Here is a 114,122-nt window from a genome sequence, read left to right on the forward strand (position 1 = left end):
AAGCGAGCGAGCAGGACCGTCTTCCGGCGGTGCGGTCGCGGTCGGGTGGGACTCAAAGGGGCAGCCGGGAGGCGGGCGCAGGCGACGTAAGTAGCGTGGCGCGACGCGCCACGGAAAGCCGGCGGCGGAGCCGCCGGCGACACCGCAAGGAGTGAGCGGAGCGAACGACTGAGGAGCGCAGCGAGCGTGTGCTGTCCTCGCGACTGGGGCTTTGGAGGTGGTCACCGACACCCCGCAATCGATCAGTTATAATTCGACGCTCGCTGCGACCTCTCGGAACTCCGGGTCCCACACGTCGAGCGCGTGGACCCGCCACCGGACCGGGTCGAACTCGCTGTCGACGAGGCCGGCGACCGCGCCCGGCTCGGGATTCCCGCCGCGAGCCAGCGTGATGTGGGGTACGTACTCGTCGCCCTCGATGCCCTCGACCGCGCCGAACGCGTCACAGAGCCGGCGGTGAACCCCAACCAGCCCCTCGCTCTCGACAGTCAGGTATACCACCGGCCGCGACCCCGACCGCGGCGCGTCGAAGACGTCGACGCCGGTGACGGCGACCTCGAAGGGATCGACCCCAGCGAGCGGCCGGCGGAGGCGCTCACGGAGGCGGTCGAGGGCGGCCTCTTTGCCCGGTACCTCTGGCCCCTCCGCTCGCCCGCCCTCCTCGTCCCGCACGTCGTCGACGCCGAACCGCTTACAGACGAGGGTGCGCCGGTCGCGCACGCGGTCGAACCCCGTTAGTTTCGGGTGGAGATCGCTCGCGAGCCGCTCGACCGCGGACGGCAGCGGGACGTTGAGGCTGAACACGTCGCCGTTCGTCTCAGATCCGATCCGTGAGGTGTAAGGCGATCACGACGACGAGCGCGAGCCCGATCAGCGGCGCGAGGGCGTCGAACAGCCAGGAGGCGACCTCGAGGACGGCCCCGACGATCTCCAGGAGAAGCCACACGACGACGAGCAGCAGCACGACCTTCAGGAGGTCGTCGGTGTCGATCTCGGCGCGGTTCATGCTCCAGAGAGCGCGCGGCAGCGGTAAAAATCCGGTGACTGGCGGCGACCGAGTCCGAGCGGTCGGCCCACTCCGTGGCGACCTACGCGATCTTCTCGTACTGCTCGGAGAGCTTCTCGGCGGCCTCGTCGAGCAGCTCCGACTCGTACTCGTCGAGGTCCCACTCGACGACCTCCTCGACGCCGTCCGAGCCCAGCTTCGCGGGCACGCCGAGCGCGGTGTCGTCGTAGCCGTACTCGCCGTCGAGCACGACCGAACAGGGGAGCACCTCGCCGGTGTCGTTGAGGATCGCCTCGACCGTGTGGGCGACGCCCGTGGCGGGCCCCCACTGCGTGGCGCCCTTCCGGCTGATCACGTCCATCGCGGACTCTTGGAGGTCCGCGAGGATCTCCTCTTTCTCGTCGGCGTCGAACGACGGGTCGCGGCCGTTCACGCGCACCTTCGAGAAGACGGGCGCCTGCGCGTCGCCGTGCTCGCCGAGGATCGTCGCCTCGACGTTCTTCACGGGCGCGTCGAAGCGTTCGGAGAGGACGTAGCGGAAGCGCGCGGAGTCGAGCCGCCCGCCGAAGCCGACCACCTTGTGCCGGTCGCGGTCGCCCGCCTCGTAGAGGTGGCGGTTGAGCAGGTCGACCGGGTTGGAAGTGGTGACCGTGACGAAATCGTCGTTGTGCTCGGCGAGCGACGAGCCGATGTCCTCCATGATGGGGGCGTTGTCGCCGGCCAGATCGATGCGGGTCTGGCCCTCCTTGCGCGGGATGCCCGCCGTGATGACGACGACGTCCGAGCCGGCGGTGTCCGCGTACTCGCCCTGCCGGACGGTCGTGTTCGAGTCGTAGGCGACGCCGTGGTTCGCGTCGGCCGCCTGCCCGATCGTCGTCTCGCGCTGGTCCGGGATGTCGACGAAGACGAGCTCGTCGACCACGTCGCGTAACGCGAGGTTGTAGCCGGCCGCGGCCCCGACGGTCCCCGCCGCACCGATAACGCTGACCTTTGTCATACCGTCTGTACCCGCGACCGGACGGCGAGTAAACGTTTCGGAACCGCAGTAACGTTCGTGACGGTCGCGTCGCGAAACCCCTAACTCCCGCGGCGTCGAAGCGTCGCCTCGTGCCGACGTTCCGCTACCCGTGTCCCGGCTGCCGGACGACCAACAGCCTTCACGACGCCGACTGCGAGTTCGAGGGCGTGAGCTGGCCGACCGTCGAGAAGGCGTACACGGACCTCCTCTCGGTGCTGTCCGCCGAGCCCGACGGCCTCTCGGAGTCGGCGCTTCGGGACGCGATTCCGGCGGAGTGGGGCGGGCTCCACAAGGCGGCGCTGGGCGCGCTCCAACGCGATCAGCGCGTCGTCGAGGACGGCGACCGACTCCGGCTGCTCACCGCCGCGGAGTTCAAGGAGCGCGTCTCCGAGCCGACCCGCGAGCCGATGCGCACCGTCTACGAGCACGGCTCCGTCCCCGGCTGCCACGACAACGCCGTCTTCGCGATGGTCGCGTGGTACGAGATGGTCGGCCTCTCGTGGCCCGAGACGCGCGAGAACGTGATCGAGTGGCTCCATCAGTCGGGCGCGTGGGACCGCGGCGGCTTCGAGGAGTCGACGCCCGAGGAGCTCGTCGACGCCAAGCGTCACGTGTACGACGAGGGGTACGGCTGGAAGGAGAAGGGACAGGCCGCCAAGCGGGTCATCGAACGCCATATCTGAGGGCTCCTCGCGGCCGCCCGCTTAAGTTCCAGCGCGACCTCTCGCCACCGTGACACACCCGGAAGCCGGCGCGGCGTCGACTGGAGACGGCCCCGACGAGGTCGCCGACGCCGCGGACGCCGATCCCGCGGGTGCCGACACCCCCGGAACCGAGGGGGACCGCGACCGGACCCCGGCCGTCGCCAACCCGCGCCGGGCGCTCGCGGTGGTGATCGGCGTCGTGTTCATCGACCTCGTCGGCTTCGGGATCGTGATCCCCATCCTCCCCTTCTACGTCAGGTCCTTCGGCGTCAGCGACGCCTTCATCGGGCTGCTGGCGGCGTCGTACTCGCTCGCGCAGTTCCTCGCGGCGCCGACGCTCGGCCGGCTCTCCGACCGGATCGGGCGCCGCCCCGTCCTGCTGGCGTCGCTCGCGGCCGCCGGCGTCGCGTGGACGACGTTCGGCTACGCCGGGGCCGCGGGGACGCGGTTCGGGCCCGTGGCGGCGCTGGCGACGCTGTTCGCCTCCCGGACGCTCGCGGGCGCGATGGGCGGGAACATCGCCGCCGCGCAGGCGTACGTCGCCGACATCACGCCCCGCGACCGGCGGGCGGGCGCGCTCGGCCTCGTCGGCGCCTCGTTCGCGCTCGGGTTCGTCTTCGGGCCGGCGATCGGCGGCCTCCTCGCCGCCGACGCCGTCGTCGCCCGCGCCGACGCGCTCCTCCCGGCGTTCGTCCCCGCCACCGCCTACTCCCTCCCGAGCTTCGCGGCGGCGGGGATGAGCTTCCTCGCGGTCCTCGTCGGGTTCGCCCTCCTCGAAGAGCCGACGCGGACGCGCCCGGCGGCGGAGACCGAGGGGATTCGCGGCGGCCGCACCACCGCGATCGGCCAGTTCCGCGACGCGCTCGCCTCCGCGTCGCTCCGGCCGCTGACGGTCGCGTACTTCGTCGTCGCCGTCGCGTTCGCGGGCGTCCAGGTGATGTTCATCCCGTACGTCGCGGACGCGTTCGGCTACGACGCGACGGCCGCGGCCTTTTTACTCACGTACGTCGGCGTGCTCGGCGCGATCAACCAGGGCGTCCTCGTCGGGCGGCTCTCCCGGGTCGTCTCCTCCCGGACGCTCGTCGCCGCCGGGTCGGTCGTCCTCGGGGTCGCGCTCGCGGCGATCCCTGCCACCGGGCTCGTCGACCGCGTCGCCGGCGACGCCGCCCTCGGCGGTCCGGGGTGGTTCACGCTCCCGCTGGTCGCGCTGCTCGCCGCGCTCGCCGCGCTCTCGCTCGGCAACGCCCTCGTCAACGTCTCGCTGGCGACGCTCGTCTCCGCGTCGGCCGACGACGCCGACCAGGGGGCCGCCTTCGGCGTGACGCAGGGCGCGTCGAGCCTCGGCCGGACCGTCGGCCCGCCGCTGATGGCGGTGCTGTACACCGTCGCCGTCGCGTCGCCGTTCCTGATCGGCGCGCTGCTCCTCGTCCCCGTGGCGGTCGCGTTCGGACGCCGGACCGGGTGACGTCCCGCCGAGTCGGCGGCGAGCGGCCGCCCCGTCCCCGCACGACAGTTTTACGCCCTCCGTCGCCGTCGTATCTCGCACATGGCACTCGACCTCGTCCCGGCGTGGCCCGCCGTCGGCTCGCTCGCGGGCGGGGCGGGGGCGCTCGCGCTCGCGTGGGCGATCCGGGAACACCGCGGCCGGCCCGGCGTCGACTGGTTCCTCGGGGTGTTCGCCGCGCAGGCGACGTGGTGTCTCTCGTACGGGGTCGGACTGCTCGTCTCGGACCCGACGTTCCGGGCCGCGCTGGAGGCGACGATGTGGCTCGGCGTGATCTGGACCGGGATCGCCTTCCTCGGCTTCGCCCTGGAGTACACGGGTCGGAGCGACGTGGTCCGGAGCCGCCTGTTCGGGTCGATCGTCGGGTTCGGCCTCCTCTCGTCCGCGCTCGTCGCCACGAACCCGCTCCACGGCGCCTTCTGGACCGACTTCGGCGTCGACCCCGCATTCGGCGTCGAGACCGTCTCCTACGCGTTCGGCCCGTGGGCGTACCTCACCGTCGCCGCGGAGACGGTCCTCGTCGCCAGCGCCGTCTTCCTCCTCGTCGACACGCTGCTCAGCTACGGCCCCCTCTACCGCCGGGAGAGCGCTGCGGTCGCGCTGAGTTCGCTGCCGCCCGGGTTCGCCTTGGTCGCGTGGGCGCTCCAGATCGGGCCGGTCCCGCAGCTACAGCTCGCGCCGCTCATGTTCGTCCCGCACGTCCTGCTCGACGCGTACGCGTTCGACCGCGCGGAGATGTTCGACCGGAACCCGACCACCAGCCGCGCCGCCGAGCGCACCGCGATCGACGACCTCCGGGACCCCATCGTCGCGCTCGCGCTCGACCGGCGGGTCGTCCGGCTCAACCCCGCCGCCGAGGCGGTGTTGGGCGTCGACGCCGAGACCGCCCGCGACCGCCCGCTCGCCGACTTTCTCGACCTGCCCGTCGGACTCGGGGAGGAAGATACGGCGGAGCCTGACGGCGGCCAGTCCGCCGACGCCGACTCCCACGACACAGCCGACCCTGACCAGAGCATCTCCCGGGAGACGGTCCGGATCGACGCCGCCGACGGCGCCGGCCGCCGCACGTACGCGGTGTCCGTTTCCCGGCTGACCGACCCGAACGGGACCCATGTCGGCTACACGGTCGTCCTCTCGGACGTCACCGAGCGCGAGCGCCGCCGCCAGCAGCTGGAGGTGCTCAACCGCATCCTCCGCCACAACCTCCGCAACGACGCCGGCGTCGTCCACGGCTACGGCGAGATCCTCCGCGACCGCCTGGAGGACCCGGAGCTCGTCCGAATGGCCGACGCCATCGAGCGCCGCGCGGGCGCGCTGGCCGCGCTCGGCGAGAAGGCCGGCACCGTCGAGCGCCTCCTCGCCGAGACCGACCCCGAGGCGACGGACGTCCGCGAGCTCCTCGATTCGGTCGCCGCGGACGCCCGCGAGCGCGACCCGGACGCCGTCGTCGAGACGGCCGTCGACGGCGCCGACGACGCCAACTGGACCACGCGCGTCAGGCCCGACGCGCTCCGCGCGGTCGTCGAGAACACCGTGGAGAACGCGATCGACCACCACGACGGTGAGGGGACCGAGCGCGAGGAGGGCGGGGCGTGGGTGCGGGTCTCGCTCCGCAGAGAAGCTAATCGGGACGGAGAGGAATCCGGACGCGGCGACGGCGGCGACCGCTTCCGCCTCTCGGTCGAGGACGACGGCCCCGGAATCCCGGACCACGAGGTCGAGGCGGTCGAGTCGGGCCGCGAGACGGCCCTCGAACACGGGTCGGGGCTGGGGCTGTGGGTCGTCGCGTGGGGCGCCGCCGCGGTCGGCGCGGACGTCGAGTACGCCGACCGGGAGCCGCGAGGGACGCGGGTGACGGTGTCGATTCCGGTCGTGGACGATTTATAAGGCGTGTGCCTCGCCGTACGCCTGTGCCTTCAGGCGCTTGTAGCGCTCTCGCGAGTCGAGCACCCACTTGTACTCGAACCCGGGCGGTGGGGTGCTCATCCAGTCGAGGAACGAGCGAGTCTCTTCGACCCCGAAGCGGATCGTTTCGCGGCCGTACGACGGTGAGAGGCCGACCTCCTCGAATAGATTTAAAAGGAACTCCTGACGGTCGTCTCGGTGTCGTATCCGTATTGCTGCTCTCGGTTCGCCGTACTCCTGAACATCGAGATACCCGTCACAGACGTACCACATCTTTGCGATCCGTGGGGTTAGCGATAGGCTCTCTGGGAACCGCTTCTCACCCGACTGGTACCATCGGCGAAGTGACCGCATGAACGGGTGGGATCGCGATATGACGGTATACATATCGTGATAGTTCTCAGCCCTCGCATTTGGACTGAACCCCGATTCACGGTTATTGCGTGCCAGCTCCGCTGCCGTCTTTTTAAGCGAGACACCGGTACTCAATATACCCATCTCGTGGTCGAACCACTCCAAGAATTGCTTGTTAACCATAGGGAGACGGAACAGGCCGTGAGCCCCGTCGTTCGTCTTTGGGACGGACCCGTCACCCATGAAACAGCCGATGAGAATCTCGCGAAGGTACGTGGGTATTTCGGGGTAGTAACAGCTTCCGCGTGCCCAGTGACTACCGACCCGCTTGAACGATTTTCCGCATCCTGGACACGTTTCCCTGGGCAATTTACTCGCTCTGAATCCTCGGTGCAAGCATATACGTTGCCTGTCCGAGCCCCTCCGCGAACCCGTAGTGGAGCTTGACGGGGAACTCCTCGCCGAGCTCGACGGTGACCTCTGCGTCGGAGGGGATCGCCTTGTTCATGTCCTTCAGGTAGTCGAGGCTGAACAGCGAGTCGGCGGGGCCGGCGGTGAGCGCGATGAGGTCCTCGCGGTCGAGCTTGAGGTTCACGTCGTCGGTGTCGCCCTCGGCCTCGATGAAGAACGCCTCGTCGGTCTCGTCGACGCGGAGGCGGATGTGGTCGGAGACCATGTCGGCGGCCTTGATCCCGCGGTCGAGCTGGGCGCCCTCGACGACGATCTCGGAGGCGAGGTCGAGGTCCGGGATGTCCGGCTCCTGGCGGATCGAGTCGGGGTCGATGAGCGCGAGGGTGTAGGACAGGCCGTCGATCTCGATGTGGAGCTTGCGGGTCTCCTCGTCGAGTTCGAGGTGGATCAGGTCGCCGGAGTTGGCCATGCCGGCGATGTCCTCTAAGCGGGCGAGGTTGACGCCGATGACGCCGCCGTCGGCGTCGTAGGACTCGAACGCGGCGGCTTCGAGGGTGAGGTCGACCATGCCGACGTTGGCGGGGTCGACGGCCCGGATGGAGAGCTCCTCCTCGTTGAGGCGGATCTTACACTCGTCGACCAACACGCTCACCGAATCGAGCGCGTCCTGAAACGTCGACGCGCCCACGATGGCCTTGAACATATACGTTCAGCTTGGGCGGTATCACCTAAAAAGGCACCCGATCGGAGCGGCGACCGGCCGCTCACAGCGACCGGAGGAGCCGGGCGACGACGACCGCGAGCGTGACGACGGTCCGCCACAGTCGGAGCCGTTCGAGCCGGTATTCGCGCGCGTCGGATTCGTCCGTCTCGTCTCCCTCGCCGTCCGGTCCGCGGTCGCGTTCGCAGGTCGCGTCGCCGTCGAGCCGGTCGGGCGGCGGGTCGGTGGCTCGGTCCGGTTCCTCCCGCGGGTCCCGGTCGGGCGTCGCCGGCTCGCGGGACCGGTGGGACGCGTCGCGGTCGGGTTCCTTTCGATCGGTCGCGTCGTGACCGCCCGCGTCACCGCTCGCGGTCTCGTCGGCTGAGTTCGATTCCGCGTCGATGCCCTCGGTCGCTGGCAGTGGCTCGTCGATCATGTGGGCTCTCGGCCGGGGTAGGCCGTACGCGACGATACGAGGTTAATTTATAAATAAACGAGCCGAACGCAAGGCGAAACTGAAACTCGTCCGGGCGGACGCTCCCGACCGGTCACCGCCCGCCGTTCGGGTCCAGCCTCAGATGAGCGGTTCGACGAGGTCGCGCCCCTCGGCGAGCAGGTCGTCGACGGCGCCCTCGGAGTCGGCCTCGGCGTACACGCGCAGCTTCGGCTCGGTGCCAGAGGGGCGGACGAGCAGCCACGAGCCGTTCTCCAAGAGGAGCTTGAATCCGTCGAGGGTGACGACCTTCGCGACGGGGGAGCCGCAGACGGACTCCGGGATGTGGTCTTCGAGCTCGTCGAGGACGCCTTCCTTCCGGTCGTCCGGGCAGTCGAGGGACACCTTCCCGGCCGCGATGCGCCCGTGTTCGTCGAGCAGGCGGTCGACGCGCGCGTCGAACGGCTCGGCGGCGTGGGTCGCGGCCGCGAGCAGCGCCATCAGCACGCCGTCCTTCTCGCGGACGTGCCCGCGGAGGGTGAACCCGCCCGACTCCTCGCCGCCGAACAGCGCGTCGTGTTCTCCCATCGCCTCGGCGACCCACTTGAATCCGACCGGCGTCTCGTACACGTCTTCCCCGCGTGCCTCCGCGATGCGGTCGACGAGGAACGTCGTCGAGACGGTGCGGACCGCGGGCCCCGAGTCGGTCTCTAGGAGCCGGTCGTAACAGGCGGAATAGAAGAGGTTGGCGTCGAGGACGCCGCGCTCGGGGGTGACGACGGCGATCCGGTCGGCGTCGCCGTCGTTGGCGACCCCGAGGTCGACGTCGCTGTCGGGGTCGGTGACGCGCTCCGCCAGCGCTTCGAGGTGCTCCGCGGACGGCTCCGGGGAGCCGCCGCCGAAGGTCACGTCGCGCTCGCAGCGCAGGCGGACGACCTCCGCGCCGGCCGACTCGAGGAGCGCGTCGGTGACGCCGCGCCCGCTCCCGTGCATCGCGTCGTACGCGACCGTGAGCCCGGAGAGGTCGACCGCGTCGCCGGTACCGGGGGCGGCGACGCGCCCCACGAGGTCGCGGGCCGCGTCGGCGTGGTCGCGCACGAGGTCGACCCGTTCGACCGTGCCGCGCTCGGCCTCGGGCAGGAGGTCCGGCTCCGCGAGGCGGTCCTCGATGTCCTCGGTCACGTCCGGGAGCGCGGGGGCGCCGTCGTGCGGGATGAACTTCACGCCGTTGTACTCGGGCGGGTTGTGGGAGGCCGTGATCATACACGCACCGGCGAGTCCGCGATCGACGATGGCGTACGCGATCACCGGCGTCGGCGCGTCGCGCTCGGGGAGCAGTACGTCGAAGCCGTTGCCGGCGAGCACCTCGGCGAGGCTCTCGGCGAACCCCTCCGAGGTCTCGCGGGCGTCGTACCCCACGGCGACCGGCTCGTCGTGCCCCGCCGCGTCGAGGTGGTCCGCGACCGCCTGCCCGACGATTCGCACCCGCTCGTCGGTGAACGTGTCGAGCGTCGCACGCCAGCCGTCCGTGCCGAAGGCAATCTGATCCATGTCGACCACGTCACCGGCCGGGACAATAATGCCCCGTGCCGGTCGCGAGGTTTGCGCGGGCAAGCCGACAGCGGACATTTATAAACGAACCGCGGTGGCGCGTGCCGGTGAGCGGCCGGCAGGCCGCGAACCGCACGCGCGAGGGAGTCGGCCGACCGCAGGGAGGCCGACGAGGCTGGGGAGGTGAGAGGTGCGGTTGCGGTGCTGTGGGGCGGGACTCAAAGGGGCAGCCGGGAGGCGGGCGCAGGCGACGCAAGCACCGCAGCGAAGGAGCGGTAGCGACTGAGCGAGGAGCACAGCGAGCGTGCGCCCGCCTCCCGGCTGGGGCTTTGGAGGTGTTCGCGGTCGATCCACAGTGGACCACGTACAGCCTCCCGGCTGGGGCTTTGGAGGTGTTCGCCGCGGGTCCGTGGTCGGTTACTTATAAACGATCAGCTGGGATTTAAAAGACCGAAACGCTCCCCAGGGCCGTTGACGAGCCGTCGGCAACCGTCATTTCGTCTCCGGACCGTTCCGATCGCCTCCGTTTTTATTATTCGCTCCCGAACCCGGCGTATGACCCGAATCGTCGCGATCTCCGGCAGTCGGAGCGCGGACAGCACCACGCGGGCCGCGCTCCGCGTCGCGCTCGACGCCGCGGCCGACGCCGGCGCGGAGACCGATCTGATCGATCTGGCCGCCGTCGACCTCCCGCTGTACCACCCCGACCAGGGCGCGCAGGGGGACAGCGAGGAACTGAAGCGCCGCGTTCGCGAGGCCGACGGCGTCCTCGCCGGCACGCCCGTCTACCGCGGCTCCTACTCGTCGACGTTCAAGAACTTCCACGACTTCTGCGGCTCCGACGAGTACGAGAACACCGCCGTGGGCCTGCTCGCGACCGCGGGCGGCGGCTCCTACGGCGGAACCTTAGAACACCTCCGGTCGACGTTCCGGAACGTCCACGCGTGGACCGTGCCTCACGAGGTCGGGATCCAGGGCGCCTCCTCGAAGATCGAGACGGGCGCGGCCAGTCCCGACGGCGAGCCGCGGATCACCGACGAGGACCTCCGCCGGCGCACCGAGCGACTCGGGGGAGTCGTCCTCGAACACGCCGAGCGGATGCGGGGACGACCGGCGACGGACGCGTGACGACCGGCGACGGACGCGTGACTGCCGCCCGCGACGCGCCGCAGGCGGCAGGGGTTTCCGCCGCGGGCCCGACGTTCCGCCGATGAGTCGAATCCGTCCGGACGAGTTGGACGAGCGCCTCGGGACCGACGACGAGCCGTTCCTGCTGGACATCCGGCCCGAGTCGGACTACGTGAGCGGCGCGATCGACGGGAGCCGGAACGTGCCGGTGTACGACGACCTCCGGAGCGGCGACGACGCCGCGCTCCGCCGCCGTCTCGACGAGGTCCCCGACGACCGCGAGGTCGTCACCGTCTGCAAGATGGGGATCGTCGCCAAGCGCGCGACGCGGGTGCTCGACGAGGCGGGGTACGAGGCGTCGACGCTCGCCGGCGGAATGAGCGGCTGGAACGGGTACGAGCGCGGGTCGCTCGGCTACAAGCTCCGGTCGCTGTGGTGGCGGCTGCGAGGGTGACCGCGTGCGGTCGCGTCATCCGGAAACCGAAACCCGCCGGGCTTTTGCCCGGCTCCCGTCTACGGCCCCCCATGACCGAACCGGGTGACGACGACCGTGTCCGCTAACCGGAAGGGGGACCGCCGCGAGCGCGAGCTGGTGAACGCCCTCGACGAGGCGGGGTTCGCCGTGATGCGCGCGCCGGCCAGCGGCTCCGCGACGGAGCGGGAGCTGCCCGACGTGCTCGCGGGCGACGGCGAGACGTTCTACGCCATCGAGGCGAAGTCGAGCGCGGGCGACCCCATCTACCTCACCGGCGAGGAGGTGGAGGCCCTCCTCTTCTTCGCGCGGAACTTCGGCGCGAAGGCCCGGATCGCGGTGCGGTTCGACCGCGAGGACTGGTTCTTCTTCCACCCGGGCGACCTCTACACCACCGACGCGGGCTCCTACCGCGTTAAAAAGGAGAAGGCCCTCGCGGACGGCACCGACTTCCCGGAGTTCGTCGGCGAGACGGAGAAGGTGACGCTCGCGGAGGTCGGCGAGGGCGACGGAACCGGTGACGACGCGGACGGGATCGACCCGGAAACCGAGGAACGACGGACGATCTTAGAGGCCGTCCGCGACGGCCACATGCCGGTCGAGGACGCGCTCGACGTGCTGTAGCGGGGTCCACACGCGCTCTCGCTCCGCCCGCGCGACGGGCTCGGCATCGCTCTCGCTCCGCCCGCGCGACCCGCTCGTCGCCGCCGACCCCCTCGCTTATCCCTCGCGGCGGCGAACGACCCGACGAATGAGCGAGGACTTCGGCCTGCTCGAACCCGCGGACCAGCCGGGCGACGAGTGGGAGCAGCTCGACGTCTCCGACACCGAGGCCGACCGGATCGCCCGGCGGCAGGACCGGGAGTTCGACGAGTTCCGCAAGCGGATCAAGGACACCGAGCAGTTCAAGCTGCAGGAGTCGGTGTTCGACGACGCCACGCTCGCGGCCGTCTACAAGCTGGTCCAGGACGGCTACGTCGACGCCTTCGGCGGGCCGGTGTCGACGGGCAAGGAGGCGAGCGTCTTCGAGGCGCTCGGCGGGCAGGCGGGCGAGCGGCCGGAGCCGGGGTCGGAGGCGGCCCGCGGCGGCCCCGAGGGCGTCACGCCCGAGCGCGAGGTCGCGGTGAAGGTGTACCGGATCAACTCCTCGAACTTCCGGCAGATGCGCGATTACCTGGAGGGCGACCCGCGGTTCGAGGGGATCGCGAGCGACAAGAAGGCGGTCGTGCTGGCGTGGACCCGCAAGGAGTTCGCGAACCTCGAACGCGCGCGGAAGGCCGGCGTCCGGGTGCCCGAACCGATCGCGGTCCAGCGCAACGTCCTCGTGATGGAGCTGGTCGGGCACGCCGAGGACCGCGCCCGGCGGCTGAGCGAGGTCGACGTGGAGAACCCCGAGACCGCCTACGAGGTCGTCCGCGAGTACATGCGCCGGCTCTACCGCGCCGGGCTGATCCACGGCGACCTCTCGGAGTACAACATGATCATCCACGAAGGAGAACTGGTGATCATCGACCTCGGGCAGGCCGTGACGGTCCACCACCCGAACGCGGGCGAGTTCCTGAAGCGCGACTGCGAGAACGTGTCGGCCTTTTTCACCCGGCAGGGGATCGACGTCGACCCCGACGACCTCCGCGCGTACGTGACGGAGCCGGAGCCGGACCCGACGGGGGAGCCGGAGGGGAAGTCGGGCGAGCCGGAGCGCGAATCTGACGGGCCGTCTGACGAGTAGATCGGAGCCGCGTCGCCCGAAAGCGGCCGGAGGACACCGTCACGCGGCCACACACCGTCCGCGGCGGAACACGCTTAAAAGGCTCCGCCGGGTACTCCGTGATATGCAACACGTGACGGTTCCGCAGGACCGTATCGGCGTCGTCATCGGCGCCGGCGGCGAGACGATGCGGGAGATCGAAGAGCGGGCGAACGTGCGGCTCGACATCGACTCGGAGTCGGGGAGCGTCGCCATCGAGGAGCGCGACGACCCCGTGGCGGCGATGGTGGCCCCGGACATCATCAAGGCGATCGGGCGGGGCTTCAAGCCGGAGACGGCGCTGTCGATCCTCGACCACGACCTCCGGACGCTCGATTTAATCGACCTGTCGGAGCACACCCGCAACGACAACGACCTCCAGCGCAAGAAGGGCCGGATCATCGGCGAGAACGGCCGCACGCGCGAACTCATCGAGGAGCTGTCGGGCGCCAACGTCGTCGTCTACGGCTCGACCGTGGGCGCCGTGGGCCAGCCCGAGGAGCTCGAAGTGGTCCGGCGGGCGGTCGGAATGTTGCTCGACGGGGCGCCCCACGGCGCGGTGTACTCCTACTTGGAGCGCATGTCCAACGAGCTCGACGACGACGTGAGCTTCAACGCGCCGCAATAAGTGGAGTTCTGTGCTGGCGTCGCCGCTGTCGTTCGTTTATAAATCGCTGTTACTAGCGGTGTCGTGACTACTGTTACATCTCCAGCCGTTTGCTTATAAACAACTGACCACAGATCGACGGCAAACATCTCCAAAGCCCCAGCCGCTCGGCTATACGCTGACACTCCCTGATTGACGGTGAACACCTCCAAAGCCCCAGCCGTGAGGCAGGCGCACGCTCGCTGCGTTCCTCGGTCGCTCACTTCGTTCGCTCCCTGCGGTACTTGCGTCGCCTGCGCCTGCCTCACGGCTGCCCCTTTGAGTCCCGCCCCGCACGGCACCGCACCTCACGCCTCCCCAGCCTCGTCGCTGGCACCCTCCGCTTCGCTCCGGGAGCCAGCGACTCCCTCGCGCGGTGCGGTTCGCGCCGCGTTGCGGCGCTCACCGGCACGCGCCGCCGCGGTCCGTTTATAAGCGATTTGCGTCCAGCAGTTGATCTAGAGTTCTATATAAAGGCCCGTGTGAACGCACCGCATACCGGCCGATACTCCCGCACCGTGTTGCGGTTTCGCACGACCCGAGCAAAGGGTTTATATAGAATCACAATCAATCAATGGCTGTAATGTCACAGCGTCAGCGGATGGGCAATCAGCCCATGATCGTACTTTCTGAAGAGTCGCAGCGTACCTCCGGAAAGGACGCGCAGAACATGAACATCACGGCCGGGAAGGCGGTCGCGGAGTCCGTCCGCACCACGCTCGGCCCGAAAGGGATGGACAAGATGCTCGTCGACTCCGGCGGGTCCGTCGTCGTCACGAACGACGGCGTCACCATCCTGAAGGAGATGGACATCGACCACCCGGCGGCCAACATGATCGTCGAGGTCTCCGAGACGCAGGAGGAGGAGGTCGGCGACGGCACCACCTCCGCGGTCGTGGTCGCCGGTGAGCTCCTCGATCAGGCCGAGGAGCTCCTCGACCAGGACATCCACGCGACGACCCTCGCGCAGGGGTACCGACAGGCCGCCGAGAAGGCCAAGGAGATCCTCGACGAGGAGGCCATCGACGTCTCCGCGGACGACCGCGACACGCTCGTCGAAATCGCCGAGACGGCGATGACGGGCAAGGGCGCGGAGAACTCCAAGGACCTCCTCGCCGAGCTCGTCGTCGACGCCGTCCTCGCGGTCCAGGACGACGACGGCATCGACACGGAGAACGTCTCCGTCGAGAAGGTCGTCGGCAGCTCGATCGACCAGTCCGAGCTCGTCGAGGGCGTCATCGTCGACAAGGAGCGCGTCGACGAGAACATGCCCTTCGCGGTCGAGGACGCCGACGTCGCGCTGTTCGACGGCGCCATCGAAGTGAAGGAGACGGAGATCGACGCCGAGGTCAACGTCACGGACCCCGACCAGCTCCAGCAGTTCCTCGACCAGGAGGAGGAGCAGCTCCGCGAGATGGTCGACCACCTCACCGACATCGGCGCCGACGTCGTCTTCGTCGGTGACGGCATCGACGACATGGCGCAGCACTACCTCGCGCAGGAGGGCATCCTCGCCGTCCGCCGCGCGAAGTCCGGCGACCTCAAACGCCTCGCCCGCGCGACCGGCGGCCGCGTCGTCTCCAACCTCGACGACATCGAGACGGACGACCTCGGCTTCGCCGGCTCCGTCGCCCAGAAGGACATCGGCGGCGACGAGCGCATCTTCGTCGAGGACGTCGAGGAGGCGAAGTCCGTCACCCTCATCCTCCGCGGCGGCACCGAGCACGTCGTCGACGAGGTCGAGCGCGCCATCGACGACTCGCTCGGCGTCGTCCGCACGACGCTGCTCGACGGCCAGGTCCTGCCCGGCGGCGGCGCCCCCGAGGCCGAGCTGGCCCTGCAGCTCCGCGACTTCGCCGACTCCGTCGGCGGCCGCGAGCAGCTCGCCGTCGAGGCGTTCGCCGACGCGCTGGAAGTCGTCCCGCGCACCCTCGCCGAGAACGCGGGTCTCGACCCCATCGACTCGCTGGTCGACCTCCGCTCCCGCCACGACGGCGGCGAGTTCGGCGCCGGTCTCGACGCCTACACGGGCGACGTGATCGACATGGAGGCCGAGGGCGTCGTGGAGCCGCTCCGCGTCAAGACCCAGGCCATCGAGTCCGCCACCGAGGCGGCCGTCATGATCCTCCGCATCGACGACGTCATCGCGGCCGGCGACCTCAAGGGCGGCGGCACGGACGACGGCGGCGACGACGGCGGCCCCGGCGGCGCGCCCGGCGGCATGGGCGGCGGCATGGGCGGCATGGGCGGTATGGGCGGCGCGATGTAAGCGTCCGATAGGACAACTACACCACCCACGCCGACCACAGCCCCTTCGCCGAACCGTCCGCAGACCGACCGTCGCGAGCCCCTTCGGGCCTCGACGACACGCAACTTTTATCGACGGCGTGACCGCTGAGCCTCGGGCTCGTCGACCGGCCGCGTTTATCGGTACCGAGCCGCATATTCATCGGCGACGACACGAGGGTAACACCGGCGTAACCACCGGACAACGGCGTCCGCGAGCGGTTAAGTGACTCCCGACCCTCCGATCCGTCGACGAGGTTCTCACGTTCACTATGCCACAGCAGAAAGCCGACTACGCAGACGAGACGGAGATCGACGCGGAACTGGACGAACTCCCTGACGACGAGACCGTGGAGGAGACCGTCGCGAGCCTGGAGGAGCGCGGCTTCGACGCCGTCGTCGTCGACGACGCCGACGAGGCGCTGGAGGCCGTGAAGTCCCAGATCCCCGCGGGGGTCTCGGTGATGAACGGGCACTCGACGACGCTCGAAGAGATCGGGTTCGACGAGTTCCTGAGCGGGGGCGACCACGAGTGGGAGAGCCTCCCCGACCAGATCTGGGGCATCGACGACGACGCGGAGCGACAGGCCGCGCGCCGCGAGTCGCAGACGGCGGACTACTTCCTCGGCGGGATCAACGCGGTCGCGCAGACGGGCGAGCTCGTCGCCGCCGACCTCTCCGGCAGCCGCATCGGCGCGTACCCGTTCGCCGCGGGCAACGTCGTCATCGTCACCGGGATCAACAAGATCGTCCCGACGCTCGACGACGCCCTCGACCGGCTGGAGTCGGTCGCGTACCCGCTGGAGAACGAGCGCGCGCAGGAGGCGTACGGCGTCGAGTCCGCGATCGCGAAGCAGCTGATCTACCGGCGCGAGACCGAGGAGAGGGCCGGACGACGGTCGTCCTCGTGCGCGAGCAGCTCGGCTACTGAGCGGTTCGCATCACGCGCAGACGCGTCACACATGACGTGTCACACGTCGACGCTTCACACACTTTCTTCCCCCTTCCGACGATCGCGAGCGACGCCGCTCGCGGTTCCGGGACCGCGATACCGAAATCCGTTTTCCGGTCCTCCGAGAACCGCCGCGTAGGTCCCACCATGACGCCCGACCCAGCGGATCTCTCGACGGACGCGTGTACCCTCCCCGACGGACGCACCCTCTCGTACGCGACCGGCGGCGACCCGGACGGGGTCCCGGTCGTCGTCCAGCACGGCACGCCCGGATCGCGGCTGTTCGGAGCGCTGCTGTCGGACCCCGCGAGCGAGGCTGGCGTTCGGCTCCTCGTTCCCGACCGCCCGGGATACGGCCGTTCCTCGCCGCCCCCGGGTGACTGGTCGTGGGAGGACTGGCCGGCCGACCTCGGCGCGCTCCTCGACGCGGAGTCCGTCGACCGGGCCGGCGCCCTCGGCTTCTCCGGCGGCGGCCCGTTCGCGCTCGCCGCCGCGAGCGACGACCGGGTGGCTCGGGTCGGGCTGGTGAGCAGCGTCGTTCCCCCGGCCGAGAACGCCCTCGCGACGCTCGCGTCGGTCCCGTTCGCGCTGCGCGCGCTGTTCCGAATCTCGAACGTGGTCGCGTCGGTCTCCGGCCCGAGCGCGGTCGTCTCGCAGTACACGGACCGGTCCGTCTCCGACCCGGTCGCCGAGGCGGTGGCGGCCGACTTCCACGAGGCCCTCGCCCCCGGCGCCCGGGCGGTCGAACGCGAGAACCGAGCGTTCGCGAGCGGGTCGCTCGACACCGATTCGGTCAGTGTCCCGGTTCGCGTCTGGCACGGGACGAGCGACGAGAACACGCCGCTTTCGCCCGCCCGGACGCTCGTTGACGCGGTCGACGGAACGCTGGAGACCGCCGAGGCCGACCACCTCGGAACGCTGCTCGACCGTCGGGCGGCGGCGCTGGAGTGGGTCGGTCGGGAGGAGTGACCGTCGTTTAACTGCTCATCATATAGCGACGCCGCTCGCCGGTGACAGCGGGCCGGGAGGGATCCACGCGAGCGAAGCGAGCGTGGGTCAGTCGCACCCGTCGGGTGCGACGAGATTCGAACCACGCCCAGACGTGCTCGTTCGCTTCGCTCACTGCGCGCGACTGGCCTCTTCGAATCCCTCCCTTTTCGACGGCCTCGCGGCTCGCGGAGTGCTCGCCGCGAGGAGTACGGGCCGGGAGGGATTCGAACCAAAGCCAGAGGTTCCTGCTCGCTCCGCTGCGCGGGCTGCCTCTGGCGGGGTTCGAACCCTCCCTCAGCACAGCACCGCCGCTCGCGATATTGCTCGCGGCGGTACAGCGGGCCGGGAGGGATTCGAACCCCCGACCGTCCGGTTAAAAGCCGGACGCTCTCCCTAACTGAGCTACCGGCCCAGACGACTCCGGATAGGGTCAGCCGAGGGATAAACGTTTAGAACCGCGGCAGGGGTCGGGGTCGGCACCCGAAACGGTTTCCCGGCCCCCGCCGTCGCCGCGACCATGGAGTTCGACATGCGCGCGTTCGCCGCCGACTGCTGCCGGCACCGCTCGACCGCCGGCGAGGAGGCGGCCGCGGCGGCGTTCGTCGCGGAGCGCCTCGCCGACCTCGGCTTCGAGACGTACGCCTGGGACGCCGACCCCGCCGTCCTCGCCGACCACCCCTCCTTCCCGGACGACCTCGACGCGGCGGCCGTCGAGGGGCGGCGCAGCGTCGCCGGCGTCCTCGAACTGGGCGACGCGGGCGACGCGGCCGACGCAGGCGACAGTGACGACGCGGGCGGCGCAGTCGGCGAAAACGGCGACGATCCGGTCCCCACCCTCGTCCTGAACGGCCACCTCGACGTCGTCCCGGCCGAGCCGTCCGAGTGGTCGAGCGACCCCTTCGAGCCGGTCTGGCGCGACGCCGGGGGCGGAGGTTCGGACGGGAGAACGGGAGCCGACGGCGACGAGGTCGGCGAGACGCTCACCGCCCGCGGCGCGGCCGACATGAAGTGCGGGCTCGCGGCCTGCGTCGGCGCCGCGGTAGACGTCCGCGAGGGGGTCGCTGACGGGTCGATCGACCTCCCGCCGTCCGGCCTCCGGCTCGTCGTCGAGGCCGTCGCGGGCGAGGAGGACGGCGGCTACGGCGCGGCGACCGCCGCGCTCGCGAGTCCCTACCCCTTCGAGCGCGACGCGGCGATCGTCGCAGAGCCCACCGAGCTGCGCCCGGTCGTCGCCTGCGAGGGATCGCTCATGGCCCGGCTGGAGATCGGCGGGCGGAGCGCGCACGCTGCCACCCGGTGGCGCGGCGAGGACGTGCTCCCGCGGTTCGAGGCGATCCGGGAGGCGTTCATGGAGCTGGAGGCGGAGCGCGGCGAGGCGGTCGACCATCCCCTGTACGGGGAGTTCCCGGTCCCCTGGCCCGTCGTCTGCGGCCGGGTCGAGGCCGGCTCGTGGGCGTCGACGGTCCCGGCGACGCTCGACGCGGAGTTCCGGATCGGCGTCGCGCCCGGCGAGACCGTCGCCGAGGTGGAAGCGGCGTTCCGCGAGCGGCTGGAGCGGGTCGCGGCCGAGGACCCCTGGCTGCGCGAGCACCCGCCCCGGTTCGAGCGGTTCTCGGTCCAGTTCGAGCCCGCGGAGATCGCCGTCGACGAGCCGGTCGTCGAGGCGGTCCGTGCCGGTCTCGCCGCGACCGGGCTCCCGGACGTCGAGCCGCGGGGCGCGACGTACGGCGCGGACTCGCGACACTTCGTCGCGGCCGGGATCCCGGCGGTGCTGTTCGGTCCGGGTACCATCGACGAGGCGCACTACCCCGACGAGACGATCGCGTGGAGGCAGGTCGTCCGGGCGAGAGAGGCGATCGCGGCCGCCGCGGCGCGGTTCGCGCGCGACTACGCGGCGTAGCCGGTCGGCGGCGCTCAGTCCTCTCCGTCGTCCGCGAGGTACTCGTCGACCGCGTCGGCGACGATCTCGCCCGGCTCGACGTTCTCCATCGAGGCCCGGCGGCGCAGTTCCACGTAGGTGTCGGCCGGGAGCCGGAGCTGAAGCCGACCGAGCTCGACGCCCGCCTCGCGGACGGCGGCCTCGATGTCCTCCCCGTCGTTGACGGCGGAGGCGATCGCTCGCACCTCCCGCACGGTGAGCTCGCCGTCGATCGCCGCCCACGCGAGCAGGTAGCGGTCCCGCCCGCCGAGCCGCGCGACGTGTTTGGCGGCGCTCGGCGCGATCCGCCCGTTGGCGACCTGCCTGCGGATCGCCTGCGGGAGGTCGTGGACCCGCGCCCACTTGCGGATGAACGCGACGGACACGTCCTCTCCCGCCCGCTCGGCCGCTTCCTTGTACGACCCGACACCGCGGACGAGCGCGGCGCAGGCGGCGGCGCCGCGCAGCATCAGGACGTTGTCGCCGTCGCCGACGTCGCCGGCCGCGAACCGGGCCACCGTCTCCGCGGCCTCGGCGACGCTGTCGGGGTCGTTCGGGTCGAACCCCACCGCGTCCGCGGCCCGGTCGCCCGTCACCGCCGGGTCCGCCCGGACCACCGGCTCGCCGACTGGGGACTCTCGGTCGGCGCGTGACTCCTCGGTCATACACTCCTCTTCGGGGCCGCGGATATAAACGCCGGGCACCGGGGCGGAATTCGCCCGAGCGACGGACGCTCCTCGCCGGCCGTCCGTGCCTCGCCGACCATCGGCGCCTCGCCGGCCGTCGGCGCCTCGCCGGCCGTCGGCGCTCTCTCCTACCTCGCGGTCCGGGGCGCCGCGTCGCCGTCGTCTCCCTCGTCCGTCCCTCGCGCGTAGCGGAGGTACGAGTACGCGACGGTGACCGCGGCGGTCGCGAGCGCCGGCCCGACGAGGAAGTACACCGCGTACTCGCCGGCGAAGAGGCCGGCGACCGCGATCAGCGCCGAGAGCTTGAACAGGCGGGCGCCGAGCGCGTGGGTCTTCTCCCACACCGCGTCGTCGCTGAGCGTCCACGGCGTCCGGATCCCGACGAACCAGTTCGGCTCGACGTGGGGTAACAGCGTCCCGAGGTAGTAGAACAGCGCGGCGCCGCCCGCGACCGCGAGCGTCGTCACGTCGACCGCGTAGCCGAGGTTGACGGCGAGCACGGCGAGGTGGACGGCGACGAGGAACGCCGTGAACACGACGACGAACCGGTCGTAGTGGACCCGGAACGCGGCGATGTTTTCCCCCAAGGGGTCGATCCGCGGGAGCAGCGCGAACAGGCCGATCAGCCCGGCCGCGAGCCCGGGGACGAGCCACATCCCGAGCGCGCGGGAGAGCGTGCCGGTCGGCTCGCCGGCGCCGTTCCAGCGCGTCACCATCCGCTCGGGGAGGTCCGGTGCGACCGTGAGGCTCGCGGCGGCGCCGACGGCGACGAGGAGGGCCGCGACGCCGAACCGGAGCCGCGTTGAGAGTCGGAGTTCGGAGGGCATGCGGGCGGGAACACGGTCCGCAGCGAGGAAAAGGTTCACCCGTGGGAGTCTCCCCCGCGGGACGCGGTGCGACGCAACCCTTACGCGTCGTGACCGCCAATCACGGCGCATGACCGACGAACGCGACGACGACGGCCACGAGTTCTCCTCGGGGCAGGGCGTCGACGCCGACTACGACGCGTTCACGCTGGACCCGCCCGAGCTGGGCGAGGACCCGAGCCGCGTCGACCCCGTCGACTCCCGCGTGTTGACCGAGGAGCTGGACCGCCGGAACATCGGCAGCGAGGATGTCGACGTCGAGCAGCTGATCGACGTCGGCCTCTCGTACATGGGGATCAACCGCTTCGAGGAGGCGACGGAGACGTTCGAGCGCGCCGCCAACTTCGCCGAGGAGGACTCGCTGGAGGCCCAAGAGGCGTGGGTGAACAAGGGGGCCGCCCACGCGCAACTGGAGGAGTTCGACCAGGCGATCGGCGCGTACCAGGAGGCGCTGCGCATCGACGAGGAGTCCGAGCACGCCGCGACCGCCGAGACCAACCTCGCGTACGCGCTCTGGGAGTCCGGTCAGGGCGAGCAGGCGCTCGAACACGCCGAGCGCGCCGTCGAGACCGACCCGCGCTTCGCCGAGGCGTGGTACAACCGGGGGTTCCTCCTGGTCGAGCGCGGGCTCGCCGAGGACGCGGTCAAGTGCTTCGACAACGCGATCCGCCTCGGCTACCGCGACGCGGGCGTCTTAGAGGAGAAGGCGCGGGCGCTCGAAGAGGCGGGCGACCACGAGCAGGCCGAGGAGGTCGCCGACCGCGCCGAGGAGCTCCGCCGCGAGGCGGAAGAGCAGATGGTCGAAGAACAGACCGGTCAGGCGCCCGGCCCGGGCGGGCAGCCGCCGCAGGGCGGTCGCGGCGGGCAGGGCGGCGGTCGCGGTGGGCAGGGCGGCGGCCCCGGCGGCCAGCCCGGCGGTCGCGGCGGGCAGGGCGGCCGCACCGGGCAGGACGGCGAGGCGGAGGGCCCGGAGCGGGAGCTTCAGGGCGAGGGGCCCGAGGGCTTCTGAATGCTGCTGCGCGAGCGCGAGACCGCCGAGGGCCGGCTCGTCTCCGTCTGCGACCCCGACTGCCTCGGCGAGACGTACGACAACGGGCGCGCGACGCTCACCGTGAGCGAGGAGTTCTACGGCGGCGACGACGCCGTCGAGGCGACCGCCGAGGAGGTGGTCGCGGGGCTCCAGCGCGCGCAGGTCGCGAACATCGTCGGCACCGAGGCGGTCGGCGTCGCCGTCGAGGCGGGACTCGTCGACGAGGAGACCGTTTTGGAGTTCGAGGGGACGCGGCACGCGCAGCTGCTCTGGCTGTGAGCCCGTCGCGGCGGCGCCTCCGATTTCGCCGGATTCCGAACCGGCTAAGGGCGCGCGCGACGAGGCGAATCCGATGAGACGACTCACGCGGAGCGAACTGGCGTCGCGGGTGGGGCCGCGGCCGCCCTCGGACGCCTTCTGGCGGCGCGCGATCGACCGGGGAGCGGCCGCGCTCGCCGTCGGCGCGGACGCGGTCGGGGGCGGAGGGGAGGGGGAAACAGACGAGCCGGCCGGACCGCTCGACACGGGCGACATCGTCGACGTCGGCGACCACGCGTTCGTCGTCGTCGGCGCCGACCGGACGGAGAGCGGCGGCCGGATCTATCGGATCGAACTCGTCGCCGACCGCGACGAGGGCTGAAGCGGCTCGAATTCGGTCGGTGGAGGGCCGGATTACAGGCCCGCGACGTCCTCGATGGCGTCGGTGAGCTCCGTCACGCTCTCGACGGTGTGTTCGCCCATGTGGCCGATCCGGAACGTCTCCTCGCCGAGGTCGCCGTAGCCGTTCGAGAAGGCCATGTCGTACGTCTCGTTCACTTCCTCGATGGTCGCGGCAACGTCGATCCCCCGCGTGTTCTCGATACAGGCGACGGTCTGCGACTCGTACCCCGCCTCGGGGAACATCGCGAAGTGCTCGTCGGCCCAGTCGTGGACGTACGTCATCATCTCGCGGTGGCGCTCGTCGCGGGCGCGGTGGCCCTCCTCCAGCATGTGTTTCATCTGCTTGCGGTACGCTAACATGATCGGAATGGCGGGCGTCGAGTGGGTCTGTCCCTTCCGGTCGTAGTAGTCGATGGTGCGGCGGAAGCCGCCGTACCACGAGGAGTCGCCCTTCTCGACCTCGCGGTCGTAGGCGTCGTCGCTGACGACGCAGACGGCGAGCCCGGGCGGCATCGCGAACGCCTTCTGGGTGGACGCGAAGACCGCGTCGATCCCGTGGGCGTCGATGTCGACGTAGTCGCCGCCGAGCGAGGAGACGGCGTCGACGGCGAAGTAGGTGTCCGGGTACTCCTTCAACACGTCGCCGATCTCCTCGATCGGGTTGCGGACGCCGGTCGAGGACTCGTTCATCACGCCCGCGACCATGTCGTACTCGGCGTCGGCGGCCTCGACCGCCTCGCGGACGTCCTCGGGCTTGACCGCCTCGCCCCACTCGTACTCCAGGCGGTCGACGTCCTTGCCGAGGCGCTCGGCGACGTTGGCGTAGCGCTCGCTGAACGCGCCGCAGGTCGGGACGAGGACGCGCTCGTCGACGAGGTTGAGCGTCGTCGCCTCCCAGAACTCGGTGCCGGAGCCGGTTAAGATTACGACCTCGTTGTCGGTGCCGAGGAACTCCTTCGTGTCCTCGACGATGGTGGTGTACAGGTCGGTCATCCGGTCCATCCGGTGACCGAACGTCGACTCCGTCATCGCCTCGATGACGTCGTCGCGGACCTCGGTCGGCCCGGGGATGTACAGCGTCTTGTCGTCGTAGTCGTCGCGGTATTCGCGTTTCTTCGTCACGGGATCCACCTGTTGGATCGTACCGGGACGCGTGAGGGTATGGACCTTGTGTTCCGTTCAAAAGGCGCGATCGCGTTCCGTTCGGAGGGCGCGGCGCGCGACCGCTTTCGCCCGTCGGAAACGGCGCCCTCGGCCGGATCAACCGGGTTTATACGAACGGAGGCGCGAAAGGACGTATGATACACGTCCGAAGAGTTACAACCGTCCGAGGTGGGCCGCCGTGAGCGGCGACGAGGAGCTGGCGAAGGACCTCGGCCCGCTCGCGGCCCTCACCATCGGGATCGGGACGATGATCGGCGCGGGCATCTTCGTCCTCCCCGGCACCGCGGTCGCCCGCGCCGGCCCGCTCGCGGCGTTCACGTTCGTCCTCGGCGGCGTGATCGCCCTGTTCACGGCGCTGTCGGCCTCCGAGCTCGGGACGGCGATGCCGAAGTCCGGCGGGGCGTACTTCTACGTCAACCGCGCGCTCGGCCCCATGTTCGGCTCCGTCGCGGGCTGGGCGAACTGGCTCGGACTCGCGTTCGCGTCCGCCTTCTACATGTACGGCTTCGGCGAGTACGTGAACGCGCTCGTCGGGCTCGGCCCGGTCGGGCTCGGTCCGGTGACGCTGGAGGCCGCACAGGTGATCGGCCTCGCGGGCGCGCTCCTCTTTATCGCGGTCAACTACTTCGGCGCCAAGGAGACGGGGGGGCTCCAGATCGTCATCGTGATGTCGCTTCTGGGCATCCTCGCCGTCTTCACCGTCGTCGGCCTGCTGAACGCCGAGATGTCGTCGCTGCGCCCGCTCGCGCCGCCGGGCACGACGAGTCAGGTGCTGCCGGTGACGGGGATCATCTTCGTCTCGTATCTCGGGTTCGTCCAGATCACCTCCGTCGCCGAGGAGATCAAAGACCCCGGGCGGAACCTCCCGCTCGCGGTGCTCGGCTCGGTGATCATCGTCACGGTCGTGTACGCGCTGTTCCTCCTCGTCCTCCTCGCCGCCGTGCCGAACGACCTCGTCGCGAACAACGAGACCGCGGTCGTCGACGCCGCCAGGCTCCTGTTCGGGCAGTACGAGGTGTTCGGCTACTCGCTGGGCGCCGTCGGCGCCGGCATGCTCCTGATCGGCGGACTGCTCGCGACCGCCTCCTCCGCGAACGCGTCGATCCTCTCCTCGTCGCGGATCAACTTCGCGATGGGCCGCGAGAAGATCGTCACCCCGTCGCTCAACCAGATCCACGAGCGGTTCGGCACGCCGTACAAGTCGATCGCGCTCACCGGCGCGCTCATCGTCGTGTTCCTCCTCGCCGGGAGCGTCGAGTCGCTGTCGACGATGGGCTCGGTGTTACACCTGGTGGTGTACGGCCTCCTCAACCTCGCGCTCATCGTGATGCGCGAGTCGGAGGTCGAGGGGTACGACCCGGACTTCGAGGTGCCGTTCTACCCGGCCGTCCCGATCATCGGCACCGTGTCGTCGTTCGCGCTGATCTACTACATCGACCCGACGATCATCCTGCTGTCCGCCGGGCTCGTCGTCTTCGCGCTGCTCTGGTACCTGCTGTACGCCCGCGGGAAGGTTGAGGCGCGCGGCGTGCTCGGGACGTGGATCCTCGACCGCTCCGAGGACCTGCCCGAGCCGGCCGTCTCGGCGGCGACCGCCGTCCAGCCGAGCGGCGACGACTACCGGGTGATGGTGCCGCTCGCGAACCCCAAGACCGAGGAGCACCTGATCACGCTCGCCTCGGCCATCGCCAAGCAGCGGGACGGGACCGTCGTCGCGGTCAACATCGCGAACGTCCCCGACCAGACCTCGCTTGAAGCGGCGCGCGACCGCGGCGCCCACGAGGCGGCCCACGGCCTCCTCGATCAGGCCCGCGAGGACGCCGAGACGTTCGGCGTCGACGTGGAGACGCACGTCGTCTTGTCGCACCGCGTGTTCGAGGAGGTGTTCGACGCCGCGCGCACCTACGGCGCCGACATGACCGTGATGGGCTGGGGCGAGGACTCCCACGGGGCGCCCGGGCGCGCCGAGTCCGCCGTCGACGAGCTGGCGTACTCGCTCCCCTCCGATTTCCTCGTGTTCCGCGACCGCGGCTTCGACGCCTCGCGGATTCTCGTGCCGACCGCGGGCGGTCCGGCATCGGACCTCTCCGGCGCCGTCGCGAAGATGCTCCAGGCGGAGTTCGACGGCGAGGTGACCCTGCTCCACGTCGCCGAGGACGGCGAGGAGGCGGGCCGCGCGTTCCTCTCCGAGTGGGCCGCGGACCACGACCTCTCGGACGCCACGCTGCGGATCGAGACCGGAGACGTCGAGGCCAGCATCGAGCGCGCCGCCCGCGACGCGACGATGCTCATCATCGGCGCGACGCAGAAGGGCCTGCTCTCGCGGCTGGTCCGCGGCTCGCTCGTGTTGGACGTGCTGGGCGAGGTGGAGTGCTCCGTGCTGCTCGCCGAGCCGAAGAGCGACCGCGGCCTCCTCGACCGCTTGTTCGGCAGCGGCGCGCGGTCGAACGACGTCACCGATACGACCGAGACGCCCGCCGACACCGGCGTCGAGCCGGAGCCGTCGACGCCCGAAATCGACGAGAGTTCGGAGTCGAGCGCTGGCGAAGCGCCGAAGTCCGACTGACGCGGCGGCGCTCTTTTTAAACGGTCGGGAGCGCAGCGGCGCGGAAGCCGGCCGAACCGTTCCGCGCTAGTCCCAGTGCCAGAAGTGGTTCCCGTCGTCCTCGACCGGATCGGTTCGCTCCCGGAGGTCGGCCACGTCCTCGGCGGTCGGCTCGTGGTCGTCGGGCAGCTTCTCCATGCAGTCGAAACAGAGGAAGAACTCCGAGCCGTCGGTGAGTTCGAGCGTGAGTCCCTGCGTCGACTCGAACGCGAAGTTCCACAGGTCGCCGATCCCGCCGGCGATCCGGACGGACCGCTCGCAGACGTCGCACGCCTCGGAGGCCATATGTGCGTCCTACTGGGTCCGCGGGGTAAGGCGTGTCGCCTCGATACGTTTACTGGTACGTCCGTCGTCCCTCGGTGAACGCCGCCAAAGTCCCAATCGTTCGCTTATAAATGACTGTCTATAGATCGACGGACGATACCTCCAAAGCCCCAGCCGGCGAGGCGGGCGCACGCTCGCTGTGCGCCTCACTCGGTCGCTATCGCTCCCTCGTTCGGTGCTTACGTCGCCTGCGCCCGCCTCGCCGGCTGCCACTTTGAGTCCCGCCCGACAGCTCCGATACCGCACCTCACGCCTCCCCAGCCTCGCCGCTCGCTCGGGGCTCCCTTCGGTCGCCCGCGTCGCTCGCGGCGTCCCTCGCGCGTGCTCCTCGCGGCCGCCGATGGCGGCCGCTCGCAGGCACGCGCCACCGCGGATCTATTTATAAGCGTTCGTCGGTCACCGTGATTCTACTTCGATCACGTGCGCGTCTTCGGGGTCGAACCCGACCGCGACCGCGCCGTCGATCGGGTCGACGACGCGGACGACGAGGTCGCGGTCCTCCCAGTCCAGCGTGACGCGCGTCGTCTCGCCGAGGAACTCCGCGCTGGCGACGGTCGCGCGCAGCGCGTTCCCGCGCGCGGAGGGCGCGGCGTCCCCTGAATTCCCGTCCGCGCCCGCGACGCGGAGGTTCTCCGGCCGGACGCAGAACGCGATCCGGTCGCCGGCGGTCGGCGAGTCGACGTCGCGCCCGTCGCCGACCCCCACGCGCAGGGTCGCGTCCCCGCCGTCGACGTCGACCGCGAGCTCCCCGTCGGCGGTGGCGTCGACCACCTCCCCGGTGAACACGTTGTTGTCGCCGACGAACTCGGCGACGAACCGGGTCGCGGGCTCGCGGTAGACGGTTCGTGGGGGCGCCACCTGCTCGGGCGTCCCGTCGTTCATCACCGCGACGCGGTCGGAGACGGCCAGCGCCTCCTCCTGGTCGTGGGTGACGTATATCGTGGTGATCCCGAGTTCCGACTGGATCTCCTTCACCTGCGCGCGAAGCCGCTCGCGGAGCCGCGCGTCGAGCGCGCTCATCGGCTCGTCCAAGAGGAGCACGTCGGGCCCGGGCGCGAGCGCCCGCGCCATCGCGATCCGCTGCTGTTGCCCGCCCGAGAGGCTCTCGGGGTCGCGGTCGGCCGCGTCGGGGAGGTCGACCAGTTCGAGCAGCTCCGCGACGCGCTCGTCGCGCGTCGTCCCCTCGGGCGGCTCGGCGAAGTTGAGCCCGTACGCGACGTTCTCGCCGACGGTCATATGGGGGAACAGCGCGTAGCTCTGGAAGACGACGCCCACGTCGCGGTCCTCGGGCGGGACGCCGGCCATCGACTCGCCGCCGAACCGGACCGCCCCGCTCGTCGGCTCCTCGAACCCCGCGATCAGCCGGAGCGTGGTCGTCTTCCCGCAGCCCGAGGGCCCGACGAGCGTGAAGAACTCCCCCTCGCGCACCCGGAGCGTCACGTCGTCGACGGCGGCCGTCTCGCCGTAGCGCTTCGTCACGCCGTCGAGTTCGACGGCGACTGAGTGGCCGTTTTCCGAACCCGCCGGCGGCTCAGAGCCCACGGTGCTCACCTCCCAGCCGCTCGATGACGACGAAGCTGAGGCCGGTGACGACCAGCAGGACGACGCCCATGGCGGTCGCCGGTCCGAGCCGCCGCCCGATGAAGCGTTCGATCGCGACGGGCATCGTGTACGCGTCGGCGCCGGTCGCCAGCACGACGGTCGAGGTGAACTCGCCGATCGACACCGCGAACGCGAACGCCGCGCCCGCGACGACGGCGGGCCAGACGAGGGGGAGCTCCACGTCGCGGACCACCCGCGCCCGCGAGGCGCCGAGCGCCCGCGCGGACTCGACGAGCGAGCGGTCCAGCCCGGCGAGCCCGGGCGACACGGTGCGCACGACGAACGGGTAGCCCGAGACCGCGTGCGCGACGACGATCGCGACCGCGCCGCTCGCGGCGATCCGCCACCCCGCGATCTCGACGCCGAAGACAAGCCCCCGAAGCAGGCCGAGGCCGACGATGATCCCGGACACCGCCAGCGGCGCCATCGCGGCCGCGTCGACCAGCGTCCGCCCGCGGTACCGCCGCGTGGTCAGCACCGCGACGACGACGCCCATCGGCAGCGCGAGCAGGGTCGCCCCCGTCGCGAAGACCAGCGAGTTCCGGATGGCGGGCCACGGCCGCACCTGGAACGCCGCCCCCGTCTGCTGGCGCTCGACGAGGAACCGGTAGTGGTCGAGCGTGAGCGCGCCGTCACCGCCCGTGACGCTCGCGAGGATCATCGACGCGATCGGCGCGAGGAAGATGATCCCCGCGACGGCGACGTAGGCGGCGAGCCCCGCCCGCGGCAGCAGCTCTCGGAGGGTGGGGGCCGGCGGGACCAGCGGGCGCCGCGACAGCGGGCGCGCGCCCCGCGTGTTCGTCGAGCTGCGGGCCTCGTACCGGAGGTACGCGAGGAGGACCCCGAGCGAGATCGCGAGCTCGACGATCGCCAGCGCGGCGGCCTCGGCGTAGCTCAGGTCGCGCACCAGCCGATAAATGAACACCTCCACGGTCGCGAGCTGGAACCCGCCGAGCGCTAAGACGATGGGGAACGTGCCGAAGGTGAACACGAAGGTGAGCGCCGCGCCCGTCAGCACCGCGGGGTACACCTGCGGCGCGACCACGTCGACGAACGCGCGGACCGGGCCGGCGCCGAGGCTCCGGGCCGTCTCGACCGCGCTCGCGTCCACCGACTCCCACGCCGCGGCCGTCACGCGCGCCACGAGCGGCGCGTTGTAGAACGCGTGGGCGATCACCACCGCTTCGAGGGTGAAGAGCAGGTCGACCGGCGGGAGCCCGATCGCGGTCAGCGCGGCGTTCAGGGTGCCGTTGTCGCCGAACGTGGCGACGAACCCGACCGCGACCATGATCGACGGGAGGACGAACGGGACGATGGTGAGCGAACGCAGCGTCCGCCGGCCGGGGAACTCGAAGCGCGCGAGCAGGTAGGCGGCCGGGAGCCCGAGGGCGACGCTCGCGAGCGTCGAGAGGACCGCCTGGTACGCGGTGAAGCCGACGATCCCCAGCCGGCGGTCCGGAGAGAGCAGCGAGCGCGCGACCGCGGCCGGCGATTCGCCCGACAGCAGCCGCGCGAGTTCGCCGAAGTAGAACGGGTCGGTGAGGACCTCGGCGAAGACCGCGAGGGTGACGGCGCCGTCGACGACGACCGCCTCGATCAGGACGGTCGCAGTCGGGTAGTAGAAGGCGACGACGAGCGCGGCGCTGGTGAGGAGCGCGAGCGCGGTCAGCGCGTGCGACTCGACGCCCTCGCGGAGGCGGGTCAGCCGGTCCGCACGCCGGCCGTCGTCGGTCGCCCGGTCGTCGTCACCGGTCGCACGCCCGCCGTCGACTCCCGTCACGCGCTCGGTTCCTCGTCGGCCACGCGGTTAGTTCCCGGCGAACTGCCGCTCCCAGGCCTCGACCCACGCGTCGACCGAGCCCTGAAGCTCGTCGTAGGTGAACGTCACCGGATCGGCCGGCTCCTTCGCCAGCTCGGCGTAGTCGCTCGGCAGCTCGGCGCCGTTCGTCGCCGGGAACGCGACGTTGCGCCGGGCGATCTGGCCCTGAACCGCCGGCTCCAGCATGAACGACATGAACTCCCGGGCGAGGTCGGGTTCGTCCGCCTCGGCGAAGACCGCCATCCCCTCGGGGTTCGCGTACGCCTGGTCGTTCAGGAAGCGGATCTGGTGTTCGTCGAGGTCCTGCCCCTCCATGTCGGCGAACACCTGGTCGGTGGAGTAGGAGACGACCATCGGCGCCTCTCCCTCGCTCCACGCCGCGTACGCGTCGTCCCACGAGCCGAGGACGCGCACCTCGTTCTCCTGGAGGTCCGCCCAGTAGTCGAGGTAGTCGTAGTCGGGGTCGCCGTCCTCGCCCGCGATCGCCTCGCCGTCGCCGTCGCTCGCGACGCCGCCGTCGCCGAAGCGGTTGACCGTGTGGAGGAGGAACGCGCGCCCGGTCGAGGAGGCGCCGGGGTTCTGCGCGATGAGCGCGCCCCTGTGCTCCTCGTCGAGCAGCCCCTCGAACGTCTCCGGGGCCTCCGTCGCGGTGCCGTCGTACACGAGGCTGATGTACCCGGTGTCGTACGGGACCGCGCGGTCGAACGGGTCGAACCGGAGCCCCTCCTTCACCGCGTCGCGCCCGTCGACGTCGCCCGCCTCGACGAAGAGGTCGCCGTCGAGCTCGTCGTCGACGCGCACGAGGTCCTCCGTGGTGAGCCCCACGTAGAGGTCGGCGTCGATCGACGCGCCGGACGCGGCGCGCTCGATGTAGTAGTTCACCTCGTTGCTCGGGGTCGCCCACTCCAGCTCGGCGTCGACGCGGCTCTCGAACTCCTCTTTGAGCCACTCGCCGGGGCTCACGGAGGGCGCGTCGATGAAGCTCGTGTACGTCGCGACCGTCAGCGTCGGCGTCTCGCCGTCGCTTCCGTCCTCACCGTCGTCGGTGTCGTTTCCGTTGGCCGCACCGTCCCCCTCGCTCTCGGAGCCGTCGCTCCCGGAGCCGTCGCCCCCGTCGCCGACGCGCTCGGCGCTACAGCCGGCGAGCGCGACGGCTCCCGCCGTCCCGGCCGCCGTCAGGAACCGTCGTCGGGTGCGTGACCGGGCGCGTCGCTGCCGCGTCTCGCTCTCGTCGGTAGTCATCACTCGGTTGTTGTACTCGGTGGTTACATAAGGGATCCGTCCGCGCCGTCCGCTTCACCTCCGGGCGGCGGGGACGAGGGGCGTCGCCGCTCGGACCGGCGACATCCATTTATCCGGAGGCGACCACCCCGATCCATGGACGAGCACACCGGAGCGCGGTCGACGCGGACGACGCGGCGGCGGCTGCTCGCCGGCGGCGCGGCGGTCGGGGTCGCCGGCCTCGCGGGCTGTCTCGGCGGGCGCGACGGGCCGGTGCCGGCCCCCGAGGTGACGAGCGACCGGATCGAGGACTGGCGGCAGACCGACGAGTCCGAGGGTACCGTGTTCGAGCGGTCGTACGGCCCCGTCACGGTTCGGGCGCTCGAACGCACGCGGATCTTCGAGTACGCGCCCGTCGCGGACGCGCTCGCCGAGACGGTCGACGCGTCGGGGTCGCCCGTCGTCTTCTTCGCGACGCGGATCGACCTCCGGCCCGCGATCGACGGGCTCCCGGCCGGCGTCGGCCGGGATCGGGTGATGAGCGAGGTGGAGACGGCGGCGGTCGACGCCTTCCGCGCGCAGCTCCGGAACGCCGGCATCGAGAACGTCGAGGTCGCCGAGGAGATGACCACTACCGTGCGCTCCGGCCACACCGCGACCGCGTGGCGACTGACGGGCGAGTACGCGCTCGACGGTGAGATTCCGCTCCCGACCGGGTCGACCGCGGAGATCGACCGCCCGCTCGAGATCGAGGCCCGGCTCGGCGTCTGGCACGACGGGACCGACGTCATCGTCGCCGGCGGCGCGTACCCGACCGAGCCGCTCCTCGAGGTCTTCGACGACGCGCTACCCGACTCGATCGACGCCGAGAGCGCGGTGACGCGGCTCGCCGACGCCGAGACCGCCGAGGCGCTCGCGACCGACCCCGCCGTCTACGACGAGGACGTCTCGCAGCTGCTCATATCGGTGGAGTAAGCGGGTCGAGGCTCCGGAATCACCGAGTTCCGTCGAAACTCTATCATTTATAAATACGGTGTGGTGGCGCGTGCCTCCGAGTGGCCGCCGAAGGCGGCCGCGAGGAGCACGCGCGAGGGAGTCGGCCGACCGGAGGGAGGCCGACGAGGCTGGGGAGGCGTGAGGCTGCGGTCCCGCGAGCGACCGGAGGGAGCGAGCGGGAGCACGGAGGTCGCAGCCCGCGCAGCGAGCGAAGCGAGCGAGCAGGACCGTCTTCCGGCGGTGCGGTCGCGGTCGGGTGGGACTCAAAGGGGCAGTCGCGAGGACGCCGTAGGCGACGTAAGCACCGCAGCGAAGGAGCGGTAGCGACTGAGCGAGGAGCGCAGCGAGCGTACGGCGTCCTCGCGACTGGGGCTTTGGCGGTGGTCGCCGTTGATCAGCGGCCACCCACGTACAGCCGAGCGATGGGGCTTTGGCGGTGGTCGCCGTCGATCAAGTCTCAGCTATTTATAAACGAGCGACTGAGCCTTCGGAGACGTTCGCCGCGCAACCCTCCGTTTCGTCTCGAACCGACCTGTTTAATCGGCGTCCCCGACTCTCGTTCCGTATGAGCGACTTCCCCGAGTTCGAGGTGATCCCCGCCGTCGACGTGCAGGACGGCGAGGTCGTCCAGTTGGTCGGCGGCGAGCGCGGGACGGGCAAGCGCTACGGCGACCCGGTCGCGGCCGCCGAGCGGTGGATCGAGGCGGGCGCCGGCACGCTCCACCTCGTCGACCTCGACGGCGCGTTCGAGGGCGAGCGCGTCAACGCGGCGGCGATCGAGTCGGTCGTCGAGAGCGTTCCGGACGCGGTCGGCCTCCAACTGGGGGGCGGCATCCGCACGGCAGAGGGCGCGCGCGACCTCCTCGAGTTGGGCCTCGACCGCGTCATCCTCGGTACCGCGGCGGTCGAGACGCCCGAGATCGTCGCCGAGATCGACGAGACGCACCCCGGGAGCGTCGTCGTCAGCCTCGACGCGAAGGACGGCGAGGTCGTGGTGTCGGGGTGGACCGAGGGGACCGGGCTCGACCCGGCCGAGGCCGCGGCGCGCTACGAAGAGCTGGGCGCCGGCGCGATCCTCTTTACGAACGTCGACGTGGAAGGGCAGTTAGAGGGGATCGACCGCGAGGCGGTCGCGAGCGTCGTCGAGGCCGTGGACATACCCGTCATCGCCTCCGGCGGCGTGGCGAGCGTCGAGGACGTTGTCGATTTAAAAGAGGCCGGCGCGGCCGCGGTCGTCGTCGGCACCGCGCTGTACGAGGGCGAGTTCACGCTCCGAGAGGCGCAGAAGGCCGCGGACGAGGTTTAAAAACGGAGCGCGGGGTCGTCGTCGATCGCTTATAAATAACTGACTTCGGATCATCGGCGAACACCTCCAAAGCCCCAGCCGGGAGGGCGGCGCACGCTCGCTGCGGTCCTCACTCGGTCACTCACTGCGTTCGCTCCCTCATTGCGGTCCTTACGTCGCCTGCGCCGCCCTCCCGGCTGCCCCTTTGAGTCCCGCCCCGCACGGCACCGCAGCCTCGCGCCTCCCCAGCCTCGCGGCTCCCTCCGCTTCGCTCCGGTCGCCGCGTCCCTCGCGCGGTGCTCCTCGCGGCCGCCGAGGGCGGCCACTCGGAGGCACGCGCCACCGCACCGCCTATTTATGAATGTTGTAAGGCTAAAACCTCGCCCTTCAGGGCGGGGATACAGCCGAAAACTCCTACACAACCCACCGTCGATGGCACTGCCGGATATTCCACGCCGTAGCCGTTATTTTTAAAATACTGATACTCATAAGCATTTATGAACACAGTCTGATGCTGGAAACCACCCGAACATATCGAGCGAAAATCGTCAATCACCAACAGGTGAGTGACGACCTCGATGACTGCGGGCACTCAGCATCGAAACTGTGGAACGTCGCACGCTACCACATCCAACAAGAATGGGACGACATCGGCGAGATTCCGTCCGAAGCCGACCTCAAGCGCGAATTAAAAGACCACGAACGATACAGTGACCTACATTCTCAGTCAAGTCAGCGAGTTCTAGAAGAGCTTGCTGAGTCGTTCAACGGCTGGTTCAAAAAACGCAAGAACGGCGACACAGACGCGAATCCACCAGGATACCGGAAGCGAGGCGACAATCACCCACGCTCCACCGTGACGTGGAAGCAAAACGGCATCAAGCACGACTCCAAGCACAACCAACTCCGTCTGAGCAAGGGTTTCAACCTGAAGAACCACCGCTCTGACTTCATCCTCGCAGAGTACGAAACACGCCCAGACGTGGCCGTGGAGAACATCCAACAGGTTCGAGCCGTGTGGAACGGCGATCATTGGGAACTTCACCTCGTCTGTAAAGTCGAAATTCCCGTGGATGATGCTCCCGGGGACAACACCGCTGGAATCGACCTCGGCATCAAGAATTACCTCACCATCGCTTACGACAACGGTGACGCCGAGTTGTATCCGGGGAACGTGCTCAAGCAAGACAAGCACTACTTCACCCGCGACGAGTACGACACAGAGGGCGAGAACGGCCCGTCAAATCGTGCGCTTCGCGCCCGGCAGAAACTCTCGCGTCGGAAAGACCACTTCCTGCACTCGCTCGCCAAGCACGTTGTAGAGCGGTGTATCGGCCACGAAGTCGGTCGTATTGCCATCGGTGACTTGAGCGAGATCCGTGAAGACGAGAACGGAGAGTCACGGAACTGGGGTCGAAGCGGGAACAAGAAACTCCACGGGTGGGAGTTCGACCGCTTCACGACGCTCTTGGAGTACAAAGCAGAGGAACACGGAATCCTTGTTGACCGTGTTTCCGAGAGAGATACGTCGAAGACGTGTTCGTGCTGTGGCCGGAAGCTTGGTTCAAACCGTGTGGAGCGCGGCCTGTACGTCTGTGAGTCGTGCGGTGTGACGTTGAACGCGGACGTGAATGGTGCGGTGAATATTCGCAGAAAGATAACTCAGAATCCCCCATCGGTGGATATGAGTAACGGTCGTTTGGCACGGCCAGCAGTTCGCTTGTTCAATCAAACCTCGGGGCGTTTCGCACCGAGCGAACAGGCGGGTTGCGAACCGTAATATCCCAACGCTCGGGAATCCTCGCCCTTCAGGGCGGGGAGGATGTCAAAAGTACACTCTGAACTCCTCAATCACATCAGCTCCTCTCTCGCGGACTCGAACGCCCTCACACCCGCAACCGACTTACGAATCCCCCGCGACGGGCCCGTATGAGCGAGCACGACCGGACCGCGGCCGTCACCCGCGAGACGAGCGAGACGACGATCGAACTCACCCTCGCGGTCGACGGCGACGGGGAGAGCGAGGTCTCGACGGGGATCGGCTTCTACGACCACATGCTCGAATCGTTCGCCAAGCACGGCCTCTTCGACCTGACGGTCCGCTGTGACGGCGACCTCGCGATCGACGACCACCACACGGTCGAGGACGTTGCGATCTGCCTCGGCGAGGCGTTCGACGAGGCGCTCGGCGACAAGCGCGGCATCCGGCGGTACGCCGACCGACGGGTCCCCCTCGACGAGGCGGTCGCGAGCGTCGTCGTCGACGTCGCCGGGCGCCCGTACTACGACTTCTCCGGCGACTTCTCCCAGGAGTCGGTCGGGGAGTTCACCAGCGCCATGGCCGACCACTTCGCGATGTCTCTGGCCCACAACGCCGGCCTCACGCTCCACGCGGCGGTCGAGACGGGCGACAACGCCCACCACGAGGTCGAGGCGCTGTTCAAGGCCCTGGCCCGCGCGCTCGACGACGCCACCCGCCTCGACGAGCGCCGCAGCGACACGCCCAGCACGAAGGGGGAGCTCTGAGGCGGCGGCCGCGCCCGCGGCGCGCGCTCTCCCCGTCACTCGGGCGCGGCGAACTCGTTGTACTCCCCGTGGTGGTAGACGAGTTCGCCCTCGTCTTCCAGCGCGTGGAGGAGGTCGAACACCTCGCTGTACTCGCGGTCGCGGTCGTACTCGACCGCGAGCCGCTGGACGACGACCCCCGGCGTCACCGCCGCGGCCTCGTGTTCCTCGACGATCCGGACGGCGAGCCGCCTGAGTTCCTCCGTCTCCGAGTCCATCTCGTGACGCCGTTCGGCCGCCCCCGGCAAAACGGTCCGGGCCCGCTCGCACCCCGGGCTCCGCCGACCACTTATCCCACTGCGAACCGTTCGCACGCTCGTATGGAACTCGACTGCGAGGGCTGCGCCGGCTGCTGCGTCGACTGGCGCCCGCTCGATCCGGCCGCGGCGGGCTCGGACCGCACCGGCCCGCGCCCCCCGCTCGACGACGCCTACGACCTCGTTCCCCTCACCCGCGACGAGGTCGCGCGGTTCGTCGACGACGGCCTCGGCGACGCCTTGGTCCCCCGACTCTTCGAGCCCGCCGAGCGCGACGACAGCGTCCGGATCGACGGGACCGACCTCGCCGCGGTCGACGGCCGGCCCGTCTTCGTCGTCGGCCTCCGGAACCCGCCGAAGCCGGTCGCGCCGATCGGGACCGACGAGCCGCGCTGGCTCGACGCCTGCGCCTTCCTCGACCCGACGACGCTCCAGTGCCGGATCCACGGGGCCGACCGCTACCCGCGCACCTGCTCGACGTACCCCGGCCACAACCTCGACCTCGGCGCCGAGACGGAGTGCGAGCGCGTCGAGGCCGCCGGCGGCGGCGACCGCCTCCTCGACGACGAGCCGCCGGACGACCTCCCGGCGCCGCCGTTCGGCCCGCAGGCGCTCGGCGCGACCGTGTTCGCCTACCCGGACCCGGACGACCTCGACGGCGTCGTCGCCCGACTCCGCGACGGGGAGGGGACCGCCGACGACCGCGCGCGCTTCGCCGGCGCCGCCGTCGGCTCTCGCCCGGGGTCGCTGTCGGTGACCCGCGAGCGCATGGCCGAAGCCCGAGAACGCGCCCGCGAGGCCGACTCGTGGGTCGGCGAAGCGATCGCGGCGTGGACCGAGCGCGCCGGCGAGAACGGTGACCGCGTCGCGCTCGACGCCGACGCCCGCGACCGACTCGTCCGCGACCTCGAAGACGACGCGGGCGCGCCCGGCACGCCGGGTTGGGGGGAGTGAGCCTCTCGCCCCTAGTTCCCGCCGCGAAGCCGCCGGACGTCCGGTCGCCAGACGCCCTGCCGCCGGTCGAGCCACGCGACGACGATGACGTGCGGGAGCGTCATGGCAGCGATGGCGACCAGCGACACGGCGAGCAGGTCGCCCGGCGCCGCCACGCCGGCGGGCACCGAGAGGCCGACCGCGCCCACGACGAGGAACCCGCCGAGCGTGAGCGGCGCGGCGTCGCGGCCGAAGCGGGCGAGCGCCCCGACGGCGTCGCCGGCCGACGCCGCGCTCGCGGCCTCGGGGTCGACGAGGACGAGCCGCCCGACGTGGCGGAGCGCGTGCCACAGCGCGAAGTACACGCCGATCGCGAACACCGGCGCCGCGAGCAGGAACCACGCCCACAGCACCGCGAGCTCGCCGACGTCGCGGCGCCAGCCGCCCGGGTCACGCCGCGATCCGTCCGCGTCGCGCCCGTCCCGGACCCGGCGGTAGCCCAAGGCGACCGACGCCAGCGTCGCCGTCGCCATCCCGACGCCGACGCCGATCCGGACCGAAGGCGCGAACAGGGGGTCGACCGCGGTCGCGGCCGCGCCGGCGTCGACGAGGAACAGCCCGACGACCCACTCGGCGACCAGCCGGTACTCCTCGGGGTGCGCGAGGAGGGGAACGCCCATCGGGAGGCCGCCGCGGACGACGAGCGCCAGCCACCGCTCCCCGGAGGTTGGCAGGTGGTCGACGCCGGCGATCGCGAGCGTCGCCACGTCGCCCTGTCCCCAGTGGAGCCACGTGAGCGCGATGAACCCGACGAACGCGGCGACGGGCGCGGCGAAGAACGCGGCGGCGACCGCGCCGCCGAGGACCGCGTAGACGACCGAGACGACTGCGATCGACCGCCGGAGCGACACGCCCGGCGCGCCCCGGAGGGGAACGAGATGGTCCACCGCGCCGTGGGCCATCCCGACGGCGAGGGTGCCGAGCGCGAACGTCGCGACGCCGAGTTCGACCGGAAACAGGGGGGTCACGGCGCCCACCGGCAGTAGCGCGGCCAGCGCCAACGCCGGGCGCCGCGCGAACCAGCGGTCGACGCGCTCGGCCGCGGCGTCGGTTCCGGTCCCGGCTCGCTCGCTCGGTGACGTCACCCCGGCGTCGCGCTCGCGAGCCTCGGCCGGAGGGGCGTCGGCCGCGCCCGTCGACGCCGATGACGCCTCAGTCATCGACCACGTCTGGGTCCGGGTCGGCCGGCGGCTCCGGGCCGGGGACGTCGCGCTCGGTCCCGCCCGACGGCGACGGCCCAGCGACCGACCCCCGGCGGTCGTTCCAGTCGAGCACCCACTCGAACAAGACGAGGCCGTTGATCGTCATCACTCCCGCGGCGACGAAGAACAGCATCTCCTCTATCGGAAGTCCGAGGACCGTGATCCCGCTCGTCAGCTCCGGCGACAGGTACCAGGTCCCCATCCCGATCGCGATCCGGTCGGCGACCCAGAAGTACGCTGCCGGGACCAGCGTCGCCGTGACCCACAGCCGAGGCGTGCGCGCGAGGTACCCCCCGCCCACGCTCCACTGGAGCGCGAGGACCGGCCCGACCCACGCGATCAGCCCGCCGAGGTACAGGAACGAGGGGTCGAGCCGAACGAGTCCCAGCCCGACCGGCACCATCGCGAGGCCGACGAGGACCCCGGCGGCCCGCGGCGCGCGGTCGAAGTCTCCCTCCCGGAACGTCGGGTCGAAGCCGATCCGGTGGAGCGCGAGCGCGACGACGACCGTCTGTACCGTGAAAAAGAGGTACTCCCCCAGCGGGATCGACAGCGCCCGCGCGACGACGGCGCCGTCGGCGTACCCCCACGCCCCCCGTCGGATCATGTAGCTGATCCACGGCGTGGTGTAGGCGTACGCGATAGCGACGAGGATCGCGATCCCGCCGACCGCCCGGCGCTGGCGCTTCGGCTCGTACCGCGGGGCGACGTACCACAGCAGCGCCAGGACGGGGAGACTGAAGACGAGATGAAACTGGAGATACGTCAGCGTCGGTAGCATCGGACCACCCCAACGAGGACGCTCATGCCCATGTGTACTCCCTATTTCTGTTTAACCCTTCAGCCGAACGTGGTCAGGTATCCCCGGCCCGAACCGGTTCGGGGGTCACGCTTCGGCCGCGAGCACGCCGTGCGACTCCAACACCTTCCCGAGCCGGTACATGGAGGCGACGACCGAGTCGCAGACCGGCCGCACCGCGGACTTGGGGACGAACCCGACGGCGAGCCCCGCGACCTCCAGCATCGGCAGGTCGTTCGCGCCGTCGCCGACCGCCACCGTCTCCGCCATCGGCACGCCCACCTCGGCCGCGAGGTCGGCCAGCGCGTCGTCCTTCGTCCCCTCGATGAGCGGCCCCTCGGCCTCGCCGGTGAGCGCGCCGTCCGCGTCGGTCGGCAGCCGGTTCGCGACGATCGTGTCGACCGAGACCCCCTCGCGGGCGAGCGCCGCCTCGACGCCGCGCTCGAACCCGCCGGTGAGCACGGCGACGTGGTGGCCCTCCTCCCGCAGGCGCTCGATGAGGCGCGCGGCGCCGGGCCGGATCCGGACCGCGTCGAACGCGTCCTCGACTTCCGTCGCCCCGAGCTCCTCTAGCAGCGCCGCGCGCCGGTAGAGGCTCTCGGCGTAGCCGATCTCGTCGTTCATCGCCCGCTCGGTGATCTCGGCGACCTCGTCGGTGACGCCGGCCCGCTCCGCGAGCAGCACCGTCATCTCGGAGTCGGAGAGCGTCCCGTCGAAGTCGAACGCGATGAGGCTCATGGCGTCCGTTCGTCGCGGCGGGGCCTTGAAGCGCGCGGTCGACCGCGAGCGCTACTGCCGACCGGACGCCCCCGCTTACAGCCGCTCGCCGCGGTACTCGAAGTAGGTGACTTCCTCGGCACACCAGGAACAGCCGCACTCGCTATAGTAGCCGCTCCGCCCGGTGAGCCGGTCGGGGTGGGTGATCTCGATACCGCGCTGGAACCGCTCCGCGAGCTCGTGGTAGCGGTCACACTCCTCCCAGAACGACGCCGCGGCGGCCATCACGTGCGATCACGAGAAACTCGTATTTGAACGTTTCTCCCGAATCGGCCCGCTCTCCCCCGTTGCGACCCTTTCTCACGCCGCTTCCGTCACTCGCCGTCCGCGTCGGCGAGGAACTCCACGTCGCCGGCGATCACCGCGCTCGCGATGACCCCGACCCCGACGACGGTCGCGACTCCGAGGGTGGTCAGCGTCACCGAGACCGCGGACCCGCCGATCGCGACGCCGACGAACGCCCCGACGGCCCCGCCGACGCCGCCGGCGATCACCGCCAGGGTCTGTGCCTCGCGCATAGGTGTCGCTTCAGTAACACGGTTTATAAGCGTTCCCGCCGGGTTCTCTCCGGTGATAACGCCGCGAGCGCCGGCCGAATCCGTCCGGCCCCGTTTCAGCGCGGATAGCTCCGGCCGAGGTCGACGCCGCCGGAATCGTCGTCGTCCGCGCCGTCGACGTCGTCGTCCGCCTCGTCGGAGCCGCCTTCCTCGCCGCCGCCCGTCCCGTCGGAGCCGCCTTCCTCGCCGCCGCCCGGGCTCACGCTCCCGGTCCGGTAGCCCGCCATGTCGAGGGTGACGTACTCGAAGCCGAGGTCGGTGAGGTGCTCGTGGACGGCGTCGGCGAAGTCGGGGTCGAGCGCGCGCTCTAACTCGTCCGGCGCGATCTCGACGCGGGCGAGGCCGTCGTGGTCGCGCACGCGGAACCCCTCGAATCCCCACTCGCGGAGCACCCGTTCGGCCTTCTCGACGCGGGTCAACCGCTCCTCGGTCACCTCCAGGCCGGTCGGGATCCGTGAGGAGAGACACGCCATCGAGGGCTTGTCGGCCACGGAGAGGTCGTACGAGTCGGCGATCGCGCGGACCTCCTCCTTCGAGATCCCGGCGTCGAGCAGCGGCGAGAACACGTCGAGCTCCTCGACCGCGCGGAGCCCGGGCCGGTGTCCCTCGCCCGGGTCGTCCGCGTTCGTCCCGTCGCAGACGGTGTCGATGCCGAGCTCCGTGGCCGTCTCGTACATCTTTCCGAGCCGCATCGTCCGGCAGTGGTAACAGCGGTCGCCGTCGTTGGCGACGAAGTTCGGGTCGTCGAGCTCCGAGAACGTCACCGTCTCGTGGTCGATTCCGATCTCGTCGGCGACGCGCTTCGCGTCGTCGAGCTCCGCCGCGGGGAGCGTCTCGCTGCGGGCGGTGCACGCCACGGCGTCGTCGCCGAGCGCGTCCCGCGCCAGCGCGGCCACTACCGCGGAGTCGACGCCGCCCGAGAACGCGACGAGGACCCCGTCGCGCTCGCCGAGCGCGTCGCGGGCGCTCGCCGCCTTCGCCGCCGTCTCGGGTGCGAGCGACCCGTCGTCGGCCGCTCGCGCGTTCCGGCTCATGGCCGGCGTTCGCGGCGAGCGCGAAAAAGCCCGTCGCACGCGGAACCGGTCTCGGCCCGCCATCGGACCGTCACCCCCGTCCCGCGCCATCGACCCGCACGCTTTAGACCGTTGCCGCGATACCGGCGGGTAGATGGAGCTGGAGGCGATCCCCGGCGTCGGCGCCAAGACGGCCGCGGCCTTACGCGAGCTCGACGACCCGGCCGCGACCGTCGAGTCCGGCGACGTGGCCGCCATCGCCCGCGCGCCGGGCGTCAACGAGGCACGCGCGGCCCGCATCGCGCGCGGGGCGATCCGCCGCCGCCACGACGACGACGGGCGCGTGCTGGCCACCGACCGCGCCCGCGAGCTGTACCGCGAGGCGATCGACCTGCTGCGCGAGCGCACGGTCACCGACTACGCGGCGAAGCGGCTGGAGACGTTCTACCCGAGCGCGTCCGCCTCGCGGATCGAGGAGGCGCAGGCGTTCGCGGCCGACGCGACGGCGCGCGACCCCGACCCGGCGGTCCGCGAGGCGCTCGCGGACTGCGCGCCCCTGTCGGACCCCCCGACCGTCCGCGTCCGCGACCGCTGCCTCGCGACCGCCGACGCCGAGACGCTCGCGCGCGCCGAGGCCGAGGTGCCCGAGCTCTCCGTCGAGACCGTCGAGGACGCGCGCGACGTCTCCGAGCTCGGCCGGTCGTACGCCTCCGTCATCGTCTTAGACGAGTCGTTCGCTGGGCTCGACGTCGAGGGCGACGTGAGCGTGCGGCCGGACGCGCTCGAAAATCCCGCCGAAACCGTCCCCGAACGGCTGCTCGCGTTCTTCGCCGAGAACCGCGAGCGGCTGGAGGCGGCCGCGGCGGTCCACGAGGCGGCCGCGGCGGCCGGGAAGCCGGTCTCGGGCGGAGGCTCTGGCCCCGACCCCCCGGTCGACCTCGACCGCCTGCGCGACGCGCTCTCGCGGCTCGACGACGACGGCACCATCGCCGGCGACGCGGAGCTGGACCGGCTCACCGCCGCCGTCGACGACCTTGACGCCGCGGTGTCGACGGCGGCCTCGGTCGCCGACGACCGCCTGCGCGAGGCGATCCGCGAGCGCGACGTCACCATCGAGGGGACCGACTTCCTCTCCCTCGTCGAGCAGGGCGCCCGCGTCGACTCCCTCTTGGACCGCGAGCTGGCCGACGAGTACGACGCGGCGGTCGACGCCGCCCGCGAACACCTCGCCGACGCGCTCCGCTTGAAGCCCGAGGAGGCGGAGCTGGCCGAGCGCGTCTTCGGCGGCGACCCCTCCTTCCCGGTCGACCACGACGAGAGCGCCGTCTCCCGGCTCCGCACCGAGCTCTCCGCGGCCCGCGACCGCCGCGCGGCGAAGCTGAAGGCCGACCTCGCGAGCGACCTCGGCGACCTCCGCGAGCCGGTCGAGGACCTCGTGCGCGACGCGCTCGAACTCGACGTCGAACTCGCGATTTCGCGGTTCGCACGCGACTTCGACTGCGTCATGCCCGAGGTGGTCGGGCCGGAGGAGGCCGACGCCGAGGCCGGCGGCGACGCGGTCGCGGGCTTCCGCATCGAGGGCGGCCGCTCCCCGCTGCTCGACGTCGACTTCGCGGCCGTCGAGCCGGTCGACTACGCCGTCTCGGGCGCGACGCTGCTGTCGGGGGTCAACTCCGGCGGCAAGACCTCCACGCTCGACCTGGTCGCCCTGGTCGTCGTCCTCGCGCAGATGGGCATGCCCGTGCCCGCCGAGTCGGCGACCGTCGAGCGGTTCGAGGAGGTCCACTACTACGCGAAGTCGCAGGGGACCCTCGACGCGGGCGCGTTCGAGGCGACGCTCCGGGACTTCGGCGACCTCGTCGACGGCGCGGACGGCCGGCTCGTCCTCGTCGACGAGCTGGAGTCGATCACCGAGCCGGGCGCCTCCGCGAAGATCATCGCGGGCATCCTGGAGGCGCTCGACGACCAGGACGCCACCGCCGTCTTCGTCTCCCATTTGGCCCGCGAGATCCGTGACGCCGCGGACTTCGCGGTCGCGGTCGACGGGATCGAGGCCGCGGGGCTCGTCGACGGCGAGCTCCGGGTGAACCGCTCGCCGAAGAAAGGGCACCTCGCGCGGTCGACGCCGGAACTCATCGTCGAGAAGCTCGCGGACGACCGCGGCGGCGAGTTCTACGGCGACCTGTTGGAGAAGTTCTGAGGGGTGGCTCGTCGGCGCCGACCCTACTCGCCGTCGTCGTCGGTTCGGTCGGCTCAGTCGCCCTCGGATCGGTCGGCTCAGTCGCCGTCGAGCTCCGCGGTGACCGTGATCTCGACGTCGAGCGGCGCGGGGAGCCGAGACACCTCGACGCAGGTTCTCGCCGGGTACGGCTCCGAGATGAACGCCCGGTACGCCTCGTTGACCGCGTCGTAGTCGTCCATGTCCGTGAGGTAGACGGTCGCCGACACGATCGCGTCCGGGGTCGTCCCGGCCGCCTCCAGGATCGCGGCGACGTTTTCGAGCGTCTGCGTCGTCTGTTCGGCGACCGACTCGGGGGCCTCGCCGGTGTCGGGGTCCACGCCCGTCTTCCCCGAGACGCGGACCGTGTCGCCGGAGACGATCCCCTGCGAGTACGGACCGAGGGCCTCCGGCACGTCGTCCGTCGTGATTTCTCGCATTGCTCGGAGGACGACGCGCCGCGGTATCAAGATGCGGGTCGCGGGGGTCACCCCGACCGCTCCGGACGCTCTTCGCCCCGCCGACATATTCATACAGGCTCGGTCGGAATCGAGCCGTATGCCAGCCGTGTCCCCGTTCGGCGTCCTCCTCTTCGCGGCGCAGGTCGGCGTCGGCGCTCAGGTGTCTCGCTCGCTTTCGACCACCGGCCGCGCTCGTCGCGCCGCGGTCGGGCTCGCCGTGGCGGTGCTCGGACTGCTGGTCCTGTTCCGCTTCGGCGTCATCGCGACGGTCGCCGTCGATCTGGTCGCGCTCCTCGTCGTTGCGAGCGTCATCGGATCGTCCGGTCGTCGCCCGACTGCGGGGTGACCTTTATAAGGTAGACCGTGGTGTCGCTGTCGGCTATTTATAAACGACCGACGCTGCTAGGGTGCCGATATCCAAAGCCCAGTCGCTCGTTTATAAATAGCTGCTAGCAAGCCCACGGACGACGCCTCCAAAGCCCCAGCCGCGAGGGCTCGGTGCGGTCGCTGCGGTCCTCGTCGGTCGCTGCCGCTCCCTCCCTGCGGTACTTGCGTCGCCTATGTCGGCCTCGCGGCTGCCCCTTTGAGTCCCACCCGCACCGCTCCGCACCTCACTCCTCCCCAGCCTCGCCGCTCACGCTTCGCGGCTGCGCCGCTCGCGTTCGCGGCGTCCCTCGCGGGCTGGCTCGCGGCCGCCGGTGGCGGCCGCTCGCAGGCGCGCCACCGCACTTTCCTTTTATAAGCGCTCGTCGCCGTCGCTCACGGCTATTTAAATACTACATTGCGGCCGCCGATCCGCGATACTTCCTCTCGCTATCGCTCGACGACCGGAAATATCAGTTGTGTCTCCGTTCGATCCGAGGCGCGGAACCCCGCCGAAGCGCTCCTGCCTCAGTCGTCGTCCGCCACCGCGGGCTTCCGGCGGTCGTCGCGGGGCCCTTCGAGGTCGACCTTCGGGAGCATATCTCGGAGGTAGCGCCCGGTGTGGGAGGCGTCCTCCCGGGCGATCTCCTCGGGGGTGCCGCTCGCGACGAGTTCGCCGCCGCCGTCGCCGCCCTCGGGGCCGAGGTCGATCACGCGGTCGGCGTTCTTCACGAGGTCGAGCTCGTGTTCGATGACGACCACGGTGTTGCCGGCGTCGACGAGCCGGTGGAGCACGTCGATGAGCTTGCGCTCGTCCTCCTTGTGGAGCCCCGTCGTCGGCTCGTCGAGGAGATAGAGGGTGTCGCCGGTCGCGCGCTTGCCGAGCTCCTCGGCGAGCTTCACGCGCTGGGCCTCGCCGCCCGAGAGCGTCGTGGAGGGCTGGCCCAGTTCCATGTAGCCGAGCCCCACGTCCTTCAGGAGCTTGAGGCGGCGCTCCAACCCGCGGTGGCTCTCGAAGAACTCGTGCGCCTCCGCGACGCTCATGTCGAGCACGTCGGCGATGGTCTTCCCCTTGTACTCCACGTCGAGCGTCTCGTCGTTGTAGCGGGCGCCGCCGCACTCCTCGCAGGGGACGTACACGTCCGAGAGGAAGTTCATCTCGATCTTGACGGTCCCCTGCCCGCCGCACTCCTCGCAGCGCCCGCCCTTCACGTTGAACGAGAAGCGGCCCTTCTCGTAGCCCCGACGCTTCGAGAGCTTCGTCTCCGCGAACAGCTCGCGGACGTGGTCGAACACGTCCGTGTACGTGGCGGGGTTCGAGCGCGGCGTCCGCCCGATCGGCGACTGGTCGATGAGCCGGACCGTCTCCACCTCGTCGAGCCCCTCGATCGCGTCGTGCTCGCCGGGGTCGACGGAGGTGTTGTCGTTCATCTCGCGGGCGAGCCCCTTGTAGAGGATGTCGTTGACGAGCGTCGACTTCCCGGAGCCGGAGACGCCGGTGACGGTCGTCAGCGTGCCGAGCGGGATCGGCACGTCGAGGTCCTTCAGGTTGTGCTGGCGGGCGCCGCGCACGACGAGCTCGCCGTTGGGCTCGCGGCGCTCCTCGGGCACCGGAATCGACTTCCGGCCCGCGAGGTAGTCGGCCGTCACCGACTCGTCGGTCGCGACCACCTCCTCGAAGTCGCCCTGCGCGACGACCTCGCCGCCGCGCTTGCCGGGGCCGGGCCCCATGTCGATGATTTCGTCGGCGCGCCGCATCGTCTCCTCGTCGTGCTCGACGACGAGGAGGGTGTTACCGAGGTCGCGGAGCCCCTCCAGCGTGTCGAGCAGGCGGTCGTTGTCGCGCTGGTGGAGCCCGATGGAGGGCTCGTCGAGGACGTACAGCACGCCCACCAGCCCGGAGCCGACCTGCGTCGCGAGCCGGATGCGTTGGCTCTCGCCGCCGGAGAGGGTCGACGCCTCGCGGTCGAGCGTGAGGTACTCTAAACCGACCTCCTCCATGAACCCGAGCCGCGCGCGGATCTCCTTTAAGATCTCCTCGGCGATCGTCGTCTCGCGCTCGTTCAGCTCGTCCTCCAGCCCCTCGAAGTGCTCGCGCGCCTCGGCGATCGACAGCTCGTTCACCTCGGTGATCGCGGTGTCCGCGACGAGGACGTGCCGCGACTGCTCCTTCAGGCGCGTCCCCTCGCACTCGGGACAGGTCGTCACGGCCATGTACTCCTCGATGTGGTCGCGGGCGCGCTCGGAGTCGGTCTCGACGTGGCGCCGCTCCAGGTTGGGAATCACGCCCTCGAACCGCTCCGTCTTCTCGCGGGTGCCGTTCTTCGTGGTCCACTCGAAGTGGACGACGTCGTCGGTGCCGTAGAGGAACTGCCGCTGAATCTCCTCGTCGAGCTCCTCGAAGGGCGCGTCGAGGTCGACGCCGAAGTGCTCCGCGACGTTGTCGAGCTGCCTGGAGTAGTAGGTGCGGTCGTAGCTCCACGGCTCGAACACGTGCTTCAGCGGCTTCGAGGGGTCCTCGATCACGAGGTCCTCGTCGACCTCCTTCGTCGAGCCGATCCCCTCGCACTCGGGGCAGGCGCCGTACGGGCTGTTGAAGGAGAACGAGCGCGTCTCGATCTCGGAGAACTGGACGTCGGAGTTGGGGTTGCCGAGCTCCTCGGAGAACTCCACGACGAGGCGGTCGTCGCCGTCGGCGTCGGCCGCGAGCGACCCCGTCGAGCGCGCGTTCGACGCGAACGGGACGTCTTCGGGCGGGTCGGGGACGATCAGCTTGAGGGCGCCGTCGGCCTCCTCCAGCGCGGTCTCGACGGAGTCGGTGATCCGCGAGCGCGCGTCCGGCGAGACGGTCACGCGGTCGACGATCACGTCGATCGTGTGGTCGTAGTTCTCGTCGAGGTCGGGGGAATCGAGGGTGAGATCGACCGGCTCGCCGTCGACCTCGACGCGGCTGTACCCGTCCGAGACCAGCTCCTCGAACAGCTCCTCGAAGGCGCCCTTCTGATCGCGGACGACGGGCGCGGCGATCTTCGCGCGGGTGTCCTCGGGGAGGTCGAGGATCTGGTTCACCATGTCCTGTGCGGACTGCTCGCCGACCTCCTCGCCGGTGACGGGGTCGTACTGGGTGCCGATCCGGGCGTACAGCAGGCGGAGGTAGTCGTGGAGCTCGGTGACGGTCCCCACGGTGGAGCGGGGGTTGTTCGCGGCGTTCTTCTGGTCGATGGAGATCGCCGGCGAGAGCCCCTCGACCGACTCCACCTGCGGCTTGTCCATCTGCCCGAGGAAGTTGCGGGCGTACGCGGACAGCGACTCGATGTAGCGGCGCTGCCCCTCGGCGTAGACGGTGTCGAACGCGAGCGACGACTTCCCCGAGCCGGAGAGCCCGGTGACGACGGTGAACTCCTCCCGCGGGATCCGGACGTCGAGGTCCTTGAGGTTGTGTTCCTCGGCGCCGCGGACCTCGATGTACTCCTTGCTCATTTCACTCCTCCGTTGCGGGCGCGCGCGGGAATAGTCGTCGGTCGCGGGGACCGCCGGCGGTCGTTTCCGCCGCCGACCCCGCCGAGCCCGGAACTCACTCCGCGCCGAGCCCGGAACTCACTCCGCGATGAACTCCGCGGGCGGCGAGAGGTCGCGGCGTCCGCCGAAGGTGACGAGGAAGAGGACGCCGACGCCGATCCCGTACGCTAGCATTAGCGGGACCGTCGCGAGGAACATCGTGATCACGTCGGCGGGGGTGAACACGGCCGCGACGAGCATGATCCCGATCGTCACCTCGCGCCAGCGCTCGCGGAACACGCGGTAGGGGACGCCCGAGTTGTTCAGCAAGATCATCGCGATCGGGATGTCCGCGAGGAAGCCGATCCCGATCGTGGTGTAGATGACGAGCCAGAAGAAGTCGCTCACCTGGTAGGTGATGATCATGTCCGCGAGCCGGGCGTCGGTGACGAGCCAGCCGATGAGCGCGGGCGCGATGTACGCGTAACCCAGCGCGAACCCGCCGATCATCCCGGCGGCCAACGCGCCCGTCCACAGGTACACCTGATAGATGCGCCCGGCGACGAAGCCACGCTCGCGGAGCGCGGGCCACGCGTAGTAGAGCACCACGGGGAACGCCGCGAGGATCCCGAGCATCACCGAGAACTTCACCATGAAGATCAGCGCCTCGACCGGGTGGAGCGTGATGATGTTGATCCCGCCTTCGATCTCCGCGGGCACGCGGCGTTCGAGGTCGCGCCGCACCGTGCCGAGCCCGCCGAGGTACAGCCACGTGAACGCGGCCGCCATCACGATCCCGAAGACGGCGACGATCCGGAACGACCGCGTGCGCAGCGAGTCGAAGATGAACTTGAGGTCCTTGTAGTAGCCGCCGATGTCGTCTTCGGCCGCCTCCTCCTCGCCGTCCGTGAGCTCGGCGAGGAACGTCGAGCTCGCGCGCGAGGTCCGGTTCTGGACGGAGCCGACCAGCCCGTCCCCGCCGGCGTCGACGCCGCCGCTTCCGGAATCGCCCGCGTCCCCGCCGTCGCTCGCGTCGCCGTCCGCGTCGCCCCCCTCGGCGTCGCCCCCCTCGTTCACCTCGTCGTAGCGGTCGAGGATCGCCTGCGCCTTCTCCGGATCGTCGTCGTCGATCGCGGCCTGCGCGAGCGCGAGCGACTCCTCTTCTTCCATCTGGGCGAACGCGTCCGCGGGGGCCGCCCGGACGCCCGCGGCGTCGAGCTCGCTCACGTCGATGGCGGTCGGGTCGCCGTACTGGCGGCCCGCGCTCGTCGTGTCGAGGTCGGTGTACACCGCCCACAGCGTCGCGACCGCGGTGAACGCCAGCGCCCAGACGGCGGCGTAGACCCCGAGGGCCGTCGCGGGGTCGAGTCCGAGGCCGGCGCCCGGTTCGAGGAAGCGTCGGGTGCTCCCCGCGAGCCGCAGGAGGTCGTTGAGCGCGGTCCGGCCGCCGTACTCGTAGAAGCCGTACACGAGCGCGCCGCCGAGGACGGTCGCGCCCCCGACGACGTTCCAGTGGTTCCGGACAGCGCCGAGCACGTCGATCCGGTCGGAGCTCCGCTTCGCCGTGACGACGAGCTTCGCGAGGTAGAGGCTGAAGCCGTACAGCGCGACCAGCGGGAACGCCCACAGCAGCTGGGTGAACGGGTCCGGCGGGGAGAAGACGGCGCCGAACACGAAGATGAGGACGACCGCGTGGCGCCACTTGTCACGGAACGTCTCGTACGGGACGATCTCGGCGTACGAGAGGCCGGTGATCACCATCGGCATCTGCCCGGCGAGCCCGAAGGAAAGCGAGAGGAAGACGATGAACTCCGTCCACATCACGATCCCGTAGGTGGGCTGGATGTCGGCCTCTAGGCCGAACTCCGCGAGGAAGCCGAACATCAGCGGGAAGAAGGCCAACACGCCGTAGGCGACCCCGGCGGAGAAGAGGCCGGCGGCGAGCAGCCCGAGCAGCGCGAGCTTCCACCGAGCGATCGGGGATCGCGGCCACATCCCTCGGGCGCGGAGCTCGTCGCGGGTGACGTAGATCAGCGGCGGGATCGCGACGATCGCGCCGACGACCAGCCCGATCTTCGCCTGGAGGAGGATCACCTCGAACGGGGTCGTCGCGATGATGTCCGTCTCCTCGGCGACCGCGGCGCTCATGTTCGACTCCGTGACCTCCCGGAGCCGGTCCCAGATGTACGTGCGGAGCGCCCAGAACGTCGCGAGGAAGCCGATCAGGAAGACGACGAACACCTTCTGGAGGTCCTTCTGGATCGACCGAAGGAACGCCTTCGCCGTCTCCTGGCCCTCCGCGATCGACTGTTGGGTGTCCTCGTCGAGGGCGCTCGCCATACGGAGGGCGAAGGCCGTCGCCGTTATCAACCTTTTCGACCGCGGGCGCTCCCGCCGGCGACGCTCCACGTCGGTCCGGCCGACGACGCTCCCTGACGCGCCGGCGAACGGGACCGATCGACCCCGCGCGGCGCCGCTATCCGAAAAGGTTGATAACCGCCCGGTCGCGTAGGGAAACTGAATGGACGACTCGGACCGGTCGCGCGACGACGACTCGGCCGCCGCTGACGGGTCGACCGACGAGGGCGAACCCGCGAGCGACGGCGCCGTCGACGAGGGGTCCGAGGCCGACGAGTCCGCCGACTCGGACGCCTCCGAGGGCGTCGAGTCCGAGGTGACCGCCGAGGTCGAGCCCGAGGTCGGTTCGGCCGAGGGGGACGCGGACGGGACGGCCGAGGAGGACGCGGACGGGGCCGAAGACGGGTCGCCGGACACGTTCTCGGACCCGGACGAGGTGGTCGAGGCCGAGGACACCGGTCGGTCGGCCGCGCTCGACGACGGGGGCGAGGCCGACGGGGATCCGGGAGACGGTGAGACTTCGGCGGGCGATGACGCTTCGGCGGGCGATGACGCTTCGGCGGGCAATGACGCTTCGGCGGGCGATGACGCTTCGGCGGGCAATGACGCTTCGGCGGGCGATGACGCTTCGGCGGACGAAGACGCCGCGACCGCGGACACCGAGGCCGCCGGCGACGGCGGTACCCCGGCAACGACCGCCGACGCCGCCGACCCCGCGACCGCCGGCGTGCCGGCGACCGAGGACGACGAGCCGTTCGACGGGATCGAGGGCCCCGAGACGGACGAGGAGATGCCGCTGGCGGCCCACATCGAGGAGATGATGCGCCGGCTGGCGGTCGTGTTCCTCTTCGGCGGGCTCGCGACGCTCGTCGTCGTCACCGAGTCGACGGAGCTCATCAACTACTTCTGGAGCTACCACATCCCGGCGCCGATGGAGAACCGGCCGCGGCTGTACGGGCCGCTGGAACTCCCGCTCACCCGGCTGAAGGTCGCCGGCCTCGCGGGCGTCGTGGTCGGGCTCCCGGCGTTCGTCTACGAGACTTACCGGTTCATGAAACCGGGGCTCTACCAGACCGAGCGCCGCTACTACCTCGCGGCGGTCCCGACCAGCCTCATCTTAGGCGGGATCGGGATCGCGTTCGCGCACTTCCTCGTGTTGCCCGCGATCTTCTCGTACTTCACCACCTACACCGCCGACGCCGCGACGATCGCCTTCGGGCTCGCGGAGACGTTCAACCTGATCGTCATCATGCTCGCGTTCATGGCGATCGTCTTCCAGATCCCGCTTTTCATCATGCTCGCGATCATGATGAACCTCGTCACCCGGCAGTGGCTGGAGGCGAAGCGGCTGATCTTCTGGGGGTCGTTCCTCGGGATCGCGTTCCTGTTCAGCCCCGACCCGACCGGGATGGCGCCGATCATCGTGACGCTCACGATGATCGCCCTCTTCGAGGGGACGCTCGCGATACTGCGCTGGACCGGGAACTAGGCCCGGTCGCTTCCGTTTATAAATCGTCGATCAGCACGAACGCCGCCTCGCGGCTGTCCCTTCGAGCCCCGCACCGCTCCACACGGCATCTCACGCCTCCCCAGCCTTTCACCGAGGGCGACCGATCGGAGGCACGCGCTACAGCGTCCTGTTCTATGTCTAAATAGCGTCCATCTCCGCAGAGTCAGGCCTATTTACGTTTAGGTCGTAGCCGTCTCCGATATGGTCCTCGGCCTGTTCCTTCCGGCGGCAATCTCGTTCGTGTTCGCCGCGGTCGCGGCGTACGTGGGTGCCCTCCGCGCGCTGGAGGTCTACTTCGACCCGAACCAGGACAGCGTTTTCCTCATGGACGACCGCGACCCGCCGCGGCGCCCGTGACGCCGCGGTAGCCGTGGCCGAGATTCGTCCGGCCGCGGTCTTCTAGAACCGACCCGATCGGACCGCGTACGCCACCAGTAGGCCGGCCAACGCGAGGATCGGGAGGACCGCGCGCCCCACGTCGAACCGGTACCCGAGGTTCCAGACGAGCACCGTCGCCTGGACCCAGGCGAACGTGACGCCGAGGAAGAGCACGGAGAGGGTCGTCCCGCCCGGCGTGCTGGTGGCCGAATCCGGTGCGATCCGGACGAAGGCGACGCTCGCGGCGCCGAACGCGAACAGTCCGACCGTCGCCAGCGGCTTCGCCACGACCGTGTCCGGCGTCTCGCCGTTCCAGTGAATCGCCATCTCCGCCGGCAGCGACCCCCAGAGCAGGGCCGCCGCGACGAGCGGGAGGGCCATCGTTCCCACTGCGACTGCGTCTATCGACCGCGTGGAGGGCACGTTCATCGGTTCGCGGTCCGAGGGTTCGCTTCCCGACCAATTAAATCGTAGGTCCCTTGCGGTGTGTCACGCCCCGCCGAGCAGTTCGACGAGCAGCGCGTTCTGCGCGTGCATCCGGTTCTCCGCCTGGTCCCAGACGAGGGCGCGGTCGGACTCCAGCACGTCGTCGGTGATCTCCTCGCCGCGGTGCGCGGGGAGGCAGTGCATCACCGTCGCGTCGGTGCCGGCGAGCAGCTCCTGATTCACCTGGAACCCGTCGAAGGCGGCGAGCTTCTCCTCGCGCTGGTCCTCCTGTCCCATCGAGATCCACACGTCGGTGTACACCACGTCCGCACCCTCGACCGCCGCCGTGGGGTCGGTCGTCGGCGCCACGTCCAGCCCGAACTCCGCGGCGCGGTCGAAGACGGCGGGGTTCATCCCGTAGTCGGCGGGCGTGGCGACCTCGACGTCGATCCCGGCCATCGCGGCGCCGACGACGAACGACTGCCCGACGTTGTTGCCGTCGCCGACCCACGCGACGGTGGCGTCCTCGCCGACCGTCTCGCGGATCGTGAGGAGGTCGGCGAGCGTCTGGCAGGGGTGCGCCTCGTCGGTCAGTCCGTTGATCACGGGGCAGTCCGCGTACTCGGCGAGGACCTCGACGTCCGCGTGGTCGAAGAGGCGCGCCATCACGCCGTCCACGTACCGGCCGAGGACGCGCGCGGTGTCGCGCAGCGGCTCGCCGTGCCCGAGCTGGATGTCGTCGGGCCCGAGGAACATCGCGTGGCCGCCCAGCCGCGTCATCCCCGTCTCGAAGGAGACGCGGGTGCGCGTCGAGGGCTTCTCGAAGATCATCCCGAGCGTCGCGTCCGCCAGTCGGGGGTCCGTCTCGCCCGCCTTCATCGCGGCGGCGCGGTCGAGCAGGGCGTCCAGTTCGGCGGGCGTCACGTCGTCGATGTCGAGGAAGTCGTCGGTGGCGAGTGGCATCGTGTGTAGTGTGAGTGTGTGTCGTGGTGTCGTTTAAAAACGAGCGTCGACGAGGGGAACGATGGGTGTTACAGCCGCTCCCGGCAGACGTCGGTCAGCACGTCCACGGCGCGGTCGAGGTCCGGCAGCGGCAGCCGCTCGTCGGGCGCGTGGTCGAGGTCGGAGTTCCCGGGGCCGTAGGTGACCATCGGGCAGTCCCACGCGGCCGCGAAGAGGTTCATGTCGCTCGTGCCGGTCTTCCGGAGCAGGCGCACGTCGCCGCCGGCGCCCCGGATCGCGACGCGGAACGCCCGCGCCAGCTCCGTCCGCGGGCTCTCCATCACCGGCGGCATCGGCTCGCCCCAGTGGACGGAGCCGGTAGTCAGCTCCGCTTCCGCCAGCTCGTGGACCTCGTCGACCGGGCGCGACGGCGGGATCCGGAGCTGGACGTCCATCGTCGCCTCCACGGCGAGCCCGTCGTCGCTCAGCCCGCCGTCGACCGAGATGGGCTTGGTCGTCACCTGATCGAAGACGGCGGTCTCGGCGTCGTCCGGCGTGAACGCCTCCTCGACGCCGTGCCACCAGTCGATCGCGTGTTGGATCGCGTTCGGCTCCGGCCGCGAGGAGTGGCCCGACTCGCTCGTGTTCACGTAGGTGCCCTCCAGCAGGCCGCGGTAGCCGAGGGTGATCCCCCGCCAGCCCGACGGCTCGCCGTTCACCACCGCCTCGGGCGCGTCGCGGTCGTCGATGAGGGCGCGCGCGCCGGCGGAGTCGACCTCCTCTCGGACGACGCCGGCGAACGAGACCCCCGTCTTCACCGCCGCGATCGCCATCGCGACGAGCGGGCCGGTCGCGTCGACCGCGCCGCGCCCCCACAGCACCGGGTCGCCGGGCTCGCCGACGCGGACGTCCGAGGGCTCGGGCAGCTCGCCCTCGGGCGGCGCCGGCCGCACCTCGACCGGGATGTCGCCGGGAACGGTGTCGACGTGGGAGGTGAGGAGGACGGCGTCGTCCGCCGGCGCGCGGACGTTCCCGACCTCGTCGATCCACGCCTCGCGACCGTTCGCCTCGAAGAAGTCGACGAGGCGCTCGGCCGCCCGCTCCTCCTCGCCCGACGGCGAGGGGATCGAGACCATGTCGTACAGCAGCTTCCGGGCGGGCGTGTCGCAGGCCGCGGGGTAGCCGCCGCCGGCGACGACGTCGGTGCCGCCGGACGACGACCCGCGCTCCGACTCCGCGGCCTCCTCCGCGTCCCGCTCCTGCCCGGTCGCCATCAGCCGACCACCTCCTCGATCGCGTCGACGACGGCGTCGGCGTGCTCGCGCTCGACCGTCAGCGGCGGGAGCAGGCGCAGCACGGTCCGGCCCGCCGGGAGCGCGAGTATCTGGTGGTCGATCGCGAGGTCGCGCAGCAGGCGGTTCGACCCGCGGCGGACCTCGATCCCGACCATCAGCCCGTCGCCGCGCACGTCGCGGACGTCGTCGCCGAGGCGGTCGCGGAGCTCGCCGCGGAGGTACTCTCCGATCTCGGCGGCGTGCTCGGCCAACCCCTCGCGCTCGATCACGTCGAGGGTGGCGCCCGCGGCCGCGGAGACGACGGGCCCGCCCGAGAACGTCGAGCCGTGGTCGCCGGCGTCCTCGGCGACCCAGTCGCGGCACAGCGTCGCGCCGATCGGGAGCCCGCTGCCGAGCCCCTTCGCGGTCGTGAGCACGTCGGGCACCACGTCGTGGCGGTCGGCCGCCCACATCGCCCCCGTCCGGCCGAGTCCGGTCTGGATCTCGTCGAGGATCATCGCCGCGCCCGCGTCGGCGGTCGCGTCCCTAACGGCCCGGAGGTACTCGGTCGAGGCGGGATTGATCCCGCCCTCGCCCTGGAGCGGCTCTAAGATGACCGCCGCGGTCTCCTCGTCGACGGCCTCGCGCATCGCGTCGCTATCCCCGTACTCGACGAACTCGACGCCGCCGGCCAGCGGCCCGAACCCCTCCTTGTACTTCTCCTTCCACGTCGTCGCGAGCGTCCCCATCGTCCGGCCGTGGAACCCCTGCGTCGTCGCGACGATCTTCTCGCGGCCGGTCGCGTGGCGGGCGAACTTCAGCGCGGCCTCGTTCGCCTCCGTGCCGGAGTTACAGAGCCAGACGTTGTCGACGTCGCCGGGCGCGACCTCGGCCAGCTGCTCGTACAGCGCCGTCCGCGCCGCGTGCGGGTACGACGCCTGGACGTACAGCAGCTCCTCCAGCTGGCTCGTTGCGGCGTCGACGACCTCCGGGTGACAGTGGCCGACGGGCGTACACGCGTAGCTGGCGCCGAAGTCGAGGTACTCGGTACCGTTCGTGTCGGTCACGTGGACTCCGTCGCCCGAGGCGATCTCGATCGGCTTCTCCGAGAAGACGAAGCCGCTCACGCGGTCTCACCCCCGTCGGTCTCGACCCCTTCCGGTTCATCCGCGTCCTCGGACCCGTCCCCGAGCGCCGACCGCTCGACCGTCGTTCCCTTGCCGCCGAGCGCGGCGACGACCGGATCGCGGACGTTGGCGTCCGCGATCACGACGCGGCCGGACCCGCCTTCGAGCGCCTCTTTGGCGGCCATCACCTTCTTGCCCATGAACCCCTCGGCGGCGTCCTCGACGGCCGCTAGCCCGTCGGGCGTCGCGGCCGCGTCGATGCGCGTCTCGGGGTCGTCCGGGTCGGCGTACACGCCGGAGACGTCGGTCAGGAGGACGAGGTCGGCGCCGAGCGCGCCCGCTATCGCGGCCGCGGCGCGGTCGGCGTCCGCGTTGACCGGGGTGACCTCGCCGTCCCCCTCGTCGCCAGCCATCGGGGGCGAGACGACCGGCGTGTAGCCGTCGTCGAGGAGGTCGTCGAGGAGGTCGGCGTTCACCGACTCGATCTTCCCCGAGTGGTCGCCGCGGCGGATCTTCCGCTTCCCGTCCTCGACGACGCGGACCGCCGACTTGCGCGGGCCCGCGAGGAGCCCGCCGTCGACGCCGCTCAGCCCGACCGCGTCGACCCCGGCCGAGCGGAACCGCGCCGTCAGCTCGGTGTTGAGCTTGCCCGCCATCGCCATCGCGAACGCCTCCATCGTCTCCGCGTCGGTGAAGCGGCCGGTGACGCCGGAGGCGGACTCGACGTACTCGGGCTCGATGCCGAGCCGTTCGAGCGTCTCGTCGACGACCGTCGAGCCGCCGTGGACGACGACGACCGAGCGCCCGTTGGCCGTCAGGTGCGCGACGTCGCCGACCGCGCCGGCCGGGTCGACCGCCTTCGCGCCGCCGACCTTGACGACGACCGGGGGCTCGGCGGCCGTTTCCTTTTCCTCACCGCTCATGGCGATCCCACCGGGTGGAGCCCGTCGAACTCGAGGCCGGCGGTCTCGGGCAGCCCGAGCGCGACGTTCGCCGCGTGGACCGCCTGCCCGGCGGAGCCCTTGGTCATGTTGTCGATCGCCGAGAAGACGACCACCCGGCGGTTCCCGGGGTCGAGCTCGAAGCCGACCTCGCCGTGGTTCGTCCCGGCGACCGACTTCGGCTCGGGGTAGCGGTAGACGCCGCCCCCGCCGGAGACGATCCGCACGAACGGCTCGTCGGCGTAGGCGTCGCGGTACGCGCCCCACAGGTCCCCCTTCGAGACCGGCTCGTCGGGGAAGGCGTGGCAGGTCGCGCTCGCGCCGCGGACCATGTCGACCGCGTGGACCGTGAAGGAGACGTCGAGCCCGAGGTACGCCTCGATCTCCGCCTCGTGGCGGTGGCCGGTGGGCGCGTACGGGCGCACGACGCCCGAGCGCTCCGGGTGCGAGGAGGCCGCGCCGCCGCCGGCGCCCCCCTCCGAGGAGCCCACCTTCACGTCGACGACGACCTCGCCGGTCTCGGGACCGAGCGCTCCGGCGTCCACGAGCGGTTTGAGGCCGAGGATCGTCGCGGTCGCGTTACAGCCGCCGCCCGCGATCAGGTCGGCGCCGGGGAGGTTCTCGCGGTTCAGCTCCGGGAGCGCGTACTCGGCGCGTTCGAGGTACTCCGGCGACTCGTGGCCGTCGTACCACTCGTCGTAGGCGTCGGCCTCGGGGAGCCGGAAGTCCGCCGAGAGGTCGACGACGGTGTCCGCGGCCTCGAAGAACTCGTCGATCCGCTCCATCGAGACGCCGTGCGGGGTCGCCGCGAACAGCACGTCGACCGATTCGAGGTCGTCGGGGTCGGAGAAGCGCAGGTCGAGCCCGCGCAGGTTCGGGTGCGAGCGCCCGACGGTCATGTTGTCGGCCGACCGCGAGGTGGCCTGAACGACCTCGAAGCTCGGGTGGCCGGCGAGGATCCGCAGCAGTTCGCCGCCGGTGAAGCCGGTGCCGCCGACGACGCTCGCGGTGTAGGTGTCGGCGGTCACCCCGTCGGCCTCGGTGTCGGCGCTCATGCGCTCGCCTCCTCGGTCTCTTCGTCCGCCAGCTCGGCCGCCTTCGCCTCCAGCCAGTCGACGACCCGCGCGGGGACGTCGACGTCGGTGGCCGAATCGAGCGCCTTGAACTCGACGGTGTGGTTCACCTCGTGGACGGTGTAGTCGTCGGCCGCGCCGTCGCCTTCCGCATCGACGCCGCCCTCGGCGGGGTCGGCGTCCGGGTCGACTCCCACCTCCATCAGGTCGACGCCGAGCATGCCGCCGCCGACCGCCTCGGAGGCGCGCTCGACCAGCTCGGTCGCGCGCTCGTCGAGGTCGAACGACTTCGTCTCGCCGCCCTTCGCGGCGTTGGTGAGCCAGTGGTCGGACGACCGCGTCATCGCCGCAATCGGCTCGCCGTCAACCGCGAGGACGCGGACGTCGCGGCCGGGCTTGTCGACGAACTCCTGGACGTAGAACACCTTGTGTTCGTAGTGGCCGAGCGTCTCCTTGTGTTCGAGGATGGCCTCGGCGGCGTTTCGCGAGTCGATCTTCGCCATCAGCCGCCCCCACGAGCCGGTGACCGGCTTGAGGACGCAGGGGTAGCCGAACTCCTCGATCGCCTCCAAGGCGGCGTCCTTCGTGAACGCGACCTCCGTCGCCGGGGTCGGCACGTCGGCCTCGGCGAGCGCGAGCGAGTTCTTCGCCTTGTCGGCGCAGACGTCGCCCGTCTCGGGTGAGTTCACCACGGGAACGCCGTAGCTGTCGAGGAACCGCGTCGCGTACAGCGACCGGCTCGTGGAGAGGCAGCGGTCGACGGCGATGTCGAGGTCGGCGACGTTCGCCGTCGTCGACTCCAGCCCGAACCGCTCCTTGCGGACGTCGATCTTCTCGACCTCGTGGCCCCGCTCGCGGAGCTCGTTGAGCAGCAGCTTCTCGTCCTTCCGGATCCGGGAGTAGAGGATCCCTACGCGCACGTCGACCCCCCTCCGTTCGCGTCGGCGCTCATGCGCATGTCGACCACTCGCGTGTCGCGGCCGTGGCGGTCGTCGCCATCTACTCGCCCCAGTCCTCCTCGAGCTCGGGCGCCTCCTCTAAGACGACCGGGTCGAGCGAGATGACCTCCAGCTCGGTCCCGGTGACCGGACTGTCGATGATCTCGCCGACCTCGACGTCGGCCGGGATCTCGATCTCCTCGCCTGTGATCGGGTCCTCCGCGGTCAGCGTGTCGGTGTCGCTCGTCATCGTGGCAGACACTCGTCCTCGAATAGGCATAAAGGCTTCGAACTTATTGGATACTTTACATAAAACAGATCGGTCGCTAACGGAACCAGTTCGACGAAATAGCGCCGTATCGAGATCGGATGTCAGATCTCGGTAGTAAATATGTCCCCCTACGGGGACGGTCGTCGGCGTCGATCGGGTCGGCCCCGCCCGGGCCGCCGGCGGCTCGCCCGGTGTCGGCCGCGCGGGCGACCGCCGCGCGGTCGCGGCTCAGACATAGCGATCGACCTCCGCGTCCAGCGCCTCGCTCGCGGCGGCGAGCGCGTCGCGCTCGGCCGTCAGCGCCTCGTCGTCCGCGTCGATCCCCGCCTCGGCGGCGGCGAGTTCGTCGGCGACCGCCTCGGGGGCCGGTCCGCCGGCGGAGTCGCGGCTCGCGACGCTTTCGGCCGGATCGAGCGCCGACTCCACGTCCTCGCGGCTCACGTACGCGGAGAGGGGCTCGCCGGTCACCTTTCGCGCGGCCTCGTCAACTTTTGCGGCCGCCGCCTCCGGCGAGTCGCCGTCCGCGACCGCCTCCGCGGCCGCCGCGACGATCTCGTGGGCCGTCCGGAACGGCATCCCCCCCATCGCGAGCAGGTCGGCGACGCCCGTCGCCGTCGAGAACCCCTCGCCCGCGGCCGCCGCGAGCGCGGCCTCGTCCCAGTCGGCGGTCGCGACCGCGCCCGCGGCAACCTCGGTCGCCTCCCGCACGTCGCCGGCGATCTCGAAGACGCTCGCGTGGGCGCGCTGGAGGTCGCGGTTGTAGGCGCGCGGGAGCCCCTTGAGCAGGCTCAGCGTGCCGGTCGCCTCGCCGATCGCGTCGCCCGCGACGCCGCGGGTCAGCTCCAGCGTGTCGGGGTTCTTCTTCTGGGGCATGATCGAGGAGGTCGACGAGTAGGCGTCCGTCAGCTCGACGACCCCGTCCTTCGAGAAGCCGATCAGGTCCTCCGCGAGCCCCGACAGCGTCGTCGCGAGCGTCGCGAGCGCGCTCGCCGCCTCTGCGAGGAAATCGCGCGTCGAGGCCGCGTCCATCGAGTTGCGGACGGTCCCGCCGAAGCCGAGCAGCTCGGCGGTGCGGTCGCGATCGACGTCGAACGGCGTCCCCGTGAACGCGGCCGCGCCGAGCGGCGAGCGGTTGGTCCGGCCGTACGCGTCGAGCAGCCGCTCGGTGTCGCGCGCGAGCCCGCCCTCGTACGACAGCAGGTAGTGGCCGACCGTCGTCGGCTGGGCCGGCTGGAGGTGGGTGTACCCCGGCATCACCGTCTCCGCGTGCTCGCCCGCGACCTCGACGAGCGCCCCGCGGGCAGTGAGGGTCGCCTCGACCGCCGCCAGCAGGTCCTCGCGCAGGCGGTAGCGGATGCACGTCGCCACCTCGTCGTTGCGCGAGCGGGCGGTGTGCATCCGCCCGCCGTCGGGGCCGATCCGGTCGATGACGGCGGTCTCTATCGCCTCGTGGACGTCCTCGCCGTCGGGCAGGTCGACGTGGCCCGCGGCCTCGACGTCGCCGAGCGCGCCGAGGATCTCGCCGGCGACCGCCTCGTCGACGATCCCCTGCTCCGCGAGCATCACGACGTGCGCGCGGTCGACCGCGAGGTCGGCCTCGAAGATGGCCTCGTCGGCCGCGAGGCTCGATAAGAACTCGCGGGCGGGGCCGCCGCTGAAGCGGTCGCGGCGGACGGCGGTGTCGCCGCCCTCGTCGGCGCCGCCCTCGTCGGCGCCGCTCTCTCGAGCGTCGGCGTCCGTCGTGGCGTCGGGATCGTCGTCGGTCATTCAGTTCTCAGTCTCGTCGGTTTCGGCCGTCTCACCGCTTCCGTCCGTCGCGAGTTCCGGCTTCGAGACGCTCGCCTTCACGTCGTTCGCGAGGCGCTCCTGGAGCCCGTGGTACTTCGCGACGCCGGTGGCGTCCGACTGGGCGATGCCCGCCACGTCCTCGGTGTTGAACGAGGCCATCTCCTCGGAGTAGACGGCGTACTCGGAGTCGCGCGCGACGACGCGGCAGTCGCCGCCGGACACCTTCACCGTCGCCGTGCCGGTCACCACGTCCTGCGTCTCGTCGATGAACGCGTTCAGCGCGTCGACGACGGGAGCGAACACGAGCCCCTCGTACGCCTTCTCGGACCACTCCTGCTCGATCCCCTTCTTGAACGAGCGCTCGTTCTTGGTGAGGACGAGATCCTCTAGGGCTTGGTGGGCGGTGAGCAGGACGGTCGCGGCCGGGTGCTCGTAGTTCTCGCGCACCTTCAGCCCGAGCATGCGGTCCTCCATCACGTCGGTGCGGCCGACGCCGTAGCCGCCGGCGTACTCGTTGAGGTGCTGGATGAGGGGGACCGGATCCATCGCCTCGCCGTCGACGGCGACCGGGACGCCCTCCTCGAAGGCGATCTCGATGGTGGTCTCGCCCTCGGGCTCGGCGGTCCACTCGTAGATGTCCTCCGGCGGCTCGTAGTCCGGGTTCTCCAGCTTGCCGCCCTCGACCGCGCGCGACCAGATGTTCTCGTCGATGGACCAGACGCCGCCGTCGCCGGCCTCGACGGGCAGGTCCTTCTCCGCGGCGTAGTCGATCTCCCACTCCCGGGTGAGGCCGAGCTCGCGCACGGGGGCGATCACTTCGAGGTCGGAGCCGCGCCAGACGGCCTCGAACCGGAGCTGGTCGTTGCCCTTCCCCGTACAGCCGTGCGCGATGGCGTCACAGCCCTGCTCCTCGGCGACGCCCAGAATGGCCTCGGCGATGACCGGGCGCGCGAGGGCGGTGCCGAGCGGGTAGCCCTGATAGCTGGCGTTGGATTTCACGGCGTCGAAACAGAGGTCCGCGAACTCTTCTTTCGCGTCGACGACGTGGATGTCGAGCCCCAACGCCTCCGCGGTCTCCTCCGCCTCGTCGAACTCCTCTGTGGGCTGGCCGACGTCGACGTTGACGCCGATGACCTCGTCGTAGCCGTACTCCTCTTTCAGTAGCGGTACGCACACTGTCGTGTCGAGTCCCCCGCTGAACGCGAGTGCAACGCTCGTCATTACCAGAGTACACCCGGCCTACACCTTTAAATTCAGCGGTTTTAATTTTGTAAGAAAATCGGAGAGCGGTCGCTCGCGGAACGCGGAGTCGAGACTCTTCGGAACGGAACGGCGCGAACGCGACGAGAGGTGAAAGTTATCGGCCCGAGGGGCCTCGTCGTCGCGCCGCGCCGGAATCCGGTCGCGGCGGTCGGACGTCTCGTCGCGGTCGCAGGGCTCGTCGGCCTCGGAGAAGGGCGGCGTCGAGACGAGCCGCTGCGGTCATCGGGTGTACGTACCGATCTCCGATATAAAACTGTTCCGCTATACGTGGTCGATAACGGATCGACGGCGAACTCCTCCGAAGCCCCAGCCGCTCGCTTATAAATAGTTGCTGACGGATCGGCGGTGAACACCGCTGAAGCCCCAGCCGCTTGCTTATAAATGGTTGAGTGCGAATCGACGGCGAACACCGCTGAAGCCCCAGCCGCTTGCTTATAAATGGCTCATGGCGGATCGATGGAGAACGCCACCAAAGCCCCAGCTGCGAGGCCGGCGCACACTCGCTGCGCTCCTCACTCGTTCCGGTGCTTACGTCGTCTGCGCCGGCCTCGCGGCTGCCCCTTTGAGTCCCACCCCGCACAGCACCGCACGGCCTCACACCTCCCCAGCCTCGCGGTTCGCGCTCTTCGAGCGCTCACCGCGTCCCTCGCGCGGTGCTCCTCGCGGCCGCCGAGGGCGGCCGCTCGCAGGCACGCGCCACCGCACCGCTTTTATGAGTAATCGTCGCTACGACTTCATTTATTTAAAAACCGCCGCGACGACAGCAGCCTCAAATAACGGCTCTCGCCGGCGTCAGATCGCTTCCCGGTACGCTTCGAGGGTCCGCTCGACGTCCTCCTCGGTGTGCGCGTAGGAGGTGAACTGGCACTCGAACTGGTTCGCGGTGAGGAACACGCCGCGGTCTTTCATCTCCTGCCAGAACACGCGCTCCCAGCGGTCGGTCGCGGCCGCGGCGACGTCGGCGCCCGTCTTCGGACAGCTGTCGTAGCGCGCGCAGTCGGGGTCCTGTCGGCAGCCGCCCGGACAGCAGGCGTCGACGTCGTCGGGCGCCTCGCGGGTGAAGATCGTCTTGAACATCGAGTCGGTGCCGACGACGGTGTACTCCGGCGCGCGCTCGGCGCAGATCTCGGTGATCCCCTCGCGGAGCTGCCGGCCGAGGCGGTTGACGTGCTCGTACACGTCGTTCTCGGCCGCGTACTCCAGCCCGGCCTTCCCGGCGGCCATCGTCACCGGGTGCCCGGAGAAGGTACCGGACTGGAACACCTCGCCCGCGGGGGTGAACCCCTCGATGATATCCGCCCGCCCGCCGATCGCGCCGACCGGGAAGCCGCCGCCGATGATCTTGCCGAACGTCGTCACGTCGGGGGTGACGCCGAACTTCGACTGCGCGCAGCCGAGGCCGCCGACCCGGAACCCGGTGATCACCTCGTCGAAGACGAGGAGCGAGCCGTGGTCGTCACAGAGGTCCCGCAGGGTCTCGTGGTATCCCTCTATCGGCATGACGATCCCCCTGTTGGCGAGGATCGGTTCGACGAGGACCGCCGCGATCTCGTCGCCGTGCTCCGCGAACACTTCCTTCGCGGCCGCCTCGTCGTTGAACGGGATCGGCAGGGTGTGTTCGGCGAACTCCTCGGGGATCCCCTTCGTCGAGGGATGGGCGTCCCCCGGCGACCCCTCGACGAGCGTCGACTCCTGCGCGCCGTGATAGCCGCCCCGCATCACGACGATCTTGTCGCGATCGGTGTGGCCCCGCGCCAGCCGAACCGCCGAGACGGTCGCCTCCGTGCCGGAGTTGACGAAGCGGATCGACTCCACGCTCGGGACGTGGCGGGCGACGAACTCGGCGTGTTCGACCTCGACCTCGGTCGGCGCGCCGTACATCGGCCCCTCAGCGACGTGCGACTGGACCGCGGCCTCGACCGGGTCGGGCAGGTCGTGGCCGTAGAGGAGCGGGCCGTACCCCATCACCCAGTCGACGTACCGGTTGCCGTCGGCGTCGATCACGTGGCCGCCGTCGCCGCGCTCGACGAAGAACGGGTGCGGCATCGTCGCCCGGACCGAGGAGTTGACCCCGCCCGGCGTCACCGACAGCGCGCGGTCGTACAGCCCGCGCGATCGCTCGTGGTTCATACGCATCGGTTCGAACGCCCCGTGGAAAGACCTTGTTGAGTCGGCCGTCGCGGCCTACATCCCGTCGTCTCGCAGCATGATCGCGCCGCTGACGAACATGAGGAGCGCGAGCGTCACCATTCCGAGGTCCCACGACATCGCCGCGGTCATCGCCGCGTCACCGCCCGCCATCCCCGTGCCGTCCGTACCTGTCATTCCGCCGTCCATCGCGCTAGCGCCCATCGCGCCATCGCCCATCGCACCGGTCAGCAGGGCCGTCTGATTGGCGAGCATGACGACGGCGTACGCGACCATCAGTCCCCCGCTCGCCCGTCCGGAGAGGAAGTCGACCGAGGCGAGCAGCGCGCCGCCGTGCGCGACGACGACGAGGCCGAGGCCCAGCATGAGCCACGCGCTCGCGGTCATCCGCGCCGCGCCCGCGGCGCTCGCGAGAGAGTAACCGCCCGAGGCGAACGCGATCGCCGCGCCGTACAGCCGCGTCTCGGTCGTCATGCTTCACGTCGCGGCGCAGAAAACAAAAGAGTTCGTCGGAAGTGCGGTGCCGCTACGGAGCCGGTGTCGGCGCGCCGCCTACACCGCCTCCGGTCCGGTCGCGCCCGTGCGGACCTGGAGCGCGTCCTCGACGGGCATGATGAACACCTTGCCGTCGCCGGGCTCGCCGGTCTCGGCGGCGTCGGCGATCGCCTCCGCGACCTCGTCGGCCGGGATGTCGGCGACGACGACGTCGACCTTCACCTTCTGGTGGAGGTCGACGGTGAACTCCTCGCCGCGCCACTGGCCCTTCTTCGCGGGCTGGCTGCCGCGGCCGGAGACGTTCGTCACGGTGAGCGAGGGCGCGTTGATCTCCGCGAGCGACTGCTTGATGGCCCCGAGCTTGTCGGGGCGGACCACCGCGGTGACCATCTTGATCTGCGTGCCCGCCTCCGCGCCGCCGTCGGCGCGGGGGGACTCGCTGTCGGACTCGGTCGTGTCGACCACCGACGGACCGCCGTCGGTCGCGACGCGGTCGCCGCCGAACTCGGGGTAGGTCTCGACGCCGTGTTCGGAGATGTCGAGGCCCTCCTGCTCGTGTTCCGCGGTGACGCGCGCCTCGCCGCTCACCTTGAGGACGTACCAGACGGCGGCGGTCGCGGTGAGCGTCCAGCCGCCGATGATGACGACGCCGGTCAGCTGGGCGACGAAGTGGGCACCGATGCCCGCGCTGAGCTCGCCCGGCGCGGCGACGAAGGGGAAGAGGAGCGTGCCGAGGACGCCGGCGCTCCCGTGGACCGGGAACACCGCGCAGACGTCGTCGATCTTGAGCGTGTCCGAGACGAACTCGAAGACGAGCGGGAGCTGTCCGCCGGCGAGGAGGCCGACGACCAGCGCGCCCCACCACGCCGTGGTGTCGGGAATGGCGGTGATGCCGACGAGCCCCGCGAGCAGCCCGTTTGCGACGTAGAGCGTGTCGACCTTCCCGGTGCGGAGCCACACGACGGTCGCGGCGCCGATCCCGCCGGCCGCCATCGCGATCGTCGTCCCCATCGCGACGAGGTTGAGCGTCAGCGTGTTGAACACGCCGCCGCTGACGACGGAGGCCGTGCCGACGTTGAAGCCGTACCAGCCGAACGCGAGGACGAGCGTCCCCAGCACGGCGAACGTCAGCGAGTGGCCGGGGATGACGTTCGTCGAGCCGTCCTCCGCGTAGCGGTCCATCCGCGGGCCGAGGACCGCGGCGGCCGTGAGGCCAGCGATCCCGCCCATGCCGTGGACGATCATGCCGCCCGCGAAGTCGTGGAACGCGGTTCCGGTCAGCTGCGCGACGAGCCCGTCGCCCGAGGCCGACCAGGTGAACGCGATGACCATCGGGTAGATCACCGCGGCGAGGAGGAACGTGTACGTGACGTACGCGCGGAGCTTCGCGCGACCGGCGACCGCGCCGGAGACGATCGTCGCGGCGGTCATCGCGAACACCGCGCCGTAGAGCCAGTTGACGTACGGGCCGATGACGCCCTCCTCGACGGCCAGTTCACCGCCGGAGAACAGCGAGCCCGCCGCGGAGGCGATCCCCGGCGACCCGTTCACGAGGCTCGTGAACGCCGTGCCGATCAGGAAGAACACCGTCACGCCGACGCTCCACGTCAGGAGGTTCTTCGTCAGCTGGTTGGCGACGTTCTTCGACCGCACCTGCCCGGCCTCGAGCATCGCGAAGCCGGCGTGCATGAAGAAGATGAGGAACGTCACGACGAGGATCCACGTCCCGTTCATCGCGGACGCGAACGTGCTCGGATCGATCGTGGCGAGAACGTTCGCCGTCACGACTCAACCACCTCTACTGAACGACTGTCCGGTTCACGCTTCGTTTCGCTCGTGTTCATGTGCTGAATCACGTTTCGACTCCCGGGAACGGCTACACATAAACGTTAGAGTTGAGTTTCACAAAAAAGAGGGTTGATAATACGGCGGTCGTCCGATATAAGGAGATGTCTATGGAATATAAGGGCGTTTCCTCGGTGATTTCGCGGCAATCGTTGCGCTCGAAGCGGACGGACGTTGTGTAATATTTCTATCTATTCCGCCCCGATCCGCCGTCGAGGGCCGCTCTGTGCCCGTACGCGGCCGGTTCTGGCGAGTATTGCCACGCCGCTGTCTCGCGATTCGCCGTCGTACGGGCCCTCATCCGCGAATTCGAACGGCTAGAGGCCTCTCAATGAAAATTGACGTTCGTCAACCGGATCTCGAATTCGACGGCCGATTCGACCGATCGGTGGCGGTTCGACGTGATCGCCGAGCGGCTGACAGCGTCGAAACCTCGCTTACTCCGGCTTCAGTCCCTCGTTCTGGACGCGCATCACGGCCTCGCCGTCGGCCAGGTTCGGCGCGTCGACGAGGCGGACGATCCGCTTGTCGCCCTTCGACTTCCGGAGGTAGATCCGGAAGGTGGAGGCGTGGCCGAGGATGTTGCCGCCGATCGCCTGGGTCGGGTCGCCGAAGTAGGAGTCCGGGTTCGACGCGACCTGGTTGGTGACGAGGATGGCGGTGTTGTACAGGTCGCCGAGCCGCATCAGGTCGTGGAGGTGTTTGTTGAGCTTCTGCTGCCGCTCGGCGAGCTCGCCCCGACCGACGTACTCCGCGCGGAAGTGCGCGGTGAGCGAGTCGACGCAGACGATCCGGATCGGCCACTCCGTCTCCTCGTGTTCGCCCGCCAGCTCCTTCGCCTTCTCGGCGAGGAGGATCTGGTGGTTGGAGTTGAACGCCTTCGCGACGTGGATCTGGTCTAAGAACGCGTCGACCAGGTCCTCCAGCGCCTCCTCGTCGCTCGGGGTGCCCTCAATCTCGCGGCGCTCCATCTCGTCGGCGAGGATCTCGTCGTCGAGCCCGCGGACCATGTCGTCGATCCGCTCCGGCCGGAACGTGTCCTCGGAGTCGACGAAGATGCAGCCGCCCTCAAGCCCGCCGTTCTCCTTCGAGAGCTGGACGTTGACGGCCATCTGGTGGGTGACCTGCGACTTCCCGGAGCCGAACTCGCCGTACACTTCCGTGATCGACTGGGTCTCGATGCCGCCGCCGAGCAGGTCGTCGACCTCGTCGATCTGCCAGGAGAGCTTGCCGATCTCCTGGCGGCGTTCGAGTACGGTCGCGCCCGTCTCGAAGCCGCCGACGTCGGCGGCCTCGCGGGCGGCGTTGATGATGTCGCTGGCGGACGACTCGCCGATGTCGGCGGTGTTGGACATCTCGCCGGGGCTCGCGACCGCGATCGACTGGTAGCTCTCGAATCCGTTGTCAACGAGCTTGTCCGCGGTCGCCGGGCCGACGCCGGGGAGGTCCTCGAGTTCGTCTTCAGGCATGTACACGACCCTTGTTCGCCATCGGGTATAAAGACTGGTTTACACCCTAGTGAAAGTGAAATGCGCGCGGCGGCGTCGCTCGGTCGTGGCTCGTCATCTCTCGTAACGCCTCGCCGGAATTGCCCGTCGGACCGGGCGGTGAAACTGGTCCGGCGGTCCGGAAAACTCCGGATTTCAGTCCCTCAGAAGCCGACGCGGCGGACGTAGTCGAGGTCGCGGATCTCCACGAGCAGGTCGCCGGACAGGTCGGCGTCGGTGATCACGTAGAGCTTCGGGTCGTCGGTGAACTCCGGGTCCTCGCTCAGCACCTGCCGGATCGAGACGCCGCGGTCGGCGAGGATGGAGGTGACCTCGGCGACGATCCCGGCCTCGTCGGCGGCCGCGACCTCGATTGTGAGCACCGTGAGGTCCAAGACCGGCGCGAGGTCCATCAGACTCGGGATCGACGAGATGTTGGTGAAGATGCGCTTCAGCTCGGGGTCGGCCAGGATCGCGTCCGTCGTCGAGTCCACGACGCGGCGGTCGACGTCGAGCTCGCGCGCGATGCCGGTGTACGGGATCTCGATTCCGCCGGAGACGACCCGCCCCTCCTCGTTGACGGAGAAGCCGCGCTCCAAGAACAGTCGAATGACGGCCTGCTGGCTGGGTGACCCCTCGAACTTCTCGAGGATCTCGTCGAACATTCGTTACTAGGGGTGGTGTCGGCGCGGCGTGATAAATCAGGGTGCGTCGCGGCCGCCGACGCGCGGGCGGTCCGGCCCCGCGATCAACCTGACAGGCCCGCGTACGCCCCGCCGAGCACGGCCCCGTACGCGAGGTGACCGACCGCGCTCATGGCGCTGACGTTGGGCAGCGGCGGGTTCGCCGGCGAGCCGACCGCGGAGAGCCAGATCGGCATCACGATCACCGCGAGCGCGACCCAGACAGCGATCCCGTAGACCGCGCCGGCGCCGACCGACCGCCCGACGCTCCCGCCGAGCGAGGGTGCGAGCCCGACGAGCGCGGCGAACCCGACGCCGAGGACGGCGCCGTGGGCCATGTGGATCACCCACCCCGTGAACGGCGCCGCCGGCGGTGCGAGCCCGTACATCGACGGGATCACCACCTCCAACAGCGGGGCGGGGATCATGTACGTCATCAGCAGTCCGAAGACGGCGCTGCCGGCGAGGCCGCCGGCCACGCCCGCCTTCCAGTTTCCGGATTCGGTCGATACCACGTCCGTCGTCGCCGTTTCGGTCGCCATGTCGTTCGGTCGACGGCGTCAGAAGCGGTAAAATACGCCGAAATCATGCGGTCGGGACGCACTCGCCCGGTAGTTATATATGATTCCTGAAACGAAATTCAGAGATCCGATCGGAGAACCCCCTCGGCGCCGGACCACTTCCGCTCCGGCACCCGACTCCTTTTGGCCGGTGGCGCCGAACCCCACCCCGTGTCAGAGTCGCCGCACCTGCGGTTCTTCCCGTACGAGGAACCCTACCCGAACCAGCGCGAGGCGATGGACAGGGTCGCCAACGCGCTGGACCGCGGGCAGGACGTGCTGTTCGAGGGCGCGCCCGGGACGGGGAAGACCCTCTCCGCGCTCGTTCCCGCGCTCGAACACGCCCGCGAGCACGACCGCACGGTCGTCATCACGACCAACGTCCACCAGCAGATGCGGCAGTTCGTCGAGGACGCCCGCGCGATCACCCGCGAGGAGCCCATTCGCGCGGTCGTATTTAAAGGAAAGTCGTCGATGTGCCACATCGACGTCGACTACCAAGAGTGTCAGACCCTCCGGGACACCACCCGCGAGATGGTGGAGACGGAGAGCGAGGTGCGCGAGCTGGAGTCGCGCCAGCGCGAGCTGCTGGCCGAGAGCCGCGAGGGCGACGCGGGCGCCGCGGAGGCTCGCGAGGCGATCATGGAGGAGCTCGACGAGCTGGAGGCCGAAGTCGACGAGTACGAGACCGCCAACGTCTGCGAACACTACCGCAACAACCTCACCCGCGACACCGACGAGTTCTTCTCGTGGCTCTTCGATGACGTCCGGACCCCCGACGACGTGTACGAGTACGCCGACGAGCGCGAGCTGTGCGGCTACGAGCTGTTAAAGGAGGGGATGGAGGGGGTCGACCTCGTCGTCTGTAACTACCACCACCTGCTCGACCCGAACATCCGCGAGCAGTTCTTCCGCTGGATCGACCGCGACCCGAGCGAGATAATCACCGTCTTCGACGAGGCGCACAACATCGAGGACGCCGCCCGCGACCACGCCACGCGGACGCTGACCGAGAACACCTTAGACGCCGCGCTCGACGAGCTGGCCGACAGCGACGACTCCCGCGCGGAACCCGCCGAGAACGTCCTCCGCGCCTTCCGCGAGGCCCTCGTCGAGACGTACGAGGACGCGCTCGGGTTCGGCGGGGTCGACGAGAGCTGGGAGGACGTTTCGATCGCCAACGACGACCGTCGCGACGACCTCACGCTGGCGTTCCTCCGCAATTACGAGGGCCGGGGGATAGACACCGAGGCCGAGCTCGCCGTGCAGCTCGGACAGGCGATAGACGAGGAGTACGAGCGCCGCTACCGCGACGGGGAGGCGACGACTCGGTCGGAGTCGCAGACGCTCGCGGCCGCCCGGTTCGTCGCGACGTGGATGGACGAGGGGGTCGAGTTCGGCCAGTATCCGGTGGTCTCCGTCCGGCGCGACGCGGGCACCGACGAGGTGTACGGGCGGGCGGAGCTGTACACCTGTATCCCGCGGAACGTCACCAGCGAGCTGTTCGACGAGGTGGCCGCCTCCGTCCTGATGAGCGCGACGCTGCGCCCGTTCGACGTGACCGAGGACGTGCTGGGGCTGGAAGACGTCGCGTCGATGGCCTACGAGATGGGCTACCCCGAGGCGAACCGCCGGACGTTCGCCGCCGACGTGCCGCCGCTCTTCGCCTCCGACCGAAACGACCCGGAGACGCAGGCGGCGGTGTCGTCGCTGCTCCGCGACGCGATCCGGTTCACGCCCGGCAACACGCTCGCCTTTTTCCCCTCGTACGCCGAGGCCGAACGGTACCACGAGCGGCTCACGGACGGCTCCCCTGAGACCGCCGCCGCCGACCTCGGCCCGATCCACCTCGACGGTCCGGGCGTCGACGAGGAGGCGCTCCGCAGCGAGTTCGTCGAGAGCGACGGCGCCGCGCTGTTCACCTCACTGTGGGGGACGCTCGGGGAGGGGGTGAGCTTCGACGGCGACGACGCCCGCACGGTCGTCGTGGTCGGCGTCCCGTACCCGCACCTCTCGGACCGCACCGAGGCGGTTCAGGACGCCTACGACCGCGCCTTCGCGGACCGCGACCGCTCCCGCGACCCGGGGTGGACCTACGCCGTCGAGATCCCGACGATCCGCAAGACGCGGCAGGCGCTCGGCCGGGTGATCCGCGGCCCCGACGACTTCGGCGTCCGGATCCTCGCCGACCGCCGCTACACGACCGCCGACATGGGGAAGTACTCGGTCCGCTCCGCCTTCCCGCCCGAGGAGCGCGAGGAACTGCTCGACGTCGACCCCGAGAAGCTGAAGTTCGCGATGCTGAACTTCTATCAGGATCACGACGCGTACGACGGGCCGCCGCCGTCGCCGTGAGGCGGTCGCGCGCGGCGGGCGTCTCTGCCGATCACCCCGGCATCGACGCGAGCAGGATCGAGGCCACGAGCAGGAGCCCGCTGAGCAGCGTCGTGACCACGGCGTGGATCAGCGTCATCACGACCACCGCCCGCCGCGGCTGTTCGTAGCTCCACCGGAACATCGTCCCGTCGACGAGGAGCGCGGCGAGGAGAATGAGCGCCCCGGAGAGTTCGAACGCGTTCCCGACGACGCTTATCACCGCGGGCAGCGGGCCGATGTAAAGGGCACGCCGCGGGTCGACGTCGCCGAGGACGTTCCGGGCCGCGATGTGCGCGGTGACGGAGAGGAACAGCGCCAGCAGGACGGTCGTCCCGAGCACGGAGACCGGCGTCACCGTCTGTAAGAGCATGGTCGGGCTACGGGACGAGGGGTAAAAGTGGCCGCGGAACGGGTCGGCGCCGTCGCATCCGCGTCGCGGGCGCGGCGTTCCCCCGTCCGCCGCGGGCCGCTTCGGTCCGCGTCGTCACTCCAGCAGTCCGAGGCCGTTCAGCTCCTCGACGATCACGTCGACGGCGGCCGCGGCGTCGTCGGGGGTCGTCCCGCCGGTGACGACCACCTTGCCGCTCCCGAACAGCAGCGCGACGACCTCCGGCTCGTCGAGGCGGTAGACGAGGCCGGGGAACTGCTCCGGCTCGTACTCGATGTGTTCCAAGCCGAGGCCGATCGCGATGGCGTTCAGGTTCAGGCTCTCGCCGAGGTCGGCCGAGGTGACGATGTTCTGGACCGTGACCTCCGGGTCCTCGATCGGGATCTGGAGCGCCCGGAGCTCATCGAAGACGATGTCGAGGCTCTCGTGGACCGCCTCGATCGAGTTCGCGCCGGTGCAGACGATCTTCCCGGAGCGGAAGATCAGGGCGGCCGACTTCGGGTCCGTGGTGCGGTAGACGAGCCCGGGGAACTGCTCGGGGTCGTAGTCGGCCCCCTCGAGGTCCATCGCGACGCTCTGGAGATCGAGCTCCTGTCCGATCCCCGTGGAAGCGACGACGTTCTCTACGGTGATCGTCTCCTTCGGGTCGGCCGTCATTACCTCCACTCTCGCCCGAACGCCGTAAAAAGGTGGCTGGTCGGAACCGCCACGCTATTGGCGCCGCCGCGCGGAGCAGGCGGCGTGTACTGGCTCGAACTCGCCGGCGAGACCGACGCGTTCGCGGCCCGCGAGGCCGCGACCGCCGCGGCCGGCGTCGACCTCCTCGCGCCGGGGATCGCGCGGGCCGGCGGGATCGACCGCGCCCGCGTCCGCCGGCTCGCGTACACCCGCGCCGCCCACGAGGCGGTCGCGCGGACCGACGCCGACGTCGACGCCGCGGCCGCCGCGCTCCGGGCCGCGTCGCTCGACCGATCCGGGAGCGTCGCGGTCCGCGCCCGGAACGTCCGGGGCACGTCCGGGGTCTCCACCGAGGCGGCCGAGCGCGCGCTCGGCGGCGTCCTCGTCGACCGCGGGTTCGACGTCGACCTCGACGACCCCGACCACGTCCTCCGCGCGCTCTTTTCGGCCGGCCCGCGCGCCGAACACGACGCGGTGGCCGGCGCCGACGGCGGCGACGCGGACTGCTGCGCGCTCGGCTGGGTCGCGGCCGAGGCGGCCCGCGACTTCGCCCCGAACCCCACCGACCGCCCCTTCTTCCAGCCGGGGAGCATGGCCCCCGCGGACGCCCGCGCCTACGCCAACCTCGCGGGCGCCGCACCCGGGCGGACCCTGCTCGATCCGATGTGCGGCACCGGCGGGCTCCCGCTGGAGGCCGGGCTCGTGGGCGCCGACGCCGTCGCCTGCGACGCGCAGGCGAAGATGGTCCGCGGCGCGCGAGAGAACTTCCGCGAGTACCTCGGTACTCCCGACACTGACGGATTCCCGGAGTGGCACGTCGCGCGCGGCGACGCGACCGCGCTGCCCCTCTCTGACGACGCCGTCGACGGCGTCGCGTTCGACGCCCCGTACGGTCGGCAGTCGAAGATCGCGCGCCACGAGCTCGCCGATCTCGTCGCGGGCGCGCTCGACGAGGCCGCTCGGGTCGCGCCCCGCGCGGTGCTGGTCGCCGACCGCGACTGGCGCGCCCCCGCCCGCGACGCCGGGTGGACCGTCGACGCGGCGTTCGAGCGCCGCGTCCACCGGTCGCTGACGCGTCACGTGCTTGTGTTGCGTCGCGGCGACGCGAGCGCCGACCGGGCGGACGCGAGCGGGATCGCGGCGACCGAGACCGCGATCGGGGCGGACCGAGAGTGAACGACCGATCGGCGGAATCGCTTCCCTTCGGGGCTCGCGCGACAAGTTTCAGTTTCGCTCCGGCGCCGGGCAACGGTTAAGTGCGCGGCCTCTCGTGGTACTCGCATGACCGGGGACGCCGGGGACATGCTCTCGTGGGACGAGTCCGTGTTCCGCGACGAGTCGGTGTTCGAGATCGACCACGTCCCCGAGACGTTCCGCCACCGGGAGAGCCAGCTGGAGAACCTCAAGTACGCGCTCCGCCCCGCCGTCCGCGGCTCCCGCCCGCTCAACACGATGGTCCGCGGGCCGCCGGGAACGGGGAAGACCACCGCGGTCCAGAAGCTGTTCGGCGAGCTCGGCGCCCGGACCGAGGTGCGGACGGTGCGCGTCAACTGCCAGGTCGACTCGACGCGCTACGCGGTGTTCTCCCGGCTGTTCGAGGGGATCTTCGAGTACGAACCCCCCTCCTCCGGCATCTCCTTCAAGAAGCTGTTCGGCCAGATCACCGACCGGCTCGTCGAGGAGGACGAGGTCTTGGTCGTCGCCCTCGACGACGTGAACTACCTCTTCTACGAGAACGAGGCGTCAGACACGCTGTACTCCCTCCTGCGCGCCCACGAGGCCCACTCCGGCGCGAAGATCGGCGTCATCGTCGTCTCCTCGGACCTCGGCCTCGACGTGATCGACGACCTCGACACTCGGGTCCAGTCCGTCTTCCGCCCCGAGGAGGTGTACTTCCCCGTCTACGACGCGACCGAGATCTACGACATCCTCGCCGAGCGCGCCAAGCGCGGCTTCCACGAGGGGGTCATCGGCGACGCCGAGCTGGAGCGGGTCGCGGACCTCACCGCCGACAGCGGGGACCTCCGGGTCGGGATCGACCTGCTGCGCCGCGCCGGGCTCAACGCCGAGATGCGCGCGTCGAAGACGATCTCCGAGGAGGACGTCGAGGACGCGTACGACAAGTCGAAGCACGTCCACCTCTCGCGGTCGCTCCGCGGGCTCTCGGAGTCCGAGCGCGACCTCGTCCGCGTCCTCGCCGAACACGACGGCGAGCGCGCCGGCGCGGTGTACGACGCCTTCAACGACGAGACCGACCTCGGCTACACCCGCTATTCGGAGATCATCAACAAGCTCGACCAGCTCGGCGTCATCGACGCGGAGTACGCCGACGTCGACGGCCGCGGCCGCTCGCGGGAGCTCTCGCTCGCGTACGACGCGGAGGCGGTGCTGGACCGGCTGGAGTGACGGCGAAGTCGGCCGCTTGCTCTGTTGAATATCATTTTTAAATATATTTTGTTCGTAACCGCCGGTCACTGAAGAGTGCTTCTCGATCGGTAGCGGAAGTACGTGTATCGATACAGTTGGTCAGTCGTTTATAAGTCGGATCACGGTGTCGGTATCGGTTGTTTATATGCGTAGGGCGGTGCTACGGTGGACACTCTCAAAGCCCCAGCCGTAAGGACGGCGCACGCTCGCTGCGCTCCTCAGTCGCTCGCGATGCTCGCTCCCTGCGGTGCTTGCGTCGCCTGCGCCGTCCTCACGACTGCCCCTTTGAGTCCAACCCAGCCGCAACCGCACAGCACCTCACGCCTCCCCAACCTCGTCAGTCGCCTCCGCTTCGCTCCGGCGACTGACTCCCTCGCGGGCTGGCTCGCGGCCGCCGGTGGCGGCCGCTCGCAGGCGCGCCACCGCATCGCGGTGTTCTTTTATAAGCGATCGTCGCCATCGCTCATCGCCTTTTAAATATGCTCCTGCTACCGCCGATCTGCGATACTCACTCCCGAAATCGCTCGTCGCTACGTCTGTACTGAGCGATTGAACACATAAAGTATCAACCGCTAACGATTTCAACAGGACCGACCGCTTTCAGCCCCGACGCCTTTTCAACGCCCCCGAACGCAGTCGACGCCATGAAGACGAGCGGCGGGAGCGACGCGATGAAGCGACGCGCCGGCGAGTCGGCGGCCGCGGCGGTGACTGACGGCGACGTAGTCGGCCTGGGGACCGGGTCGACGGCGGCGCACGCGATCCGGCGGCTCGGCGACCGGGTCGACGCCGGGCTCGACATCCGAGGTGTTCCCACCTCCTTCGCGAGCCGCGAACTCGCGGCCGAGGAGGGAATCCCGTGCCTCGACCTCCCCGAGGCGGTCGGACCGGACGGGCCGGGGATCGACGTCGCCATCGACGGGGCGGACCAGGTGGCGACGGGAACCGGGGACGGGGGCGACGCCGGGGGCGAGGCGGACGGCGACGACCCCGCTCCCGGCGGCGCGCTGATAAAGGGCGGCGGCGCGGCGCACGCCCGCGAGAAGCTCGTCGACGCCGCGGCCGACCGCTTTCTCGTCGTCGCCGACCCTTCGAAGGAGTCGCCGCGGCTGGACCGGTCGGTCCCGGTCGAGGTACTCCCCGCGGGGCGGACCGCGGTCGCCGCGGCGGTCCGGGAGGCGGGCGGCGAGCCGACGCTGCGGTGCGCGGAGCGGAAGGACGGCCCCGTGGTGACCGATAACGGGAACCTCGTGGCCGACTGCGCGTTCGGCGAGATCGCCGATCCGGCCGCCCTGTCCGCGACGCTGTCGTCGACTCCGGGCGTCGTCGAACACGGCCTCTTCGTCGGGCTCGCGGACGAGGTCCACGTCGGGACGGAGTCGGGCGTCCGGGTCGACGAGCTCTGAAACCGGCGAATCACGGCGCCACGGCCGACAGCGCGGCCGCTCGTCACGTAGCGTCCAAATAAAATGGAACGGAAACGAGTTCCGTCTTAGAGGTCGCGCGGCTGGACCGTCTTCCGGTCGTTGGCCTCGGCGCGGCGCGCGGCGTCTTCGAGCAGCTCGTCCACTTCGTCGTCCAGCGCGTCGTAGAAGTCCGAAGCGACGTTCTTGTCGTCCAGGGCTTCCTTGACGGCCGCTTTGACAATGAGGTCTGCCATGCGATCGGTCCTTCCCGGTGATGGTTAATAAGAGTTCCTGAATTCGCCCGCGAGGGGCGCCGTGAAGCCGGTTCGCGGGGGGCTGCGAACACAGTCACTTATAAATCTTGTGAGATTCTCGTCTCCGTTCCGGCTCGAACGCGCTCCGAACCCCTCTCGACACCGCCTCGGACTCGCCTCGACCGGGCCGGATCCCCGTCGCGTGACGCTCGCGAGTGCGTTTCGACCCCTGATCGCTTCGCGCGCGGCGCTCTCCCGCGGCGAACCGACAGGTTCGACCGGCTCCCCCGCCGACGGTCCGGCATGCGAGAGACGCTTGCGGCGCTCGAAGCGGGCGAGATCGGCGTCGAGGAGGCGGAGTCGCGGCTCGCGGGCTACGCGACCACGGACGCGGGGCGGTTCGACGCCGCCCGCGAGCGGCGGCGCGGGATCCCCGAGGCGATCCTCGCGGAGGGGAAGACGCCCGCGGAGGTCGCCGCGCTGGCGACGACGGCGGTCGAAACGACGGGGCGGGCGCTGGTGACGCGCGCGGACGAGGCGACGGCGGCGGCGGTCGCGTCGGCTGTCGGCGACGGCGACCCGGGCGCGACGGTCGACCGCGACGACCGGACCGGGACCGTCGTCGCGCACGCCGCCGACTTCGAGCCCCCGTCGCTCGACGCCGCGGTCGCGGTCGTGGCCGCCGGGACCGCGGACGCGCCCGTCGCCGGCGAGGCGGCGGTCGTCGCCCGCGAGGTCGGGGCCGCGGTCGACCGGGTCGACGACGTCGGCGTCGCCAACCTCGACCGAATCTTAGACCAGGTCGACCGGATCCGCGAGGCCGACGTCGTCGTCGTCGCGGCCGGCCGCGAGGGCGCCCTGCCGACCGTCGTCGCCGGCCTCGTCGACGCCCCCGTGATCGCGCTTCCCGTCTCGACCGGCTACGGCGTCGGCGGCGAGGGGATCGCGGCGCTTTCGGGCGCGCTCCAGTCGTGTTCCGTGCTCACGACCGTCAACGTCGACGCCGGCTTCGTCGCCGGCGCGCAGGCCGGCCTGATCGCCCGCGCGGTCGACGCGGCGCGGGCCGAGTGAGCGGTCCCGTCCGCACCGGCCGACCGCCGACGCGACCGCCGCGATCACCCCTCGCGGACTCCCGCGAGTCTCGGCGCGTTCCGGGTGGGATTAAACGGGCGAATACCGGCAGTCGGCGGGCCCGAGAAAGGGTATTTGTTCGTCGAGTCCGTACGGTAACTGCCGACGTACGTCGGCATCACATGCCACGCTGTGACCACTGCGGGTCGCACGTCTCGGACCGCTTCGCGCGCGTCTTCGCGGACGAGCGCGGCGACCTGAACGCGTGCCCGAAGTGCTCCGCGAACGCGGGCATCGCCGAGGTGTCTCGCGAGCGGACGCGAACCGGGGACTGACCGGCGAAACGCCGATCGGAGACCGAGCGCACGGAGAGCGGCGGCTCCGTCTCGTCCTCGGTTCGGGCACATCCGTACCCACTTTGCGCTCGCGCCCGGACGGCCGACCGTGGCCGACCACCACGTGTACGTCAGTAACCCACGACTGAAGTCGTGGGCTTGTCAGTGGACTCCCCTTCTGTCGTCGAATCGACGCTGGCGGTGAATCCGCCGTTCAGGTTCAGCGTCCCTGACGTCAGCGCACACTGACAGGGTGCGCCTCCATCCGAAGACTTCTGCCCCGAATGGAGTCGTTTAAGCAGTTTCCGAGCGATGTTCTTGCTCGCGTTGTAGTCCGCGTTCAGCTCGTACTCGCACTTCTGACACGCGAACTGGTGCTTCGACTCCCGATTCCTCTCGTGTGTAAAGCCGCACTTCGAACACCGCTGGCTCGTGTACGCCGGGCTCACCTGCTCGACCTCGACATCGAGCAGCTCGGCTTTGTACTCGACGTACTCGTACAAGCGTCGGAACGCCCACGCGTGGAATCGCTTCGCACCAGTCATCCGATCGCGGATATCCGTCAGGTTCTCGAACGCGACGTGCGTACACCCGTGATCGCGAGCTTCGTCGAGAATCTGGTTCGAAGCACGATGGAGTTCGTCCTGTATCCAGCGGTGTTCTCGGTCGTCCATCGACTGGATCGACAGGTGCGCCGACCGTGTCCCTGTCTGCTGCATCGATCCGCGCGTCTTCTCGAACTCGCGGCGTCGATGGTTGATCTCGTCGGCGTTCCCGATGAACGCACCCGTAGAAGTCACGGCGAGCGAGCCGTCCACGTTCAGGTCAACGCCAAGGACTGTTCTGTGCTCGGCGTCAAAAGAAGCAGCCGTGGACTGCTCATGCCCGTCGCGTTCAGTACGGCGCAGTCGCGCGTGGAGATAGAACGCCTCGGTCGAGCGGTCGTACTGAAGCGTGGACATCCGGAACTCGTACTCCTCGTTCAGTAGGTACTCGCCGATCGGTGTCTCCTCAGGATTATCAGGAAGTACGTACTCACACTCGACACGCCCGTTCACCGTGGAAAGGGAGACGTGGTCGCGGTGGAACGTCGCACTTCGTTTGTCGTAGACGACGCTCCACGCGTCGAACTGCGGTTGACTGGTGGTTTCGCCCTTCTTGAGTCGGGCAACACCGCTTTTTGTGGCCTCGATAGCGCGTCGAATCCCTTTTTGAACGAGGTTCGCTGTTAGTTCTGTTTCATCCCGGAGTCGCTCGTAGAGCGCGTTCTCGGCTTGTTGTTTCGACGTGACGCAATGTTCGTCCGGGTGTCTCCACGCCCATGCTGCGGTCGTGTTCGCACAGTGGAGGAACTGTTCTTTCGTCTGATGGAGGTCGTCGCACCGCCCCTCGGGCACGTCAAGTTTGATTTTGACGGTGCGAATCACATCCCCCATCTGTATTTCACATGTTAATCTATTTATTCATAAATTCTGCGGCTGGTAGTGGGGAGTCAAGTTGCTATCGCTCGTTGGTTCTGACGAGTAATGTCGGATTCCTCCCACGGCTGATGCCGTGGGCTTCCTCCTCGTTCTTCTGTGTACGTGATCGAGTGCGCCGACGGTACCCTCTACACCGGGTACACGACGGACGTCGAGCGCCGCGTCGCCGAACACGACGCCGGGGAGGGCGCCAAGTACACGCGCGGGCGGACCCCAGTCGCCCTGCGCCACGTCGAGTCGTTCGACTCGAAGTCGGCGGCGATGTCGCGAGAGCACGCGATCAAGTCGCTGTCGCGCGCCGAGAAGGTGCGGCTGATCGGCGAGCCCGGCGAGGAGAGCGCTAACGGGACCTGAGACCCGTTCTCACTCCACCAGCCGCTCGATCTCGGTGACGAGGATGCCCGTCGCGCCGACGGAGCGCAGCTCCGAGATGGTCTCGAACACGTCGCGCTCGTCGACGACGGCGTGGACCGCCACCATCCCGTTCCCGTTCTCGTCGGCCTCGACGTCCATCACGGTCGGGCCGCCGAGCCCGGGGATCACCTCTTTCACCTCGTCGAGTCGCGCCTTTGGAGCGTTCATCATCAGGTAGCGGCGGCCGTCCGCCGCGAGGACGGACTCGAAGGCGGTCACCACCTGCTCGACCTTCGGGTCGTCGACCACGTCCGGGCGGGCGAACAGCCGCACCGAGGAGTCGAGCACGTCGTCGATCACCGCCAGCCGATTCACCTTCAACGTCGTCCCCGTCGAGGTGATGTCGACGATGGCGTCGGCCATGTCGACGTGCGGGGTCAGTTCCGTCGCGCCCGTCACGGTCACCACGTCGGCGTCGACGGCCACGCGGTCGAGGTAGTCGCGGGTGACGTTCGGGAACTCGGTGGCGACGGTCTTGCCGGCCAGATCCTCGACGGCCGCCACGTCGCCGTCCTCGGGAGCCGCGAGGACGAGCTTACAGGAGCCGTAGCCTAAATCGAGCAGGTCGACGAGGTCGTCGTCGTCCGCCTCGTCTGCGGACTCTGCGACGCCGCCCGACTCGGCCGCTTGGTCGAGGCCGGTGACGCCGAGATCCGCGGCGCCGTCGCGGACGTACTCGGGGATGTCGGCCGCCCGCGCGAAAAGCACCGTCACGTCCTCGTCGACGGTGTCGGCGTACAGCTGGCGGTCGGCGGTCTCCTCGACGTGGAGCCCCGCGCGCTCCAACAGCGAGAGCGTCGGCTCGTGCAGGCGACCCTTGTTGGGGACGGCGATGCGCATACGGAACGCGTCGCGGGGACAGGGGGAAACGTTTTCGTCCGATTGCGCGGCCTCTTCGGCAAAACAGCTATGTCTATACGTGCGTAAAGCAAGCATATATGTCAAACGCCGATACGGGGTCCGACGACGGCGGCCCGGAGACGGTGCAGATCAACCTCCGTCTCGGGAAGCCGTTCCTCGACGACATCGACGCGACGTGGAAGGAGCAGGGGTTCAACTCCCGGAGCGAGTTCCTCCGGTACGCCGTCCGAGACGCCGTCAAACACCCCGACTTCTCGCGGGAGGGATGGCGACAGATCGCGACGAGCGAGCACGAGCTCCGGACCGAGAGTTCCGAGCTCGTCTCGCGGGAGGAGGTTACGGAGATGATCGACCGAGACGAGGACAGTGAGTGAGGATTGGACATGGGTGTTCGCGTCGCGTGCGGCCGACAATTGAGACGTGTAGGACGGAGAAATCGATTGCGGTGGCGCGCGCCTCCGAGCGACCACAGGGCGCGAGGAGCGCGTGCGAGGGAGTCGCTGGCGGCTGACGCCGTCAGCGACGAGGCTGGGGAGGCGTGAGGCGCGGTTGCGGTGCGGGGCGGGACTCAAAGGGGCAGCCGCGAGGACGAAGCACGGCGCAGTAAGCACCGCAGCGAAGGAGCGCAAGCGACTGAGCGAGGAGCACAGCAAGCCGCGCGAGTCCTCGCGGCTGGGGCTTTGCCGGTGTTCGTCGCCGATCTATTCTCAACTATTTATAAGCGAGCCGCCGGTCGTGTCGAATCTCCTCCTGACCAGCCAGTACGCGACTGGGAGACAGCCGGCGAACGCGATCGGCCACGTGGTCAACTGCGAGGTCGGATCGGGCGGCGACACGAGACTCCCGACGATCAATCCACCGAGACCGGCGATAACGACGGTGGCGGTGGCTCGCTCCAGTTGGGACGGCGACCACTCCCGAGACCGACTGCGACGCCACCACAGCAGGTAGTAGAACAACACGACGCCCGAAAGCGGTGCGAGAACCCCCCAAACGGCCGGATAGTCGCTCCCGCGAGCGTGGGCGTCAAAGTTGACCCAGACGCCGGACGCGAGCCAGACGAACAGGACGAGAGCCGCGCCGAACGCGGCGGCCGGTGTGAGGAGGGACACGGATGTGCGTTCAGCCCGATCGGTAATCGGTCTTCCCCCACGCGGAAACGTCCGCGCGAGACCGGTTTCGTCGCAGTCACCGACGTAGCCGCGCCGCTCAAGTGTCTCGCCGCCCAACGACGCGTATCGTGAGCGACGCCGACTCCCCCCTCTCCGAGGACCGCCCGACCGTCGACCGCCCCCTCCGCGTCGACGCCCCGTTCGAGCCCGCGGGCGACCAGCCCGAGGCCATCGAGCAACTGGTCGAGGGGTTCGAGTCGGGCGCCGAAAAACAGACCCTCCTCGGCGTGACGGGGTCCGGGAAGACGAACACCGTCTCGTGGGTCGCCGAGGAACTCGATCAACCCACCCTCGTGTTAGCACACAATAAGACGCTGGCGGCCCAGCTGTACGAGGAGTTCCGCGAGCTGTTCCCGGACAACGCGGTCGAGTACTTCGTCTCGTACTACGACTACTACCAGCCGGAGGCGTACGTCGAGCAGACGGACACGTTCATCGACAAGGAGATGTCGATAAACGAGGAGATCGACCGCCTGCGCCACTCGGCGACGCGCTCCCTCCTCACCAGAGACGACGTGATCGTCGTCGCCTCGGTCTCTGCCATCTACGGCCTCGGCGACCCGCAGAACTACCGGGACATGGCGCTGCGCCTCGAAGTCGGCGAGCAGATCGGCCGCGAGGAGCTGCTCGCCGACCTCGTCGACCTGAACTACGAGCGCAACGACGTGGACTTCACGCAGGGCACCTTCCGCGTCCGGGGCGACACCGTCGAGATCTACCCGATGTACGGCCGGTACGCGGTTCGCGTCGAGCTGTGGGGCGACGAGATCGACCGCATGATCAAGGTCGATCCGATGCACGGTGAGGTCGTGAGCGAGGAGCCCGCCGTCATGCTCCACCCGGCGGAGCACTACTCGATCCCGGACGACAAGCTCGAACAGGCGATCGCGGAGATCGAGGACCTGATGGAGAAGCGCGTGAGCTACTTCGAGCGGCAGGGGGACCTCGTGGCGGCCCAGCGCATCGAGGAACGCACCACCTTCGACCTGGAGATGCTCCGCGAGGCGGGCTACTGCTCCGGAATCGAGAACTACTCCGTCCACATGGACGACCGCGAGTCGGGCGACGCCCCCTACACCCTGCTGGACTACTTCCCCGACGACTTCCTCACCGTCGTCGACGAGTCCCACCAGACGATCCCCCAGATCAAAGGCCAGTACGAGGGCGATAAATCCCGCAAAGACTCGCTCGTCGAGAACGGGTTCCGGCTCCCGACCGCCTACGACAACCGACCCCTCACCTTCGAGGAGTTCGAGGAGAAGACGGACCGCACGCTCTACGTGTCGGCGACGCCCGGCGACTACGAGCGCGAGACCTCCGACCGGATCGTCGAGCAGATCGTCCGCCCGACCCACCTCGTCGACCCGAAGGTGGAGGTGACGGAGGCGACGGGGCAGGTCGACGACCTCCTCGAACGCGTCGACGAGCGGATCGAGCGCGACGAGCGCGTGCTCGTCACCACGCTCACCAAGCGAATGGCGGAGGACCTCACGGAGTACCTGGAAGAGGCCGGCGTCGACGTGGCGTACATGCACGACGAGACGGACACCCTCGAACGCCACGAGATCATCCGCGACCTCCGCCTCGGAAACATCGACGTGCTCGTCGGCATCAACCTGCTCCGCGAGGGGCTCGACATCCCGGAGGTGAGCCTCGTCGCCATCCTCGACGCCGACCAGGAGGGGTTCCTCCGCTCCACCACCACCCTCGTCCAGACGATGGGGCGGGCCGCCCGCAACGTCAACGGCGAGGTCGTCCTCTACGCCGACGAGGTGACCGACTCGATGGAGGAAGCCATCGAGGAGACCCAGCGCCGCCGCGAGATCCAGCTGGAGTACAACGCCGAACACGGCTACGAGGCGACCACCATCGACAAGCCGGTGAGCGAGACGAACCTCCCCGGCTCGAAGACGGACACCTCGTCGGTCAGCGTCGGCGACGTGGAGAGCGAAGACGAGGCGAAAGCGCAGATCGAGGCGCTCGAAGACCGGATGGACGAGGCCGCGAGCAACCTGGAGTTCGAGCTGGCGGCCGACATCCGCGACCGGATCGCGGAGCTGCGGCGCGCCTTCGAGCTCGACGCGGGCGACGAGGGCGTCCCCGCGCCGGCCATGGACGAGTAACGGTCGCCGTCGGCGCGCGTTGCCTCCCGGCGCCGTCGTCCCCGCCGCGACCGTCGACGGCGCACGCGCTGCCCCCGCCGCTCCGATTCTCAGTCCGCGTCACCGTGACGACGGGGTTTTTACCTCGCTGCGTCGCAGTCGGGCACGTGTACCGTCGCGCGGTCGTCGCCGGCGCGCTCGCCGTCGCCACCGGCGGGTGCGTCGATCGCCTCCACGACGTCGCCGCCTCCACGCCCGGCGACCTCGGCGTGCGGAGCCGCTACGTCGACGGCAACCCGATGGTCGACGAACGCAGCGTCCTCGCCCGGCCCGAGGAGCTGGTGACGCACGCGGCCTCCTTCCGCTCCGCCGACGCGGCCCGGGGCGCGCTCAAGCCCGACGCGACCGAGTCCCGCGAGTTCGTCGAGCGCACCGACTTCGTCGACGACGGCGGCGACGCGGTCCTCGTGATCGCTCAGCGGCTCACGGCGCCGGAGGTCAAACTCCGACTCGGCGGGATCAGCCGCACGGGCGACCGCTCGCTCCGGATCGCCGTCGACCGGAGCGGCGTCCGCGGCGAGATCGAGACCGACGAGCCGGTCGTGAAGACGCTCCTGTTGCGGCTCACCGACGAGCGCGGGCCGCCGGAGCGCGTGATCGTTGCCATCGGTGACGGGCGCGCCGGAATCACGGTGTGAGTGCGCTCGGCCCGAGGCGCCCCTTCCTCGACTCGGTCCCGCGATCGTTTTGTGATCGGAACGCGTCCGACCCTCCATGTCACTCCGCAGTCGGCTCCTCGGATCGGCCCTCCTCGTCGCCGCCGCCGCCGCGCTCGGGCTGGCCGGAACGGTCGCGCCCGGCTTCGTCCCCTCGCCGTCGTCGGCAGAGGGAATCGCCTTCGTCACCCCTTCGCCCGTCTCGTTCCTCGCCGCCCCCGCACTCCTCGCGGCCGGGTCGGTCCTGCTCGTCGGCGGCGCGGCCGCCGCGGGCGGCACCGAGCGCTCCGCGCGCGCCGCGCTGGTCGCGCCCGCGCTCGGCGCCGCCGCCGCGTTCGCGTTCGGCGTCGGTCTCGTACTCGCCCCCGCGTCGGTCCCCGAGACGGCGACAAATCCGGCGGCGCACGCGGCCCTCATCGGGCGGGGCAGCGGGATCGCCGCCGGCGCCGTCGTCGGTGCGGCCCTAGCGCCGGTGGTTCAGGCGACGACCACCGAGGACACCGGCGCGCTCCTCGCCGGCGCGGTCCTGTTACTGGTGGCGATCGCGGCGGGCGCGTCCGACCCCCTCTCGCTGGTCGCCGGCGGCGTCGGCGGCGCCGTCGCCGTCGCCCTCCTCTGGGCGGTCGACCCCGAGCGCTGGCGGCCCTGAGCGCCGGCGGCCCTGATTGCCGGCCCCGCTCGCTCGCCGCCGATCAGCTTCCCGGCCGCTCGCTCGCGGCTGGCTCTGAGTTCGCGCTTCTCGCCGAACCGCTCGTCGGAGCCCTCGCAATCGGACCAGCGCGGGGGTTCGACGCCGCCAGTTGGGTGCTGTCGCGATCGCCCGTCTCCGGAGATCACCGCGCAGTCCCCGTCTCGGCACCGCCCGTTCGCGGATCGGGGGACCGACCTCGATCTCCCGTTATGAAAGTTAGATTGTTATATTACAACTCTGTTGGTAATACTTATCCCAGTGGAGTCTGTGTGGTCCGATACGGTTCACACGGCTACACACACGGTACGCTGTGAGACCGTCTCCCGAGCGACACGACTGCGGTCGGACCCACCGGACTGACGACAGACAGTGGCAGCGGCAATTCAACGCGATCGGTCACGTTCGAGACGGCCAAATGAGTGAAAGCGAAAACGCGAACACCAACGCGAACACCGACGCGAGTACAGACACAGAGAGAGAGACGGACATCTTCTCGGAGCGAACACAGCTGAAGCCCTACGAGTACGGCGAGTTCCTCGACTACGTCGAGGCGATCCGGAACAGCTACTGGGTGCACACGGAGTTCAACTTCGACGGGGACGTCCAGGATTTCAAGGTCAACACGACGCCCGCCGAGCAGACGGTTATCAAGCGGACGATGTTGGCTATCGCGCAGATCGAGGTGCAGGTGAAGACGTTCTGGTCGGACATCTACGAGGAGATGCCCAAAGCCGAGGTCGGGAACGTGGGCATGACCTTCGCGGAAAGCGAGGTGCGGCACATGGACGCGTACAGTCACCTACTGGACGTCTTAGGGATCACGGACGACTTCGAGCAGGTGACCGAGGAGCCGGCGATCAAAGAGCGGATCGAGTACCTCGACCAGTATCTGGAGAAGAGCGAGAGCGACGACGAGCGGGAGTACGTGATGAGCATCCTGCTGTTCAGCGCGTTCGTCGAGCACGTGTCGCTGTTCAGCCAGTTTCTCATCATGACGAGCTTCGACAAGCACGAAAAGAAGTTCACGGGGATAGCGAACGCCGTCGAAGCGACCAGCAAGGAGGAGCAGATTCACGGGCTGTTCGGGGTCGAGCTGGTGGAGACGATCAGAGCGGAGAACCCGGACCTCTTCGACGACGACTTCGAGGAGGACGTCCAGGAGGCCTGTCGGCAGGCCTACGAGGCGGAGACGGAGATTCTGGACTGGATATTCGCCGACGGCGAACTGGAGTTCCTCCCCCGGGCGCACGTCGACGTGTTCCTGCGAGACCGGTTCAATCAGAGCCTCGCAAACGTCGGCGTGGAACCGATATTCGAGACGGACGACGACCTGCTCGAGGAGACGCGCTGGTTCGACGAGGACATCATGATGACGAAGGATAACGACTTCTTCAGCAAGCGGTCGACCACGTACAACAAACACACGCAGAGCGTTACCGCGGAGGACATGTTCTAACGATGGCACAAACAGCACTCGACGGCGTTGCGGAACAGCATAATGAACCGTTTTACTGGCTGAACGAGGACAGCAGGGAGTTCCTCAGAGAGGGATACCTGATCGAGGGTGTCGAAGCGGAAGAGCGAGTCAGACAGATAGCGGAGCGCGCCGAAGAGATCCTCGGCGAGGAGGGCTTCGCGGACAGGTTCTACGAGTACATGAGCCGCGGCTTCTACAGCCTCGCCAGCCCGGTGTGGGCCAACTTCGGACTGGACAGAGGCCTCCCTATCAGCTGTTTCGGCAGCTACATGGAGGACAACATCGAGAGTATCCTCTACACCCAAGCCGAGGTGGGTGAGATGACCAAGCAGGGCGGCGGCACGAGCGGGTACTTCGGCGAGCTGCGGCCGCGGGGCAGTCAGATAACGAACAACGGCAAGAGCAACGGGAGTTACAGCTTCACGGAGCTGTTCGACACGATCATTAACGTCATCAGCCAGGGCGAAACCCGGCGCGGGCAGTTCGCCGGCTACATCGACGTCGAACACGACGACCTGGAGGAGTGGCTCAACATCAAAACCGAGGGGGACCCGGTACAGGACATCTACTACGGCGTCATCGTCGGCGACGACTGGTTTCGGGCGATGATCGACGGCGACGAGGAGAAGCGGGAGACCTGGGCGGACATCATCGAGACCCGGATCAACGTCGGCGTTCCGTACATCATCTTCCGGGGGAACATGAACGAGGGGAAGCCGCAGGTGTACAAGGACAAGGACTACCAGATAAACGCGTCCAACCTCTGTACCGAGATCGCGCTGCCGGCCACCGCCGACGAGAGCTTCGTCTGCTGTCTCTCGAGCATGAACGCGCTCCACTACGACGAGTGGAAGGACACCGACGCGGTGGAGACGCTGACCCGGTTCCTCGACGCGGTGATGGAGGAGTTCATCCAGCGCACGGAGGGAGTCCGGTTCATGGAGCGGGCCGTGCGGTTCGCGAAGCGACACAGGGCGATCGGGATCGGCGTCCTCGGGTGGCACAGCTACCTCCAGAGTAACATGATCCCCTTCGACAGCATGGAGGCGATGGAGAAGAACGAGGAGATATTCCGGACGATCAGAGAGCGGAGCTACGAGGCGAGCGAGGCGCTCGCCGACGAGTTCGGGGAGCCGGCGGTTCTCGAGGGGTACGGCAGGCGGAACACGACGACGATGAGCGTGGCGCCGACGAAATCGAGCAGCGTCATTCTGGGGCAGGTCAGTCCGAGCATCGAGCCGCTGAAGTCGAACTACTTCGTGCGCGACGGTGCGAAGCTGAAGTCGACGCAGAAGAACAGATTCCTACAGGCGCTGCTGGCGGAGCGGGGTAAAGACACCCGCGAGGTCTGGGACAGCATCGCGAATAAGGACGGGAGCGTCCAACACCTCGACTGTCTGACGGACAAAGAGAAGGAGGTGTTCAAGACGTTCGCCGAGATACCGCAGATGGCGATCATCAACCAGGCGGCACAGCGACAGAAACACATCGACCAGGCACAGAGCGTGAACGTCTCCATCGACCCGAGCGAAGTGAGCGTCAAGGAGATCAATCAGCTCTACATAGAAGCCTGGAAGAAAGGAGTCAAGAGCCTCTACTACCAGCACAGCGTGAACGCCGCACAGAAATTCAGTCGAGATATTCTCGAGTGTCGGGCCTGTGAGAGCTGACCGCTAACCCGTAGTCGGGCTCACGTCCCCGGCCGCTCGCTTTCGCTCTCTAGCTCGATGTCGCGGTCGGCCTCGCGGGTCGCCGCCTCCTGCTTGCCGAGGTCGACGTCGCGGGCCGTGTCCGCGTCCCGCGTCTCGTCGGTCCGGAGGTCGCTGTCGGCCACGGTGTCGAGCTGTTCGAGCGCGCTCTCGATGTCCTCCAAGCCGAGCAGCTTCTCCGTCTCCTCGTCGAACTCCTTGCTATCCAGTCCTTCCATCTGCTGGACGTCGGAGCCGGAGAGCGCCTTCCCGTAGCGGCCGATGAGGCTGGTGAGCTCCTGCGGGAGGACGAACGTCGTCGACTCGCCTTTGCCGATCTCTTCTAAGGTCTCCATGCCGCGCTCGATGATGGCGCGCTCGCCCATCGACTCGGCGGACCGTGCCCGCAGCACGGTCGAAATCGCGTCCCCCTGCGCTTCGAGGATCTGGCTCTGCTTTTCCCCCTGTGCGCGGATGATGTTGGACTGCTTGTCACCCTCGGCCTGCTCGACGGCGGAGCGGCGTTCCCCCTGCGCTTCGAGGATCATCGCGCGGCGGCGGCGCTCCGCGCCGGTCTGCTGCTCCATCGCGCGCTGGACCTCCTGTGAGGGGCTCACCTCGCGGACCTCGACGGCCTCGACGCGGATCCCCCACTCGTCGGTGGGCTCGTCGAGCTCCTCGTTGATCCGGTCGTTGATCAGCTCCCGCTGGGAGAGCGTGTCGTCGAGCTCCATGTCGCCGATGACGGCGCGGAGGGTCGTCTGCGCGAGGTTGGAGACGGCGTTCTTGTAGTCGTCGACCTCTAGGAACGCCTTCTTGGCGTCCATCACCTTGATGTAGACGACCGCGTCGGCCGTCACGGGAGAGTTGTCCCGCGTGATCGCCGACTGGCTCGGCACGTCGATCGTCTGCGTCCGCATGTCGAACGCGTACGTCCGCGAGACGAACGGCGGGATGACGTGGACGCCCGGTTCGAGCAGCTTCCGGTACTCCCCGAAGACGGTGAGCGCCTCCTTGTCGTAGGCGTCGACGATCTCCACGGCGCTGACGACCGTGACGGCCGCCAAAAGCACCGCGAGCGCCGCGACGCCGAAGACGAGGCTCTGTCCGAGGAGGGCGACGCCGACGAGGAGGGCGACGCCGAGCGCGAGGTACTGCCAGACCCCGTCCGGGATCTCTCCCAGCACCTCCTCCAGCTCGGCGGACTCGCCGCGCGGACCTTGTGTTCCCATAGGTGAAGTTACGGCCCGACGCTGTTAACGGTTGGCACGAGTTTACGGGTCGACCCGCGCCCCGCCGGCCGATTCGTCATCCGCAGCGCCGGTCTCCGAGATACCGGAAACGTCGGCACGGGCCGGCCGGATTTAACTACGCAGCTGCGGAACGAGGATCTATGCCATCCGACGAAGGAGACGACGCCCCGAAGTTCAGCACGCGAAGCGTTCACGCCGGGGAGGACCCGGACCCGACGACGGGCGCCCGCGCGACGCCAATCTACCAGACGACCGCCTACCAGTTCGACGACGCCGACCACGCCGCGGACCTCTTCGCCTTAGAGGAGGCCGGCAACGTCTACTCCCGGCTGATGAACCCGACCAACGCCGCCCTCGAAGAGCGGATCGCCTCGCTGGAGGGCGGCGTCGGCGCGGTCGCGACCGCCTCGGGCATGGCCGCGCTCGACGTGACGACGTTCCTGCTCGCGTCCGCGGGCGACAACATCGTCTCGTCGTCAGCGCTGTACGGCGGCACCTACACCTACCTCACCCACTCCGTGGAGCGCCGCGGCGTCTCGACGCGGTTCGTCGACCCGCTCGACTACGAGGGGTACGCCGAGGCCATCGACGAGGACACCGCCTACGTCCACCTCGAGACGATCGGCAACCCCGCCCTCGTCACGCCCGACATCCAGCGGATCGCCGACATCGCGCACGACCACGGCGTCCCGCTGTTCGTCGACAACACGTTCGCGACGCCGTACCTCTGTCGCCCGCTCGAACACGGCGCCGACCTCGTCTGGGAGTCGACGACGAAGTGGCTCACCGGCAACGGCACCACGGTCGGCGGCGTCGTCGTCGACGGCGGCTCGTTCCCGTGGGCCGACCACGCCGAGAAGTACCCGGAGATCGCGCAGGACAACCCCGCGTACCACGGGATCAACTTCGCCGAGCGGTTCGGCGACGCCGCCTTCACCTTCGCGGCGATCACCCGCGGGCTCCGCGACCTCGGTGACCAGCAGTCGCCGTTCGACGCGTGGAACACGCTCCAGCAGACGGAGTCGCTCCCGCTGCGGATGGACCGCCACTGCGAGAACGCGGGCGTCGTCGCCGAGTACCTCGAAGACCACGACGAGGTCGCGTGGGTGAACTACCCCGGCCTCGAGGACCACGAGACCCACGAGGAGGCGAGCGAGTACTTAGAAGGCGGCTACGGCGGCATGCTCACCTTCGGGCTGGAGGCCGGCTACGAGGCCGCGCGGGCGACCGTCGAGGAGGCGGACCTCGCCTCGCTGGTCGCGAACGTCGGCGACTCGAAGACGCTCGTCATCCACCCCGCGTCGACGACCCACCAGCAGCTGACGGACGAAGAGAAGGAGGCCGCGGGCGTCACCGACGACATGGTTCGCCTCTCGGTCGGCATCGAGGATCCCGCGGACATCGTCGCGGACCTGGAGGCCGCCATCGAGGCGGCGACCGCGTAACCGCGACCCGCTCGTTTCCGACGGTTTGGATATGCGATTCGAGCGACTGCGATATGTAGAAGTTGGTACTTAATCTCCATTCCGGCCAGCGACAACGTTAGGGTGGGTCGATAGTTCGACCTATTGGGGTTCGTTCCGATACTGTATTCTGTCATCCTGACTGTCTAACGACCGGTCGTCGACCTCAGGCGTCTAACTGGCCCGTGCATTCGTCACAAACGTACTGTAGTCGCCAGTCTTCTACGCTATCGACATCCAGCCCGATCTGCGTGTAGTGGAAGGGAGATTTGTGGGTCTCGTGGCCGCACAAGGGGTCTTCGGTCGCGTCTGGAATGTGTAATATGTCGTCCTCACCTCGGATCCAGTGTTCTTTGTCACCTGGTGGTGCTGGATGCATCTACATTACCTCCCTGGGACAATCGGGGTTGCCACATTGAACGCCGCCGCTCGAATCGGCTGGGGAAAACTCGGCTGCGGTGGCGTTGATACCGTCCATCTCGGAGTTTCCTGGCCTCTGGGTCGTGATTCGCCCGATGGAATGGTTCCGGTGCTTCCGACTGAGACTCGCCTCGCTGACAATTCGGGCTTCTGAGACCCGCAGTTCTGAGATCCTTCCCTTCTTGCAGACTGGTATACATTGCATCGTGAAGATCCATCTTTAACCGTGTCTCGCTGCCCTATATAGGGGGCGAAGACTGGTGACTTTTCTGAGGAACGGTTATCGATTAAATTGCTTGCGTACTCCCTTGGCCAGTGTCACATCAAGCCGGTTACGACACAGGGGATAGTAGGTCTCAGCGTTCGAGTTTGAGCGGTCTTTGGTTTGGAGCGATTGAGTTGGTCTGTCACTCGAAGGATTGGAGCGGGGTTTCTTCGGCCATCGTTTTGTAGATCTTTCCGTTGGAGTCTATCCACCCCAATTGTTCTTCTTTGAACATCGATCTGTAGATCGCCCCGTTGGAGTCTATCCACCCCAGTTGCTCTTCTTCGGCCATCGTCTTGTAGATCGCCCCGTTGGAGTCTATCCATGCCATGTGACGTGTCGTCCTTTTGCGGGGGAAAGGATATTCTTATGGTTCGATAGCCGTATGTTGGTTTGACCCTTCCTAGTCTGCAATATCCTCGTGGCGAACCCTCAAGAACGATTCTCATCGCATTCGGAGAATGTAAGCGGACGATGACGTGTCGACGGCCGACGAAATCGTCTGACGCAGTCTTTTTGACTGGCGTCCCGTGTTTCTCGGTATGTACAATATGCCCGGACAGAGCTGTGCCTGTGGTGAGGATCAGCGTAACATGGCTCAGTACTGCAGCGATTGTGGAACCCAGAAACGGTGGATCGATTGGGGGCACCACAGCCAAGTCTTCGAGTGTCCGGACTGTCAGTGAGAGTTCCTCCACTCTTGAGAGGATGACACCGACCGACCTCGCTGAGATTGGGTGACAATCCCGCCACGCTATTTACCCGGGGAGAGACCGGTTTACAGACCGACCGAATCAGGTACACTAAAATCTCAGGCTCTTGCCTAATTTGGTGAAACAACTGTCTGAAGTGTGATATGGGAATGTGCGGAGTGATGAATATAGAGAATGTAGTCATCAATCTCTGTTAGCAGTACAGCTGATTAGCAGCAGTTGCTTTCATCGGGGTTCCACGCACATGCATTTCCCGTCGTCAGGCCATTTTCATCGATATATGCCGCCAGACACGCGTAGTTACAGAAGTACTGGGGGGACCCGCAGTTGTCGTCACAATCACGGACACAGATTGGATCGTGGTCGAAAATTTGGGAGTCACAGTACGCGCGAGGTTCGTTCGCATTCGGGGTCGCCACAGTCGTGGACATAGCTGACCTAGGAGTAGCGTCGCGGAAAACGTTTCGTGAGATACGCTTCATCTTGAGACCGATACGCGCTCTACGTTCAACACGCCTTTATGAACATATCACCAGTTGAGGATTCCAACAGAGCCAACCGGTGTTTCTCCCGTCGAGCTATCGTCCTCCCGACTTACTCCTCGAACCCCTCTTCCCACCGGAACGTCCCGTTCCGCTGGACGACCTCGCCGTCGACCTCCATCCGGGAGTCGGCGCTCACGTCCGTGATCATGTCGACGTGGACCGCGCTGTCGTTGCCCGACTCCCCCTCGGACAGGCAGGCGTCGTAGGCGCGGCCGACCGCGAGGTGGACGGTGTCGCCCATCTTCTCGTCGAAGAGGATCGAGTCGGTGAACCGGTCGATACCGCGGTTCATCCCGATACCCAACTCGCCCAGCCGCCGGGCGCCCGGGTCGGTGTCGAGGATGTCGGCCAGCGCGTCCTCGCCCGCCTCGGCCGCGAAGTCGACGACCTGCCCGCCCTCGAAGACGAGGTGGACGTTCCGAACGCGGGTCGCGTCGATGGTCATCGGCACGTCGAAGAACGCCTCGCCCTCGGTGTCGTACGGCGCCGTGAACACCTCGCCGCTCGGGAGGTTGTGGGAGTCGTACGCGACGGAGGCGGCGGAGTTGACCGCGGTGCGGCCCGCGATCGACATCGTCACGTCGGTGTCGGGCGCGCCGTCGCGCTCGGTGACGATCCGGACCTCCTCACCCGCGTCGAGGATCTCCTTCATCTGCGCCATCTCCTCGGCGAGCGACTCCCAGTCGCGGAGGACCGCGTCGTAGACGAAGTCGCGGTACTCCTCGTAGGCCATCCCCGCCTGCTGGGCGAGGGAGCGGGTGGGGTGGACCGTCGACACCCAGTCGGTGTCCATTCGCGCCTCGCGGACGCCCTGCCGCGCTTTCGCGTACGCCTGCCGTGTCTTCCGGCCGACGTCCGCGGTCGCGGTGGTGTTGCGCCCGCCCCCGATCCGGAGGTACGCGTCGGCCGCCTCGAACATCGCGCGCTCGACCTCGGGGTCCGCGTCGAAGTCGTCGGCCTCGACCGCGGCGTCGGCTCCGGTTTCGGCGTCGTCGTCGTCGGCCTCGCCCTCGACCCTCGCCTCGACCCCTTTTAAATAAGCGCGGGAGACCTCGCTCGACCCGTACAGGGCCGTGACGTTCGCCCCGCGCTCGCCGAGCGCCTCGGCGACCGCGACGCCCAGCTCGTGGGCGTCCTCCGCCACGCTGACGACGACGTCGTCGCCGGCCTCGACCCGCGCGCTCCAGTCGACGAGCACTTCGGCGTGCTCGCGTACGCGTTCGTCCATTATCCGGTGTGTGGCGGGGGAGCGGTAAATCGGTGCCGGGACGGTCGAACCGGTCACCCCCGGCCGGTCAGATCAACACCTCGGCGTCGGTGAGGAGGGTTCGTTTCGCTCGTTTCGCCTCCGACCCCTCCGAGACGATGCTTGGCGTCGTGGCCGGCTCGTCGAATCGGTCCGGGTCCGGAGTGCGGGAGTCGAGTAGCTCCGCGAACGTCGGTCCCTGTCGTCCGGTGAGATGGATGAACCCGCCGTAACGCCGCCGCTCGATCGGCGTCGTGTCCGGGTCCGGGAACGCCTCGCGAATACAGCCGACCCTCTCGCGGAGATACTCCGCGGCCTCATGCTGGGAGTACTGGCTGTCCGCGTAGTACTGTTCCCGACCGCGATCCGTGAGGTCCGCGTCCGCGAGCGCGGCGGACTCGTACCGAACCGCGTCCGCGCCGATCTCACCGCTGAGGAAACTGAGGTTCACCGTGAAACTGTCGGGGTACCGCAGGATCAACAGAAAGAAGATCTGGTCGTCGACGGTGTAGCGCTCCTGTAAGCGGTAGTAACACTCCAGGTAGTACGCCGCGAGCGCCCCGATCCAGTCGTCGCGTTCCCCGTCGAGGTAGGCGGTCGCGACGTCGTAGTACTCCTCGCCGGCGACCTGCTGGAGGCGGTGCTCGAAGCTCCGTCGCATCTCCTTTAGCTCGTCCTCGTACACCTCCGTCAGCGGGACGTCCGGATCGTCGAGCAGCCGGCTCTTTCGCTCGCCGGCGTCCGCGATCCGGCTCATATTCTCGTGGAGGTCCCGCTCCGCCTCCGCATCGGGGAGGGGAATTCGGACCGCCTGTCGGCGCAGCATGTCCGCTCCGTCGTCCACCCGGTCGTGCCACTCCATGCCGTCGCCATCGGGACAGGGAGGTATTAAAATCGGCCGGTGGCCGGCGTCGCGTCCCGGTCGAGCGGGCGATCGCACCTTCCCACCGCGGTCGTCACCCGGTGTCTCGGTGGACGGCCGCGAAGAGCCCGATCGCGAGCAGCGCGACGCCGACGAGCCCGCTGCCGAGCCTCGCCAGCCCGGCCGCCGGGGTCCGGTCCAGCCGGTCGCGCGAGTAGCTTCCGAGGACCCTGTACGACTCCCCGTCGACGCGCAGGTTGTCGAGGCCGGCGAGCCGGTCCGCGCAGTTCGCGTCGCCGAGGGCCCACTCTCCGGAGGTCGAGGCGCGTTCGAACAGGAGGTCGATCGATCCGGGCGCGACCCGATACCCGCGGATCGAGACGGTGCGGCCGTCCGCGAGGGCGACCGCGGTGTCGGCGCACCGCGCGGGGAGGTCGCTGGCGTTCACGGCCGAGTGCTGGTCGAGCCCCGCGCCCGCCCGAAACGTCGCCTCCCAGCCGACGACGCTCACGTCCGCGATCAGGACGAGCAGGAGGAGGGCGCCCGGGACGGCGAGGAGCCTGCGGTCCATCGCGCCGGGCGGATCGCCCCGAGCGAACTATATGCTTTGTGTGGGCCGGGGGCCGTCACTCCAGGTCGAGCAGCGCCGCGATCTCGTCGAGGTAGTCGTCGTAGACGCCGACGGCGGACTCGATCGGGTCGGGCGAGGCCATGTCGATCCCGGCGAGTTCGACGACGTCGAGCGGGTACTCGGAGCCGCCCGCCTTCAGCATCTCGCGGTAGTCGGCGGCGGCCTCCTCCCCCTCGTCGAGCACGCGCTCGACGATGGCGGCCGCGACGGAGATGCCGGTCGCGTACTGGTAGACGTAGAAGTCGTAGTAGAAGTGGGGGATCCGCTGCCACTCGCGCTCGATGCCGCCCGTCAGCTCGGCGGGCGCGTAGAAGTCGCCCTTCAGCTCGCCGTACATCTCGTCGAACGCGTCGGGGGTGAGCGCGTCGCCGGCCTCCACGCGCTCGTGGATCCGCTGTTCGAACGTCGCGAACATCGTCTGGCGGAAGAGGGTGGAGCGGAAGCGTTCGAGGTACTCGTCGAGGACGTGGGTGCGGAGCTCGTCGTCCTCGACGGTGTCGAGCAGGTGGTGGGTGAGTAGCGTCTCGTTGACGGTGGAGGCGATCTCGGCCACGAAGATCTCGTAGCTCGCGTCGTGCCACGGCTGCGCGTCGCCCGCCAGCTCGGAGTGCATCGAGTGGCCCAGCTCGTGGGCTAAGGTGAACATCGAGGCGATGTCGTCCTGGTAGTTCATCATGATGTACGGCTGGGTGTCGTACGTGCCCGAGGAGAACGCGCCGGAGCGCTTCCCGCGGTTCTCGTACACGTCGACCCACCGCGAGTCGAGCCCCTCGGCCAGCCGCTCCTGGTAGGCGTCGCCGAGCGGCGCGACCGCCTCGATCACCCACTCGCGGGCCTGCTCGTACTCCACGTCGGGGCCCTGGTCGCCCGTCAGCGACATGTAGAGGTCGTGGCTCCGCAGCTGGTCGACGCCGAGCGCCGCCTCCTTCAGCGCCGCGTGGCGGTGGAGCACGTCGAGGTTGTCGTCGACCGTGTCGACGAGGGTGTCGTACACCTCGACGGGAACGTTCGAGCCGTCGAGCGCGGCGGCGCGCGCGGAGTCGTAGTCGCGGATCTCGGCGCTCGTCACGTGCTCGCGGACGGCCTTCTCCAGCGACGTGCCGACCGTGTTGCGGACGTCTTCCCACTCGTCGTAGAACGTCTCGTGGACGCGCTCGCGGAACTCGCGGTCCGGGTTCGTCTGGAGCTTCGTGAAGTTCGCCTGCGTGATCTCCACCTCCTCGCCGTCGGGGTCCTCGACGACGCCGTACGTCATGTCGGCGTTCGTCAGCATCGAGTAGATCTCGCTCGGCGCGTCGGTGACCTCCGAGAGGTCCGCCAGCACCTCCTCGACCTCGCTCGACCGCGTGTGGGGCTTCTTCCGCAGGACGTCGTCGAGGTAGTGCTCGTACTCGGCGAGCGCGGGCTCCTCGTCGAGGAAGGCCTCCACGTCTGACTCCGTCAGCGACTGGATCTCCGGTTCGAGGTACGAGACCGCGCTCGACGCCTCGGAGCCCAGCGACGACGCCCTCGCGGACATCGCCTGGTACTCCTGGTTCCGCGTGTCCTCCGCGCTGCGGAGCCGGGCGTAGGTCATCACCTGCTGGAGCTCGCGGAAGATCTCCTCGCGCAGTTCGAGCAGTTCGAAGAGGGTCGCGGCGTCCTCGGTCGCGCGCCCCTCGTAGGCGGCCAGCTCGTCGATCCGGTCGGCGACCGCCTCGTAGGCGGACTCCCACGCCTCGTCGTCGGCGTAGATGCCGTCGAGGTCCCACTTGTACTCGGCGTCGATCTCGGACCGCTCGGGAACCGAACTCATACCCTTCGGGTCGGCCTCCCGCACACTAAGCCTTGGCAAACCCCGCGCGGCGGACCGATATGCGTGCGGTGCGTTACCGCTTCGCTGTGTCGTCGCCGTCCGTCCCCGACGCGTCGCCGTCCGCGCCGGACTCGCCGCGACCGCCCGCCGCCTCCCCCTCGGCCCAGTCCGCGAGGTCGACGACGAGCACGATCGCGTCCTCGCCGTCGCGGTAGTAGCCGCCGACCCGCCGGATCGGATCGAACCCCTCGTCGGCGTACAGCGACCGGGCGGGGTCGTTCCCCTCGCGCACCTCCAGCCGAGCGACCGCCACGCCGGTCGCGCGGAGTCGGGCCAGCGCGGACCGGAGGAGGGTCCGACCGATCCCCTCGCCGCGGGCGTCGGGGTGGACGGCCAAGTCCTTGATATGGCCGATGTCGCGGCCGTGGTTCGGCGTCCGGTCGGCGACGACGAACCCGACGACCGCGCCCGCTCGCTCCGCCACGAGGAACGCCGGCTCGTCGAGCAGCCGCTCGAAGGCGTCGTGCGGCCACGGGTCCGAGAAGCAGGCGCGCTCGATCCGGACCACCGCGAGGAGGTCGGCGCGCTCTGCCCGCCGGACCGCGACGTCGGGGACGCTCACGGGTCGGCTTGCGGGCCGCGGAGAATAAACGCCCCGGGTCGGCGGAGGGGTGCTGAGAAGGAACGCGCCGGGTCGACGAGGGCCGCGGCGGCGACGCGCGGCCTCCCTCACGCGTCGATCCAGGGCTCGTCCGGGTCGGCGTCGGCGGGGTCGGGGGCGCACACCTCGAAGCAGGCGCCGTCCGGCGGTCGGAGCCGCCGCCCGTCGGCGAGGTCGACGGGACCGTCCGTGGCCGCTCGCAGCTCCACGCGCCACCCGTGCGACTCGACGACCTCGCGGACGATGTCGAGCCCGTACCCCGTCCCGTCCGCTCGGGTGGTGAACCCCGACTCGAACACCGACTCCCGGTGGTCGGGGTCGATCCCCGTCCCGTCGTCGGCGACGAGGAACCCCTCGTCGGTGGCGGTGACGAGGACGGTGAGGTCGTCGCCGGCGAGCGCGTCGTCGCCCGACGCGTCGCCGGCGGACTCGTCCCCGCTCGCCTCTGACGCGTCCGTCGTCGCGTGTTCCGTCGCGTTGCGGAACAGGTTCTCTAAGGCCTGTCGCATCCGGCCGCGGTCGCCGTACACCCGCGCGTCGCCGGCGACGACCAGCTCCGCGTCGTCGCCCCCGGCGGCGGTCTCCCAGGCGTCGCGGGCGACGCTCGCGAGGTCGAACTCCGTGGGCTCGTCCATCCCGGTCCCCTGCCGCGCGAGGGTGAGCAGCTCCGAGACGAGCTGATCGATCCGGTCGACCGCGCGCTCGCCGCGGTCGAGGGGCTCCGTCTCGCCGCGCAGCCGCGCCATCTCGATCGACCCCCGGATCACCGACAGCGGGTTCCGCAGGTCGTGCGAGACGATGCTCGCGAAGCGGTCGAGCCGCTCGTTGCGGTCGGTGAGGCGCCGCTCGCGCGCCTTCCGCTCGCTGACGTCGCGGGAGTTGATGAGCAGTTCGCCGACCGGGCTGTCGGCCGGCAGCGACCGCGTCCGCGACTCCAGCCAGACCCAGTCGCCGTCGGCGGCGCGGTAGCGGTACTCCAGCGTCGGCGCCGCGTCGGGCTCGCCCAGTGCGCGGTAGAACCGCTCCGTCACGCGGTCCCGGTCGTCCGGGTGGACGTAGCCGAGCGGGGAGCGCCCGACCGTCGACCCCTGCTCGTAGCCGAGCACCTCCTCGACGGAGGGGCTCTCGTAGACGACGAGCCCGTCGTCGTCGACGACGGTGACGAGGTCGCTGCCGTACTCTAAGAACGCGCGGTAGCGCTCCGGGAAGGTGCGGTCGGCGTCGACCCGGCGGACCGTGACGATCCGGCCGGCGAACTCCGGCGCGAGCTCCTCGTCGACGACGGACTCGACCCACGCGTACCCCCCGCTCGCGCGGCGGATGCGGTGGGTGACCGTCCGGCTCGTCGCGACCGCGGACAGCGCGTCGGCGACCGGTTCGCGGTCGCTCGGGTGGACGCGGTCGAGGAGGTCGCTCCCGACGAGCGCGTCGCGCTCGACGCCGACGACGTCCGGGACGGACGGCCCGGCGAACAGCACCTCGCCGTCGACGGCGACCGCGAGGAGGAACCGGTCGGGCTCGGGCGGGCGCACACCGGTCCGAACCGGCCTAGCGTCGTCGCCGCCCGCGGTCGGGCCGCCGTCGGGAGCGTTCGCGGTCCGGCGGGCGTCGGTGCGCTCGGCACGGGCGCGGTCGCCTGACCGGCCCCGCCGCTCCGGGGGTCGGGTCGGCGCGTCGACCGGCGCGTCGTCGTCGCCCTCTGGGGCGTCGCCCTCGTCGGCGCCGCGGGCGGGCGTCGGCGTGTCGGATCTCCGGAGGGTCACTGTGAGTTCTATCGCCCGTACGGACGCGGGAATATAAAACCGCGCGCCGAGAAAATCAGTTTTGATAACACACGCTTCGACGAGCGCCGAGGGCGCCCCCGGCTCGCCCGCCGCGTCCGGTCGGCGGTTCGCGCTCCGCGAGAACGACCCCGCGAGCGGTCACACCTCGTCCACGACGGCCGCGTTCGCCCACGCGGCCTCGAAGCCGTCCCGCACCCGGGCGGCGAACCCGCGGTCGCGCAGGTCGAGCATGCCGAACAGCCGGTCGGGCGCGAGCGGGTCGGCCACCTCCAGGCACACCTCCTCGCCGTCGATGAGGTAGAAGTTCCCGTACGCGTCCTCCGTGATCCGCAGCTCGAAGGGCCCCTGCGCGATCGTCAGCGTCGCGCGGTCCTCGTCGACGGCGGCGCGGGCGTCGTCGAACACGCCCGGCGAGAGCAGCACGGAGACGTCGACGCCGCTTCGGATCGCCGCGAGGAGCCGGTCGAGCAGCTCCGGCCCCTCGCGGTCGACGTCGAACTGCGCGGAGACGTCGGTGGCGACGACGACGATCGACTCCTCGGCGGCGTCGATCCGCTCGAAGAGGAGGTCGAGCGAGTCGTCGGCGCCGACCGCGGCGGTCCAGAACTCGTCGTCGGTCGCCTCGGCGTCGGCCAGCCGGTCGATCAGCTCCGACTTGCCGGACTCGTACGTCTCGATCCGCTGTCGGAGTTCCCGGCGCTTCGCCTCGACGAGGCGGTCGACGGCGACGGCGGGCTCGACGGGGGCGTACCGCTTCGGCTCGCGGTCGGTCTGGACGCGGACCAGCCCGCGCGACTCCAGGCCGCCGAGCGCGTCGTAGATCCGGCCCTTCGGTACGCCGCTCTCCTCGGCGGCGGCCGCGGCGGTCCCGGTGCCCAGCGCGAGCAGCGCGCGGTACGCCCGGTCCTCGTAGCTCGACAGCCCGAGGTCGCGGAGCGACTCCATGAGTCCCGATAAGCGGGTCCCACACAAAGCGTCGGCGCTCTCGCTCGCGTCAATATATAAAAGAGCGGACGCACAACGCCCGATCGTTTCGTCGTTCGCCTCCGGTGTCCCGCTCGCGAATTGGAAAACACCGACTAAACGCCGTTAGGACCGATGAAAAGACGACTTTGGTACAATCTGTTCCGCCGCTCGTCTCAACAGGTACTCTACGGAAACAGACACGTTGTTGTCACGGGTTCCCGAAGGGTATTACGTCGCAGTCCCGTACGCGTTCGCAACCAACATGAGTCGAATCCGGACGGCCGTCGTCCTCCTCCTCGTCGCGTCCCTGCTCGCGACCGGCACGGCGGTCGCGCAGTCGGCCAACGACACGGTGCGCGGCGACCCCGACATCGAGGCGTTCGCGCCGGAGACGGCGTTCGTCCCCGGTGAGGAGTCGACGCTCCAGGTGAGCCTGAACAACCGCGGCGACATCGACGCGCAGGGGGCGGACAACCTCGAGAGCGAGGTGGTGACCGCCCACGAGACGACCGCGCGGATCCTCACGGGCGACGAGGCCAACCGCGAGGTCCCCTTCGACGTGCGGACCGGCGAGCAGGCCGTCGGCGACGTTACGCGCGGCGTCACCGGGCCGATCGAGTTCACCGTCGTCCCCGACAAAGACGCCGATCCCGGCGTCTACCGCGTCCCGATCCGACTGGAGTACCGGAACGTCGAGAGCGCCGAGGTGGACGACGGCGCCACCGTTCGCGACCAGGAGGTCGTGACGGAGACGGTGTACGTCTCCGTGGAGATCACCGACCGCGCGCAGTTCGCGGTCGTCGACGTCGACGGCGTCGTCCAGGCCGGGGACAGCGGGATTGTCGAGGTGACGATGCGGAACGTCCGGAACGAGACGGCCTACGAGGCGAGCGTCGCCGCGAACCCGATCGACCCCGACCTCTCGTTCGCCACCGACGCGGGCACGACCGAGACGTACGTCGGTGCGTGGGCGCCGGGCGAGAACCGCACGTTCGCCTACCGGTTCGCCGCCGCCGGCCAGGCCACCGCGCGGGCGTCGACGCTGGAGTTCGAGGTCGACTACCGCGACGCCGAGCGCGCGAACGCGGCCGCGCGGACGGTCCGGACGGGCGTGACGCCGCTCTCGCGACAGGCGTTCACCGCGAAGGGGCTGAACAGCACGCTGCGCGTCGGCGAGGACGGCTCGTTCACCGTCGAGGTCCGCAACCGCGGGCCCCGAGACATCGAGAACGCGGTCGTCCTGTTCAGCAACGAGGCGCCCGCGCCCGACGGCGTCGGTCAGGAGACGATCCAGTCCGACCCGAACATCGTCCCCCGCTCGACGCGGGACACGGTCGGCAACCTCGCGGTCGGCGAGACGGCCACCGCGACGTTCGACGCCGGACTCCGCACGGACGCGAACCCCGGCCCCCGGACGGTCACCGTGGCGGTCCGCTACCGCGGGCTCGGCACCGACGAGGGGGTGAGCGCGAGCGAGGGCGACGACGGGACCGTCTCGCTCGTCTCGACGGGGTCGGCCGGCGACGTCATCGTCTCCGACACGCTCGACGTCGTCGTCGACGTCGCGCCCGAGGCGGACGTCTTCGCCGTGTCGCCCGCCGAGCCGAACGCGACCGACCCGTCGTCGGTGACGCCGGGGTCGACGGTCCGGTACGACGCGGTCGTCCGGAACACCGGGCCCGAACCGATCTCGAACGTCCAGGCGAAGCTGTTCGTCGACTCGCCGCTCTCCTCGTCGTCCGACGAGGCGTTCGTCACCTCGCTCGACCCGGGCGAGGAGACGACGGTCAGCTTCGAGGTCGCGGTCGACGGCGGCGCGACGCCGAAGACGTATGCGGCCGCGGTCGACTTCCGGTACGACGACGCCGACGGCGACGAACAGCTCTCCGACACCTACCAGCTCCCGGTCGAGGTGGTCGAAGACGACGAGGGCGGGGCGCTCTCCTCGCCGCTCGGGATCGTCGCCCTACTCGGCGTCGTCGCCGTCGGCGGCGCCCTGGTGTGGCAGCGCGGCCGGGTGAGCCGGGCGATCTCCGAGTTCCGCAGCCGGCTCCGCTCCCGATAGATGGACCCAGTCACCCGGCTGTTCGGCGCGATCACCGACCGGGTCATCGAGCAGCCGCGCCGGGTCGTGATCGCCTGCCTCGTCGTCACCGCCCTGTTCGCGCCCGGCATGGCGCTGTTGGAGGCGAGCGCGGGCAGCGACCAGTTCACGGACGGAATCGAGGAGGCGGACGCGCTCGACCGCGTGAACGAGCGGTTCGAGCCGGCGTTCGGGGGTGACGACCCGACGACGCAGCTGATCCAGCGCGACGTGAACGTGCTCGACCGCCGCGGCCTGCTCGACATGCTGGCGACCGCCGAGCGGCTCGCCGAGCGCGACGGGCTGCGGGTGACCGACGTCTCCGCGCCCGCGATGGACGTCGCGGCCGAGATCGACGCGGACGCCGACACGCCCGCGGCGGCCCGGGACGCGATCGAGCGCGCCAGCGACGGCGAAATCGAGGACGCGGTCGACGCCGCGGCCGAGGACCCCGGCTTCGCCACGCTGCTCTCCGACGACTTCAACCGCGAGTCCGGGACGGCCTCCGCGTCGCTCGGCGTCGTCTCCCACTCGTTCCCGGCCTCGGCGGACACGCAGGCGATCCAGCAGGAGGCCCGCACCGTCGCCGAGGAGGCCCCCGGCGACGTGACCGCGTTCGGGGGTGGAATCGTCGACGCCGAGTTCCAGCGCGTCATCTTCGACTCGCTCGCCATCGTCGTGCCAGCCGCGCTCGCGGTCATCCTCGGCCTCCTGGCGTACGCCTACCGCGACCCGTTCGACTTCGTGCTCGGCGGGGTCGCGCTGTTGATGACGGTCGTGTGGACGTTCGGCTTCACGGGGTACGCGGGGATCGCCTTCTCGGAGGTGCTGATCGCGGTGCCGGTCCTCCTCTTAGCGATCGGGATCGACTTCGGGATCCACACGGTGAACCGCTACCGCGAGGACCGCGCGGCGGGCGCGCCGCCGGAGACCGCGATGCGCGGCGCGCTCGGCCAGCTCGTGGTGGCGTACTCGATCATCGCCGGAACGACGATCATCGGCTTCCTCGCGAACCTCACCAGCTCGCTCCCCCCGCTCCGGGAGTTCGGCGTCGTCGCCGGGCTCGGCATCTGTTTCACCCTCGTCATCTTCGTCGGCTTCCTCCCGGCCGCCAAGCTGATCCTCGACCGCTGGCGCGCCGAGCACGACCTGCCCCAGTTCGGCTCGCGCCCCCTCGGCGCCGAGGAATCCGCGCTCGGGCGTCTCCTCCCCCGGCTGTCCGCGATCTCGCGGCCCGCGCCCGCCGTCTTCCTCGTCGTCGTCCTCCTGATCACCGCGGGCGCCGCGGGTTACGGCGCGGGCGTGGACACCACCTTCGAGGACGACGACTTCCTGCCGCCGAGCGAGGAGCCGGCGTACATCGACTACTTCCCCGGCCCGCTCCAGCCCGGCGAGTACACCGCGACGGAGACGATCAACTTCCTCTCCGAGAACTTCGCCACGAGCGAGGACGACACCGTCACGATCTACGTGGAGCGGCGCATGACCAGCGACAGTGCCCTCCGCAGCCTCGCGCGCGCCGAGCGCGACCCGCCCGACACGTTCGTGGCGGTCGACGGCCGCGCCAGCGCCGAGAGCGTCCAGAGCGCGATCGACGCGTACGCCGCCGAGGACCCAGAGTTCGAGCAGCTCGTCGAGGACTCCTCGCTCGACGGCGGGCGGCCGAACCGGAACCTCGAACGGATCTACACCGAGCTGCGGAACTCGCCGTACGACGACTTCACAGGTGAGTACCTCGCAGACGACAGCCGGTCGACCCGGATCGTGTACGCCGTCGAGTCCGACGCCAGCGACGCCGAGATCACCGCCGACGCCCGGCGCGTCGCCGACCGCTACCGCGGGGACGCGACCGCGACCGGCCAGATCGTCGTGTTTCAGGCGGTCGCCGACACGATATTCGACTCCGCGATCGTCTCGCTGGCGGCCGCGCTCGGGCTCTCCGCCGTGTTCCTCGTAATCTTATTCTGGCTGCTGCTCGGCAGCCCGACGCTGGGCCTCGTCACGCTCGTCCCGGTGACGGTCGCCGTCGCGACGCTCACCGCCACGATGCGGCTCGCGGGCATCCCGTTCAACGCGATCACCGCGACGATCCTCGCGATCACCATCGGGCTCGGGGTGGACTACACCGTCCACGTCGCGCACCGCTTCCACGACGAGTACCCCCGCGGGGGCGACGTCGACGCCGCGGTCGTCACCACGCTCCGCGGCACCGGCGGCGCGCTCACCGGCACGTGGGCGACGACCGCGCTCGGCACGGGCGTGCTCGTCTTGGCCATCACCCCGATCCTCGGCCAGTTCGGGCTGCTCACGGCCGCCAGCATCACCCTCGCGTACCTGGCGTCGCTGATCGTGTTGCCGCCGGCGCTCGTCATCTGGGTCGCCGTCGTCGAGCGCCGCCCCGGACTCCTGTTCGTCGGGCGCTTGCTCGACGCCGCCGACGTGATCGCGGTCGGCGAGGGCGACGCGAGCGACCGGGCTCGCACCGACGGCGGCACGGACGAGTCGGCCGGGGACGGCGACTCCGGCGCCGACGCGTTCGAGTGGCAGACTGACCCGCGGTCGCCCGCCGAGGATCCGAGTCAGAAGCGTTAAACGCTCGCCGCGGGTACCGGCTGGTGAGGGCGCGTAGCTCAGCGGACAGAGCACTTGGTTCCGGACCAAGATGCCGCGGGTTCAAATCCCGTCGCGCCCGTTCCTTCGCTTCGCTCAGTCACGGGCGCGACTGACCCCCGCTCGCTCCCTTTGGTCGCTCGCGGGGATCCCGTCGCGCCCTTTTGCGTCCCGTCTCACACTCTCGTCGACCGGCGGGTTCGCGACGATCTCGACCGCAACACGAGCGCGTAGCCACCGTCAGCGTCCGCGAGCGTCTCGTGCTCCCAGAACTCGAACGTCGGTCGCTGCCGTTGACCATTGATCTCTTCACGTCCCACGGGCGGCCGTCCTCGTCGACGAATCCGATCGCGCCCTCGTGCGCGAGTTCGCCGGCGGCGTCGCGGTACAGGTCGCCGCCCTCGCGGTCCCGCCCGGTGAGCCCGGTCGCGTTTCAGCTGCGAGACCGACCCGTGTCGCACCGCCTCGTCGGTCGTCGCGTCGCGGAGCAGACGGCTGCGAGAGGACGCCGGCTAACGCGGGGGTGTTCCGTGCGCCGCTACGTCCCACGGAGCGCCCGCCACTTCGCGGCAACGAACCCCGCGAGGATGAACACGAAGCCGCCAACCGTCGCAGGCGTCACCTCCTGCCCGAGCACGAGCCAGCCCGCGAGCGCCGCGAACACGGGAATCACGTACTCGATGAAGCTCATCTCGATCGGTCCGAGGTCGTCCAGCAGCGTGAAGTACAGCAGGAAGCCGCCGACGCCGGCGACCGCAGAGAGGTACGCGACGGCGGCGAGCGCGGACAGCGTCCACGTGGCGGCCGCGAACGACTGGCCAGGGAGCGCGAGCACGGCGGCGTGGAGGACGACCGCGCCGACGGCCATCATCCAGGCCTGCGTCGCGAGGAACGGCATCGACGGCGACCGGCTGTGGGTGACGACCGCGGCGACGGCGAACGCGAGCGCGGCGGCGAGCACGAGCGCGACGCCGAGGACGCTGTCCGCCAGGTTCGCCGGGTCGGGATTCGCGATGACGACGACGCCGACGAACCCGAGCGCGACGCCGAGCGCGGTGGCGGCGGTGAACTCCTCGTCGGTCGAGACGAGCCGCGTGAGTGCCGGGGTCACCACGGGGACGAGCCCCAACAGCACGGCGGCGACGCCGCCCGTGACGTACCGCTGGCCGGCGAACAGGAACGCGTGGTGGGCGCCGATGATGAGGGCCCCGCCGACGAGCACGTAGACGTAGTCGTCCCGCGTCCGGGGGCGGATCTCCACGCCGGCGACGAGCACGGCGGCGAACAACAGTACTGCAGCGACGTCGAAGCGCACGGCGGCGAACGGGACTGCGGGGAGGTCCGCGAGGCCGACGTCCGTCGCCATGAACGCCGTCCCCCACACTGCGCACAGCAACAGGAAGCGGCCGGCCGTCCGGGAGCGACTCATTCACGCGGAGGTCGCCGCCAACAACGAAAGACCCGTCGAACCGCTCGCTCGATTCGCCTTCGAACGTGTTGTGGCTGCCCGAACTAGCCTGTTGGGCGGTCGCTGCGCCCCGACAAATCAGGGCTCGCCGGAGAGCACCCACTGAGTCGGTAAGTGGAACGCTCGGTTCTGTAGTGGCTTCAGCGGTCGTATCCACCCAGCCACTTGCGCGTCATGAACGACATTGAGCTGCTCAAAGAGCTCCGAGCGGTATCCGGACCTGCCGGTTCTTCTCTATACTGGGAAAGGAAGCGAAGAGATTCTCAGCGACGCAATTCCGGCTGGCGTGACAGATTACCACAGCCTACCCCCGATGAGCACATACTTGCGGTTCAACGACTCAACTCGGCGTGAGAAGTCCCCAAATCTTCATTCCCGTAGAGTGTCAACGCTGTCAACAAGGATGTCACGTCAAGTGCGGCTCGAGGACGATGTGTACGAGCGCATCAAGGCAAACAAACGAGATGATGAATCGTTTAGCGACGCTGTCGGGCGACTCATTGGGGGGCGCTCCCTTCGTGATCTCCGCGGCGTCTTTGACGAGGAGCAAGTGAGCGAGATGCGGACCGCAGTCGAAGCTGCTGACCGGGCGGACCGCGATGAGGTCCGTGAAGTTGCGGAGCGGTTCGAATGATTGTTGACACAAGTTTTGTCTTAGACGTTATCGGCGACGTTGATGCGGCTGTCACGAAAGAGCGGGAACTCGAAGCTGAGAGTATTCCCTTGGTGATCCCCTCGATGACCGCTCTCGAGCTGTACATTGGCGTTGGGAAGGTGGCAAACACACGTGCGGAGCGGCAAGCAGTCGATGCTGTGCTTGCGTCGTACCCGATCGTAGACATGACTCCGAGTGTTTCTCGGCGGGCTGGGCAGCTCCTCGGTGAACGGATGGCAGCGGCAGACGAAGGTGATGGACCCGGTATCGGGAAAGGCGACGCAGTGATCGCCGCAACCGCGGTGGAACGCGATGAGTCCGTCCTGGCCGCCGACAGTCACTTCGCTACGATTCCTGGTGTCTCTGTGGAAACATACCGGTGACCTCACAGGCTGGCTGTTTCGCTCCTGCGTTCGTTCAGGTGCCGTCAGCGCGTCGCGTGCCTTTCACGGTCACGAGCAGCGGGAGATCGACGTCGGAGTCGAATTGCCAGGTGCCATTGTCGGCTTGTACCATCTCGGGTGCGCGCTGGATCACCGAAAACGGGTGTTCGTGGACGAACTCGAGCTCGATACCTGCCTCGATGAGCGCGGTCAGGATCTCACCCAGTCCGTGCGTCCACTTGTGCGGCCGCGCATCGCCCGATGTGGCCGGCGTCTCGGTCGAAAAGTACGGATGTTCGACCGTAATCGGGTCGCTGTCGGCACCGAGACTATCCGAGAGCGCCGTCGCGACCGGGTGGTGTTCGGCCAGATAGAAGACGCCGCCCGGCTTCAACAGCGAAGCGACAACCGACGCCCACGCGTCGAGGTCCGGCAGCCAACAGAGGACGCCGAAGTTCGTGACGACGATATCGTAGCGCTCGTCGTGGGCGGCCGGCAGATCGAGGACGTTCGCCTGAATGAACTCCGCGCGATCCGCCAGGCCGGCTTCGGCGGCGAGGTCCCGCGCGACGGCGACGGACTCGGCGGCGATGTCGACGCCGGTCACCGTCGCGCCCGCCCGGGCCCACGAGAGCGTGCGGACGCCGAGATGCGACTGGAGGTCGATGAGGGACTTTCCCCGCGACGGAGCCCATCTCGTCGCGCTGGACCGGAAGCAACGCCGCGTCGCCGTCCAAGAACGCCTCGACGGACTCTGCCGACTCGATGTCTGGGTGGTCCGCGACCAGCTGCTCCCAGTGGGTCCGGTTTGCTTCGATGTACGCGTCCTGCGGGGCCTCCGGGTTCGCCATCAGCCCGTTCTGTGTGGGAATCGCTTGATATACTTTCCGACGGCTTGGCTTACCGTCCGAGCAACTTGGACAGGAATCCCTTGGATTCGTCTTCTGCTTCGGTGGCCTCACCATCATCAGAGTCGGAGCCATCTCCACCTCTCTCGGCTGCTGTCTCGTCACTCAACAGTTCCTCAACTGAGAATCCGACCCACTCCGCAAACTCCTCAGGAGCCCCAATATACACGCTCGTCGCTGACTTCTCTGACATGAACCGTTTTGGAAGCCGCTTTTCGTAATCGTACACTTCGTACCCTTCCCGGTCGAAATTCGCTGTGATTGCCCCCGGTTCTGACTTGAACGTGACGCGACCACCCTGAATATCCCGCTGCCACATCAGCCGGCCCGTGTTGTACTCTTTCTCCGCTGGCTCATCTGTCGGGAAGTAGTCTGGCTGCTTTCGGCCGGCCTTCTCGTAGAACTCACACATGATCTGGCGGACATCCTCAACTGTCCCACCCCCCTCGGTCCACGGTTTCTCGGTTACCATCCGCCGAGCCACATAACTGAAGATGGGATTTTGACGCTCTAACACTTCAGAAAGGTCCTCTTGTGCTTCCCTGAAACCGGGATCTTCTGGATTTGACGGGAACGAGACGTCCATGCTAAGAATCTTCATCCGGTTCCGGAATTCCGACTTTGGAAGCGCGTCATTCGTGGTGAAAATGAGACACGGTTGATCGACACTTGTCGGGGTCCAATCGCTCCAGTAGTTCCGAATCGGACTCCAACGCTGAATCTTCTCCTTTTCGGCGTCAATGATGGCGTACGGGAAACACGTATCCCACTCACGAATCCCACGGACCTCCTTGACGCCAATCTCATCAGCGTCAACTCCGGAAATGACCGTGTTATCAGAGACGAGCCGCAAGATATACTCGGTGAGCTTATCTTTCCCTGCGTCGCTTTTGCCTTCGATGTACAGATGCTGGAGGACGTTATCGAGCGTTCGAGATGGTGACGATAGCGCCTCTGCGTACTGATTTGCGAACGGTGCCCAGAACCCGTAGAGAAAGGCTTCGTACATCTGCGCCATCACAGCCTCCTCAGATTGGGTGTGGCCGTGGTTCCTGACGGTCAGTATGTAGTCTTCAATTGTCTCGAGACAGTGGTCAAGGACTTCGGGGGTTGGGTCCTCAGTCGCAACAAGGATCATCTCATCGTCCTCACCGATGACAACCTGCTCGGCCTCTGGAAGCACAGACATCGTCGGAATCGATGTTGACTCCTTGACTTCGCTGGTGTACGCACTCATCGGGGCCGTGATACTGTGATCTTCGATGGTGGCACCGCTATCGCGAAGTCGCGATCCAAACTTGTCTGCGGTGTCTTTATCGACTTTGCTGGTCCCCATTCGGATCTTCTCATCTGGGGCTCGAACGCGAGGTCGATCTAGGCTGGCAGTCAGGCCTGTCTCATGGTCTGATTCGACGAGTCCGACATCTGGTGATTCATCCCCTGTACCGTCGCCTTCGTCACCTGATTCGTCGGTATCACTTGACTCCACAATACTACGATCCGCGTTGTCAGGCTCGTCGACGAATGCGACAGTTTCGTCTGCCTCATCTGGATCATCGACAACCGCAGTGACCTGATCAGCGACGTCTTTTAGATCCTCGACGGCATCCTGATTCAGCGCGGCTGTGTCGCTGACGTCGAGATCGCCGGCCCCGACCCAGTACTCAATTCGATTCTCCCGTTCCTCTGGCGAATCGGCTTGCTCTAATGCGTCGACTAACCCTTCCAAGAGTGTTTGATCGCTGTATCCCTCCCGGTATTCGTCGATGAACCGCTTGAATTCCGAATCCAATTCAGTGCCCACCTCGGTCGTCAGTACAGCAATCTGGTTCGTGTGGTATTCCCAGGAGTTCCGCGAGAGATTCGCTGACCCGTGGACGAGCTTTACCGTCTCATCCGGCATGACAATCCGGTAGATCTTCGAATGAACGGTCTTCTGGTTCTTCAATCGGATTGTCAGGCGGTCGTCTTGCCGAAGTTGAACGAGCGATTTCGCGGTCGCAACCTCGTTCACCCGCTCCGCGTAGTCGTCAGAATTGCCGATGAGAACGTCTAACGAACCGATATCATACTCGGTCAGCATTTTCACCATCAGATCCGGCGTTTCTGCGTACGTTACCGCATCCACGTGGCGAGCGCCTTCGAACAAATCCAGAAAGTCACTCCGATCTTTCACCATCGCTAAGCGATATTTCGCCGCCCCTGACCCGTAGAACTCCGGCATATCCGGGTACTTGTCGAATGAGATGTTCGCCGTAACTTCGTCCATGGTAGTGGCAACCGACTAATATGAATAAAAACTGCGCCAAGCACGGTGGAAGTAGTCCGAGTCATCAGACAGCGCCCGTTCCGAACCTGTGTTGTGGCAGGATCGTCGCGGTTAGAGGCGTAATCTAGCCAGATTCAGCCGGAAATCCAACTCAATTGCCGCCTGCCGGCGCTGGCTACTGATCCTTCAGGGCACAGACGTAAGCTTCTGGCCCAGCAATGGATCGTATGGCCGACACCGATGCCGCAGACGACACGACACCCGCTGAGACGGCCGAGTGGGACGGCGGGTTCAGTTGGATCGCGTACCCCGACGAGGACGCGCGCCGAACGAGCCACGCGCTGACGACGGACGCCGGCGTCTGGCTCGTCGACCCGGTCGACGTCGAGGGTCTCGACGCGCACCTCCGCGAGGCTGGGGACGTCGCCGGCGTCGTCGTCCTCCAGGACCGACACACCCGCGACGCCGCGGCGGTGGCGCGTCGACACGACGTCGCCGTATCCGTGCCGGAGGGAATGACGCTCACCCGCAAGAAGCTCGACGCGGACGCGGAACCGACCGGCTCGGCGCTTTCCGGGTCGGCGTACGAGGTTCACGAGCTCCGACTGGACGACGACTGGGAGGAGGCCGTCCTGTGGAACGACGAGCGCGAGACGCTGCTCGTCCCCGAGACGCTCGGGACGCTCCCGGCGTTCCGAGACGACGGCGACGCGCTCGGCGTTCACCCCGCAGTCGAGGCGTCGCCGGAAGAGCTCGCGGAGTGGGACCCCGACCACGTCCTCGTCGGCCACGGCACGAGCATCCACGAGGGCGCGACGGCGGCGCTCACGGCCGCGCTCGGGCTCGACTGACGGCGACCGGAAGGCGACCCTCGTTCCGTCCAGAACCGAGACACGCCAACACACGACATATACGTCTGCGAGCCCGACCGTCGGTAGATGCGGGCCGACCCACGAACCGCCCTCCGACGGCTCTACAGGAAAGTAACCCCCATGGAACTCACCCAGCCTGTGCGTCTACTTGTGCGGCGGTCCATCTCCCGGTGTGGCCGATATCTCGGCCGAAAAGTGCGGGTGTTCGATCGTAATCGGGTCGCTGTCGGTACCGAGGGTATTCGAGAGCGCCGTAGCGACTAGGTGGTGTTCGGCCAGGTAGAAGACGCCGCCCGGATTCAATAGCTCGGCGACGACTGACGCCCACGCGTCGATATCCGGCAGCCAACGGAGGATGCCTGAGTTCAACGCGCGGCGTTCTGTGCATTCCGGCTTGTCGCTAATATTATTGAATATTTAACTATTCAATTCATCCAACCCCGCCTCTAGCACTTCGGTGTATGCCTCTGAGAGCTCCAGATCGTTTGCTTCTGCGTAGTCTTTGATTCGACCACCGAGCGTGTGTGAAATGTCTATGTT

101 protein-coding genes, 2 tRNA genes and 2 pseudogenes are annotated in these 114,122 nt (G+C 69.1%); 45 read left to right on the forward strand and 60 right to left on the reverse strand.

Going from position 1 to position 114,122, the window contains the following annotated elements; all coding sequences use genetic code 11:
- Positions 1-246: 246 nt before the first annotated feature.
- From AC4NMM_RS02880 to mdh, 3 genes are all read right to left on the reverse strand, one after another.
- A complete protein-coding gene (locus AC4NMM_RS02880) occupies positions 247-804 on the reverse strand; it encodes a 2'-5' RNA ligase family protein (RefSeq protein WP_096394264.1) in 558 nt (185 codons plus the stop codon).
- A 13-nt stretch (positions 805-817) separates the two neighbouring features.
- A complete protein-coding gene (locus tag AC4NMM_RS02885; protein ID WP_096394265.1) occupies positions 818-1,006 on the reverse strand; it encodes a DUF7554 family protein in 189 nt (62 codons plus the stop codon).
- An 82-nt stretch (positions 1,007-1,088) separates the two neighbouring features.
- Positions 1,089-2,003 carry a malate dehydrogenase gene (gene mdh, locus AC4NMM_RS02890; RefSeq protein ID WP_096394266.1) on the reverse strand — a complete coding sequence of 305 codons (915 nt, stop codon included), beginning with the start codon at positions 2,001-2,003 and terminating at the stop codon, positions 1,089-1,091.
- 110 nt (positions 2,004-2,113) lie between these two features.
- Here mdh and AC4NMM_RS02895 point away from each other — a divergent pair, with 110 nt between their 5' ends.
- The 3 genes from AC4NMM_RS02895 (at position 2,114) to AC4NMM_RS02905 (ending at position 6,119) form a co-directional block, all read left to right on the forward strand.
- On the forward strand, positions 2,114-2,707 hold the full coding sequence (locus tag AC4NMM_RS02895; protein WP_096394267.1) for a DUF7474 family protein: 594 nt from the start codon (positions 2,114-2,116) through the stop codon (positions 2,705-2,707).
- 49 nt (positions 2,708-2,756) lie between these two features.
- Positions 2,757-4,193 (forward strand): MFS transporter, encoded by a 1,437-nt coding sequence (locus tag AC4NMM_RS02900; protein ID WP_096394268.1) that lies wholly within the window; start codon positions 2,757-2,759, stop codon positions 4,191-4,193.
- Positions 4,194-4,274: 81 nt separating this feature from the next.
- A complete protein-coding gene (locus AC4NMM_RS02905; RefSeq protein ID WP_096394269.1) occupies positions 4,275-6,119 on the forward strand; it encodes a sensor histidine kinase in 1,845 nt (614 codons plus the stop codon).
- Here the strand turns inward: AC4NMM_RS02905 and AC4NMM_RS02910 are convergent.
- The 4 genes from AC4NMM_RS02910 to AC4NMM_RS02925 all read right to left on the reverse strand — a co-directional run bounded on the left by AC4NMM_RS02910 (position 6,114) and on the right by AC4NMM_RS02925 (position 9,586).
- Positions 6,114-6,887, reverse strand: coding sequence for a hypothetical protein (locus tag AC4NMM_RS02910; RefSeq protein ID WP_491923482.1), 774 nt, complete (start codon positions 6,885-6,887; stop codon positions 6,114-6,116). The genes AC4NMM_RS02905 and AC4NMM_RS02910 overlap by 6 nt on opposite strands.
- Entirely contained in the window at positions 6,862-7,605 is a 744-nt protein-coding gene (locus AC4NMM_RS02915; RefSeq protein WP_049932029.1) for a DNA polymerase sliding clamp, read from the reverse strand. The genes AC4NMM_RS02910 and AC4NMM_RS02915 overlap by 26 nt, the downstream gene beginning before the upstream one ends.
- A 61-nt stretch (positions 7,606-7,666) precedes the next feature.
- The gene (locus AC4NMM_RS02920; RefSeq protein ID WP_096394271.1) at positions 7,667-8,038 is read right to left on the reverse strand and encodes a hypothetical protein; all 372 of its coding nucleotides are present in this window, start codon (positions 8,036-8,038) and stop codon (positions 7,667-7,669) included.
- Between the two features lie 138 nt (positions 8,039-8,176).
- Positions 8,177-9,586: a phosphoglucomutase/phosphomannomutase family protein gene (locus tag AC4NMM_RS02925; RefSeq protein ID WP_491923483.1), complete on the reverse strand. Its 1,410-nt coding sequence runs from the start codon at positions 9,584-9,586 to the stop codon at positions 8,177-8,179.
- A 555-nt stretch (positions 9,587-10,141) separates the two neighbouring features.
- Between AC4NMM_RS02925 and AC4NMM_RS02930 the strand changes: the two genes are divergently transcribed.
- The 8 genes and pseudogenes from AC4NMM_RS02930 (at position 10,142) to AC4NMM_RS02965 (ending at position 17,786) form a co-directional block, all read left to right on the forward strand.
- A complete protein-coding gene (locus AC4NMM_RS02930) occupies positions 10,142-10,714 on the forward strand; it encodes an NADPH-dependent FMN reductase (RefSeq protein WP_491923484.1) in 573 nt (190 codons plus the stop codon).
- An 82-nt stretch (positions 10,715-10,796) separates the two neighbouring features.
- Complete coding sequence (locus AC4NMM_RS02935) at positions 10,797-11,168, forward strand: rhodanese-like domain-containing protein (protein ID WP_491923485.1); 372 nt, start codon at positions 10,797-10,799, stop codon at positions 11,166-11,168.
- Between the two features lie 84 nt (positions 11,169-11,252).
- Positions 11,253-11,810: a Holliday junction resolvase Hjc gene (gene hjc / locus AC4NMM_RS02940; protein ID WP_096394275.1), complete on the forward strand. Its 558-nt coding sequence runs from the start codon at positions 11,253-11,255 to the stop codon at positions 11,808-11,810.
- Between the two features lie 127 nt (positions 11,811-11,937).
- Positions 11,938-12,915, forward strand: a complete 978-nt coding sequence (gene rio1 / locus AC4NMM_RS02945; RefSeq protein WP_491923486.1) for a serine/threonine-protein kinase Rio1 — start codon at positions 11,938-11,940, stop codon at positions 12,913-12,915.
- A 103-nt stretch (positions 12,916-13,018) separates the two neighbouring features.
- Positions 13,019-13,561 carry a KH domain-containing protein gene (locus tag AC4NMM_RS02950; protein WP_017343573.1) on the forward strand — a complete coding sequence of 181 codons (543 nt, stop codon included), beginning with the start codon at positions 13,019-13,021 and terminating at the stop codon, positions 13,559-13,561.
- 634 nt (positions 13,562-14,195) lie between these two features.
- Positions 14,196-15,848 carry a thermosome subunit alpha gene (gene thsA, locus AC4NMM_RS02955; protein ID WP_096394278.1) on the forward strand — a complete coding sequence of 551 codons (1,653 nt, stop codon included), beginning with the start codon at positions 14,196-14,198 and terminating at the stop codon, positions 15,846-15,848.
- A 289-nt stretch (positions 15,849-16,137) separates the two neighbouring features.
- Positions 16,138-16,796: pseudogene (locus AC4NMM_RS02960) on the forward strand (lactate utilization protein).
- Between the two features lie 168 nt (positions 16,797-16,964).
- Positions 16,965-17,786 carry an alpha/beta fold hydrolase gene (locus AC4NMM_RS02965; RefSeq protein WP_491923487.1) on the forward strand — a complete coding sequence of 274 codons (822 nt, stop codon included), beginning with the start codon at positions 16,965-16,967 and terminating at the stop codon, positions 17,784-17,786.
- 359 nt (positions 17,787-18,145) lie between these two features.
- On the opposite strand, the gene AC4NMM_RS02970 is transcribed toward AC4NMM_RS02965, so the two are convergent.
- Positions 18,146-18,219, reverse strand: a tRNA-Lys gene (locus AC4NMM_RS02970).
- A 105-nt stretch (positions 18,220-18,324) separates the two neighbouring features.
- On the opposite strand from AC4NMM_RS02970, the gene AC4NMM_RS02975 reads away from it, so the two are divergent.
- Positions 18,325-19,707 (forward strand): M20/M25/M40 family metallo-hydrolase, encoded by a 1,383-nt coding sequence (locus AC4NMM_RS02975; RefSeq protein WP_491923488.1) that lies wholly within the window; start codon positions 18,325-18,327, stop codon positions 19,705-19,707.
- A 14-nt stretch (positions 19,708-19,721) separates the two neighbouring features.
- On the opposite strand, the gene AC4NMM_RS02980 is transcribed toward AC4NMM_RS02975, so the two are convergent.
- Both AC4NMM_RS02980 and AC4NMM_RS02985 read right to left on the reverse strand, forming a co-directional pair.
- The gene (locus tag AC4NMM_RS02980) at positions 19,722-20,390 is read right to left on the reverse strand and encodes a DUF7119 family protein (protein ID WP_491923489.1); all 669 of its coding nucleotides are present in this window, start codon (positions 20,388-20,390) and stop codon (positions 19,722-19,724) included.
- A 149-nt stretch (positions 20,391-20,539) separates the two neighbouring features.
- A complete protein-coding gene (locus tag AC4NMM_RS02985; RefSeq protein WP_491923490.1) occupies positions 20,540-21,238 on the reverse strand; it encodes an SdpI family protein in 699 nt (232 codons plus the stop codon).
- A 109-nt stretch (positions 21,239-21,347) separates the two neighbouring features.
- Between AC4NMM_RS02985 and AC4NMM_RS02990 the strand changes: the two genes are divergently transcribed.
- The 3 genes from AC4NMM_RS02990 (at position 21,348) to AC4NMM_RS03000 (ending at position 22,947) form a co-directional block, all read left to right on the forward strand.
- Positions 21,348-22,286 (forward strand): tetratricopeptide repeat protein, encoded by a 939-nt coding sequence (locus AC4NMM_RS02990; RefSeq protein ID WP_491923491.1) that lies wholly within the window; start codon positions 21,348-21,350, stop codon positions 22,284-22,286.
- A complete protein-coding gene (locus AC4NMM_RS02995) occupies positions 22,287-22,586 on the forward strand; it encodes a DUF424 domain-containing protein (protein WP_096394285.1) in 300 nt (99 codons plus the stop codon).
- Positions 22,587-22,659: 73 nt separating this feature from the next.
- On the forward strand, positions 22,660-22,947 hold the full coding sequence (locus tag AC4NMM_RS03000; protein WP_096394286.1) for a hypothetical protein: 288 nt from the start codon (positions 22,660-22,662) through the stop codon (positions 22,945-22,947).
- 32 nt (positions 22,948-22,979) lie between these two features.
- Here AC4NMM_RS03000 and AC4NMM_RS03005 read toward each other — a convergent pair whose 3' ends face one another.
- Positions 22,980-24,089 carry a pyridoxal-phosphate-dependent aminotransferase family protein gene (locus AC4NMM_RS03005; RefSeq protein WP_491923492.1) on the reverse strand — a complete coding sequence of 370 codons (1,110 nt, stop codon included), beginning with the start codon at positions 24,087-24,089 and terminating at the stop codon, positions 22,980-22,982.
- A 220-nt stretch (positions 24,090-24,309) separates the two neighbouring features.
- Between AC4NMM_RS03005 and AC4NMM_RS03010 the strand changes: the two genes are divergently transcribed.
- Complete coding sequence (locus AC4NMM_RS03010; protein ID WP_096394287.1) at positions 24,310-26,697, forward strand: amino acid permease; 2,388 nt, start codon at positions 24,310-24,312, stop codon at positions 26,695-26,697.
- A 66-nt stretch (positions 26,698-26,763) separates the two neighbouring features.
- Here the strand turns inward: AC4NMM_RS03010 and AC4NMM_RS03015 are convergent, their stop codons facing one another.
- The 4 genes from AC4NMM_RS03015 to AC4NMM_RS03030 form a co-directional block, all read right to left on the reverse strand.
- Positions 26,764-27,021 carry a DUF7561 family protein gene (locus tag AC4NMM_RS03015; RefSeq protein ID WP_096394288.1) on the reverse strand — a complete coding sequence of 86 codons (258 nt, stop codon included), beginning with the start codon at positions 27,019-27,021 and terminating at the stop codon, positions 26,764-26,766.
- A 435-nt stretch (positions 27,022-27,456) separates the two neighbouring features.
- Positions 27,457-28,602: an ABC transporter ATP-binding protein gene (locus AC4NMM_RS03020; protein ID WP_491923493.1), complete on the reverse strand. Its 1,146-nt coding sequence runs from the start codon at positions 28,600-28,602 to the stop codon at positions 27,457-27,459.
- Positions 28,592-30,442, reverse strand: coding sequence for an ABC transporter permease (locus tag AC4NMM_RS03025; RefSeq protein ID WP_491923494.1), 1,851 nt, complete (start codon positions 30,440-30,442; stop codon positions 28,592-28,594). The genes AC4NMM_RS03020 and AC4NMM_RS03025 overlap by 11 nt, the downstream gene beginning before the upstream one ends.
- A gap of 27 nt (positions 30,443-30,469) precedes the next feature.
- Positions 30,470-31,723: a thiamine ABC transporter substrate-binding protein gene (locus AC4NMM_RS03030; RefSeq protein ID WP_491923495.1), complete on the reverse strand. Its 1,254-nt coding sequence runs from the start codon at positions 31,721-31,723 to the stop codon at positions 30,470-30,472.
- Positions 31,724-31,858: 135 nt separating this feature from the next.
- Here AC4NMM_RS03030 and AC4NMM_RS03035 point away from each other — a divergent pair, with 135 nt between their 5' ends.
- The 4 genes from AC4NMM_RS03035 (at position 31,859) to hisB (ending at position 36,509) form a co-directional block, all read left to right on the forward strand.
- Positions 31,859-32,677, forward strand: a complete 819-nt coding sequence (locus AC4NMM_RS03035; RefSeq protein WP_491923496.1) for a DUF6517 family protein — start codon at positions 31,859-31,861, stop codon at positions 32,675-32,677.
- 586 nt (positions 32,678-33,263) lie between these two features.
- Positions 33,264-34,004 (forward strand): 1-(5-phosphoribosyl)-5-[(5-phosphoribosylamino)methylideneamino]imidazole-4-carboxamide isomerase, encoded by a 741-nt coding sequence (gene hisA / locus AC4NMM_RS03040; RefSeq protein ID WP_491923497.1) that lies wholly within the window; start codon positions 33,264-33,266, stop codon positions 34,002-34,004.
- A gap of 490 nt (positions 34,005-34,494) precedes the next feature.
- Entirely contained in the window at positions 34,495-35,763 is a 1,269-nt protein-coding gene (locus tag AC4NMM_RS03045) for an RNA-guided endonuclease InsQ/TnpB family protein (protein ID WP_491923498.1), read from the forward strand.
- A gap of 149 nt (positions 35,764-35,912) precedes the next feature.
- Complete coding sequence (hisB, locus tag AC4NMM_RS03050) at positions 35,913-36,509, forward strand: imidazoleglycerol-phosphate dehydratase HisB (RefSeq protein ID WP_491923499.1); 597 nt, start codon at positions 35,913-35,915, stop codon at positions 36,507-36,509.
- 35 nt (positions 36,510-36,544) lie between these two features.
- Here the strand turns inward: hisB and AC4NMM_RS03055 are convergent, their stop codons facing one another.
- The gene (locus tag AC4NMM_RS03055) at positions 36,545-36,766 is read right to left on the reverse strand and encodes a hypothetical protein (RefSeq protein ID WP_096394295.1); all 222 of its coding nucleotides are present in this window, start codon (positions 36,764-36,766) and stop codon (positions 36,545-36,547) included.
- A gap of 102 nt (positions 36,767-36,868) precedes the next feature.
- Here AC4NMM_RS03055 and AC4NMM_RS03060 point away from each other — a divergent pair, with 102 nt between their 5' ends.
- Positions 36,869-37,759, forward strand: coding sequence for a YkgJ family cysteine cluster protein (locus tag AC4NMM_RS03060; RefSeq protein ID WP_491923500.1), 891 nt, complete (start codon positions 36,869-36,871; stop codon positions 37,757-37,759).
- A gap of 11 nt (positions 37,760-37,770) precedes the next feature.
- Here the strand turns inward: AC4NMM_RS03060 and AC4NMM_RS03065 are convergent, their stop codons facing one another.
- The 6 genes from AC4NMM_RS03065 to larE form a co-directional block, all read right to left on the reverse strand.
- Complete coding sequence (locus AC4NMM_RS03065; protein WP_491923501.1) at positions 37,771-38,958, reverse strand: Brp/Blh family beta-carotene 15,15'-dioxygenase; 1,188 nt, start codon at positions 38,956-38,958, stop codon at positions 37,771-37,773.
- Positions 38,951-39,781, reverse strand: a complete 831-nt coding sequence (locus tag AC4NMM_RS03070; protein WP_096394298.1) for a lycopene cyclase domain-containing protein — start codon at positions 39,779-39,781, stop codon at positions 38,951-38,953. The genes AC4NMM_RS03065 and AC4NMM_RS03070 overlap by 8 nt, the downstream gene beginning before the upstream one ends.
- Before the next feature lie 105 nt (positions 39,782-39,886).
- Positions 39,887-40,537, reverse strand: coding sequence for a phosphoserine phosphatase SerB (gene serB / locus AC4NMM_RS03075; RefSeq protein ID WP_096394299.1), 651 nt, complete (start codon positions 40,535-40,537; stop codon positions 39,887-39,889).
- A 75-nt stretch (positions 40,538-40,612) separates the two neighbouring features.
- Positions 40,613-40,801 carry a hypothetical protein gene (locus tag AC4NMM_RS03080; protein WP_096394300.1) on the reverse strand — a complete coding sequence of 63 codons (189 nt, stop codon included), beginning with the start codon at positions 40,799-40,801 and terminating at the stop codon, positions 40,613-40,615.
- Positions 40,802-40,890: 89 nt separating this feature from the next.
- Positions 40,891-41,094 carry a hypothetical protein gene (locus tag AC4NMM_RS03085; RefSeq protein WP_096394301.1) on the reverse strand — a complete coding sequence of 68 codons (204 nt, stop codon included), beginning with the start codon at positions 41,092-41,094 and terminating at the stop codon, positions 40,891-40,893.
- Positions 41,095-41,189: 95 nt separating this feature from the next.
- On the reverse strand, positions 41,190-42,167 hold the full coding sequence (larE, locus tag AC4NMM_RS03090) for an ATP-dependent sacrificial sulfur transferase LarE (RefSeq protein ID WP_491923502.1): 978 nt from the start codon (positions 42,165-42,167) through the stop codon (positions 41,190-41,192).
- Between the two features lie 133 nt (positions 42,168-42,300).
- Between larE and AC4NMM_RS03095 the strand changes: the two genes are divergently transcribed.
- Positions 42,301-44,346: a MutS-related protein gene (locus AC4NMM_RS03095; protein WP_491923503.1), complete on the forward strand. Its 2,046-nt coding sequence runs from the start codon at positions 42,301-42,303 to the stop codon at positions 44,344-44,346.
- Positions 44,347-44,423: 77 nt separating this feature from the next.
- On the opposite strand, the gene AC4NMM_RS03100 is transcribed toward AC4NMM_RS03095, so the two are convergent.
- The gene (locus tag AC4NMM_RS03100; protein ID WP_491923504.1) at positions 44,424-44,804 is read right to left on the reverse strand and encodes a RidA family protein; all 381 of its coding nucleotides are present in this window, start codon (positions 44,802-44,804) and stop codon (positions 44,424-44,426) included.
- Between the two features lie 118 nt (positions 44,805-44,922).
- On the opposite strand from AC4NMM_RS03100, the gene AC4NMM_RS03105 reads away from it, so the two are divergent.
- Entirely contained in the window at positions 44,923-45,171 is a 249-nt protein-coding gene (locus AC4NMM_RS03105; protein WP_096394305.1) for a hypothetical protein, read from the forward strand.
- Between the two features lie 545 nt (positions 45,172-45,716).
- Here AC4NMM_RS03105 and uvrA read toward each other — a convergent pair.
- Together uvrA and tatC (AC4NMM_RS03115) are read right to left on the reverse strand one after the other, a co-directional pair.
- Positions 45,717-48,668: an excinuclease ABC subunit UvrA gene (uvrA, locus tag AC4NMM_RS03110; protein ID WP_491923505.1), complete on the reverse strand. Its 2,952-nt coding sequence runs from the start codon at positions 48,666-48,668 to the stop codon at positions 45,717-45,719.
- 117 nt (positions 48,669-48,785) lie between these two features.
- On the reverse strand, positions 48,786-51,026 hold the full coding sequence (tatC, locus tag AC4NMM_RS03115; RefSeq protein ID WP_491923506.1) for a twin-arginine translocase subunit TatC: 2,241 nt from the start codon (positions 51,024-51,026) through the stop codon (positions 48,786-48,788).
- 181 nt (positions 51,027-51,207) lie between these two features.
- On the opposite strand from tatC (AC4NMM_RS03115), the gene tatC (AC4NMM_RS03120) reads away from it, so the two are divergent.
- Entirely contained in the window at positions 51,208-52,533 is a 1,326-nt protein-coding gene (gene tatC, locus AC4NMM_RS03120) for a twin-arginine translocase subunit TatC (RefSeq protein WP_491923507.1), read from the forward strand.
- A 222-nt stretch (positions 52,534-52,755) separates the two neighbouring features.
- A complete protein-coding gene (locus tag AC4NMM_RS03125; protein WP_199233638.1) occupies positions 52,756-52,911 on the forward strand; it encodes a hypothetical protein in 156 nt (51 codons plus the stop codon).
- Positions 52,912-52,953: 42 nt separating this feature from the next.
- Here AC4NMM_RS03125 and AC4NMM_RS03130 read toward each other — a convergent pair whose 3' ends face one another.
- The 16 genes from AC4NMM_RS03130 to AC4NMM_RS03205 form a co-directional block, all read right to left on the reverse strand.
- Positions 52,954-53,313: a DUF1648 domain-containing protein gene (locus AC4NMM_RS03130; RefSeq protein ID WP_158293708.1), complete on the reverse strand. Its 360-nt coding sequence runs from the start codon at positions 53,311-53,313 to the stop codon at positions 52,954-52,956.
- Between the two features lie 108 nt (positions 53,314-53,421).
- Positions 53,422-54,321 carry an ornithine carbamoyltransferase gene (gene argF, locus AC4NMM_RS03135; protein WP_491923508.1) on the reverse strand — a complete coding sequence of 300 codons (900 nt, stop codon included), beginning with the start codon at positions 54,319-54,321 and terminating at the stop codon, positions 53,422-53,424.
- Positions 54,322-54,389: 68 nt separating this feature from the next.
- On the reverse strand, positions 54,390-55,574 hold the full coding sequence (locus AC4NMM_RS03140) for a [LysW]-lysine hydrolase (protein ID WP_491923509.1): 1,185 nt from the start codon (positions 55,572-55,574) through the stop codon (positions 54,390-54,392).
- Positions 55,574-56,701, reverse strand: coding sequence for an aspartate aminotransferase family protein (locus AC4NMM_RS03145; RefSeq protein WP_491923510.1), 1,128 nt, complete (start codon positions 56,699-56,701; stop codon positions 55,574-55,576). The genes AC4NMM_RS03140 and AC4NMM_RS03145 overlap by 1 nt, the downstream gene beginning before the upstream one ends.
- Positions 56,698-57,624: an acetylglutamate/acetylaminoadipate kinase gene (locus tag AC4NMM_RS03150; RefSeq protein WP_491923511.1), complete on the reverse strand. Its 927-nt coding sequence runs from the start codon at positions 57,622-57,624 to the stop codon at positions 56,698-56,700. The genes AC4NMM_RS03145 and AC4NMM_RS03150 overlap by 4 nt, the downstream gene beginning before the upstream one ends.
- Complete coding sequence (argC, locus tag AC4NMM_RS03155; RefSeq protein ID WP_491923543.1) at positions 57,621-58,670, reverse strand: N-acetyl-gamma-glutamyl-phosphate reductase; 1,050 nt, start codon at positions 58,668-58,670, stop codon at positions 57,621-57,623. Before argC ends, AC4NMM_RS03150 begins: the two co-directional genes overlap by 4 nt.
- A 23-nt stretch (positions 58,671-58,693) precedes the next feature.
- Positions 58,694-59,635: a lysine biosynthesis protein LysX gene (lysX, locus tag AC4NMM_RS03160; protein ID WP_491923512.1), complete on the reverse strand. Its 942-nt coding sequence runs from the start codon at positions 59,633-59,635 to the stop codon at positions 58,694-58,696.
- 79 nt (positions 59,636-59,714) lie between these two features.
- On the reverse strand, positions 59,715-59,903 hold the full coding sequence (gene lysW, locus AC4NMM_RS03165) for a lysine biosynthesis protein LysW (RefSeq protein ID WP_004599337.1): 189 nt from the start codon (positions 59,901-59,903) through the stop codon (positions 59,715-59,717).
- Between the two features lie 249 nt (positions 59,904-60,152).
- Positions 60,153-61,691, reverse strand: coding sequence for an argininosuccinate lyase (gene argH / locus AC4NMM_RS03170; RefSeq protein WP_491923513.1), 1,539 nt, complete (start codon positions 61,689-61,691; stop codon positions 60,153-60,155).
- A complete protein-coding gene (locus AC4NMM_RS03175) occupies positions 61,692-62,933 on the reverse strand; it encodes an argininosuccinate synthase (RefSeq protein ID WP_096394315.1) in 1,242 nt (413 codons plus the stop codon).
- 834 nt (positions 62,934-63,767) lie between these two features.
- Complete coding sequence (hemL, locus tag AC4NMM_RS03180) at positions 63,768-65,105, reverse strand: glutamate-1-semialdehyde 2,1-aminomutase (RefSeq protein ID WP_491923514.1); 1,338 nt, start codon at positions 65,103-65,105, stop codon at positions 63,768-63,770.
- A gap of 54 nt (positions 65,106-65,159) precedes the next feature.
- Positions 65,160-65,597: a hypothetical protein gene (locus tag AC4NMM_RS03185; protein WP_096394318.1), complete on the reverse strand. Its 438-nt coding sequence runs from the start codon at positions 65,595-65,597 to the stop codon at positions 65,160-65,162.
- A gap of 78 nt (positions 65,598-65,675) precedes the next feature.
- Entirely contained in the window at positions 65,676-67,403 is a 1,728-nt protein-coding gene (locus AC4NMM_RS03190) for an ammonium transporter (protein WP_172863945.1), read from the reverse strand.
- Positions 67,404-67,900: 497 nt separating this feature from the next.
- Positions 67,901-68,932: a DNA repair and recombination protein RadA gene (gene radA, locus AC4NMM_RS03195; protein WP_096394319.1), complete on the reverse strand. Its 1,032-nt coding sequence runs from the start codon at positions 68,930-68,932 to the stop codon at positions 67,901-67,903.
- A 182-nt stretch (positions 68,933-69,114) separates the two neighbouring features.
- Positions 69,115-69,615, reverse strand: a complete 501-nt coding sequence (gene trpY / locus AC4NMM_RS03200; protein WP_017343618.1) for a TrpY family transcription regulator — start codon at positions 69,613-69,615, stop codon at positions 69,115-69,117.
- 83 nt (positions 69,616-69,698) lie between these two features.
- On the reverse strand, positions 69,699-70,175 hold the full coding sequence (locus AC4NMM_RS03205) for a histidine kinase (RefSeq protein WP_491923515.1): 477 nt from the start codon (positions 70,173-70,175) through the stop codon (positions 69,699-69,701).
- Between the two features lie 189 nt (positions 70,176-70,364).
- On the opposite strand from AC4NMM_RS03205, the gene AC4NMM_RS03210 reads away from it, so the two are divergent.
- Entirely contained in the window at positions 70,365-72,548 is a 2,184-nt protein-coding gene (locus AC4NMM_RS03210; RefSeq protein ID WP_096394322.1) for an ATP-dependent DNA helicase, read from the forward strand.
- Between the two features lie 31 nt (positions 72,549-72,579).
- Here AC4NMM_RS03210 and AC4NMM_RS03215 read toward each other — a convergent pair whose 3' ends face one another.
- Together AC4NMM_RS03215 and AC4NMM_RS03220 are read right to left on the reverse strand one after the other, a co-directional pair.
- On the reverse strand, positions 72,580-72,939 hold the full coding sequence (locus tag AC4NMM_RS03215; RefSeq protein ID WP_096394323.1) for a DUF7473 family protein: 360 nt from the start codon (positions 72,937-72,939) through the stop codon (positions 72,580-72,582).
- Positions 72,940-73,053: 114 nt separating this feature from the next.
- Positions 73,054-73,614: a TATA-box-binding protein gene (locus AC4NMM_RS03220; protein WP_491923516.1), complete on the reverse strand. Its 561-nt coding sequence runs from the start codon at positions 73,612-73,614 to the stop codon at positions 73,054-73,056.
- Between the two features lie 84 nt (positions 73,615-73,698).
- On the opposite strand from AC4NMM_RS03220, the gene AC4NMM_RS03225 reads away from it, so the two are divergent.
- The 3 genes from AC4NMM_RS03225 to rpiA all read left to right on the forward strand — a co-directional run bounded on the left by AC4NMM_RS03225 (position 73,699) and on the right by rpiA (position 77,468).
- Entirely contained in the window at positions 73,699-74,811 is a 1,113-nt protein-coding gene (locus AC4NMM_RS03225) for a TIGR01177 family methyltransferase (RefSeq protein ID WP_491923517.1), read from the forward strand.
- 105 nt (positions 74,812-74,916) lie between these two features.
- On the forward strand, positions 74,917-76,041 hold the full coding sequence (locus tag AC4NMM_RS03230) for an ORC1-type DNA replication protein (protein WP_096394326.1): 1,125 nt from the start codon (positions 74,917-74,919) through the stop codon (positions 76,039-76,041).
- Positions 76,042-76,706: 665 nt separating this feature from the next.
- A complete protein-coding gene (gene rpiA, locus AC4NMM_RS03235) occupies positions 76,707-77,468 on the forward strand; it encodes a ribose-5-phosphate isomerase RpiA (protein WP_491923518.1) in 762 nt (253 codons plus the stop codon).
- A gap of 86 nt (positions 77,469-77,554) precedes the next feature.
- On the opposite strand, the gene AC4NMM_RS03240 is transcribed toward rpiA, so the two are convergent.
- Positions 77,555-77,722: a DUF1931 family protein gene (locus tag AC4NMM_RS03240; protein WP_004047560.1), complete on the reverse strand. Its 168-nt coding sequence runs from the start codon at positions 77,720-77,722 to the stop codon at positions 77,555-77,557.
- A gap of 303 nt (positions 77,723-78,025) precedes the next feature.
- On the opposite strand from AC4NMM_RS03240, the gene larB reads away from it, so the two are divergent.
- Both larB and AC4NMM_RS03250 read left to right on the forward strand, forming a co-directional pair.
- A complete protein-coding gene (gene larB / locus AC4NMM_RS03245) occupies positions 78,026-78,793 on the forward strand; it encodes a nickel pincer cofactor biosynthesis protein LarB (protein WP_096394328.1) in 768 nt (255 codons plus the stop codon).
- Between the two features lie 182 nt (positions 78,794-78,975).
- Positions 78,976-79,128 (forward strand): DUF7563 family protein, encoded by a 153-nt coding sequence (locus AC4NMM_RS03250; protein ID WP_008440770.1) that lies wholly within the window; start codon positions 78,976-78,978, stop codon positions 79,126-79,128.
- A gap of 131 nt (positions 79,129-79,259) precedes the next feature.
- On the opposite strand, the gene AC4NMM_RS03255 is transcribed toward AC4NMM_RS03250, so the two are convergent.
- Complete coding sequence (locus tag AC4NMM_RS03255; protein ID WP_491923519.1) at positions 79,260-80,564, reverse strand: RNA-guided endonuclease InsQ/TnpB family protein; 1,305 nt, start codon at positions 80,562-80,564, stop codon at positions 79,260-79,262.
- A gap of 141 nt (positions 80,565-80,705) precedes the next feature.
- Between AC4NMM_RS03255 and AC4NMM_RS03260 the strand changes: the two genes are divergently transcribed.
- Positions 80,706-80,963 (forward strand): GIY-YIG nuclease family protein, encoded by a 258-nt coding sequence (locus AC4NMM_RS03260; protein ID WP_491923520.1) that lies wholly within the window; start codon positions 80,706-80,708, stop codon positions 80,961-80,963.
- 9 nt (positions 80,964-80,972) lie between these two features.
- Here the strand turns inward: AC4NMM_RS03260 and hisG are convergent, their stop codons facing one another.
- Positions 80,973-81,863: an ATP phosphoribosyltransferase gene (hisG, locus tag AC4NMM_RS03265; RefSeq protein WP_491923521.1), complete on the reverse strand. Its 891-nt coding sequence runs from the start codon at positions 81,861-81,863 to the stop codon at positions 80,973-80,975.
- Positions 81,864-81,961: 98 nt separating this feature from the next.
- On the opposite strand from hisG, the gene AC4NMM_RS03270 reads away from it, so the two are divergent.
- Entirely contained in the window at positions 81,962-82,258 is a 297-nt protein-coding gene (locus AC4NMM_RS03270) for a ribbon-helix-helix domain-containing protein (protein WP_096394331.1), read from the forward strand.
- A gap of 333 nt (positions 82,259-82,591) precedes the next feature.
- On the opposite strand, the gene AC4NMM_RS03275 is transcribed toward AC4NMM_RS03270, so the two are convergent.
- A complete protein-coding gene (locus AC4NMM_RS03275) occupies positions 82,592-82,996 on the reverse strand; it encodes a hypothetical protein (protein ID WP_096394332.1) in 405 nt (134 codons plus the stop codon).
- A gap of 128 nt (positions 82,997-83,124) precedes the next feature.
- On the opposite strand from AC4NMM_RS03275, the gene uvrB reads away from it, so the two are divergent.
- The 5 genes from uvrB to AC4NMM_RS03300 all read left to right on the forward strand — a co-directional run bounded on the left by uvrB (position 83,125) and on the right by AC4NMM_RS03300 (position 89,712).
- Complete coding sequence (uvrB, locus tag AC4NMM_RS03280; RefSeq protein WP_491923522.1) at positions 83,125-85,179, forward strand: excinuclease ABC subunit UvrB; 2,055 nt, start codon at positions 83,125-83,127, stop codon at positions 85,177-85,179.
- Between the two features lie 146 nt (positions 85,180-85,325).
- A complete protein-coding gene (locus tag AC4NMM_RS03285; RefSeq protein WP_096394334.1) occupies positions 85,326-85,856 on the forward strand; it encodes an SAM-dependent methyltransferase in 531 nt (176 codons plus the stop codon).
- A gap of 76 nt (positions 85,857-85,932) precedes the next feature.
- Complete coding sequence (locus AC4NMM_RS03290) at positions 85,933-86,523, forward strand: hypothetical protein (RefSeq protein WP_491923523.1); 591 nt, start codon at positions 85,933-85,935, stop codon at positions 86,521-86,523.
- Positions 86,524-86,980: 457 nt separating this feature from the next.
- Complete coding sequence (locus tag AC4NMM_RS03295) at positions 86,981-88,021, forward strand: ribonucleotide-diphosphate reductase subunit beta (protein ID WP_096394336.1); 1,041 nt, start codon at positions 86,981-86,983, stop codon at positions 88,019-88,021.
- Positions 88,022-88,023: 2 nt separating this feature from the next.
- Positions 88,024-89,712 (forward strand): ribonucleoside-diphosphate reductase subunit alpha, encoded by a 1,689-nt coding sequence (locus tag AC4NMM_RS03300; protein WP_096394337.1) that lies wholly within the window; start codon positions 88,024-88,026, stop codon positions 89,710-89,712.
- A 20-nt stretch (positions 89,713-89,732) separates the two neighbouring features.
- Here the strand turns inward: AC4NMM_RS03300 and AC4NMM_RS03305 are convergent, their stop codons facing one another.
- The gene (locus tag AC4NMM_RS03305; protein WP_096394338.1) at positions 89,733-90,962 is read right to left on the reverse strand and encodes an SPFH domain-containing protein; all 1,230 of its coding nucleotides are present in this window, start codon (positions 90,960-90,962) and stop codon (positions 89,733-89,735) included.
- A gap of 161 nt (positions 90,963-91,123) precedes the next feature.
- On the opposite strand from AC4NMM_RS03305, the gene AC4NMM_RS03310 reads away from it, so the two are divergent.
- Entirely contained in the window at positions 91,124-92,428 is a 1,305-nt protein-coding gene (locus tag AC4NMM_RS03310) for an O-acetylhomoserine aminocarboxypropyltransferase/cysteine synthase family protein (RefSeq protein ID WP_096394339.1), read from the forward strand.
- An 845-nt stretch (positions 92,429-93,273) separates the two neighbouring features.
- Here the strand turns inward: AC4NMM_RS03310 and AC4NMM_RS03315 are convergent.
- The 9 genes from AC4NMM_RS03315 to AC4NMM_RS03355 all read right to left on the reverse strand — a co-directional run bounded on the left by AC4NMM_RS03315 (position 93,274) and on the right by AC4NMM_RS03355 (position 102,313).
- On the reverse strand, positions 93,274-93,462 hold the full coding sequence (locus AC4NMM_RS03315) for a hypothetical protein (protein ID WP_491923524.1): 189 nt from the start codon (positions 93,460-93,462) through the stop codon (positions 93,274-93,276).
- 591 nt (positions 93,463-94,053) lie between these two features.
- Positions 94,054-94,275 (reverse strand): hypothetical protein, encoded by a 222-nt coding sequence (locus tag AC4NMM_RS03320; RefSeq protein ID WP_096394341.1) that lies wholly within the window; start codon positions 94,273-94,275, stop codon positions 94,054-94,056.
- 163 nt (positions 94,276-94,438) lie between these two features.
- Entirely contained in the window at positions 94,439-95,617 is a 1,179-nt protein-coding gene (locus AC4NMM_RS03325; protein WP_096394342.1) for an aminopeptidase, read from the reverse strand.
- A 67-nt stretch (positions 95,618-95,684) separates the two neighbouring features.
- Positions 95,685-96,497 carry a hypothetical protein gene (locus AC4NMM_RS03330; RefSeq protein ID WP_096394343.1) on the reverse strand — a complete coding sequence of 271 codons (813 nt, stop codon included), beginning with the start codon at positions 96,495-96,497 and terminating at the stop codon, positions 95,685-95,687.
- 94 nt (positions 96,498-96,591) lie between these two features.
- Positions 96,592-97,068 (reverse strand): hypothetical protein, encoded by a 477-nt coding sequence (locus tag AC4NMM_RS03335; RefSeq protein ID WP_096394344.1) that lies wholly within the window; start codon positions 97,066-97,068, stop codon positions 96,592-96,594.
- A 55-nt stretch (positions 97,069-97,123) separates the two neighbouring features.
- Entirely contained in the window at positions 97,124-98,923 is a 1,800-nt protein-coding gene (gene pepF / locus AC4NMM_RS03340) for an oligoendopeptidase F (RefSeq protein WP_491923525.1), read from the reverse strand.
- Between the two features lie 73 nt (positions 98,924-98,996).
- Entirely contained in the window at positions 98,997-99,545 is a 549-nt protein-coding gene (gene rimI / locus AC4NMM_RS03345; protein WP_096394346.1) for a ribosomal protein S18-alanine N-acetyltransferase, read from the reverse strand.
- 107 nt (positions 99,546-99,652) lie between these two features.
- Positions 99,653-101,347, reverse strand: coding sequence for a PAS domain-containing protein (locus AC4NMM_RS03350; protein ID WP_491923526.1), 1,695 nt, complete (start codon positions 101,345-101,347; stop codon positions 99,653-99,655).
- A gap of 159 nt (positions 101,348-101,506) precedes the next feature.
- Entirely contained in the window at positions 101,507-102,313 is an 807-nt protein-coding gene (locus AC4NMM_RS03355) for a TrmB family transcriptional regulator (RefSeq protein WP_096394348.1), read from the reverse strand.
- 283 nt (positions 102,314-102,596) lie between these two features.
- On the opposite strand from AC4NMM_RS03355, the gene AC4NMM_RS03360 reads away from it, so the two are divergent.
- The 3 genes from AC4NMM_RS03360 (at position 102,597) to AC4NMM_RS03370 (ending at position 107,109) form a co-directional block, all read left to right on the forward strand.
- Positions 102,597-104,399, forward strand: coding sequence for a COG1361 S-layer family protein (locus AC4NMM_RS03360; protein ID WP_491923527.1), 1,803 nt, complete (start codon positions 102,597-102,599; stop codon positions 104,397-104,399).
- On the forward strand, positions 104,400-107,009 hold the full coding sequence (locus tag AC4NMM_RS03365) for an efflux RND transporter permease subunit (protein ID WP_491923528.1): 2,610 nt from the start codon (positions 104,400-104,402) through the stop codon (positions 107,007-107,009).
- Between the two features lie 27 nt (positions 107,010-107,036).
- A tRNA-Arg gene (locus AC4NMM_RS03370) sits at positions 107,037-107,109 on the forward strand.
- A 456-nt stretch (positions 107,110-107,565) separates the two neighbouring features.
- Here the strand turns inward: AC4NMM_RS03370 and AC4NMM_RS03375 are convergent.
- Positions 107,566-108,456: a DMT family transporter gene (locus AC4NMM_RS03375; RefSeq protein WP_096394351.1), complete on the reverse strand. Its 891-nt coding sequence runs from the start codon at positions 108,454-108,456 to the stop codon at positions 107,566-107,568.
- A 442-nt stretch (positions 108,457-108,898) separates the two neighbouring features.
- On the opposite strand from AC4NMM_RS03375, the gene AC4NMM_RS03380 reads away from it, so the two are divergent.
- The gene (locus tag AC4NMM_RS03380) at positions 108,899-109,129 is read left to right on the forward strand and encodes an antitoxin VapB family protein (RefSeq protein WP_096394352.1); all 231 of its coding nucleotides are present in this window, start codon (positions 108,899-108,901) and stop codon (positions 109,127-109,129) included.
- On the forward strand, positions 109,126-109,533 hold the full coding sequence (locus AC4NMM_RS03385) for a PIN domain-containing protein (RefSeq protein ID WP_096394353.1): 408 nt from the start codon (positions 109,126-109,128) through the stop codon (positions 109,531-109,533). The genes AC4NMM_RS03380 and AC4NMM_RS03385 overlap by 4 nt, the downstream gene beginning before the upstream one ends.
- Positions 109,534-109,567: 34 nt before the next feature.
- Here AC4NMM_RS03385 and AC4NMM_RS03390 read toward each other — a convergent pair.
- A pseudogene (locus tag AC4NMM_RS03390) lies at positions 109,568-110,209 on the reverse strand (class I SAM-dependent methyltransferase); the annotation flags it as partial.
- Positions 110,210-110,433: 224 nt separating this feature from the next.
- Positions 110,434-112,710 carry a phospholipase D-like domain-containing protein gene (locus tag AC4NMM_RS03395; protein ID WP_096394355.1) on the reverse strand — a complete coding sequence of 759 codons (2,277 nt, stop codon included), beginning with the start codon at positions 112,708-112,710 and terminating at the stop codon, positions 110,434-110,436.
- A 227-nt stretch (positions 112,711-112,937) separates the two neighbouring features.
- Between AC4NMM_RS03395 and AC4NMM_RS03400 the strand changes: the two genes are divergently transcribed.
- Positions 112,938-113,561 carry a hypothetical protein gene (locus tag AC4NMM_RS03400; protein ID WP_491923529.1) on the forward strand — a complete coding sequence of 208 codons (624 nt, stop codon included), beginning with the start codon at positions 112,938-112,940 and terminating at the stop codon, positions 113,559-113,561.
- Positions 113,562-114,122 lie beyond the last annotated feature (561 nt).

Source organism: Halorubrum sp. SD41 (assembly GCF_058630335.1).

Bases quoted from the DNA above. Each gene is read 5' to 3' on its own strand.
- AC4NMM_RS02885 (WP_096394265.1), bottom strand. From the start codon at position 1,006: ATGAACCGCGCCGAGATCGACACCGACGACCTCCTGAAGGTCGTGCTG.
- mdh (WP_096394266.1), bottom strand. From the start codon at position 2,003: ATGACAAAGGTCAGCGTTATCGGTGCGGCGGGGACCGTCGGGGCCGCG.
- AC4NMM_RS02905 (WP_096394269.1), top strand. From the start codon at position 4,275: ATGGCACTCGACCTCGTCCCGGCGTGGCCCGCCGTCGGCTCGCTCGCG.
- AC4NMM_RS02915 (WP_049932029.1), bottom strand. From the start codon at position 7,605: ATGTTCAAGGCCATCGTGGGCGCGTCGACGTTTCAGGACGCGCTCGAT.
- AC4NMM_RS02920 (WP_096394271.1), bottom strand. From the start codon at position 8,038: ATGATCGACGAGCCACTGCCAGCGACCGAGGGCATCGACGCGGAATCG.
- AC4NMM_RS02925 (WP_491923483.1), bottom strand. From the start codon at position 9,586: ATGGATCAGATTGCCTTCGGCACGGACGGCTGGCGTGCGACGCTCGAC.
- AC4NMM_RS02930 (WP_491923484.1), top strand. From the start codon at position 10,142: ATGACCCGAATCGTCGCGATCTCCGGCAGTCGGAGCGCGGACAGCACC.
- AC4NMM_RS02935 (WP_491923485.1), top strand. From the start codon at position 10,797: ATGAGTCGAATCCGTCCGGACGAGTTGGACGAGCGCCTCGGGACCGAC.
- rio1 (WP_491923486.1), top strand. From the start codon at position 11,938: ATGAGCGAGGACTTCGGCCTGCTCGAACCCGCGGACCAGCCGGGCGAC.
- AC4NMM_RS02950 (WP_017343573.1), top strand. From the start codon at position 13,019: ATGCAACACGTGACGGTTCCGCAGGACCGTATCGGCGTCGTCATCGGC.
- thsA (WP_096394278.1), top strand. From the start codon at position 14,196: ATGATCGTACTTTCTGAAGAGTCGCAGCGTACCTCCGGAAAGGACGCG.
- AC4NMM_RS02965 (WP_491923487.1), top strand. From the start codon at position 16,965: ATGACGCCCGACCCAGCGGATCTCTCGACGGACGCGTGTACCCTCCCC.
- AC4NMM_RS02975 (WP_491923488.1), top strand. From the start codon at position 18,325: ATGGAGTTCGACATGCGCGCGTTCGCCGCCGACTGCTGCCGGCACCGC.
- AC4NMM_RS02980 (WP_491923489.1), bottom strand. From the start codon at position 20,390: ATGACCGAGGAGTCACGCGCCGACCGAGAGTCCCCAGTCGGCGAGCCG.
- AC4NMM_RS02985 (WP_491923490.1), bottom strand. From the start codon at position 21,238: ATGCCCTCCGAACTCCGACTCTCAACGCGGCTCCGGTTCGGCGTCGCG.
- AC4NMM_RS02990 (WP_491923491.1), top strand. From the start codon at position 21,348: ATGACCGACGAACGCGACGACGACGGCCACGAGTTCTCCTCGGGGCAG.
- AC4NMM_RS02995 (WP_096394285.1), top strand. From the start codon at position 22,287: ATGCTGCTGCGCGAGCGCGAGACCGCCGAGGGCCGGCTCGTCTCCGTC.
- AC4NMM_RS03000 (WP_096394286.1), top strand. From the start codon at position 22,660: ATGAGACGACTCACGCGGAGCGAACTGGCGTCGCGGGTGGGGCCGCGG.
- AC4NMM_RS03015 (WP_096394288.1), bottom strand. From the start codon at position 27,021: ATGGCCTCCGAGGCGTGCGACGTCTGCGAGCGGTCCGTCCGGATCGCC.
- AC4NMM_RS03030 (WP_491923495.1), bottom strand. From the start codon at position 31,723: ATGACTACCGACGAGAGCGAGACGCGGCAGCGACGCGCCCGGTCACGC.
- AC4NMM_RS03035 (WP_491923496.1), top strand. From the start codon at position 31,859: ATGGACGAGCACACCGGAGCGCGGTCGACGCGGACGACGCGGCGGCGG.
- hisA (WP_491923497.1), top strand. From the start codon at position 33,264: ATGAGCGACTTCCCCGAGTTCGAGGTGATCCCCGCCGTCGACGTGCAG.
- AC4NMM_RS03045 (WP_491923498.1), top strand. From the start codon at position 34,495: ATGCTGGAAACCACCCGAACATATCGAGCGAAAATCGTCAATCACCAA.
- hisB (WP_491923499.1), top strand. From the start codon at position 35,913: ATGAGCGAGCACGACCGGACCGCGGCCGTCACCCGCGAGACGAGCGAG.
- AC4NMM_RS03055 (WP_096394295.1), bottom strand. From the start codon at position 36,766: ATGGACTCGGAGACGGAGGAACTCAGGCGGCTCGCCGTCCGGATCGTC.
- AC4NMM_RS03060 (WP_491923500.1), top strand. From the start codon at position 36,869: ATGGAACTCGACTGCGAGGGCTGCGCCGGCTGCTGCGTCGACTGGCGC.
- AC4NMM_RS03065 (WP_491923501.1), bottom strand. From the start codon at position 38,958: ATGACTGAGGCGTCATCGGCGTCGACGGGCGCGGCCGACGCCCCTCCG.
- AC4NMM_RS03070 (WP_096394298.1), bottom strand. From the start codon at position 39,781: ATGCTACCGACGCTGACGTATCTCCAGTTTCATCTCGTCTTCAGTCTC.
- serB (WP_096394299.1), bottom strand. From the start codon at position 40,537: ATGAGCCTCATCGCGTTCGACTTCGACGGGACGCTCTCCGACTCCGAG.
- AC4NMM_RS03080 (WP_096394300.1), bottom strand. From the start codon at position 40,801: ATGGCCGCCGCGGCGTCGTTCTGGGAGGAGTGTGACCGCTACCACGAG.
- AC4NMM_RS03085 (WP_096394301.1), bottom strand. From the start codon at position 41,094: ATGCGCGAGGCACAGACCCTGGCGGTGATCGCCGGCGGCGTCGGCGGG.
- larE (WP_491923502.1), bottom strand. From the start codon at position 42,167: ATGAGCCGGAACGCGCGAGCGGCCGACGACGGGTCGCTCGCACCCGAG.
- AC4NMM_RS03095 (WP_491923503.1), top strand. From the start codon at position 42,301: ATGGAGCTGGAGGCGATCCCCGGCGTCGGCGCCAAGACGGCCGCGGCC.
- AC4NMM_RS03100 (WP_491923504.1), bottom strand. From the start codon at position 44,804: ATGCGAGAAATCACGACGGACGACGTGCCGGAGGCCCTCGGTCCGTAC.
- AC4NMM_RS03105 (WP_096394305.1), top strand. From the start codon at position 44,923: ATGCCAGCCGTGTCCCCGTTCGGCGTCCTCCTCTTCGCGGCGCAGGTC.
- uvrA (WP_491923505.1), bottom strand. From the start codon at position 48,668: ATGAGCAAGGAGTACATCGAGGTCCGCGGCGCCGAGGAACACAACCTC.
- tatC (WP_491923506.1), bottom strand. From the start codon at position 51,026: ATGGCGAGCGCCCTCGACGAGGACACCCAACAGTCGATCGCGGAGGGC.
- tatC (WP_491923507.1), top strand. From the start codon at position 51,208: ATGGACGACTCGGACCGGTCGCGCGACGACGACTCGGCCGCCGCTGAC.
- AC4NMM_RS03125 (WP_199233638.1), top strand. From the start codon at position 52,756: ATGGTCCTCGGCCTGTTCCTTCCGGCGGCAATCTCGTTCGTGTTCGCC.
- AC4NMM_RS03130 (WP_158293708.1), bottom strand. From the start codon at position 53,313: ATGGCCCTCCCGCTCGTCGCGGCGGCCCTGCTCTGGGGGTCGCTGCCG.
- argF (WP_491923508.1), bottom strand. From the start codon at position 54,321: ATGCCACTCGCCACCGACGACTTCCTCGACATCGACGACGTGACGCCC.
- AC4NMM_RS03140 (WP_491923509.1), bottom strand. From the start codon at position 55,574: ATGGCGACCGGGCAGGAGCGGGACGCGGAGGAGGCCGCGGAGTCGGAG.
- AC4NMM_RS03150 (WP_491923511.1), bottom strand. From the start codon at position 57,624: ATGAGCGGTGAGGAAAAGGAAACGGCCGCCGAGCCCCCGGTCGTCGTC.
- lysW (WP_004599337.1), bottom strand. From the start codon at position 59,903: ATGACGAGCGACACCGACACGCTGACCGCGGAGGACCCGATCACAGGC.
- argH (WP_491923513.1), bottom strand. From the start codon at position 61,691: ATGACCGACGACGATCCCGACGCCACGACGGACGCCGACGCTCGAGAG.
- AC4NMM_RS03175 (WP_096394315.1), bottom strand. From the start codon at position 62,933: ATGACGAGCGTTGCACTCGCGTTCAGCGGGGGACTCGACACGACAGTG.
- hemL (WP_491923514.1), bottom strand. From the start codon at position 65,105: ATGAACCACGAGCGATCGCGCGGGCTGTACGACCGCGCGCTGTCGGTG.
- AC4NMM_RS03185 (WP_096394318.1), bottom strand. From the start codon at position 65,597: ATGACGACCGAGACGCGGCTGTACGGCGCGGCGATCGCGTTCGCCTCG.
- radA (WP_096394319.1), bottom strand. From the start codon at position 68,932: ATGCCTGAAGACGAACTCGAGGACCTCCCCGGCGTCGGCCCGGCGACC.
- trpY (WP_017343618.1), bottom strand. From the start codon at position 69,615: ATGTTCGACGAGATCCTCGAGAAGTTCGAGGGGTCACCCAGCCAGCAG.
- AC4NMM_RS03205 (WP_491923515.1), bottom strand. From the start codon at position 70,175: ATGGCGACCGAAACGGCGACGACGGACGTGGTATCGACCGAATCCGGA.
- AC4NMM_RS03215 (WP_096394323.1), bottom strand. From the start codon at position 72,939: ATGCTCTTACAGACGGTGACGCCGGTCTCCGTGCTCGGGACGACCGTC.
- AC4NMM_RS03220 (WP_491923516.1), bottom strand. From the start codon at position 73,614: ATGACGGCCGACCCGAAGGAGACGATCACCGTAGAGAACGTCGTCGCT.
- AC4NMM_RS03230 (WP_096394326.1), top strand. From the start codon at position 74,917: ATGACCGGGGACGCCGGGGACATGCTCTCGTGGGACGAGTCCGTGTTC.
- rpiA (WP_491923518.1), top strand. From the start codon at position 76,707: ATGAAGACGAGCGGCGGGAGCGACGCGATGAAGCGACGCGCCGGCGAG.
- AC4NMM_RS03240 (WP_004047560.1), bottom strand. From the start codon at position 77,722: ATGGCAGACCTCATTGTCAAAGCGGCCGTCAAGGAAGCCCTGGACGAC.
- larB (WP_096394328.1), top strand. From the start codon at position 78,026: ATGCGAGAGACGCTTGCGGCGCTCGAAGCGGGCGAGATCGGCGTCGAG.
- AC4NMM_RS03250 (WP_008440770.1), top strand. From the start codon at position 78,976: ATGCCACGCTGTGACCACTGCGGGTCGCACGTCTCGGACCGCTTCGCG.
- AC4NMM_RS03255 (WP_491923519.1), bottom strand. From the start codon at position 80,564: ATGGGGGATGTGATTCGCACCGTCAAAATCAAACTTGACGTGCCCGAG.
- hisG (WP_491923521.1), bottom strand. From the start codon at position 81,863: ATGCGCATCGCCGTCCCCAACAAGGGTCGCCTGCACGAGCCGACGCTC.
- AC4NMM_RS03270 (WP_096394331.1), top strand. From the start codon at position 81,962: ATGTCAAACGCCGATACGGGGTCCGACGACGGCGGCCCGGAGACGGTG.
- AC4NMM_RS03290 (WP_491923523.1), top strand. From the start codon at position 85,933: ATGTCACTCCGCAGTCGGCTCCTCGGATCGGCCCTCCTCGTCGCCGCC.
- AC4NMM_RS03295 (WP_096394336.1), top strand. From the start codon at position 86,981: ATGAGTGAAAGCGAAAACGCGAACACCAACGCGAACACCGACGCGAGT.
- AC4NMM_RS03300 (WP_096394337.1), top strand. From the start codon at position 88,024: ATGGCACAAACAGCACTCGACGGCGTTGCGGAACAGCATAATGAACCG.
- AC4NMM_RS03305 (WP_096394338.1), bottom strand. From the start codon at position 90,962: ATGGGAACACAAGGTCCGCGCGGCGAGTCCGCCGAGCTGGAGGAGGTG.
- AC4NMM_RS03310 (WP_096394339.1), top strand. From the start codon at position 91,124: ATGCCATCCGACGAAGGAGACGACGCCCCGAAGTTCAGCACGCGAAGC.
- AC4NMM_RS03315 (WP_491923524.1), bottom strand. From the start codon at position 93,462: ATGGCATGGATAGACTCCAACGGGGCGATCTACAAGACGATGGCCGAA.
- AC4NMM_RS03320 (WP_096394341.1), bottom strand. From the start codon at position 94,275: ATGTCCACGACTGTGGCGACCCCGAATGCGAACGAACCTCGCGCGTAC.
- AC4NMM_RS03325 (WP_096394342.1), bottom strand. From the start codon at position 95,617: ATGGACGAACGCGTACGCGAGCACGCCGAAGTGCTCGTCGACTGGAGC.
- AC4NMM_RS03330 (WP_096394343.1), bottom strand. From the start codon at position 96,497: ATGGAGTGGCACGACCGGGTGGACGACGGAGCGGACATGCTGCGCCGA.
- AC4NMM_RS03335 (WP_096394344.1), bottom strand. From the start codon at position 97,068: ATGGACCGCAGGCTCCTCGCCGTCCCGGGCGCCCTCCTCCTGCTCGTC.
- pepF (WP_491923525.1), bottom strand. From the start codon at position 98,923: ATGAGTTCGGTTCCCGAGCGGTCCGAGATCGACGCCGAGTACAAGTGG.
- AC4NMM_RS03355 (WP_096394348.1), bottom strand. From the start codon at position 102,313: ATGGAGTCGCTCCGCGACCTCGGGCTGTCGAGCTACGAGGACCGGGCG.
- AC4NMM_RS03360 (WP_491923527.1), top strand. From the start codon at position 102,597: ATGAGTCGAATCCGGACGGCCGTCGTCCTCCTCCTCGTCGCGTCCCTG.
- AC4NMM_RS03365 (WP_491923528.1), top strand. From the start codon at position 104,400: ATGGACCCAGTCACCCGGCTGTTCGGCGCGATCACCGACCGGGTCATC.
- AC4NMM_RS03375 (WP_096394351.1), bottom strand. From the start codon at position 108,456: ATGAGTCGCTCCCGGACGGCCGGCCGCTTCCTGTTGCTGTGCGCAGTG.
- AC4NMM_RS03380 (WP_096394352.1), top strand. From the start codon at position 108,899: ATGTCACGTCAAGTGCGGCTCGAGGACGATGTGTACGAGCGCATCAAG.
- AC4NMM_RS03385 (WP_096394353.1), top strand. From the start codon at position 109,126: ATGATTGTTGACACAAGTTTTGTCTTAGACGTTATCGGCGACGTTGAT.
- AC4NMM_RS03395 (WP_096394355.1), bottom strand. From the start codon at position 112,710: ATGGACGAAGTTACGGCGAACATCTCATTCGACAAGTACCCGGATATG.
- AC4NMM_RS03400 (WP_491923529.1), top strand. From the start codon at position 112,938: ATGGCCGACACCGATGCCGCAGACGACACGACACCCGCTGAGACGGCC.